This is a genomic window from Streptomyces sp. NPDC052114 (genome assembly GCF_040680155.1).
GTDB lineage: Bacteria > Actinomycetota > Actinomycetes > Streptomycetales > Streptomycetaceae > Streptomyces.
In genome coordinates this window covers 1-111457 of record NZ_JBFAWC010000023.1, presented here as the reverse complement: position 1 = coordinate 111457, position 111457 = coordinate 1, and the positions used below count along the sequence as shown (strand labels likewise).

The following is a 111457-nucleotide window of genomic DNA, read 5'->3' as shown; positions in this document are numbered from 1 at the left end:
CGTGGTCCTCCAGGGCGCGCAGGTCGCGGCGGACGGTCTCCTTGGCGACGCCGAGCTGGGCGGCGAGCGCCGTCACGTCGACGGAGCCGGAGTTCCGGGCCGCGTTGACGATCCGCCGCTGACGTTCTTCCGCGGTCATCGGCGCCACCTCTTCCCCTGGGTCCGCGGTGCCCGTTCGGGCCCTGTGGGGAAGTTCTACCGCCCGTCCGGGAGCGTGACCAGGCTCGCCACGGGCACGATGCTGCCCGGATGTGCCCGCTTGGCCGGGCGGCTGCCTGTGCGGCGGGGTGCGGGCGTGCCCGTATCGGGGGTTCCGCGTGCCCGTTCGGTGCCCGGACGGACCGGGCGGGCGGGGCGGCTCACTCCGGCCACTTCGGCCGATTCACGGTCAGTGCGGGCATGGCGCCCCGGATGCGGCCACGCCGGCTTCAGTACGGCCGCATCGGCTTCTGTGCGGCCACACCTGCTTCAGTACGGCCACACCGGCGGGTTCGTGCAGAAGTGGCCGCCCAGGTGCGCGTGGTCGGGGTTGGCCGGGTCCAGTTCGCCCTGCTCGGCGATGAGCTTCTCCGCGTACTGCTCGGAGTCGTCCTGCGGGTCGTACCCGAGCGCGCGGGCCGACGACAGGTCCCACCACAGGCGGGTGTTGGCGGACGAGCCATAGACCACCGTGTGCCGCACGTCGGGTGCGGTGAGCGCCGCGTGGAAGAGGCGCGCGCCGTCGCCGGGGCTCATCCAGACCGACAGCATCCGCACGCTCGACGGCTCCATGAAGCACGACCCGATGCGGACCGAGACGGTCTCGATGCCGTGCTTGTCCCAGTAGAGCTGGGCGAGGTCCTCGCCGAAGGACTTCGAGAGGCCGTAGAAGGTGTCGGGGCGGCGGGGGGTGTCGAGAGGGATCAGCGGGTCCTCGCCCCGCGGGCGCGGCGTGAAGCCCACGGCGTGGTTGGAGGAGGCGAACACCACGCGCCGCACGCCCTCCTCGCGGGCCGCCTCGTAGAGGTTGTACGTTCCCTCGACGTTCGCCCTGAGGATCTTGTCGAAGGTGGACTCCAGGGAGATGCCCGCCAGGTGGAGGACGGCGTCGACCCCGCGCACGGCCGCGCGCAGCGCCTCCTTGTCGGCGAGGTCGGCCGTGACGGCGTCCGGCTCGCCCGGGACGGCCCGCACGTCGAACAGGCGCAGGTCGTGGCCGTAGGCCGGCAGGAGCCCGCGCATCAGGGTGCCGAGGCCGCCTGCGGCGCCGGTGAGCAGGACGGTGCGGGGAGCGGGCATGCGGGGTCTCCTCGGGCGCGTGTCGGCGCCTCGGGCGGTTGCCGCAGCGCCTTGAAGGGCGTAGTCATTCACGTGCAGGGCGTACTCATTCACGTACAGGATTCACATCCGTGGACACGCTAGGGAGCGCGATCGCGCCGCGTCAAGGGGCTCGCCGGGCCCCTCCGGAGGTGGAAAATCCGCTCTCGCGCGGGCAGTTGATCCGCTTGACCGGGCCCAAGAGGGCAGCTTAGCGTGGGTGTGTTCAGGGATATGGACATGAATCAGAAACGTGCACGCCTTAGGGAGAGCCCGTGACGTCAGCCCCCCTTGCTTCCCGACTCCGCGTCCCCAGCGGGCCGCTGTTCTTCCCGGTCACCGCGTACGGGCCCGACGGCGGACTCGACCCGGCGGCCTTCCGCGCCCATGTGCGCGGCGGCATCGAGGCCGGCGCGGCGGCCGTGTTCGCCTGCTGCGGCACGGGCGAGTTCCACGCCCTGACCCCCGAGGAGTTCCAGGAGTGCGTCGCCGCCGCCGTCGACGAGGCGGCGGGGCGGGTGCCGGTGGTCGCGGGCGCGGGGTACGGCACGGCGCTCGCCGTGCGGTACGCGCGCCTGGCGGAGGAGGCCGGTGCCGACGGGCTGCTCGCCATGCCGCCCTACCTGGTCGTCGCGGGCCAGGAGGGTCTTGTCCGGCACTACACCGAACTGGCCGCCGCCACCTCCCTGGACGTCATCGTCTACCAGCGCGACAACGCCGTCCTCACCCCGGAGACGGTCGTCGAACTCGCCCGCGCCGACGGCATCATCGGCTTCAAGGACGGCCTCGGCGACATGGACCTGATGCAGCGCACCGTCAGCGCCGTGCGCGCGGCGGCGGTGGGCGACTTCCTCTACTTCAACGGCCTGCCGACCGCCGAACTGACCGGGCTCGCCTACCGCGGCATCGGCGTGAGCCTCTACTCCTCGGCGGTCTTCTGCTTCGCGCCCGACATCGCGCTCGCCTTCCACCGCGCGTTCAACGCCGGTACGCCGGAGGGCGACGCGGTCGTGAACCGCCTCGTCGACGGCTTCTACCGGCCCTTCGTGGAGCTGCGCGCCCTGGGCCGCGGCTATGCCGTCTCCCTCGTCAAGGCGGGCGTGCGGCTCGCCGGGCAGGACGTCGGCCCGGTGCGCCCGCCGCTGCACGAGCCCGCCGACGAGCACGTCAAGCGCCTCGCCGAACTCGTGGAGCGGGGCCGCGAGTTGCTCGGCGCCGATCTGCCGGGCGGGCCGGAGGCGGGCGCGTGAGGGCCGCGGCGTTCCTCTACCCCTGGGACGTCGTCGGCGACCCCGACGCCCCCGCCCGCCTCGCCGCGCTCGGCGTCCGGCAGGTCACCCTCGCCGCCGCCTACCACTCCACGCGCGCGCTGACCCCCCGCCACCCGCGCCACCGCGTCGTCACGGCCGCGCACGCCGCCGTGCTCTACCCGCCGGGCGAGCGGTGGCGGGGCAGACGGCTGCGGCCGTACGCCGCCGGGGAGTGGGCGCCGGGCGACGCGTACGCGCGGGCGGCGCGGGCGCTGACCGACGCCGGCCTCGACGTGCACAGCTGGGTCGTCCTCGCCCACAACTCCCGGCTGGGCGCCGACCATCCGGACACCTCGGTGGTCAACGCCTACGGAGACCGCTACGCCTGGGCGCCGTGCATCGCGCGGCCCGCCGTGCGCGCGTACCTCGTCGACCTGGCCGCGGAGGCGGCCGTGCGCCCCGGGACCGGCACGGGCGGCACCGAACTGGAGTCGTGCGGCTGGTACGGCCTCGCGCATCTGCACGCCCACGACAAGATCTCCGGCGTCGACCTCGGCGAGGCGGGCCAGTACCTGATGTCGCTCTGCTTCTGCGCCTCCTGCCGCGCGGGGTACGCCGAACAGGGCCTGTCACCCGACGAGTCGGCCCTCGCCGTCCGGCGTGCCCTGGAGCCCCTGTGGCGCGGCGAAGAGAGCGGCGGAGGGTGGGACACCGTCGAGAAGCTCCTCGGTGCCGGGGCGGCCGCGGCCACGCGCGCGTGGCGAGAGGAGACGGCCCGCACCCTCCAGGAGGCCGTCGTCCGGGCCGTACGGGAGGCCGCGCCCGCCGGCTTCCAGGTCCTGCTCCACGCCGACCCGGTGCCCTACCACTGCGGGGCGAACGCGGGCGTCGACCCCGCGCACATCCTCTCCGTGGCCGACGGCGTGGTCGTGCCCTGCACGGGCGGCGCCGGTGCGCTCGCGCCCTTCGCCGCGCACCGCACGCCGTCCACCGTGCTCGCCGCCAACCTCACCGTCGTCTCCGGCATGGGCGGACGCCCCGCCGTGCTCGCCGACGACGCCGCCCGCGCCGCCGCGCTCGGCGCGGACGAACTGCGGCTCTACCACGCGGGACTGGCCTCCGACGCCGACCTCGCGCACGTCGCGAAGGCCCTGTCGCGCCCGGAGTGATCGCCGATACGATCCGCGCGACCACGACCGTCGCTCCCGTACCGGGGACAGAGGAGGACAAGGGTGCGCAACAAGGGGATATCCGCGCTGATCTGTGCCGGACTGCTGGCGGGCACCGCGGTGCTCGGCGGCACCGCGCCCGCCGCCGCGCGGCCGCTCGCGGCCCGCGCGGGGGACGCGCCGTCCGACATCCGCGAGCGGCTGGAGCGGATCGAGGGCATGAAGGTGGTCTCCGTCGCGGACAAGGAGGGCTTCCCGCTCTACACGCTCACCTATCAGCAGCCCGTCGACCACCGCGACCCCGACGGCCCCACCTTCGCCCAGCGCCTCACGCTCTGGCACAAGGCCACGGACAAGCCGACCGTCCTCTATACCGGCGGCTACACCCTCGCCGGCGGCACCACCGCCCTCACCAGGCTGATCGACGCCAACCAGATCAGCCTGGAACACCGCTACTTCGGGCAGTCCCGGCCCACCGGCGCGGCGGGCGACGACTGGTCCAAGATGACCGTCGAGCAGGAGGCCACCGACGAGCACCGCCTGACCCGGGCGCTGCGGACCATCGAGAAGGGCAAGTGGCTGGGCACCGGCGCCAGCAAGGGCGGCATGACGGCGACGTACCACGAGCGGTTCTACCCCGACGACCTCGACGCCGTCGTCGCGTTCGTGGCGCCCAACGACGCGAACAACCGCGACGACAGCGGCTACGAACGCTTCTTCGCGACGGTCGGCACGAAGGAGTGCCGGGACGGTCTCGACGCCGTGCAGCGCGAGATGCTCGTACGCCGCGACGCGCTGCTCCCCAGGTTCGAGAAGGACGCGAAGGCGAACGGCCAGACCTTCGAGGAGACCCTCGGGACCACCGACCGCGCCTATGAGTTCGCGGTCCTCGACCAGGTGTGGAACTTCTGGCAGAGCGGCACGGAGGCCGACTGCGCCGGCGTCCCCGACGCGAAGAAGGCCACCGACGACGAGCTCTACGACTGGTCCACGGGACACGGCCTGAGCGTCTACCACGACGCGGAGCTCGGCATCCACGGACTCGGCCCCTACTACCGCCAGGCCGCCACCCAACTCGGCTGGGCCGACCTGAAGTTCAAGCACCTCAAGGGCGTGCGCCACTACCCCGGCCTCTACCAGCCGAACTCCGTCCTGCCCGCCGCGATGCGCGGGTCGTACAACAACAAGACCATCGCCGACGTCGACCGCTGGGTGAAGACCCGGGGGCAGCGGATGATGTTCGTCTACGGCGAGAACGACCCGTGGAGCGCGGAGCGGTTCACCCCCAGCCACCGTGACTCCTACCGCTACGAGGTGCCGGGAGCCAACCACGGCGCGTCGATCGCCAAGCTGCCCGCCGCCGAGCAGGCGCGGGCCGTCGCGACGATCAAGCGCTGGGCGGACGTGAAGTAGCCAGGGCCCGGGACCGCAGCAGGGGCGCGGCGATCAGCAGCCGCGCCACCGCGATCACCGGCAGCAGGACCCGGATGTCGACGCTCTCCACGAGGGCCGCGCCGGCCGCGATCCCGATCGCGGTCGGCGCGAACATCAGCGTGCTCGCGGTCGCCGCGACCCGCCCCAGGAGCGCGTCCGGCGTCTCGCGCTGCACCGCCGTCAGGCCCGCGATCAGCACGCAGGGCAGTCCGATGCCGTTGAGGAGATGCCCCACGATGACGGTGGCGTCGTCCGGGACGGCCATCAGCGCCACGGAGACACCGGTCAGCGCGATGCCCGCGCCGCCGAACCGCCACGCCCCGAACCGCCGCATCAGTGCCCCCGATGCGATGCCCACCGCCACCGACCCGGTGCCCTGCACCACGGACAGCAGGCCCACGTACGTCGGCGCGTGCCCGAGCCCCTCGACGATGGCGTAGCTCGTCGCCCCGCTGATCCCCGACGTCAGCATCGTCAGGCCGCCGCCGAGCACCAGGGGCCGCAGCCGCTCGTGCTCCCACAGGTAGCGCGTCCCCTCGACGGTCTGCTCCCGCAGGGACGCCCGCTTGCGCTCGGGCCTGCTCTCGCTCACCCGCAGCAGGCCGTACATCCCCGCGGCGAGTACGAACGTCACGGCGTCCAGGAGTGCCACGCGGGCGCCGCCGTACGCCGCGAACAGACCCGCGCCCGCGAGCGGCGCCACCAGCTTCATGCCCTCGTTCGCCGACATCCGCAGGCCGTTGAAGTCGCCGAGCAGCTCCTTGTCGACGGCCGTGGGGACCAGGGCGGCCTCCGCCGCGTCGGTGACCACGCCGCACGCCCCGTACACCACGAGCACCGCGAAGATGATCCACAGCCGTCCCGCGCCGTCGACGGTGAAGAGCGAGAGGACCAGTGCGCCGGTCGCGAGGTTGGCGGCCACGAGGAGCGGCCTGCGGCGCGTGCGGTCGGCGAGCGTGCCGAGCAGCGGGCCGATGAGGGTGGGCGCCCACAGCGCGAACTGGCAGAGGGCGGCGAGTCCGTCGGAGCCGGTCAGCTCCTTCACCCAGATTCCGGAGACCAGCCACAGCGCGGTGCTCCCGAAGCCGGAGACCACCACCGCACCCAGATACAGCCCCGCGTTGCGGTCCCGCAGGACACGCCCGATCGTCGATGTCATGCCAGGTGATGCTGGTTCCTAAGGCCCCCGCGGCGGTATCGGGCGGAATCCCTAGGCGCATACCGATGAGTTCACGCAACGGGCCCGGTCTACAGGGGAGACGTACCGAGAAAGCCGCCTTACGGACCCGCCGGGCGGCCGCCCACGACTCCGGGAGACCCCGATGACGGACACCACCCTCGACTTCGGCCCGCAGACCCGCCTCGTGGCGCGGATCGCCGAGCGCATCACGGACGAGCAGCTCGCGGCGCCCACGCCCTGCCCCGAGTTCGCGGTGCGCAACGTGCTCGGCCATGTGCTCGGCCTCGCCGAGGCCTTCCGGCAGGCGGCGGGCAAGGAGCTCGGCCCCGCGACGGACACCGACCCCGGCTCCGTCACGCCGGACGTCACGCCCGGCTGGCGCGCCGAGCTGCCCAAGGCGCTCGACGCCCTCGCCGAGGCGTGGCGGGACCCGGCGGCCTGGCAGGGCATGACCCGCGCGGGCGGCCTCGACCTGCCGGGCGAGGTGGCGGGCCTGGTCGCGATGGACGAACTGGTCGTGCACGGCTGGGACCTGGCGCGCGCCACGGGCCAGGAGTACGCGCCGGACGAGGCGGGCCTGGCGGCGGCCCGCGCGCTCCTGACGCCCTCGGGGGAGGAGGACGACCTGGCCGAGGGCGGGCTCTTCGGGCCACCGGTGGCGGTGCCGGACGGCGCCCCGCTCCTGGACCGGGTGATCGGCCTGAGCGGCCGCGACCCGGGTTGGCGGGCCGGGTCCTGAGGGCGGCCGGTCCCGGACCGGCCCCGGTCCGGCCGCCGGTGCGACCAGGACACGGGGTTCTGCCCCCGCCCCTGCCGCTCGCCGGGAACCGGCACGGGTCACGGGGCTCGGGGCGTGACCCCGCTCCTGACCGGTGACACCCGTGGCGGGCGCCGTGCCGCGGGCCTGCCGGGGCGGCGTACAGCCGACCGCACGCGGCGCGGGGCACCTGACGTCCGGGGCGCGTGTGGTGCGAGGTGCCTGACGTCCGGGGCGCGTGTGGTGCGGGTTACTCACGGTGCGGGGCGCCTACCGTGCGGGGCGCCTACCGTGCGAGTTGCCCACGGTGCGGGCCGCTTACCGTGCAGGTCGCCCACGGTGCGGGTCGCCTACCGTCCGAATTGCCTACCGTGCAGGTCGCCTACCGTGCGATTGCCCACCGCCCGAGTCGCGCACGGTCCAGGTCGCCCGCCGCCCTGGTGAGCCATTACGGCCCCGGTCGGCTGCCACCCAGGTTGCCCGCCGCCCGCGTCGCCCACCGCCTCGGTGAGCCACTACCGCCCCGGTCGGCCGCCGCCCCGGTGAGCCATTACCGCCCCGGTCGGCCGCCACCTCGGTGAGGAACTACCGCCCCGCCGACCCATTACCACCCCGGTCAGCCACCGCCCCGGCGAGCCACTACCACCCCCGGTCCGCAGCCCGCCCCGTCAGCCGCCGTTCTTGCGGTGGGCCTCCGCTGCCGCGCGGAGGTCGGCCGCCGCCCGGTGCCACCGCTCGGCGTGCCGTCGGTACTCGTCGGCCTGTCGCGGCTCCTTGAGGGCCAGCCGCTCGTATTCGTCGGCCAGTTGGTCCTGGGCCACGCCCAGGGCGGACGCCGCCGCGGTGAACCGTTCCTGGAAGCGGTACACCCTTGCCTCCAGGACCTTCTGGTGCGCGGGCCGTGCGTCGGCCTGCCGCGCCAGGGAGTCGGCCGTCTCGCCCTCGATGACGCCCTGCTCCCTCACGTCGCGCGCGTCCGCACGGCGCAGCGCCGCTTCGCTGCGGTCCAGCCGGTCCTGACTGGCTTGCACCAGCCCCCGGGCGCGCTCGACCGCCTCGTACGAACGCTGCCGCCGGCTGGGTGCTCCGCGGCCCAACGAGTGGGCCCGCCTGTCCAGGCGTTCCTCCCACCCGGTCAGTCGGCTTTCCCGCTCGTCGGCGACGCGCTCCCGCTCGTCGGCGACGCGCTCCCGCTCGTCGGCGACGCGCTCCCGCTCGTCGGCGACGCGCTCCCGCTCGTCGGCGTCGGTTGAACCACGTTTCGTGCTCGACCGATCTGTGCCCATGGCGCCAGTATGCCCAGCAGGGTGAGCGGGAGTCACGGGGTGCCGTGATCAGATGGAGGTGCCGGTGCCGGTGCCGGTGCCGGTGCCGGTGGCGTTCGGCCCGGCCCGGACGCGGGCGCTCAGGTATTGATCGGGTAAAGGGTCTCCCCGTGCCCTCCCCAGGCCGGTGTCGATGCGCGTAGACAGGCGGTGACCTGCCCGAACCCTGATGCGGAGACGCAACACATGCGGAAGTCCCTACGCGTGGCCGGCCTGGCCACCGCCTGTACCGTCGCCGGCGCCGCCCTCTACGCCACCGGCGTCGCCAGTGCCGACCAGGATCACCCCCGCTCCACCAAGGAGCCCCACAACATCGGCCTCCTCGTCGGCGAGATCGACGCGTACTACGGCGCCACCAAGGGCGCCGACGGCGTGTGGAGGTCGTCGCCCGACAGCCCGTACGCCAAGGACCTGGCCCGCATCCAGGCCAAGGCGAAGAAGGACATCAAGAAGGCCGCGCACCACGGCGGGCACGGCAAGAAGAAGCCCGCGATCGTCCTGGACGTCGACGACACCGCGCTGCTCAGCTTCGACTACGAGAAGTCCACCAACTTCACGTACAAAAACGACAGTTGGGACGCCTACGTCAAGGCGGCCAAGCGCCCCGCCGTCTTCGGCATGCCCGAGCTGGTGCGGTACGCCAAGAGCAAGGGCGTCGAGGTCTTCTTCCTCACCGGCCTCGCCGAGTCGCAGCGCGAGGGCGCGGTGACCAACCTCGCCAAGGCGGGATACGCGACGCAGCTCGACCGCACCCACGTCTTCACCAAGGACAAGGTGAACCCGCCGGCGTACCTGGGCCACTGCGCCACGCCCGCCGCCTGGAAGTGCACCACCGTCCAGTTCAAGGAGGGCACCCGCAAGTACATCGAGTCGACGGGCTACGACATCGTCGGCAGCTTCGGCGACCAGGCGTCCGACCTCGCGGGCGGCTACGCCGACAAGACGTACAAGCTCCCGAACCCCACCTACTACGTGGGCTGAACCCGCCCGCGTGGACCGGCCTCCTCAAGAGGTCAGCGTCGCGAGATAGGTTGCATTCCTGACTAGGTCGCCATACGGTCTAGGTAGCTCAGACGCTCAGGGGCTGCGCGGCATGCGTTCGCACGCGCCGCGCGGCCCCTTAGGGAAGGGGGACCCCCATGACCATCTCGCCGGACTTCTCCGTCGCATCGACGACCGTCACGGCCGCGCTCGCCGCGTTCCTGCTGATCGGCGAGCCCTGGCTCGGCCGCCGCGCCTACGGCTCGCTGGCCCGCCGCAGGGACACCGAACCCCGCGCCCTCGTCCGCTACTTCACCTTCGTGCTCGGGGCGTGGTGGGCGTACGCCGCCGTCGTCCTCGCGGCCCTGCTGCTCTCGCCGGGCATCGACGCCGCCGACCTCGGCATCACCGCGCCCGAGCGCCCCGGGTACACCGTGGCCCTGATCGTCCTGTTCGCGGCGATCGCCGTGGCGTCGGGGCGCAACTTCCGCGGCCTCGCCGAGCAGGGCAAGAACGTGCCGGGGCTCGCCTCCATCGAGGCGATGCTGCCGCGCACCGCCAAGGAGCGCGGGCTCGCCGTCGCCGTCGCCGTGACCGACGGCATCTGCGCCGAACTGGTCTACCGCGGACTGCTCATCGCGTTCGGCATCGGCGTGCTCGGCCTCAACAGCTATCTGGCGGTCGCCCTCTCGGCCGTCGTCTACGCGCTGGCCGGCTCCTACCAGGGCCGCCAGGGCATGGCCGTCTTCGCCCTGTTCGGCGCGGTCTTCGGCGGCCTCTACCTCGCCACGGGCAGCCTGCTGCTCCCCGTCGTCGCGCACATCGCCCTGTCCGTGCGCGACCTGACGCTGCCGGCGCCGGACAAGCTCCGCGCCGCGCCCGCCGCGTGAGCGCGGACCGCCGGGCCCCGACCTCCCCGACGCAGAAGGGCATCATCCCGTGACCGACCGCCGCGCCAGCTGGTTCAAGGGCGTACTCGACCTCCTCGTGCTCGCCAGCCTCACCGACGGCGAGAGCTACGGCTACGAGATCGCCAAACTGCTCGGCGCCGCGGGCTTCGGGCAGATCAAGGGCGGCACGCTCTACCCCGTGCTCAACCGCCTGGAGGAGGCGGGCCTGGTCGCCGCGGAGTTCCGCGCCACCGAGAAGGGGCCGGGGCGCCGTTACTACCGGCTCACCGACGAGGGCCGCGAGACCCTCGGCGAACAGGGCGGGCTGTGGCTGGCCTTCGACACGTCCGTACGCGAGGTCCTCGCGAAGGCGGGAGTGGGAGCACGATGAGCACGCCCGACATGACGAACGAGCGCTACGAGCAGGACGGTTACCTCCTCGACCTCGCCGACCGGCTGCGGGCCGTCGGCCTGCCCGCCGACCGCGTCGAGGCGACGGTCGCGGAGCTCGCCGCGCACCTGGAGGAGGCGGGCGGGGACCCGCTGGAGGAGTTCGGCCCGGCCGACGAGTTCGCCCGGCAGCTCGCGCCCGCCGGCGGGGAGGAGGCGCCGCGGGCCCCGGCGGGACAGGTCGAGACCTGGCGCTGGACCGCCGACATCTACGTCGACGAGGAGCTCCTGAACCGCTACGGCGACGAGGGCTGGGAGGTGGAGCGGGTCGACGCGATCGGCCGCTTCGTCAGCCGGCGCGACACCGAGCGGCCGCAGCGCTGGGAGTACCGGCGGGAGCTGGTCACGCGCGGCCGCGAGGGCCTGGACGAACGCCTCGCGCCCGACGGGTGGGAGGCGTGCGGGAACTGGGTGGTCTACGCGTGGTTCAAGCGGCCGAAGGCCGCGAGCCTCGGCCCCGGCGCGGAGCTCGCGTCGGCGCCGCCCGTCCCGGCGCGGAGCAACTTCCTGAGCCGGCGGTTCTACGTCCTGCTGGGTTTCCTGGCCGCCGTCGTGGCCGTCTCGGGGATCGCCGTCGCGCTCGACGAGGACGGGGCCTCCGGGGCCGGGTTCGCGTCCGGGCTGCTGTTCGGCGCCTGCGTGCCGTTCCTGCTGATCGTGCTCGGCCGGTCGTGGCGCGCCCGCCGGGACCGGGACCGGGACCGCTGAGCGGACCGGGACCGGTCGGCGGACGCGGGAACCGGGCGCGGTACCCGGGCGGACGGGGGTCGCCCGGGGCCCGCGCCCGGCGGTGGACCGGCGTCAGCCCTTCAGGGCCGCCGCCATCATCGCCTTGGCGATCGGCGCCGCGAGGCCGTTGCCGCTGACCTCGTCGCGGGCCGCGCTCGACGACTCGATCATGACGGCGACCGCGACCTCCTTGCCGTCCGAGCCCTTGGCGTACGACGTGAACCACGCGTACGGCGTCTTGCTGTTGTTCTCGCCGTGCTGCGCCGTGCCCGTCTTGCCGCCCACCTTCGCGCCGGCGATCTTCGCGTTCGTGCCGGTGCCCTTCTCGACGACCGTCTCCATCGCCGACTGCAGGCCCTCGGCGGTGGACTCGCTCATCACGCGCTGGGCGTCGTCGTCGCCGTACTTCTCCAGGGCGTTGCCGCTGGAGTCGGTGATCTGCGCGACCATGTGCGGCTTGGCGAGCTCGCCGCCGTCCGCGATGGCCGCCGACACCATCGCCATCTGCAGCGGGGTGGCCGTCACGTCGAACTGGCCGATGCCCGACAGGCCCGTCTGCGCCTTGTCCATGTCCGAGGGGTACACGCTCTTGCCCGCGCGCACCGGCACGTCCAGCTTGTCGGCGTTGAAGCCCAGCTTCTCCGCCATCGCCGCGACCTTGTCCTGGCCGAGGTCCACGGCCATCTTCGCGAAGACGTTGTTGCAGGAGTACTGGAGGCCGGTGCGGATCGAGGCGTTCTCGCAGGGCGCCGACTGGTTCTCGTTCCTCAGGACCGTCGAGGTGCCCGGCAGCGTGTACGGGTTGGGGCTGTCGGTCCCGGCGTCCACGGAGTCGTAGAGCCCGTCCTCCAGGGCGGCGGCCGCGACGACCAGCTTGAACGTGGAACCGGGCGGCAGCGGCTGGCGCAGCGCGCGGTTCACCATCGGCTTCTCCTCGTCGCCGGTCAGCTCCTTCCACGCCGCGGAGTCCGTGGAGCCGCTGATCTTCGACGGGTCGTACGACGGGGTCGAGACCATCCCGAGGATCTTGCCGGTCTTCGGGTCGATCGCGACCGCGGCGCCCTTCTTGCCGTCGAGCGCCCTGTACCCGGCCTTCTGCACCGCCGGGTCGATCGTCGTGATGACGTCGCCGGGGTCGGCCCGCTTGTTGGTGACCGTGTCGAGCGGGTTCTTCAGGCGGTTGTCGGTGCCGTCGAGGACGTCCTTGTAGATCCCCTCCAGCTGGGTCGCGCCGTACACCTGCGAGCTGTAGCCCGTCACCGGCGCGTACAGCTCGCCGTTCTTGTACGTGCGCTTGTACGCGAGGTCGCCGCCCTTCGTCCGCGCGGAGCCGGTGATGGCCTCACCGCCCACGATGATGTCGCCCAGCGGGTTCGCGTACTGCTCGATCGCGTTGCGCCGGTTGTGCTTGTCGTCCGCGAGCGCCTTCGAGTCGTAGAACTGCACCCACGTCGCCCGCACGAGCAGGGCGAGCACGAGCAGCAGCGCGAAGACCGAGGCGTGCCTGATCGTCTTGTTCATCCCACGGAAGGACGAGCGGAGGGAACGGTTTCGTTCCCTTCTGCTCCGGTTGTGGCCGTTTTCTCAGGAAGCTCTCATGCGGGAGCGGCGAGCGCGGGAGCGGCGCACGCGCGCGGGGTCAGGCGCGCTCCATGAAGCCCGCCTCGTACGCCGCGATCACCGCCTGGGTGCGGTCCCGCGCGGACGTCTTGGCCAGCACGGACGCCACGTGCGTCTTGACCGTCGCCGCGCCCACGCCGATGCGCCCGGCGATCTCCGCGTTGGTCAGGCCCGCCGCCATCAGCCGCAGCACCTCGCTCTCCCGGCCGGTGAGCCGGGCCACCCAGGCGGGCGGCGCGGGCCTGGCGCGGCCGTGCTCGGCGGCCAGGGCGCGCACGGCCGAGGGGAAGAGCAGCGAGTCGCTGCGCGCGACGAGCCGGACCGCCTGGACGAGCTCGTCGGCGTCCGCCCGCTTGAGCAGGAAGCCGGACGCCCCGGCGCGCAGCGCCTCGTACACGTACGCGTCGTTCTCGAAGGTCGTCACGACCACGATGCGCGGCGGCTCGGGCATCGCCGTGAGGATCCGCTCGGTGGCGCGGATGCCGTCGACCTCCGGCATGCGGACGTCCATCAGGACCACGTCGGGCCGCAGGTCCCGCACCACGGACACCGCCTCGGCGCCGGTCGCGGCCTCGCCGACGACGTCGAGGCCGGGCTCGGCGGAGAGGATCGCGCGCAGGGCGGTGCGCACCATGCGCTCGTCGTCCGCGAGGACGATCCGGATGTCGTCGGCCGTCATGCCTGTCCCTTCAGAGGAAGTCGTACGTCCAGTCGCCACGTCCCGTCCGCGGCACCCGAGACGGCCGTGCCGCCCAGGAGCCGGGCGCGGTCCGCGATGCCGCGCAGGCCGTGGCCGCCGCCGGGGCGCGCGGTGGCGGGGGAGGAGTGGCGCGGCAGGGGGTTCTCGGCCGTGACGGTCAGGTCGGGGCCGTCCCGGGTGATGCGCAGGGTGACGGAGGTGCCCTCGCCGCCGTGGCGCAGCGCGTTGCTCAGGGCCTCCTGCACGATGCGGTAGGCCTCCCGGGAGACCAGCGCGGGCAGCGTCGCCGGGTCGATGCCGACGGTGGCGCTCACGCGCAGGCCGCCCGCCCTGGTGCGGCGCAGCAGGCCGTCCAGGTCGGCGGCGAGGGTGGGCGCGGGCGCCGTCGAGCGCGCGCCGCTCTCCCCGGTCTCGCGCAGCACCCCGAGCACCGCGTCGAGCTCGCCCACCGTGCGGCGCGTGGTGTCCTCGATGGCGGCCAGCGCCTCGCGCACGAACTCCGGGTCGTGGTCCAGGACGCGGCGGGCCGCGCTCGCCTGGAGGGTGACGGCGCTCAGCGCGTGGCCCACCGAGTCGTGCAGCTCGCGCGCGAGGCGGTTGCGCACGGCGAGGTCGGCGGCGCGCTGCTCGGCGGCGGCCAGCCGGTCGGCGGGCGTCGGCCCGAGCAGGTCGGGCGCCCAGCGTGCCAGCAGCCCGCCGGCCGCCGCCGCGCACGCCGCGAGGGCGGTGAGCGAGGCGAGGCCGATGAGCGGCGAGAGCGCCAGCATCCAGGGCTCGCCGAACACCGCGGGCGCTCCGGTGCTCTCGTCGCGCAGCGGCGGGGCGAACGGCAGCGCGATCAGGAAGCCCGCGAACGGCGGCAGCGCGAGCGACATCCCGCTGATGATGCCGCCGAAGCCGAGGTGCAGCGTGAACCACGCGACGGTGCGCCCGCGTTCGGCCGCGGTGCGCGCGGGCCCCTCGGCGAGGCCGTCGTCGGGCACGTCGCACAGCGCGCGCACGGCGGCCACCGACATCGGACGGGTCAGCGGGAACAGCGCGGTGATCGCGGCGAGCGGCAACCCGACGGCGAAGGAGGCGAGTTGTGCGGTGAACGAGCCGAAGAAGCGGTCCTCGCCGAGGAGCGGCCCGACGATCACGGAGCCGACGAAGACGTACGGCATGGAGAGGGCGCCGCCGAGGATCAGATGGATCCACCGGCGGCGCGTCCGCCGCCCGAACAGGGCGGCCGCGAGAGCCCTCACGCCCCGGCCACCGCCCGCTCCCTGACGAGGCCGAGCCCCGCGGCGGCCACGCACAACCCGATGATCATCTGCACAGAGTAGGTCAGCAGCGTCGGGGCGGTGGGCGCCGCTGCGACATCGTCGGCCGGGCGCAGGAGCGAGGCGAGCAGCAGCCAGCCGCCCCAGCAGCCCACCGCGCCCGAACCCGCGAAGGCCAGCGCGAGCGGTACCTTCACCGGCAGGCCGGGCAGCCACCGGAAGGCGACCACGAGGACGCCCCCGACGGCGGCCACGAGGTAGAGCACGTCCAGGCCTTCCAGGACGTGGAAGTCGGCCGTGCGGTCCTTCGCCCGCGCCGCGTCGAGCCCGGCGGTGGAGCCGGCCGCCCACAGCAGGTGCAGCGTGCCGGGGAAGAGGGCGAGCAGCGCGGCGCCGGCCGCGACGATCCGCGGTCCCCGTCCCGCGGGGCGCGGCAGATCGCCCGTGCGCCCGCGCCACAGGTGCCCCCAGCGGTCGCGCGCGTACAGGACGAAGAGGGAGCCGAGCGCGATGCCCTGGACGATGAAGCCGGTGTAGACGACCGCGAAGACCCAGTCGGCGAGGAACGGTTCGGACGCGCTCCGCGCCGAGGGGCCCTCGCCGCCGGCGCCGAACGCGGCGAGGAGCAGCTGCAGCGGATACCCGGCCATGATCGGTGTCAGCAGACCCGTCGCGATCCACATCGGCACCGCGAGCAGAGGGGCGGGCGTCCGCAGGCCCCACGGCCGGGTCAGCAGCAGCGCGAGCACGACGACGGCGGCGTCCATCAGGACCGTCACGGCGTTGGCGACGATCATCTGCGCGCGGTGGTCGAGCAGCGAGCTGCCCTCGGGGATCCCGACGCGGCTCCCGAGGATCCAGGCGATCTTGAGCGTGAGGTACGGGACGCAGGCGAGCCCGGCGGCCAGCCGCAGGGCTCGCCGGGTGCGGCCGGGGGCGTACGGGGCGCCGGGCGCGGGGCGGGCGGGCCCCGCGGGGGCGAGCGAGGGGGACGGTGTCTGCGTCATGCCCCCACGCTCCCGCCGGGGCGCCGGTGGCGCCTCCTGCGCCGCGATGATCCGCCTCCGCCGCGCGGCGGAGGCTCAGCCGCCGTCCAGGACGAGGACCAGCTCGTCGATGTGGGTCCCGCGCGCCGCCGCGAAGGCGCTCTCCCGCGCGCTGACCCGGAATCCGCACTTGTCCAGGACCCGCAGCGAGCCCGCGTTGTCGGCGGCCGCGCGGGCGTACAGCGGGCGCTCGGGGAACTCCGCGAGGAGCTCGCGCAGCGCGGCGGTGGCCAGGCCCCGGCCCCAGTACGCGCGGTCGATCCAGTAGGTGACCTCGCGCTCGCCCGGGTCGCCGTACACCCCCGCGTTGCCCACCACGTCCCCGTCGGCGAGGATCGTCCGCACGTCGACGCCCGCGGTGGACCGGAGCTTGGCCCAGTGCGTGTCGAAGCCGTCCCGGTCGGCGGGGTCCTCGGGGGTGAACGCGGCCATCTGCTGGGACTCGGGGTCGTTCAACTGCCGGTAGAAAACGTCGAGATCGCTGTCGTGGACCGTGCGCAGGCTGACATTCATGCCTCAGAGCCTACGAGTCGCCAGTGTCAGTCGGTCCCGCGCGTCGAACAGGGCGTCCTTCACCATCTGTTCGTGCGCGGGGGTGAGCCGCGCCACCGGCACCGAGCAGCTGATCGCGTCGCGCGCCGGGGTGCGGTAGGGGATGGCGACGCCGAAGCAGCGCAGCCCCAGCGTGTTCTCCTCGCGGTCCACCGCGAAGCCCTGCTCGCGCACCGCGCGCAGCTCCTCGATGAGCTGTTCGCGGTCGGTGATGGTGTGCTCGGTGAGCGAGGGCAGCGTCTCGGGGAGCAGCTTGCGGACCTGCTCGTCGGTGTGCGTGGCGAGCAGCGCCTTGCCCAGCGAGGTGGAGTGCGCGGGCAGCCGGCGGCCCACGCGCGTGAAGGGCCGCAGATAGTGCTGCGACTGGCGGGTGGCGAGGTAGACGACGTTCGTGCCGTCGAGCCGGGCGAGGTGGATGGTCTCCGTGGTGTCGTCCGAGAGCCGGTCCAGGGTCGGCCGCGCGGCGGCCACGACCTCGTCGCCGTCGATGTAGGAGGTGCCGACGAGCAGGGCGCGCACGCCGATGCCGTACCGCGTGCCGGTCGCGTCCGTCTCGACCCAGCCGAGCTCGACCAGGGTGCGCAGCAGCATGTACAGGCTCGACTTGGGGTAGCCGACGGCCTCCTGGACGGCGGCCAGGGAGTGCATCCCGGGGCGGCCCGCGAAGTACTCGAGCAGTTCCACGGTCCGCACCGCGGACTTGACCTGCGCACCGCCTCCGGTCTCGCCAGCCGACATCGCCCTTGACCCCTTAGATCGCCGAGAAATAGTCTCCGAAGTCCCCGCTCATTCAGCACTGGAGACGGCGTTCAGTATATCGAACGGCCCTGGTGAGTGGCAGCCGTCCGGCACGTCCGGGCGGCGGCGGTGGCAGCACCCCGGCAGTACCTCGGGCAGCACCTACGGCCATACTTCCGGCAGTACCCCTGGCATGACCTCTCGAAAGGGAATCCGCGGTGGCAGCAGCACCAGTCTGGAGTGTCGACCCCCGAACCGGGAAGCAGCGCGAGCAGGTTGCGGTGGAGGCCACGGCCGAGGAGGTCGACCGGGCGGTGCGCGACGCCCGCGCCGCCGCCCCCGCGCTCGCCGACCGCGCCACCCGCGCCGCCTTCCTGCGCACCGCCGCCGAACTGCTCGAAGAGGCCAAGGGCCCACTGGTGGAGGCCGCCGACGCGGAGACCGCGCTCGGCCCCGTCCGGCTCACCGGCGAACTCGCCCGCACCTGCTACCAGTTGCGGTCCTTCGCGGACATCGTCGACGAGGGCGACTTCCTCGGCGTCGTCATCGACCACCCCGACGACACCGCGACCCCGCCGGTCCCCGACCTGCGCCGCTACAAGATCCCGCTGGGCGTCGTCGCCGTGTACGCCGCGTCCAACTTCCCGTTCGCCTTCTCGGTGCCCGGCGGCGACACCGCGAGCGCGCTCGCCGCGGGCTGCCCCGTCGTGGTCAAGTCCCACCCCGACCACCCGGCCACCTCCGAACTGGTCGCCACGGTGCTGCGCAGGGCCGCCGCCCGGCATGGCGTCCCCGACGGCGTCCTCGGTCTCGTGCACGGCTTCGACGCGGGCGTCGAACTGGTGCGGCACCCGCTGGTGTCCGGCGCCGGCTTCACCGGTTCCGTGCGCGGCGGGCGCGCCCTCTTCGACGCGGCCGCCGCGCGGCCCGTGCCGATCCCCTTCCACGGCGAGCTCGGCTCCCTCAACCCCGTCGTCGTCACCGAGGCCGCAGCCGCCGAGCGCGGCGAGCGGATCGGCGCCGGGCTCGCGGGCTCGATGACGCTCGGCGTCGGCCAGTTCTGCGTCAAGCCCGGACTGGTCCTGGTCCCCGAGGGCGCGGGCGGCGACCGGCTCGTGAAGTCCCTGACCGAGGCCGTCAGCAACACCGAGGCCGGGGTCCTCCTCGACCACCGCATGCGGGACAACTTCGTCACGGGCGTGCGCGAGCGCGCCGCGCTCCCCGACGTGGACACCCCGGTGACCCCCGGCGCGGGCGGCGAACACACCGTCGGCGCGGGCTTCCTGACCGTCCCGGCCGCGCGCCTGACCGGCGAAGGCGCCCACGACCTGCTCCTGGAGGAGTGCTTCGGCCCGGTCACCGTCGTCGCCCGCTACGCCGACGACACGGAGATCACCGCCGTCCTCGGCCGCCTGCCCGGCAACCTCACCGCCACCGTGCAGCTCTCCTCCGAGGAGGCCGCGGGCGGCAGCGGCCGGGGCGCCGAGCTGCTCGCCGAGCTCACCCCGCTCGCCGGACGCGTCCTGGTCGACGGCTGGCCCACCGGCGTCGCCGTCGCCCCCGCCCAGCACCACGGCGGCCCCTACCCCGCGACCACCTCGACCTCGACCTCGGTGGGCGGCACCGCCATCGAGCGCTGGCTGCGCCCGGTCGCGTACCAGAACACCCCCGAGGCGCTGCTCCCGCCCGAGCTGCGCGACGCCAACCCGCTGGGCCTGCCGCGGCGTTACGACGGCCGCCCCGAGCACGGGGGAGCGGCGCGGTGAGCGTGCGTGCGCCTGGAACACTGACGCCCATGGACGTCACCATCCCCGAACTGCCCTTCCCGCTGCGCACCTACGGCCCCGACGGCCACTGGTCGCACGAGGACGGTGTGCTCTCCGGCTGGGCCGGAGCCCGCCAGGACCGCTTCGTGCCGCCGACGGGCGAGGCACTGGAGCCCGCGTCCGACGCGCCGCGCCTGCTCGGCGCGCCCGAGGGCGACTTCCAGCTGATCGCGCGCGTCACGGTCGGCTTCGCCGCGGCCTTCGACGCGGGCGTGCTCTATCTGCACGTGGGCGAGCGCGAGTGGGCCAAGCTCTGCCTGGAGCGCTCCCCGGACGAGCCCACGATCTGCACGGTCGTCACGCGCGGCCGCTCCGACGACGCCAACGCCTTCGTGGTGGACGGCAGCAGCGCCTGGCTGCGGATCAGCCGTACGGGCACGGCCTTCGCGTTCCACGCCTCGACCGACGGCGAGCACTGGACCTTCGTGCGGATCTTCTCGCTCGGCGACGAGACGTCGGCGGGCGCGGCGCTCGTCGGCTTCATGGCGCAGTCGCCGGTGGGGGAGGGCTGTGTGGTGACGTACGACCACATCGAGTTCCGCCCCAACTGGCCGAAGGGGCTGCGGGACGGGTCCTAGAGCGGGGCGGCTCTCAGAGCGTGACGCGCGTTCCGGCGGCGGCCGAGCGTCCGATGGCGTCGAGCAGCCGCTGGCGCCGCGCCGCGTGCGCGAAGTCCGGCGCGTGGGCGGTGCCCTCGGTGAGGTCGGTGAGGATCCCCGCGTACTGGGCCCCCACGTTGTACGCGGGCAGCCCGCGCAGGTCGGCCAGCTCCGGTACGTCGAAGTGGCGCTCGGGCACCGGGAGTTCGGCGAGGGCGGTGTCCGCGCCGCGGGCGCCGCGCACCGTCAGGACGGCCTGCTGGAGGTGGCCGGAGTCGCCCGTGACGACGAGGTCCCCGTCCGTGCCGTTGATCTCCCAGTGGAAGTTCGTGCCCCGGGAAAGACCGGCCCGGAAGTGCAGCGAGGCGACGGCGCCCGAGTCGAGCCGCCCGCTCACGGCGATCTGGTCGGCGACGGTCATGGCGGCCGGGCGGCCGGTGCCCTCCTCGTGCACCACCGGGCGCCGGGTCGCCAGGGTCGCGGAGACCTCGGTGAACTCGCCGAGCACCATCGAGACGGCGTCGACGGTGTGGCCGAAGGGGATGGTCAGCATCGTCCCGCCGTTGTTCCGGTCCAGGAGGTACTCCCCGGACGGCTCGAAGACGGGCCCCCACCGCCGCCCCGACGCGACGAGGCTGGTCGACAGGACCTCGCCCACGTAGCCGTCGGCGACCAGCTCGCCGACATGGCGGACCGCGGGCGCCGAGCGGGCCTGCAGCCCCGCGAACGTCCGCACCCCGGCCCGCCCGGCCGCGGCCGCCAGCTCCTCGGCCTCGGCGAGGCCGTTGCCCAGCGGCCACTCGGAGAGCACCGCCCTGCCCGCGCCGAGCGCGGCGAGGATCACCTCGCGGTGCAGCGGCACGCGCACGCTCACCACGACGAGGTCGACCTCGTCGCTGCGGACGAGCTCCGCGGCCGAGCCGAAGGCGAGCGGCACGCCGTACTTCTCGCCCGCGGCCCGCGCCGAGGCGTCCCCGGACGCGGCCAGGGCGCGCAGCTCGTACCCGGGCAGGCGGGTCAGCGCGGGGAGGTGGGACCGGGGCGCCCAGCCGCCGCGGGCGGAGAGCCCGACGAGGCCGACGCGGACGGGACGGGACAGGGGAGCGGTCGCGGAGTTCATGATCGGGACGGTAGGAGCAGCCCCCCGATTACCCGCAAGGGGTACAGCTATATTTTGGAAACCATGACTGGTCAGACCCGTGAGGACGGCCTCGGCCGCCACGACATCTACGGACTGCTCTGCCCCGGGCGCGCGGTCTTCGAGCTGCTCGTCAACAAGTGGACGGGCCTCGCGATCACCGCCCTGGCGGACGGCCCGCGCCGCTTCGGCGAGCTGCGCCGCAAGCTGGAGGGCGTCAGCCCCAAGGTGCTCACCCAGACCCTGCGCCGCCTGGAGGACAACGGCCTGGTCACGCGCACGGTCTACGCCGAGGTCCCGCCCCGCGTCGAGTACGGGCTGACCGAACTGGGCCGCGGCGCCCTCGAACCCCTCGCCCACCTGCGCACCTGGATCCGGGCGAACACGGGAAAGTTCTCGGCGGACGCCGGCGCGGTGGGGGAATGAGCCGCTTTGCCCGTGCGTTGACGGGAGGAGCGGAGGCACCCTCCGCAGTGACCTGACGTACGACCCGAAGAGAGCCACACACATGCGCGTCGAGATCTGGAGCGACATCGCCTGCCCCTGGTGCTACGTGGGCAAGGCCCGCTTCGAGAAGGCGCTCGCCGCCTTCCCGCACCGCGACGGCGTCGAGGTCGTGCACCGCTCCTTCGAGCTGGACCCGACCCGCCCCAAGGGCGACACCGGCCAGGTGATCCCGATGCTCATGCAGAAGTACGGCATGAGCGAGGACCAGGCCCGCGAGGGCGAGCGCCGGCTCGGCGAGAACGCCGCCGCCGAGGGCCTCGCCTACCTCACCGAGGGCCGCGACCACGGCAACACCTTCGACATGCACCGCCTGCTGCACCTCGCCAAGGAGCGGGGCCGCCAGGACGAGCTGATCGGGCTGCTCTACCGCGCCAACTTCGCCGAGGAGCGGTCCGTCTTCGCGGACGACACCCGCGTCGTGGAGCTCGCCGTCGAGGCGGGCCTCGACGAGAGCGAGGTGCGCGCCGTCCTCGCCGACCCCGAGCGCTACGCCGACGACGTCCGCGCCGACGAGCGCGAGGCCGCCGAACTGGGCGCGAACGGCGTGCCGTTCTTCGTCCTCGACCGCGCCTACGGCGTCTCCGGCGCCCAGCCCGCCGAGGTCTTCACCCAGGCCCTCGAACAGGCGTGGGGCAACCGTTCGCCGCTGACCACCCTCGCCGACGCCGACGGCGGCGAGGCGTGCGGCCCCGACGGGTGCGCGGTTCCCCAGGCCTGAGCCGCCGCTTAGGTTGATCCCCATGACGTTCCTGGGGATCGACCACAGCACGGAGTACGCCGGCGAGTTCGCGCCGACCACGACCTACCTCAACACCGCGACCTGCGGACTGCTCCCGCGCCGTGCCGTCGAGGCCGTCCGCGACCTGACGGCGCAGCTCGGCGCGGGCGAGCGCGTCGGCTCGGGCGACTTCGAGAAGGTCGACGCGGCCCGCGACTCCTTCGCGCGGCTCGCCGGCGTGGACTCCTCGCGGGTGGCGACCGGCGGCTCGGTCGCCGTGCACGTCGGCCTGATCGCCGCGTCCCTCCCCGCGGGCGCCGAAGTGCTCCTCCCCGAAGGGGACTTCTCCTCGCTGATCAACCCCTTCGTGGTGCGCGGCGACCTGAAGCTGCGGTACGCGCCGCTGGAGGGGCTCGCCGAAGCCGTCCGGCCCGGGACCGCGCTCGTCGCCTTCTCCACCGTCCAGTCCGCCGACGGCCGCACCGCGGACTGCGCGGCGATACGCGCCGCCGCCGCGGCACACGGCGCGCGCACCCTCGCCGACGCCACGCAGTCGGTGGGCTGGCTGCCGTTCGACGCCGATGCCTACGACTACACCGTGACCGGCGCCTTCAAGTGGCTGCTCTGCCCGCGCGGCACGTCCTTCCTGACCGTGACCGAGGCCGCGCAGGACTCCCTGACGCCCCTGCACGCCGGCTGGCTCGCCGCCGCCGACGGCTGGCTGTCGACGTACGGGCCGCTCGGCGACATCGCCCCGGACGCCCGCAGGTTCGACGAGCCGCCCGCCTTCCTCGCCTACCACGCGGCCGCCGCGGCGCTCCCGCTCGTCGAGGAGCTGGGCGTCGACGCGATCCACGCCCACGACACGGCGCTCGCCGACCGCTACCGCGCGGGTCTCGCCGCCCTCGGCCACACCCCGGTGCCGGGCACCTCGCCCATCGTCTCGGTGCCCGGCCTCGGCGACCGGGAGCCGGAACTCGGCCGCGCGGGCATCAGGGCGGCGGCGCGGGCGGGACACCTGCGGGCCACGTTCCACCTGTACAACACGGAGGCGGACGTGGACCGGCTCCTCGACGTGCTGTCCGGCTGAGGCCTGGCGCGGCGGGCTCCGGGACGCCAGGCTTGGCAGGACGAGGTGGCCGCGCGAGGTGGTGGTGCCGGTGGAGCCATCCTTCGAACAGTCCGGCAGGTCCGAAGGGCCGGGCCCCCAGGGCGTGCCGGACGGCCCCGACGGGCCGCTGCCCGACGCCGACCTGCACCGCCGCCTCGTCTACGGCGACGAGGCGGCCCTCGCCGAGGCCTATGCCGCGTACGGCGGACTCGTGCACCGCGTCGCCGTGCGCGTCACCCGCAGCCACGTCGCCGCGGAGGACGTGGCGCAGGAGGTCTTCGCCCACCTGTGGACCCGCCCCTACGCCTTCGACGGGCGCCGCGGCAGCCTGCGCACCTGGCTCTCGATGCTGGCCCACCGCCGCGCCGTCGACTGGGTGCGCGGCGAGGAGCGGCACCGCAAGGCCGCCCACGCCGACGAGACGGCCCTGCGCACGGTCCCCGCGCCGGGACCCTCCCCGGACGAGGCGGTCCTGGAGCAGGAGCGCTCCTTCCTCCTGCACTCGGCTCTCGCCCGGCTCCCGCTGCACCAGCGCCAGGTGGTCCACCTCGCCTACTTCGCGGGCCGCACCTACCGCCAGGCCGCGGTCGAGCTCGGCATCCCCGAGGGCACGGCGAAGACCCGCCTGAGAACGGCGCTGCGCACCCTGGCGGAGACCTTGGCTGACCCACCCCTGAGGGGTGAACTCCCCTGACGAGAAGCCCCGGAGGGAAGGACGACTCCCGTGACGACGAACGGTGAACTCCCGTGACCACCGACCACGAAGCGGCGTGCGAGCTGCTGGGAGCCTGGGCTGTGGGGGCCCTGACGGCGGACGACGAGGCCGTCGTCGAACGGCATCTGGGGGAGTGCGCGGACTGCGCCGCCGAGGCCGCCCGGCTGCGGGCCGCCGTGCGGCACCTGGACGGGCCCGCCCTGCCGCGGGCGGCGCCGGACCACAACCCCGGGGCGCACGGGCTCGCCCTCGCCCTGCGCACCCGCGCCCCCGCCCTGCGCACCGCCCCGCACGCCGCGCCCTACGCCGCCGCGGTCGCCGGACTCCAGGCGCTGCTGGGCGAGCTCGACGAGCGCGACGCGTGGGAGACGCCCGTCGTGCACGACTGGACCGCGCACGACACCGTCGCCCATCTGATCGCCGCCGACGAGCCGCTCGCCCTGCGCCTCGGCCTGCACCCGCGCGTGCCCGCCTCCCGCATCCGGGGCAGGGCGCCGTGGCGCACGGCGTGGCAGGCGCGTACGGAGGAGGTGATCCGGCACGAGCGGGGCCGCGCACCGGAGGAGACCGTCTCCGCGTGGCGCTGCCAGGCCGCAGGGCTGCTGTCCGCACCGGCCGCCCACGACCCCGAACTCGCCGCCCGCACCGAGCTGTTGATGGGGGTGCGCCTGCCCGTCGCCGACCACTTCCTGGTCCGCGCCTTCGAGGCCTGGGTGCACGCCGACGACATCGGCAGGGCCCTCCACCGCACGGTGCCCCCGCCGCCGGCCCCGCACCTGTGGCAGCTCGTGCGGCTGGCCGTACGCATCCTGGGTCCGGCGCTCGGCCCCGAGGCGCCGCCCGTGGCGCTCACCGTGGCCGGGGAGGGCGGCGAGACCGCGTGGGTGCTGGGCAGCGCCGACGAACCGGTGCGGGCCGAACTCGTCCTGGATCCGGTCGACTTCTGTCTGCTCGTGGGCGGCCGCCGCACGCCGCGGGAGGTGCCGCGCGGCACGGCGGGCGACGAGTCGGCGGCGCAGCGGGTGCTGGCACGGGCGGCGTCGCTGGCCTGGCTGTAGACGCCCGCACCCGGGGCGCGGTCGCGGGCGCCGCCGCGCGCGGTCAGGGACGGCCCGCGCGCTCCGGGCAGTCCGCCGTCTCCGTGCAGAGGTTCGTCTCGACCTTGGCCAGCAGCCTGGCGAGCTCCGCCCGCTCGGTCTCGTCCAGACCGGCGAGCGTGTGCCCCTCCAGGTCGCCCCAGGCGCGCTCCACCTGGGTGAGCAGCCCGCAGCTGGCGTCGGTGGCCTCGACGAGCACCGCCCGCCGGTCGGCCGGGTCGGGGCGGCGCCGCACATGTCCGGCCTGCTCCAGGCGCTGGAGCATCTTCGTGACCGTCGACGGGTCGAGCTCGACGACCTTGATCAGCTCGGACTGCCGTACCGGGCCCGCCTCCCACAGGTGCATCATCACGAACTCCTGGCCGGGGTAGAGCCCGAGCCCCTTGAGGAGCTTGCCCGCGGCGATGCGGTGCAGCCGCGCCACCCGGCTGACGGCGAGACTGACCGGCCCGGCCGCGGCGACGCCGGACGCCCCGGGCCTACAGACGGGGTCGGCGGGGGCGGCCTGTGCGGTGTCGGCCTTCATCGGGAGCTCCTGTGGGTCGCGTCCTGGTCGCCGGTCCGGGCCTTCGCGCCTGGTCACCGGATGTCTTCCAAAAGATTACCTTGGTCGGCCAAGGAATGGGGTACAGTGACATCCGGCGCAGATAATTGGCCGACCACATAAATCCAGCCCGGGAGTCCCGATGACCACCGCGTTCGACACGATCGACCTGTCCGGCACCCAGCTCGGCAACCGCATCGCCATGGCTCCCATGACGCGAAGCCGTGCAGGTGAGGGCGGTGTCGCCACGGACTTGACGGCTGCGTACTACGCCCAGCGCGCCTCCGCGGGCCTGATCATCACCGAGGGGATCCAGCCTTCTGTGGTCGGCCAGGGATACCCGGACACGCCGGGGCTGCACAGCGCGGAGCAGATCGCCGGCTGGCGCAAGGTCACCGACGCCGTGCACGCGGCGGGCGGCCGGATCTTCGCCCAGATCATGCACACCGGCCGCATCGGCCACCCCAGCCTGCTGCCCGAGGGCCTGGTCAACGTCGGGGTTTCGCCCGTCGCCGCCCAGGGGCAGGTCTACACCGCCGAGGGCCCCAAGGACTTCGTCACCCCGCGCGAGCTGACCGGCGCCGAGGTCCGCGCCACCATCGGCGACTTCGTCACCGCCGCGCGCAACGCCGTCGACGCGGGCTTCGACGGGGTCGAACTCCACGGCGCCAACGGCTATCTGATCCACCAGTTCCTCGCGCCCGGCTCCAACCGGCGCACCGACGAGTGGGGCGGCTCCGTGGAGAACCGCATCCGCTTCGCCGTCGAGGTCGCCAAGGCCGTCACCGCGGAGATCGGCGCTGAGCGCACCGGCTTCCGCGTCTCGCCCGGCAACCCCTTCAACGACATCTCCGAGCCCGACCCGGAGCCGACGTACACCGCCCTGGTGAAGGAGCTGGCCGCGCTCGACCTCGCGTATCTGCACGTCATGGAGGTGGGGGAGGTGCGCGAGCTCACCACGCGGCTGCGCCAGGACTTCGGCGGCACGTTCGTCCTCAACCCGCTGAGCGAGGGCCCCACGAGCCACGACGCGCTCGCCCTGGTCGAGGACGGCACCGCGGACGTCATCGCCTTCGGCGCGCTGTTCCTCGCCAACCCGGACCTGCCGGCCCGCCTGCGGACCGAGGGCCCCTACAACACGCCGGACCAGGCGACCTTCTACGGCGGCACCGAGAAGGGCTACACCGACTACCCGACGCGCTGACCCGCGACGCGCGGCGGCCCGGCACCCACGAAGGATGCCGGGCCGCCGTGCGTACGCGCTACGTCACCTGACGGGGGTGAAGTCCCGTGCCCCGATGTACTCCGGGCGCCGCACCGGCGCCGAGAACGGCTCCACCGCCGGGTTGTCCACGCTGTTGAACACGATGAAGACGTTCGAACGCGGATACGGCGTGATGTTGTCGCCCGAGCCGTGCATCGCGTTGCAGTCGAACCACGTCGCCGAGCCGGCCTCGCCCGTGAACAGGCGTATGCCGTGGTCGGCGGCGAAGCGGGTGAGCGTCCCGTTCGAGGGGATGCCCGCGTCCTGCATCTGCAGCGACCGCTTGTAGTTGTCCTTCGGCGTGGCGCCCTCACAGCCGAGGAACGTCTTGTGCGACCCCGGCATGATCATGAGGCCGCCGTTGGTGTCGTGGTTCTTCGTCAGCGCGATGGACACCGAGACGGTCCGCATGTTCGCCAGGCCGTCCTCCGCGTGCCAGGTCTCGAAGTCCGAGTGCCAGTAGAAGCCGGAGGCACCGAAGCCCGGCTTCACATTGATCCGGGACTGGTGGACGTAGACGTCCGAGCCGAGGATCTGGCGGGCCCTGCCGACGACGCGCGGGTCCGCGGCGAGCCGCGCGAAGAGCTCGCTGATCCGGTGCACCTCGAAGATCGACCTGATCTCCTGCGAGCGCGGCTCCACGATGGAGCGCTCGTTGTCCCGCATCGCGGGGTCACCGACCAGACGCTCCAGCTCCGCGTGGTAGACGGCCACTTCGTCCGGCGTGATCAGCTGGTCGATCGCCAGGAAACCGTCCCGCTCGAACCCCGCCAGATCCCCGGCCGAGATCGGCCCTTCGGCGCCCGGCTCGGACCACACCACCGGGTCCTTGCGTTCGATGAGCACCTCCTCGGTGCCTCGGGTCGGGTACAGGTCGGTGGTGCGCTCGGGTGCGGTGGTCATGGTGTTGCCTGCCTCTCCTCTCGTACGGCCCTGTCGGGATGCTGTGGGGACGGTCAGTCCGCTTCCGGCTCCGTCAGCAGCGGGTACACGCCGTTCTCGTCGTGGTCCTCACGACCGGTGACGGGCGGGTTGAAGACGCAGATGCAGTGGAAGTCCTCCTTGATCCGCATCGTGTGCTTCTCGTGCCCGTCGAGCAGGTACATGGTGCCCGGCGTGATCGTGTACTTCTCGCCTGTCGTGTCGTCGGTCAGCTCCGCCTCACCCTTGGTGCAGACGACGGCCTCGATGTGGTTCGCATACCACATCGACGTCTCCGTACCCGCGTACAGGATGGTCTCGTGGACGGAGAAGCCCACCCGCTCCTTGGCGAGGACGATGCGCTTGCTCTCCCAGGTTCCCGAGGCGGCCTTCACATGCCGGTCGGTGCCTTCAATGTCCTTGAACGAACGGACGATCACGGTGAGTCGGTTCCTTTTCTCTTACGATTCGAGGGCTCGGTAGGGCGCTCGCTCAGGCGGTCTCGCGTACCGCGCGAGCCAGCGTGCGCAGCCCCTCGTCCAGTTCCTCGGGCGTGATCGTCAGTGCCGGAAGCAGCTTGACGACCTCGCCCTCGGGGCCGGAGGTCTCGATCAGCAGGCCCAGTTCGAAGGCTCGCTTGGCCACCGCGCCCGCGCGGTCCTTGTCGTGGAACTCCATGCCCCACACCAGGCCGCGGCCGCGGTACTCCTTGATGGCGTCACGGTTCTCGTCGACGATCGCGACCAGACCCTGCTCCACCTGCTCGCCGCGGGTGCGGGTCTGCTTCTCCATCGCCGAGCCGTCGGTCCAGTACGTCTCCAGGGCGGCGGCGGCCGTCACGAACGCCGGGTTGTTGCCGCGGAACGTGCCGTTGTGCTCACCCGGCTCCCACACGTCGAGCTCCGGCTTGAACAGGCAGAGCGACATGGGCATCCCGTAGCCGCTGATGGACTTCGACACCGTCACGATGTCCGGCGTGATGCCCGCCTCCTCGAAGGAGAAGAACGCGCCGGTGCGGCCGCAGCCCATCTGGATGTCGTCGACGATCAGGAGCATGTCCCAGCGCTCGCACACGTCGGCGAGCTTGCGCAGCCACTCGGCGCGGGCCACGTTGATGCCGCCCTCGCCCTGCACGGTCTCCACGATCACGGCGGCGGGCTGGTTGAGCCCGGAGCCCTGGTCCTCCAGGAGCCGCTCGAACCAGATGAAGTCCGGCGTCTGCCCGTCCAGGTAGTTGTCGAACGGCATCGGCGTGCCGTGCACCAGCGGGATGCCGGCGCCCGCCCGCTTGAAGGCGTTGCCGGTCACCGCGAGCGAGCCGAGCGACATCCCGTGGAAGGCGTTCGTGAACGACACGATCGACTCGCGGCCCTTGACCTTGCGGGCCAGCTTCAGCGCCGACTCCACGGCGTTGGTGCCCGTCGGGCCCGGGAACATGACCTTGTAGGGCAGGTCGCGCGGCCGCAGGATGACGTTCTGGAACGTCTCCAGGAAGGCGCGCTTCGCGGTCGTCGACATGTCGAGGCCGTGGGTGACGCCGTCCCGCTCGATGTAGTCGATCAGGGCGCGTTTCAGCACGGGGTTGTTGTGGCCGTAGTTGAGCGAACCGGCCCCGGCGAAGAAGTCGAGGTACTCGTGGCCGTCCTCGTCGAACATGCGGCTGCCCTGCGCGCGGTCGAAGACCGTAGGCCAACCGCGGCAGTAGCTGCGCACCTCCGACTCCAGGGTCTCGAAGACGCTCAGGTCGGGCTGGGTGATGGTCACAGCGAATCTCCTGGGAGATGAGGAAGTGCGAGGGAGGTGGGGGGTGTTGGCGGAAAGCCGGGGGAGCGGGGTCGGCATGCGCCGTCCGCCGTCGCTCAGCGTGGCAGCGGCTCGATGAGGTACAGCACCTCGGGCTCGTGCCCGTCGTCAGGGAACAGGCCCGCGTCGAACAGGACCGTGCGCGCGACCGATGCGCCGTGCCGCCGGGCGTACGAGGTGAACAGCGCCTCGGACGCGGTGTTGTCGGGCGAGATGGTCGTCTCCAGGGAGTCGACCGGCTGTGCCCCGGCCACCTTCGCGGTCAGCCCGTCGAGCAGGGCGGCGGCGAGTCCCTTGCCGCGGTGCGGGTGGTCGACGGCCACCTGCCAGACCATCAGGGTGCGGGGGCGGTCGGGGCGGACGTAACCGGTGATGAAACCGGCCACCTCGCCGTCGGCGTCCCGCGCCACGACAGAGGTGCGCGCGAAGTCGCGGCACCACAGCAGATAGCTGTACGAGGAGTTGAGGTCGAGGACCTTGGAGTCCCGGGCGATCCGCCAGATGGCGGCCCCGTCGGCGACGACGGGGGTGTCGAGTCGCAACCCCTCGGGCATTTTTTGGAATTTCGCTTGCAGGTCGGTCGGTAGATCGGCTTGTGCAGCGGTCATGCGGATTGAATTTACCGAGCAATTCCTGGGATTGCATCGGGGGAAGGGGTTACATGAAAGCGCTTCGTGTGTTATCACGCGTGGGTGCGCGCCCGCATGAGCCCTCGCCGTTTCATGGTGATTTGACCGTGACATAAGGCGTGAAACGGTCACGATGTGGAGTACGTCACAGAGTCGTAACCCCCGGGAGACGTGCCCGAATTACGTCGATTGGCGCTGTCGAAATCTTTGCGTTTAGGTCCCGGGAAAGCGGGCAGAAGAATACGGGAAGCTGTTCTTCTAAAGAATTCATGAGAATGCGTCGGGAAATTGTGGGGAGGTGCGCGGAGCGCGCCGGAAAACCCCTGCCGCATTCATGTTCCGGTTACCCCGTCGATACGTTCCCGCAGAAGATCGGCGTGGCCGTTGTGGCGCGCGTACTCCTCGATGAGATGGATCAGGATCCAGCGCAGGCTGACGACGTCGGCACCGCCGAGGACGGCCGCCTCCTCGGGGCCGAGCCGGCCCGTGTCGTCGAGCGAACGGCCCGCGCAGATCTCGCGGCTCACCGCGACCTCGCGCTCCCACGCCGCGAGCACCTCGGCGAACGTCCTCGTCCGGTCCAGCGTGAAGCCGCCGGGCTGCCCGGCGTAGAGCAGCGGGACGTCCCGCCGCGCGAACACCCGCTGGATCCAGTTCCGTTCGACCTCGGCGAGGTGCTGCACCAGGCCGAACAGGGAGAGCGCGGAGGGCTCCGCGGGGGTGCGCAGCGTCTGCTCGTCGTCGAGACCCGCGCACTTCACCGCCAGCGTGGCGCGGTGGATGTCGAGCCAGCTCGCCAGCATCGTGGGCTCGTCGGCGGTCAGGGGCGGGATGCGGCGACCGTCGGGGAGTGTGCTCATGACGGGCACGCTGCCACGGGGGTGGCGGGGGAGGGAAGGGGGCGTCGGACGCGCGCGCCCAGGGGCCCGCGTGGCGCCGGGCCGCTACGGGACCGGCGCAGGGCCCGGGAGGTCCGGGCCGCGCGGGCCCGGACCGGGTGGGGTTGCTCCGAGAGGAGGGGCCGCCGTCAGCGCCAGGCGTCCGTCACCGCGCGCCGGGCCGCCTCCAGGTCGACGGTCAGGCCCGACTCGCCCATCGCGGCGCCCAGGGCCGCGAGCGAGGCGTGCACGACGCCGCGCGTCGCGTCCGGGCCGTAGTGGTTGACCCGGATCATCTCCTTGGCGAGCGCCCCGCCCCCGGCGACCAGCGGAAGCACCGGGTCGGCGGCCAGCGCCCTGGCGACCAGCTCCGAGGCGTCGACGCCCGACGGCGCCCGCAGGGTGGTGGCGACCGGGGCCGCGTCCCGGGCCTCGTGCACGTACGGCTCCAGGCCCCCGCCGAGCGCGAGCGCGCCCGCGCGCGTGGCGGCTGCGGCGGTGGCGTGCCGCGCCATCAGGGCGTCCAGCCCCTCCGTCTCGATCCGCTCCACGCACGCTTCCAGGGCCAGCATCTCCAGCTGGGCGGGCGCGTGCAGCAGGGCCTTGCGGCCGCCGTCGATCCAGCGCTCCTTCCAGTCCAGGAGCGAGAGGTAGGAGCGGCGCGGCGCCTGCGGGTTGGCGGCGATGCGCTGCCAGGCCCGCTCGCTCACCGACACGGCGGAGACGCCCGCCGGGCCGCCCATCGCCTTCTGCGCGCCGATCACGCACAGGTCCACGCCCCACGCGTCGGGCAGCAGCGGCTCGGCGGCCACCGAGGCGACGGCGTCCAGCATGAACAGCGCGCCGTGCGCGCGCACCACCTCGCCGATCTCGGCGACGGGGTTGGTGTTGCCGGTCGCCGCCTCGGCGTGCACCAGCGAGACGAAGTCGATCTCCGGGTGCTCGGCGAGGGCCTGGCGCACCTGCTCGGCGGTGACGGCCGTGTGGAAGGGCACCGCGAGGTCGACGACGGTTGCGCCGCAGTCCCGCAGCCAGTTCCCGAAGGTCTGGCCGTACGGCCCGGTGATCACGTTCAGCGCGGTCGTGCCCGGCTGGGCCGCGCCCCGGATGCACCCCTCCAGCGGGAGCAGGGCCTCGCCCTGCATGATCACGACGTCCTGCTCGGTGGCCAGCAGACGGGCCACCCGCGCCTCGATGGCGGCGAAGTGCTGGGCGCTCAGCGGCGCCAGGTCCAGAAAGGGATGCGTCACGGTACTGCTCACGTCACTGCTCACTTCGCTCACGAGTTCGTTCGGGCTGCGCTACCGAGCGTACCGGCCGCCTTTTAGGCTGCGGTGCATGAGCGATCACGCGGTGCTGCACGTGAAGGGGCGGGTGCTCGTCGGGCCCGACGACGTACGGGACGAACTGTGGGTGGTCGGGGGGAGGGTGACCTACGACCGCCCGGTCGCGCCCGCGACGGAGACGGTGACCGTGGCGGGCTGGGCGCTGCCCGGCCTGGTCGACGCGCACTGCCACGTCGGGCTGGACACGCACGGACCCGTCGACGCCGACACCGCCGAGAAACAGGCCCTCACCGACCGCGAGATCGGCACCCTCCTGATCCGCGACGCGGGCTCCCCCTCGGACACCCGCTGGATCGACGACCGCGAGGACCTCCCGAAGATCATCCGCGCGGGCCGGCACATCGCCCGCACGCGCCGCTACATCCGCAACTACGCCCATGAGATCGAGCCCGCGGACCTGGTGGCGTACGTCGCCCAGGAGGCCCGGCGCGGCGACGGCTGGGTCAAGCTCGTGGGCGACTGGATCGACCGCGAGGTCGGCGACCTGACCGCGTGCTGGCCCCGCGAGGCGGTCGAGGCCGCGATCGCCGAGGCGCACCGGCTCGGGGCGCGCGTCACGGCCCACTGCTTCGCCGAGGACTCGCTGCGGGATCTCGTCGAGGCGGGCATCGACTGCATCGAGCACGCCACGGGGCTCACGGAGGAGACGATCCCGCTCTTCGCCGAGCGGGGCGTCGCCATCGTCCCGACCCTGGTCAACATCGCCACGTTCCCGGACCTCGCCGCGGGCGGCGAGAAGAAGTTCCCCCGCTGGTCGGACCACATGCGCCGGCTCCACGCGCGCCGCTACGACACGGTGCGCGCCGCGTACGACGCGGGCGTCCCGATCTACGCGGGCACCGACGCCGGCGGCTCCCTGCCGCACGGCCTGGTCGCCGCGGAGGTCGCCGAGCTGACGCGCGCGGGCATCCCGGTGGTGGACGCGCTCTCGGCGACCACGTGGGGGGCGCGGGAGTGGCTGGGGCGGCCGGGGCTCGTGGAGGGCGCGCCGGCCGACCTCGTGGTCTACGAGGAGGATCCCCGCGAGGACGTGCGGGTGCTCGCGGCGCCCCGGCGGGTCGTGCTGAACGGGAAGGTGGTCGGTTGACCGGGGCGTGACGCGGGGGCGGCGTGGTTCGTTGATGTCGCCCCGGCGGGCCCCGGTGGGCCCCGGGCGTCAACATCCGTGCGTGGGGCGGGGGTTGCGGGGGTGGCCGAAGGGGACACGCGTGCCGGGGGATTCGAAAGCAGGGGCGGAAACGTCCCTTTGGAGTGAACTCACGCCAGGTTGCTGACCGTTCACTCAGAGTGCGTAAAGATTCCGGCGTCGTCCTTCGCCGAAGGAGGGCGACGCCATCGGTGCGCACGCGATGTCCCCATGTGGCGTGCGCGGACGGTGGCCCGTTTCTCTCGTGAGGGTCCCACCACCTTGAACAGCGACATCTTCCGGAACGGCGACGCCGTCCGCCCGCGCCTGTCCGCCCGCCGCCTCGCCGTCGTCTCCGTCGCCACGGCCCTCGCCGCGGGGCCCTTCGCCCTCGCCGGCGCGGGGTCCGCGCAGGCCACGGGCGGCGAGAGCCACCGGGGCGGGCGCGCCGACGCCGTCGTCCTGCGGACGGGCCTCGACGTCTCCCTGCTCAACAAGACCGTGAACGTCCCGCTCAATGTGGCCCTGAACGAGGTGCGGGCGCCCGCCAGCGCGGAGAAGACCGCGCTGACCGCGCAACTGGACGGGGTCGACGGCGGGCGCCCGTTCAGCGTGCTGCGCGCGGACGTGGCGACGGCCAGGGCGACCGTGAAGGGCGCCACGGCGGAGGGCTACAGCAACATCGCGCGGGCCAGGATGCATGTGCCGGGGCTGCCGTTGCTCTCCCTCGTCGAGGTCGAGCAGGTCACCTCGAAGGCGGTCTGCACGGCCGGGAAGCGGCCCGTCGCCGAGTCGAACCTGCTGGGCGGGGTGACCGTCCTCGGCAAGAAGGTCACCCTGACCGCCGGGCAGGCGACCCGGGTGTCGGTGCCGGGGGTGGGCGAGGTGCGGCTCGACCTGTCGAAGACACATACGACGTCGCGTACGGCCGCGGCGGCCGCGCTGGAGCTGAAGGTGTCCGTGAACCCGCTGAAGCTGAACGTGGCGGAGGTCGAGGGGACGGTGACGCTCGCGGGGGCGGGGTGCGAGACGCCGACGAAGGTGACGGAGGGCGGGACGAAGCCGCAGGGTGAGCCGGAGAAGCCGGTGGAGTCGAAGCCGGAGCCGAAGACCGAGCCGAAGACGGAGGCGAACCTCGCGGAAACGGGCGGCAACTCACTGACGCCGTACATCGCGGGCGGCGCGGTGGTGCTGCTGGCGGCGGGGGGCGGGGCGGTGGCGCTTACGCGGAGGTCACGCGCCTGACGGAATCTGGCGCCTGCGCCTTGAACGGTGCTGCGCCTTGGGTTCGCCTGTGGGGCGGGCTGCGTTGGCGCCTGCCGGTGCACGCCCGCTTCGTCGGTGGGGCGGGGCCGCGGGCGTCTGGCGGGGCGCCTTGGGCTGGTCCGCCTTTGCCCGTCTCGGGGCGGGGCCGCGGGGGTATGTGCGTACTCGCCATCCCTGCGCCCCGCCCCAAGTCCAAAGACGCCATCGCCCGCTCAGTGCTCCGTTCGCACATACCCCCACGTCCCCTCGGGCCGTGGGGCGCCTGCGGGCCGGTGGGGGCCGCTCCTGCTGTGGGCAGGCGTTCCGCAAGGCGGAACGGGTGGGCACAGCCCCCGGTGCCGGGCAGCGGGAAGTGTGGCCCCAGCCCCGGCGCAGCCGGACCGTGCCGGGCGGCGATGAAGGAGGCTCCCGCCCCGGCGCAGCCGGACCTCCGTCAAGGAGACAGCGCCGCGGCGAACGCCGCGAGGAAGCGGGTCGAGGTCTCGCGGTCCCGGACCGCGAGACGAATCCAGTCGGGCCCCAGGCCAGGAAACGTATCGCCACGCCGCACCGCATACCCCTCCCCCCGAAGCCGCTCCCGCACCCCCGCCGCCCCCGGCACCCGTACCAACAGGAAGGGCCCCTCCGCCGGCCCCGCCACCCGCACCCCCGCGGGGGCCAACTCCGCGAGCCCCGCGACCAGATGGGCCCGGTCCGCGGCCACGCGGTGCGCCGCATGCCCCGCCTCCGCCACCGCCCGCGGCCCCACACACGCCCGCGCGGCGACCAGCGCCGGCGTCGACACCGGCCACAACGGCTGCGCCTGCGCGAGCGCCGCGATCGTGTCGGGCGACGAGAGGACGTACCCGATCCGCAGCCCCGCGAGGCCCCACGTCTTCGTCAGGCTGCGCAGCACCACGAGCCCCGGCACATCGGTGCGCCCCGCCAGCGCCTCCCGCTCACCCGGCACCGCGTCCATGAACGCCTCGTCCACCACCAGCACCCGCCCGGGGCGCGCCAGCGCGGCGATCGACGCCGCCGGGTGCAGGACGGACGTCGGATTGGTGGGGTTGCCGACGACCACCAGGTCGGCCTCCTCCGGAACCGCCGCCACGTCCAGCCGGAAGCCCTCCTCCTCGCGCAGCAGCACCCGCCCCACCTCGTGCCCCGCGTCCCGCAGCGCCGCCTCGGGCTCGGTGAACTGGGGGTGCACCACGTAGGGGTGACGGACCTTCAGGGCGCGGGCGAGCAGGACGAACGCCTCCGCGGCCCCTGAAGTGAGGAGGACCTGATCAGGCGTCAGTCCGTGGCGCGCCGCCACCGCCTCCCGGGCCTCCCGCCCGTCCGGGTACGCCGCGAGACCGTCGAGGGACGCGGCGATCAGTTCCTTGAGCCACGCCGGGGGAGTGTCGGCCCGTACGTTCACCGCCAGGTCCGTGAGGCCCGCGCCGTCGTCCCGTACCTCCGCGTCCCCGTGGTGGCGCAGGTCGTGGCCGGGCGGCGCGGGCGCGGCCGTCGGCGGCCTGCTCGCTATCGCGCACGTCGCCATCGGCGGGCGCCCCACCGGCGCCGACTTCCGCTTGGGCACGAGGAGTTCACCGCCCGCCCGCAGCGCCGCGGCCTCCGCCACGGACGGCGTGCCCACGGCCGCACGCGACCGCGCGGACGGATTCGGCACCGTCACCCGCGCGAGCTCCGCCGCCGAGTACGTCACGACCGGCACCCCCAGCCGCGCCGCCGCCCCGACGATCCCCGGCTCCCTGCCCTTCACGTCGACCGTCGCCAGCTCGGCGACCGCCCGTTCGGTCAGGCCCGTCTCGCGGACCGCGTCCCGCACGAGGCCGAGCACCTCCGCCACGGAGGCGTCCGCGCAGGCGCCGACGCCGACGACGAGAACGGCGTCCTCGGTGGACGGCACCTTTCCGGCAGCGGAGTCGGCCATGGAGCGGATCCTTTCGTACGAGTGAGACAGGGGCGTGAGGGGCGGGCCGGACGTGCGGGGCACGGGGTCAATCGGATAGCAAGGGGCCATGGCGGTGTTCGTGGCGCTCGGCGCCTTCCTGATGACCCTGGTGGGCGGCTGGACGGCCCAGCGGGTCACCGACCGGCGCCACCTCGTCCTGGGGCTCGCGGGCGGCCTGATGCTCGGCGTCGTCGGCCTCGACCTGCTGCCGGAGGCGCTGGAGGCCGCGGGCGGCCCGGTGTTCGGCGTACCGGCGGCCCTGCTGCTGTTCGTGGCGGGCTTTCTCGTCGCCCATCTGGTGGAACACCTGCTCGCGGGGCGGCAGGCCGCGCACGGCGCCGACGAGCACGAGAACGGACGCGTCCCCGAGGTGGGCCTCACGGCCGCCGCCGCGATGGTCGGGCACAGCGTCATGGACGGCATCGCGATCGGTGCCGCCTTCCAGGTCGGCGGCGGCATGGGCACGGCCGTGGCGCTCGCCGTCGTCGCGCACGACTTCGCGGACGGCTTCAACACGTACACGATCACGAGCCTGTACGGGAACGCCCGCCGCAAGGCGGTCGCGATGCTGTTCGCGGACGCGGCGGCCCCGGTGGTGGGCGCCGCGTCGACCCTGCTCTTCACCATTCCGGAGCAACTGCTCGGCGGCTATCTCGGGTTCTTCGGCGGCGCGCTGCTCTATCTCGCGGCGGCCGAGATCCTGCCCGAGGCGCACCACGACCACCCCGCGCGCTCCACCCTGCTGTGCACGGTGGCGGGCGCGGCGTTCATCTGGCTCGTGGTGGGCCTCGCGGGCTGAGCCGCCCCCCGTGGTCACGGCGCGCAGCCCTCGACGAACCGGCGCGCGACGCCCGGCTCCGACGCCCAGTGCGTGTGCAGATAGCTGGCGTGCACGTTCTGCTGGACGAAGCCCTCGACGCGCCGCTCCGGCCGGTGCAGGCCCCACGCGGGCGCGGGACCGGCCCCCGGCTCCATGACCGTGCGGTGGAACTCGTGCCCCCGCATCCGCGTCCCCGCCGGCGCGAGCACGCTGTCCGAGACGGCGACGGCCTCGCGGTAGCCCAGCGTCAGCCGCTCCGACATCCGCGCCTCGGCGTCGAGGACCCCGCACATCGGCTTCCCGTCCAGCTCACGGGAGAGGTAGAGCAGCCCCGCGCACTCGGCGGCCACGGGCGCCCCGGACAGCGCGAGCTCGGCCACGGTCTTCCGCAGCCGCTCGTTGGCGGACAGCTCGGGCGCGTACACCTCGGGGAAGCCGCCCCCGACGACCAGCCCGGCGGTCCCGTCGGGCAGGTGCTCGTCGTGCAGGGGGTCGAAGGGGACGACCTCGGCCCCGGCGGCGGTGAGCAGCTCGGCGTGCTCGGCGTACGAGAAGGTGAAGGCGGCCCCGCCGGCGACGGCGACGACGGGCTTCCCCGCCCCGTCCGGCGCGTTCTCGGCCCGTCCGGTGTCCGCGGACGAACCCGGCGCCCGGCCGAGCGCCGCGCGGGGGTCCCAGGCCTCGCCCGGCAGGGACGGCGCGCTGCGGGCCAGGGCGAGCAGCGCGTCGAGGTCGCACCCCTCCCGTACGCGCGCCGCCAGCGCGGCCACCGACTCGACCGCCTCGGTCCGCCGCTCGGCGACCGGCACGAGCCCCAGGTGCCGCGAGGGCGTCTGCACGGGGGCGGCGCGGCGCAGGGCGCCGAACACCGGCACCCCTGACTCGTCCAGCGCCTCCCGCAGCAGCGCCTCGTGCCGGTCGGAGCCGACCTTGTTGAGGACGACGCCCGCGACCCGCACCTCGGGGTCCCAGGACGCGAAGCCGTGCACGAGCGCCGCCACCGACCGCGACTGCGAGGACGCGTCGACGACCAGCACGACCGGCGCCCGCAGCAGCTTCGCGACATGCGCCGTGGAGGCCAGTTCGCCCTGCCCCGCCGCCCCGTCGTACATCCCCATCACGCCCTCGACCACGGCGAGGTCGCACCCGGCGGCGCCGTGTGCGAACAGCGGCGCGACCAGGTCGGGCCCGCACAGGTACGCGTCGAGGTTGCGTCCCGGCCGCCCGGTCGCCAGCGCGTGGTAGCCGGGGTCGATGTAGTCGGGCCCGACCTTGTGCGGGGACACCGCGAGCCCGGCCGCCGAGAAGGCGGCCATCAGGCCCGTCGCGACGGTCGTCTTGCCGCTGCCCGACGACGGCGCCGCGATGACGAGGCGAGCTACCACTCGATGCCCCTCTGACCCTTCTGTCCGGCGTCCATGGGGTGCTTGACCTTGGACATGTCCGTCACCAGGTCGGCGAAGTCGATCAGCGGCTGGGGCGCGTTGCGCCCGGTGATGACCACGTGCTGGGTGCCGGGGCGGTTCCGCAGCACCTCCACGACCTCGTCGGTGTCGATCCAGCCCCAGTGCAGCGGGTAGGCGAACTCGTCGAGGACGTACAGCTTGTACGTCTCCTCGGCGAGGTCCCGCTTGACCTGCTCCCAGCCCTCGCGGGCCTTGTCCTCGTTGGTCAACTCGCCCTCGGCGGGGGCGCGCTGGATCCACGACCAGCCCTCGCCCATCTTGTGCCAGGCGACCGTGCCGCCCTCGCCGGAGGCGCCGAGCACCTTCAGCGCGTTCTCCTCGCCGACCTTCCACTTCGCCGACTTCACGAACTGGAAGACGCCGATCGGCCAGCCCTGATTCCAGGCCCGCAGCGCGAGCCCGAACGCGGCCGTCGACTTGCCCTTGCCGATGCCCGTGTGCACGAAGACCAGCGGACGGTTGCGGCGCTGCCGCGTCGTGAGCCCGTCGTCCGGCACGACGCTCGGCTGTCCCTGCGGCATTAAGCGGCCCTCCTCGAAGGCGAGTTGATTCCCTGTACGTCCTTGACGAGGCCGGCGATCGAGTCCGCCCGCAGCTCGTCCAGCGTCACGGCCGTCCCGCCGAGCTCGCCCGCCAACCGGCCCGCCAGGCCCAGGCGTACGTAACCCGACTCGCAGTCCACGACGACGGAGGCGACGCCCTCGGACGCGAACAGCCGCGCCGCGCGCCCCGCCTGGGCCACCGGCTCGACGCCCCCGGTCGCCCGCCCGTCCGTCACCACGACCACCAGGGGCCGCCGCGCCGGATCCCGCAGCCGCTCGACGCGCAGCACGTCATGCGCCTTCAGCAGGCCCGCCGCGAGCGGCGTACGGCCGCCGGTCGGCAGCGATTCGAGGCGGGCCGCGGCCGCGTCCACCGACGACGTCGGCGGCAGCGCCACCTCGGCCTGCGTGCCCCGGAAGGTCACCAGACCCACCTTGTCGCGCCGCTGGTAGGCGTCGAGGAGCAGCGAGAGGACGGCGCCCTTGACGGCGCTCATCCGCTGCCGCGCCGCCATCGACCCCGAGGCGTCCACGACGAACAGCACGAGGTTGCCCTCGCGCCCCTCGCGCGTCGCCTGCCGCAGATCGTCACGGCGTACGACGAGCCCGGCGCCGGAGCGCCCGCGCGCCTTCTGGTGCGGGGCCGCGGCCTGCACGGTCGCCGCCAGGTGCAGCTTGGTGAGGGCCCCTTGCGGCCGCCGCGACCCCGTCGTGCGGCCGTGCTCGGTGCGGGCGCGCGAGCGCCGCCCGGCCGCTCCCTCGCCGATCCCGGGCACGCTCAGCATCTTCGTGCGGAAGGGCTCGGAGGCGCGTACGGCCTGCTGCTCGGCGGCGGCGGACGGAGCGCCCGGCGCCGGCGCGGGCTCCTGCGGGGCCGGTGCCTCCTCGGGGTCCGGGCCCTGGCTCTGGGAGGGCAGTTCGGGGGACTCGGGGCCGTCGGCCGGGGGCTGCCCGCCACCGGGACCGCCGCCGTCCGGACCGCCGCCGTCCGGACCGCCGCCGTCCGGACCGCCGCCGTCGGGGTCGTCGTCCCCCTCGGGGGCGTCGTCCTCGCGCGACTCCTCCAGCGTCTCGTCGAGCTTGTCCTCGTCCAGGCCCGGCGCGTCGAAGGGGTTGCGGCGCCTGCGGTGCGGCAGCGCGAGCAGCGCGGCCTGCCGCACGTCCTCGCTCTGCACGTCGGTACGCCCCGCCCAGGCGGCCAGCGCCGTCGCCGTGCGTGCCATCACGATGTCCGCGCGCATCCCGTCGACCTCGAACGCCGCGCAGGTCGCTGCGATCTGCCGCAGGGCCGCGTCGCCCAGGACGACCTGGGGGAGCAGCGCACGCGCCGCCACCACGCGCGCCCGCAGCGCGGCCTCGTCCCCGGCCCAGCGTCCCGCGAACCCCTCGGGGTCGTCGTCGTACGCGAGGCGCCGTCGCACCACCTCGACGCGCTGGTCGGTCTCGCGGGACGCGGCCACCTCGACGGTCAGCCCGAACCGGTCGAGCAACTGCGGCCGCAGCTCGCCCTCTTCGGGGTTCATCGTGCCGACGAGCAGGAAACGCGCGGCGTGCCGCACGGACACGCCCTCGCGCTCGACGTACGAGGCGCCCATCGCGGCCGCGTCGAGCAGGAGGTCGACCAGGTGGTCGTGGAGGAGGTTGACCTCGTCGACGTAGAGGATCCCGCGGTGCGCGTCGGCGAGCAGACCGGGCTCGAAGGCCTTCACGCCCTCCGCGAGCGCCCGCTCGATGTCGAGGGCGCCGACGAGCCGGTCCTCCGAGGCGCCGACGGGCAGCTCCACCATGCGGGCGGGCCGCGCGGTGTCCCCGCCCGACTCGTGCGGTCCGTCGGGGCAGTCGGGGTCGGCGGCGGCGGGGTCGCACGAGAAGCGGCACCCGGCGACGACCGGCACCTCCGGCAGAAGCGCCGAGAGGGCGCGTACGGCGGTGGACTTGGCGGTGCCCTTCTCGCCCCGCACGAGCACGCCGCCGACGGCGGGCGAGACGGCGTTCAGCAAGAGCGCGAGCCGCAGGTCGTCCTGCCCGACGAGGGCGGTGAACGGGTACGGGGTACTCACAGGGCCTCCTTGGCACGTTCCGGTGCTGCTGCTGTTCCTGCTGTTCCTGCTGTTTTTGCTGAGGGCGGCGTGGGCGGCGCTCCGGGCGCGATGAACGGCAGGCCCCCCGGCACGCCGTTCTCGATCAGGCCCAACAGCGCGTCCGTGTCCGCGTGTTCTTCGATCAGGTCACCCAGCAGGTCGAGCTGCTCCTCGCGCAGCGTGCCGAAACCGGTGTCGGGCGCGGGCACGAAGCGGCGGCCCGCGGCGCGGGCGACCTCGGTGAGGAAACGGCGCCGGAACGCGTCGCTCTCCAGCGACCCGTGCCAGTGCGTGCCCCACACCTCGCCGACCCGGCAGCCGTCCAGGAACGGCTCCCCGCCCGTGACGTCGGCGACGCCGTGATGGATCTCGTACCCCTCGACCCGCTCGCCGAGGGCCTCGCCCACCGGCCGGGCGAGGGTCTTCTCGCGGGCGAACCGCACCCGCACCGGCAGCAGCCCGAGCCCGGTCACCGATCCGGCCCGCGACTCGACCTCGTCCTCGATGTGCTCGCCGAGCACCTGGAAGCCGCCGCAGATCCCGAGCACGGGCCTGCCCTCGGCGGCGCGGCGCGCGAGGGCGTCCGCGAGTCCGCGCTCGCGCAGCCACTCCAGGGCGCGCACGGTCCCGCGCGTACCCGGCACCACGACCAGGTCGGCGTCGACGAGTTCCTCGGCCCGGTCCACGAACCGCACGACGACACCCGGCTCGGCGGCCAGCGCGTCGACGTCCGTGAAGTTGGACATCAGCGGGACCGCGCACACGGCGACCCGCAGCACGTCCTCGCCGACCGGCGGCGCGACGGCGGACTCCCGGACGGCGCCCCGCAGGGACACCCGCAGGCCGTCCTCCTCGTCGATGCCGAGCCCGTGCCGGAACGGCAGCACGCCGTAGGTACGCCGCCCGGTGAGGCCCTCCAGCATGTCCAGGCCCGGTTCGAGCAGTGAGACGTCGCCCCGGAACTTGTTCACCAGGTATCCGGCGACCAGCTCCTGGTCGGCCGCGCTCAGCAGCGCGGTGGTCCCGAAGAACGAGGCGAACACCCCGCCCCGGTCGATGTCCCCGACCACGAGCACGGGGAAGCGGGCGGCCCGCGCGATGCCCATGTTCACGATGTCGGTGCGCCGCAGATTGATCTCGGCGGGGCTGCCCGCGCCCTCGCAGATCACGGCGTCGTAGGTGCTCCGGAGCTCCTCCAGGCAGCCCACGACGGTGTCGAGCAGCGCCGCCTGGCGCCCCCCGTGGTAGCCGCGCGCGCTCATCTCGCCCACCGGCTTGCCCATGAGGACGACCTGGCTGGAGCGGTCGCTGCCCGGCTTGAGCAGTACGGGGTTCATCAGCGCGCTGGGCTCGACGCGGGCGGCCTGCGCCTGCATGGCCTGCGCCCGCCCGATCTCGGCGCCCTCGCGCGTGACGAAGGAGTTGAGGGACATGTTCTGTGCCTTGAACGGCGCGACGGACACGCCCTTGCGCGCCAGCCACCGGCAGATCCCGGCGGTGACGACGCTCTTCCCGGCATCGGAGGTGGTCCCGGCGACCAGCAGTCCACCGCTCATGAGGTAGGGCCCTTCTTCCGCTGAGTCGATCGGGCGGCGACGGCGACGCCGAGCGCCAGCCAGCTCACGTGCCGGGACAGCCGCACGGCTCGTTCGATGTCCCCCACCCGCACCTCGCGCCCCTCCGGGTTCAGGTCGGGACGATGCTCGACCCGACCCCCATAGGACAGCGTCCCCCCGAGCCGAACGCCCAACGCCCCCGCGAAGGAGGCCTCGACGGGTCCGGCGTTGGGGCTCGGGTGCTTGCGGGCGTCCGCCCGCCACGCCCGCACCGCCCCGGCGGGCGCGTCCCCGGCGAGCACGGCCAGCGCGGCGGTCAGCCGTGCCCCCGGCCATCCCATGGCATCGTCCAGCCGGGCGGAGGCCCAGCCGTACCGCCGGTACCGGGGCGACTTGTGGCCCACCATGGCGTCCAGCGTGTTGACGGCCCGGAACCCGACGAGCCCGGGAACCCCGCCGATCGCGCCCCACACGAGCGCCCCGACGACCGCGTCGGAGGTGTTCTCGGCGACGGACTCCACGACGGCCCGCGCGATCCCGTCGGCGTCCAGCGCCTGCGGATCCCGCCCGCACAGATGCGGCAGCCGCTCGCGCGCGACCTCGATGTCCCCGGCCTCCAGCGCGCCGGCGACGGCCCGCGCCTCCCGGCCCAGCGAGGTCCCGCCGACCACGGACCAGGTCGCGGCGGCGGTCAGCGCCACGGATCCGGCACGGGAGCGGCGTACGAGAGAAGAGGCGAGGGCGGCGGCGCCCGCCGCGCCTCCGGCGCACACCACGGCGTGCAGCGCGCCCCGTCCGCGGTGGTCGCGCCAGAGCACCCGCTCGACGGCGGCGGCCGCACGCCCGAACGCGGCGACCGGATGCCCGCGGCGGGGATCGCCGAGGAGCAGGTCGCCGAGGAGTCCGGCGGCGGCGCCGTACGCGAAGTCGCGATCGGCACTCATGGGCTCAGCCCGCAGCCGTACTGAGGAGAGAACGCGTACTCAGGAAGGGAAGCGGCACCGGGCGGCCGAGCATGGCGATATGTCCTCACTCAGGGTGTCCGCGCCCTGGTTCGACGTGATGCGGCGGCGAGAGTTCCTGGCTTCCGGGGAGCGTCTCCCCGGTGACAGTGGCGGGACCGCGCCGGATTCGCACCGGCTTCCTCTTCTGCCGCCGTAGTTGGCCCGGGCAGTCCACCACGCCCCGCGAACGCCCGTCAACTCGCCGTTGACCTGCGACGGGAGAGTGTGCGGAGCCCCACATACGACGGTGGGGCGCGCGGCGTTCGCACGCCCCGCGCCCCACCCGAGTGCTCCGGTCGTCAGGCGACGATCAGATAGATCCCGTACGCCACCGCCGCCAGGCACAGCGCGAAGCAGGCATACGCGCCGGTGCGCGCCAGCGTGGCGGAGCCGCCGCCCGAGGCGGCCGCCGTCTCCTGCTTGGAGAGGCCGACGATGCCGAGGGTGAACAGGCCCACGAGGGCCACCGTCACCGCGAGGCTGACTCCGAAGACGGAGCCGAGAGCTGCCCAGTCGATGCTCATGCTGATGCGTCCTTACACCGTCGCGGGCCGGGCGGGGTCCGCCATGGCGCCGGTCGTGGTCGTGGTCGGGGCCGTGGTGGCCTTGACCGGGTCGTCGGAGGCGGCCGTGGCGGCCGCGACCGTGCCCACCGGGGGCGGGGTGACGGCGGCGATCGCGGTGGTCACGACGCCCGCGGGCTCGGCGCCCGTGGTGTCGCCGCCCTGCCGGATCTCGTCGTCGGTGACGTTCGTGTGGTCGATGGCGTCGCGTCGCGAGAGCGCCCAGATCACGGCCGAGCCGCCGACGAGGATCGCGGCGGTGACCGCGATGCCCCAGGGGCCCTGCTTGGTGAGGAACTCGGCGCCCGCGCCGACCAGACCGGCGGCCGGCAGGGTCAGGCCCCACGCGATGAACATCCGGGTCGCGGTCGACCAGCGGACCACGCCGCCCTTGCGGCCGAGGCCCGCGCCCATCACGGCGCCGGAGCAGGACTGCGTGGTGGAGAGCGAGAAGCCCAGGTGGGAGGAGGCCAGGATGACCGTCGCGGCGCTGGTCTGGGCGGCGAAGCCCTGCTGCGGCTGGAGGTCGGTGAGGCCCTTGCCCATGGTGCGGATGATGCGCCAGCCGCCGAGGTAGGTGCCGAGCGCGATGGCGACACCGGCCGAGACGATGACCCACATCGGGGGGTTGGCGCCGGGGTTGAGGACACCGCCGGTGACCAGGGCGAGCGTGATGATGCCCATGGTCTTCTGCGCGTCGTTCGTGCCGTGGGCCAGCGAGACGAGGCCCGCGGAGGCGATCTGGCCCGCGCGGTAGCCCTTGGCGGTGGCCTTGGTGTCGGTGTTGCGGCCGATGCGGTACGTGAGGCGCGTGGCCAGCGTCGCGGCGAGGCCGGCCACGATCGGCGCCGCTATGGCGGGGATCAGGACCTTGGTCACGACGGTGCCGCCGTTGATCGACGACCAGCCCATCGACATGACCGCGGCGCCGATGAGGCCGCCGAAGAGCGCGTGGGAGGAACTGGAGGGCAGGCCCACCAGCCAGGTCAGCAGATTCCAGAGGATCGCGCCGACGAGCGCGGCGAAGATGACCTCTGTCTTGAGGCCGTCCTCGTTGACGATGCCGCCGGAGATCGTCTTGGCGACCTCTACGGAGAGGAAGGCGCCGACGAGGTTGAGCACGGCGGACATGGCCACCGCCGTCTTGGGCTTCAGAGCGCCGGTCGAGATGGTCGTCGCCATCGCGTTGGCAGTGTCGTGGAAACCGTTCGTGAAATCGAACACGAGAGCGGTAACGATCACGATCCCGAGGAGAAGCGTGATGTGTTCCATTTACCCAGGCTTCTGTTGGACGTCAGTGGCATGTGGAACGTAGGCAACCTGGGTGAACGGAAAGTGAACTGGGTCGGGCCGTGCAGTGACCCGAAGTGGAGTGCCGCCACTCCGCATTCATCAGGTGCCTGACGAAGATCGTACGGAGCGACGGCGCGAGGCCCGAAATCTGGGCGGAGTGTCGGGTTCCGCCACCTGGCGGCTACCCCCGGGCGAACCGTTTCAGCTGCTTCATCGAGCCATTGAAGAGATTCTGGTCACCCGGCAGGCGACCGCCGTTGTCGTGCTGCCAGAACGTCCAGTACGCCCAGCCCCTGGGCATGGACCCGGCCGACGCCGACCAGCGCGCCAGCCACAGGGCGTGGTTCGCCGCGAAGGCCCGGCTGCCGCCGGTGCAGTCGTTCCACCACCTGGTGGTCGTGTAGATCACCGGGCGGCGGCCCGTCTGCCGCTTGACCTCGTTGCTGAAGGACTTGATCCAGTGCACCATTCCGCGTTTGCTCATGCCGTAGCACCTGCGCGAGCTGTACGGATTGTGCTCGATGTCGAGCGCGGGCGGCAGCGTCCAGCCGTCCGCGCTCCAGCGGCCGCCGTGGCTCAGGAAGTACCGGGCCTGGGTGCGGCCGGACGACTTGCTCGGCACCGCGAAGTGGTACGCGCCGCGGATCAGGCCGGCGTTGCGGGAGCCGTTGTACTGCTGGGTGAAGTACGGGTTCCGGTACGTGTGCGACTCGGTCGCCTTCACGTAGACGAACCGTGCGCCCTTGCTCTTGGCCTTCTTCCAGTTGACGTGCTTCTGGTGCGAGGACACATCGTGCCCCCGAGGCTTGCCCGCAGCCGAAACCGGAATCTCGGCGAGGGCGGTGCCCCCGATGGCCACAGCCGCCACGGATGCCGTGATGAGGCGGGTGCGCCGACGGGACGATTGCTGATCACGAGCCATTTTTCCCCCCGGATCGCGACGTGCACGGCAAATCTCCCAGAGAGTACTGGAAGGTCATCCGATCCCGGTCGATCACAGGCCAATCATCGTCAGAGGGTGATGTATGCCCATATACGAGCTTCCGGAGTCCTGTGCTCCGCCCTACAGTGCGCAGCGTCCGGCTGGCAGGATCACCGCATGACTGAGCAACGGCAGGGCACGGCGCGCGACACGGCACGGGACGCGATCGGACAGGCCTGGCAGGAGCTGGTCGGGACGGCCCGCAGGACGGTGAAGGACGGCCTCGTCGTCGGCACCTCGGGCAATGTCTCGGTACGGGTCGGGGACACGGTCCTGGTCACCCCGAGCGGGGTCCCCTACGACGCGTTGCGGCCCGAGGACGTGGTCGGCGTCGACCTCGAAGGGCGCCGCCTCGTCGGCGACCTCTCACCGACCAGCGAGCTGCCCCTGCACCTCGCGATCTACCGCCGCACCGACGCGGGAGCCGTGGTCCACACCCACGCGGTGCACGCCACGGCCGTGTCCATGCTGGTCCCGGAGCTGCCGGGGGTCCACTACATGGCCGGCGTCCTCGGCGGCCCGGTCCGCGTCGCGCCGTACGCGCTGTACGGCACGGACGAGTTGGCCGAGAACATGCTCCACGCCCTGCGGGACCGCACCGGATGCCTGCTCCAGAACCACGGAACCGTCACCTACGGAGACAGCCTGTCCCAGGCGTACGACCGCACGGCCCAACTGGAATGGATGTCCCGCCTCTGGCTCACCGCCAGCGCCGTCCCCTCCCTCACGCCGACCCTCCTCACCCCGGAGCAGCTCGACGAAGCGGAGCGGAAGCTGCGGGGGTACGGACAGCGGAAGGCCTGAGGCACGGGGGCCGGGCGGCGCCCGCGGCGCGGCGCCCGACCACCCACCGGCCCCCGCCCACTGGCCTGCTCCGCCCACGCCCCGGACACTGGAGCCGTGCGCCCAGCCAAAGCGACGGCAGCAGCCGTAACCGTAGCCACAGGAGTCGCCGCCCTCGGCGCGGCCGCCGTCGCGGCGGGCCGCTTCGCCAGCGACGCCGCGCTGAAGGCCCCCGCGGGCCGCCCCCTGCCCACCGAGCCCCGCCTGACCGTGCACGCCACGGCCGCGGGCCAGGTCACCCTGACCCGCGCCTTCGCGAGCCTGCGCCCCGGCACCTACGGCCTCAGCGGCAACGGCACGCACGCGATCGTCGGCCCCGTCCTGGAGTCCGCCCCGCACGAGGCCGACACCGTCGTGCGCCGCCTCGAATCCGTCACCCACGGCTCCCTGGAACCGGGCGCGCGGGCCTGGCTCACCCCGCAGGTGTACATCGGCGACCCGCACGCCGCGCTCGGCATCGACCACGCGGACGTCGACATCCCCGGCGAACTCGGCGCGCTGCCCGCGTGGTTCGTGCCCGGCGCCCGGGACACCTGGGTGATCGCCGTGCACGGCCTGGGCACCACCCGGGAGCACCCCATGGTCGTCATGGACTTCCTGCGCCGCCTCCAGGTCCCCGTGCTCTCCCTCGCCTACCGCGGCGACCTCGGCGCGCCCCGCTCCCCGGACGGCCTCGGCCACCTCGGCGAGACGGAGTGGCGCGACCTGGACGCCGCGATCCGCTACGCCGTGCGCTACGGCGCCGAGCGCGTCGTCCTGCACGGCTGGTCCACCGGCGCCGCCATGTGTCTGCACGCCGCCGCGCACTCGGCGCTGCGCGAACGCGTCAGCGGGCTCGTTCTCGACTCCCCGGTGCTGAGCTGGGAGACGACCCTGCGCGCCCTCGCCGCCGCCCGACGCACCCCGGGACCGCTCCTTCCGCTTGCGGTCCGTGCGGCCCAGGGCCGCACCGGTCTGCGCGGCGACCGCATCCTGGAGGCCGCGGACCCCGCGGTGCTCAAGGTCCCGACCCTCCTGGTGCACGGTCCCGACGACGTCGTGGCGCCCTGGGACCTCTCCCGCCGGCTGGCCGAACAGCGCCCGGAGCTGGTCACGTTGCACACCGTCGAGGACGCGCCGCACGGCGCCATGTGGAACGCCGACCCGGCGGGGTACGAAGAGGCGCTGCGCCGCTTCCTCACCCCTCTTGTGTGACTGTTCGACCCGCCTTTCGTACGCCGCTTCGACCCCTCGCACACGGTGTCCCACGGGCCGCCGTCGTCATTCCGTTTGGGTTTTCCGACCGTCAACAGGAAGACTGCCCCTGTGACGTCCCGTACCCCGCGCGACTCCAGGCTCCGACTTGTCCGCGCGCCCCACCCGAGGGCCGAAAAGCGAGGAGAGACCCCGCGCGACCCCGCGCGGCCCCTGTCCGCCACCCCCGGCGCGGTGAGCGACCGCCGTGCGCGCCGTCCCGCGCCCCGTCCCCCCGAGGGCACGCCCGCGCCCGCGGAGCTGGCCCGGGGAGCGCGCGCCGGACTCGCCGACGCCGTGCGGGTCGCCCGCTGGGCCGACGCCGCCCTGCGACCGGGCCCCGGCCGCGGCGGCGCGACGCCCGACGGCAAGGGCACGCTGTCCGACACCACGGCCGAACGGGCCGCCGCCGAGCTGGGGCTGACCCCCGGTCAGGTCCGCGCCGACTGGGACACCGCACGCCTCGCGGGCCTCGTCGAGGTGCACGGCGACAGCGCCCGCCCCGGCTGGCGGCTGCACGCCTGGGACCGTGACGACAGCGCCGTCCTGCGCGGCTGGGTCGCCCTCTTCGACGCCTGGTCGCTGGCCCACCCGGCGCCCGACGCGCTCGCCCCCGCGGCGGTCGCCGAGGCCGTCGAGGCGATGCCGCAGGTCCTGTCCTTCCTGCAGCTGTCCGCCGGCCCCGTCCCCGTGCCCCAGCTGCTCGACCTCCTGGACCAGCGCGTCACCGAACTGCGCACCGAGCGCTGCGAGATCCCCTACGGCCCGCAGCCCGAGCCCGCCGCGGGCCCCGAGGACGCCCCGCTGCCCGCCCTCCTGGACTGGGCCCTGCACGGCCTCGCCGCCGTCGGCGCGCTGACCTGCGCCGACGGGCAGGCCACGCTGACCCCGCTCGGCAGCTGGGCGGTCTGGGTCAAGCTGGAGCAGATCTGCGTCGCCGCGCAGAGCCCCGCCGGGCACATCGAGCAGTCCGCCGAGGACATGCTGCGCGGCTGCGCCCGCCTGCGTCCCAACGCGGCGCGCGCCGAGTACCGCGCCTGGCTCGCCGCCCGCACCGTGGGCAGCGCCGTCACCGACCTGCTCGCCGCCGCCCGCGGCGAGGACGCCCTGCTGCGCGGCCTCGCCTTCGAGGCGCTGCGGGTGGTCGGCGCGCCGGCCGAGGCCGAGGTCAGGGCCGTCGTCGACGAGGTCTCGCTGCGTCCCTACGCCCTGCTGTGGCTCGCCGAGCAGGAGGGCACCGACCCGGAGGACGTCCACTTCGTGCTGACCCGCGAGGAGTCCACCTGGCTGTGGATCGACACCGCGGCGGCCGTCGCGGACCACGGCGAGGCCCAGATCCTCGTCCGGCACCTGGAGTCGGCGGTCCAGCCGACCGTGCCCGCCCTGCTCGACGAGGTGCGCCGCGCCGGGCACCCCCGCACCGTCCAGGTCCTGGTCGCCCTCGCCGCAGCCCACCCGGACCCGGCGCTCGCCAAGGCCGTGCGCCGCGCCGCCTTCCAGGTGCACACCGGCGGCGAGTGAGGGGACGGCCCCGGGGGCCGCGCCGCTAGCGGAAGGTGTTGCACTGGCCCATGTCGCCGGTGCGGTAGCCCTGGTAGAACCACTGCTGGCGCTGCTCGGCCGAGCCGTGCGTCCAGGACTCGGGGGTCACGCGGCCCTGGAACTTCTCCTGGATGCGGTCGTCGCCCACCGCGGCCGCCGCGTCCAGGCCGTCCCGGATGTCCGCGTCGTCGAGGCTGCTGAGCAGCGGCTTGCCCGTGCGGTCGTCCGGGGTGCGGGTCGCGTGCCGCGCCCAGACCCCGGCGTAGCAGTCGGCCTGCAGCTCGACCTTGACCGCGTTGCTGTCGCGCCCGGTGCGCCCGTCCTGGGAGCGCTGCAGGGTCCCCATCAGGTTCTGCACGTGGTGCCCGTACTCGTGCGCCACGACGTACGCCTGCGCGAAGGGCCCGCCGGTGGAGCCGAACTTCGTGCGCAGCTCGTCGAAGAACCCGAGGTCCAGATAGACCTTCCGGTCGCCGGGGCAGTAGAACGGCCCGACCGCCGACGACGCGGTGCCGCAGGCGGTGCCCACGCGGTTGCTGAACAGGACGGTCTGCGCGGGGGAGTACGAGGCGTTCCTGCGCCGGAACTCGGGGCGCCAGAAGTCCTGGACGCTGTTGACCACCGCCACGATGCGGCAGTCGTCCTTCGTGTTCGCGTCCTGTCCGGTGCGGCAGCTCTGCTGCACCTGCGCGAGCGAGGAGGAGGACGCGGCCGGCTCGTCGTTGCCGGAGGACAGCCCGAGCTGCTCGGGCCCCACGCCGAAGAAGAGGCCGAGGACCAGCGCGATGAGGCCGGCGATGCCGCCGCCCACGGTGGCCCTGCCGCCGGGGATCCGACTGCCGCGCACATCCTGGACCTCGGAGGTGTCCAGATCGGCGTCGTCGTCGAACTGCATGGGCGCACCCCTCTGCTCTGCCGCGCATCCGGGACGACACCCGTCGCCCCGCACCGAGCTATCGGCCACTTCATCCTGATATGCCGGACCCCGCTGGGCGCCGGACGGAGGTCCGAACGGGGGACGCGGGCCGCTCCCCGCGCCGTGTCGCCCCGCGATGCGGCGGCCGCCCCGACCCCCGCGGCTACGCTCTGCGCCTGATCCATGGGCAGGGGCACCGAAGGGGGGCGTCATGACCACACACCCGCTCCGGACGACCACGCGCCCGCGCCCGACGACGGGCCACGCACCCGCGACGACGACCGCCGGTCCCGCACCCGCGACGACGACCGCCGGTCACCCGCTCCCGGCACCCGAGGCCAGCCGCCCCCCGCTCCCGGCGCCCGACCGGCCGGACGGCGCGACGGCCGCGCGGGCCGCCGCGTACCTCCCCCGCGGCGCCCGGATCGTGCTCCCCGTGGCCCTCGCGCTGCTCGCGGTGCCCCTCGTCACGGCCGCCCACCACGCGCGGCCCGCCCCCTACGGAGACCGCCTCACCGTCCACGCGCGCGTGGCGGGCGAAAACGCCGCCGTGGACCCCGGGGTGCGCACGCGGGGCGGGGCCGTGCAGGCGTACGACACGAAGAGCGGCGCCACGCGCTGGACGTACGCGCGCGAGGGCCGCCGTCCCGTCACGGTCCTGGCCGCTCCGGGCCACGCCTTCGCGCTCTGGAGCGACGGCCTGGTCACCGACACCGCGCGCGCCGACGGCGGCTCCGTGCGCTGGCACCGCGCCGTCCCCGGCGGCGCCGACTGGCTGCGCACCCCGGCCGCGCGCGGCGGCGCCGGCGTCCTCCAGCCGCTCACCCCGGACGCCCGCATGCTGGCCGTCGTCACCCCGCACCGCATCGCCGCCTACCGCACCGCCGACGGCGACCTGCGCTGGGTGCTGCCCGCCCGCCCCGGCTGCGCCTTCGAACCGGCGCGCTCCGTGCGCCGCGGCGACGCCCTCCTGATCGCCCAGCCCTGCGCGGGCCCGGCCACCCCCTGGACCGCGCAGGTCGTCGCGGTGGACGACTACGGAAGAATCGTTCCGGGCCGCACCCCCCTGGGCAACGGGGAGGGCGAGCGGCCCTTCCGGGGCGATGGTCGCCCGGAAAACTAGTTGCGGTGGCCCGTTAGACTGGCTGCCATGGCAGCTCCTCTCCTCAGTTGGACGGCATAGACCCCGGTCCCGAGTACCCCAGTCGTCCCTCTCGCCGTCCACTCTGCTTCTGGAGAAACCCGTGATCACCGCTTCCGGCATCGAGCTGCGCGCCGGCGCCCGCATCCTCATCGAGAACGCCACCTTCCGCATCGCGAAGGGCGACCGCATCGGCCTCGTCGGCCGCAACGGAGCGGGCAAGACCACCCTCACCAAGTGCCTCGCAGGTGAGGGCATCCCCGCCGCCGGCACGATCGCCCGCTCCGGAGAGGTCGGCTACCTCCCGCAGGACCCCCGCACCGGCGACCTCGACGTGCTCGCCCGCGACCGCATCCTCTCCGCGCGCGGACTCGACGTACTGATCCGCAAGATGCGCGAGAACGAGGAGCGCATCGCGAACGGCTCGGGCGCCACCCGCGAGAAGGCCCTGAAGAAGTACGAGCGCCAGGAGACGGAGTTCCTCACCAAGGGCGGGTACGCCGCCGAGGCCGAGGCCGCCACGATCGCCGCCGCGCTCAACCTCCCCGACCGCGTGCTCGGCCAGCCCCTGCACACGCTCTCCGGCGGTCAGCGCCGCCGCATCGAGCTGGCCCGCATCCTCTTCTCGGACGCCGACACGCTCCTCCTTGACGAGCCGACCAACCACCTCGACGCCGACTCGATCGTCTGGCTGCGCGACTACCTCAAGACGTACCGCGGCGGCTTCATCGTGATCTCCCACGACGTCGACCTCGTCGAGACGGTCGTCAACAAGGTCTTCTACCTGGACGCCAACCGCTCCGCGATCGACGTCTACAACATGGGCTGGAAGCTCTACCAGCAGCAGCGCGAGTCCGACGAGAAGCGCCGCAAGCGCGAGCGGCAGAACGCCGAGAAGAAGGCCGCCGCCCTGCACTCGCAGGCCGACAAGATGCGCGCCAAGGCCACCAAGACCGTCGCCGCGCAGAACATGGCGCGCCGCGCGGACAAGCTCCTCGCCGGTCTGGAGGAGGTGCGCCAGAGCGACAAGGTCGCCAAGCTGCGCTTCCCCGAGCCCTCACCGTGCGGCAAGACGCCGCTCATGGCCGAGGGCCTGTCGAAGTCGTACGGCTCGCTGGAGATCTTCACCGACGTCGACCTGGCCATCGACAAGGGTTCGCGCGTCGTCATCCTCGGCCTCAACGGCGCGGGCAAGACCACCCTGCTCCGCCTCCTGGGCGGCGCCGAGAAGCCCGACACCGGCCAGGTCATCGAGGGCCACGGCCTCAAGCTCGGCTACTACGCCCAGGAGCACGAGACCCTCGACCCGGAGCGCACGGTCCTGGAGAACATGCGCTCGGCCGCCCCCGACCTGGACCTGGTCGAGGTGCGCAAGACGCTCGGCTCGTTCCTCTTCTCCGGCGACGACGTCGACAAGCCGGCCGGTGTGCTCTCCGGCGGCGAGAAGACCCGTCTCGCGCTCGCGACCCTGGTCGTCTCCTCGGCCAACGTCCTCCTGCTCGACGAGCCCACCAACAACCTCGACCCGGCCAGCCGCGAGGAGATCCTCGGCGCGCTGCGCACCTACAAGGGCGCGGTCGTCCTCGTCACGCACGACGAGGGCGCGGTCGAGGCCCTCCAGCCGGAGCGGATCATCCTGCTGCCGGACGGCGTCGAGGACCTGTGGGGCCAGGACTACGCCGACCTCGTCGCGCTCGCCTGAGCCGCCGCGGCCCGGTGCGACGGCGCCCGTCGCACCGGTGCCGGACGTCCACACCGCTTGATCGAACCACTGATCCACTGCGTATGGATCATTCGGCCGATCCGTGATCCCTCATCTGTGTGAGCTGTCCTCGTACCGAGGTGTGGCATACACGGATTTTGCCGGTGGGCCGGGGTATGGCCCGCCTCTCCGACGTGCACCGCGCTGACCTGCCGGTTCGTCGCGCAACCCGTTCGGCCGCAGGAAATCCAGCGTGCGGAATCGTTAATTCCGCTCGTGGTCGCCGCTTACGGAGCGGCAAACCTCGTCGTACGGACCTTGCCGAATGGGTGGCCAGGAAGCCCAGGAGGGGTGATCATGAGAAGTCCAGAGCGCACTTCCCATGAGGAGGCACGGGTGGCCGAGACTCTGAAGAAGGGCAGCCGGGTTACCGGCGCCGCGCGCGACAAGCTCGCGGCAGACCTGAAGAAGAAGTACGACGGCGGTGCGAGCATCCGGGCGTTGGCCGAGGAGACCGGCCGTTCGTACGGCTTTGTGCACCGGATGCTCAGCGAGTCCGGCGTCACGCTGCGGGGACGCGGCGGGGCGACGCGTGGCAAGAAGGCCGCCGCCGGCTGACAGCAGGCGGCACGCTGTCCAGTGGTCCGATGGTGACCACCCGGTCGGTCGGCTGTTCGGCCGGGTGGTTACTGTGCAGTCACTTACGGGCGCTTCCATGCGTCCGGCCCGACTGCATCCCATCGGAGGCACCTCATGGCTTCGTCCGACAGCGAGCTCGCACCGGTTCTCGACAAGGACGGCGTACGCCTCACCATCGACGAGGCCGTCGCCACGGTGACGCTGACCAATCCGGCCAAGCGCAACGCCCAATCTCCCGCGCTGTGGAGGGCGTTGAGCGAGGCAGGTCGGCTGCTGCCGGGCAGTGTCCGCGTCGTGGTGCTGCGCGGAGAGGGCAAGTCCTTCTCCGCCGGCCTCGACCGGCAGGCGTTCACGCCTGAGGGTTTCGACGGCGAGCCGTCCTTCCTCGACATGGCACGCGGCGAGGACGCCGTTCTCGACGCGACCATCGCCGAGTACCAAGAGGCGTTCACCTGGTGGCGGCGCAGCGACCTCGTGTCCATCGCCGCCGTCCAGGGCCATGCCATCGGTGCGGGTTTCCAGCTCGCGCTCGCCTGCGATCTGCGGATCGCGGCGGACGACGTGCAGTTCGCCATGCGTGAGACCAGCCTGGGCCTGGTCCCCGACCTCACCGGCACGCATCCGCTCGTGGGGCTCGTCGGCTATGCCCGCGCCCTGGAGATCTGCGCGACCGGACGGTTCGTCCACGCGGACGAGGCCGAGCGCGTGGGCCTCGCCAACCTCGTCGTGCCCGCGGACCAGCTCGACGCGGCGGCCAAGGACCTCGCCGCCGCGCTCATCGCCGCGCCGCGCGACGCGGTCATCGAGACCAAGGCGCTGCTCCAGGGCGCCGCGGACCGTACGTACGAGCAGCAGCGCGTCGCCGAACGCGCCGCCCAGGGCCGACGGCTGCGCGACCTCGCGGGCCTCGGCGACTGACGCGCGCCCGCTAACCCCGCCCGGCCGGCTCCAGGCCCACCCCGGTGACCAGCACGGCCACCGAAGGGTGGTCCGTCAGGGCGTCACCGACCGCCGCACGGACCGCGAGCGCCACGTCCAGGGCGCGGTGCCCGCGGTCCGTCGCCAGCTCCACCCGTACGTGGCCGCGCGGCAGCGTGTCCGCGGCCGGGGGCCGCTCGATGTGCACGGCCCGCCCCAGCGCCCCGGTCAGCCGGGCCACGCCCGGCACGGCCAGGGCGGCCCGCGCGGCGCGCGCCTCCTCGCCGTCGCCCTCGGGCGCCGGGGCCGGAGCGGGCACCCGGCGCTCCGCCGGAGGCTCGCCCCCGCCGCCGTCGCCCCCGTCGAGCAGTCCCGTCACCCGCAGATCCACCTCGTCGACCACGAGACCCAGCCGCTCCGCCGCATCGGACAGCGCGCCGCGCAGCCGGTCCGCCGCCTCGGGCAGCGGTGCGCCGGTGGCGGCCGCGAACTCCGCGGTGATCCGCAGCGGACCGGGCGGCAGCGCGCTCGGCGGCGCCGGCACGGCCGCGACGTCCGCGTGCTCCGGATCGGCCGGCGCGACCCGCACCGTGCCCAGGAGCACACCGGTGACCCGTTGCGCCGCATGGCGCAACGCGCCGTCCGCCGCCGCCTCCGTCACCCATGTGCCGTCTCCCGTGCCGCCCAGGGGCAGCACCCGTCCCAGGCCGAGCTGTCGGCGCACCGCCTGGGTCCAACCTTCACCCGTCATGGGTCCAGCCTGCCGCATCCCTGGCGCGCTGCCGTGCCACCGCACTTAGTGTGGGCGAAGGAGCAGATCCTCTCGAAGAGAGAGATCTCCTTTCGAAAAGGACGGGACCGACGATGGCCGACACCGAACAGCGGAAGACGTCTCGGACGCTGGAGAAGGAGTCCCCGGACGAGACCGCGGCGACGTCCGCGACCAGGCGGGGCGGCGGTGACCCGGCGACCCGGGGCCGCACCACCATCGCGGACGGGGTCGTCGAGAAGATCGCCGGGCTCGCCGCGCGCGACGTGGCCGGCGTGCACGCGATGGGCGGTGGCCTCGCCCGGACCTTCGGTGCGGTGCGCGACCGGGTCCCCGGTGGCTCGAAGTCCGTGACGCGCGGCGTGAAGGCCGAGGTCGGCGAGGTGCAGACCGCTCTCGACCTGGAGATCGTCGTCGAGTACGGCGTGTCGATCGCCGACGTCGCGCACGACGTACGGGAGAACGTGATCGCGGCCGTCGAGCGCATGACCGGGCTCGAGGTCGTCGAGGTCAACATCGCCGTGAGCGACGTGAAACTGCCCGACGAGGACGACGACGAGCCGCAGGGGCGCCTGCAGTAGCAGGACGTCTCACTAAGGAGCGCACGATGAGCATGGCCGTGATCGGCATGGTGGCCGGAATGGCACTGGGCTTCGCCGGATACTTCGGTGGATTCGGGGCGTTCCTGCTGGTGGCAGCCCTGGGCGCCATCGGCTTCGTGGCCGGCCGCTTCGTCGAGGGGGACCTCGAACCCGGCGACTTCTTCCGCGCCCGCGGCGACCGGCGGCGGTGAGCGGTGGCGGCACAGGTCGCGCCCGGTGAGCGCGGTGCGACCCGGATCGCCGACCGGGTCGTCGCCAAGATCGCCGCACGGGCGGCGCGCGAGGCCGTCGCGTCGGTGCCGGCCGACGGCGCGCCCCCGCACGCCACCGTGTCCGTGCGGCACGACACCGCCCGCGTCCGCATCAGCCTCGAACTGGACTACCCCTGCGACATCGGCGGTCAGTGCGGTGCCGTGCGTCGCCATGTCGCCCAGCGGGTAAAGGCGTTGGCGGGAATGGACGTGCCCGAGGTGGCCGTCCAGGTGGAGCGGCTGCACTCGGCGCAGGTACGCGCCGCGGCACAGGGGAGGACACGGTGAGCGAACCCCAAGGGGGCGGCGGCACCCAGCCGTTGCCGGTCATCGAACAGGCGGAGAGCGAGTTCGGCCAGTCGGCGTCGGCGGCGGCCTACCAGCCGCTGCCCACCCTCTCGGAGGACGACGAGAAGGCACCCCGCTTCTGGTCGCCCCGCCGGGTGCCCGCGACCGTCCTCGCGCTGCTGGTCCTCGGCGGCGCGGGGCTGCTCCTGTACGACGTCGTCGCCGTGCGCGCCGACCACCCCGCGATGCGCTGGCGGCGCGAACTGGCCCACCAGCTCGGCGAACGGCCCCTGGACGACACCGCGGTGCTCGCCGGGGCCGCCGTCGCGGTGCTCGCCGGGGTGTGGCTGGTCGTGCTCGCCGCGACCCCCGGTCTGCGCGCGCTCCTGCCGATGCGCCGCACCCACTCCGACGTCCGCGCCGGGCTGCACCGGGGCGCCGCCGCCATGGTGCTGCGCGACCGGGCCATGGACGTCTCCGGCGTGCAGTCCGTGCGGGTCCGCATGACCCGCACCAAGGTGGACGTGCGCGCCGTCTCGCACTTCCGCGAACTCGACGACGTACGCGGCGATCTGGACGCGACGCTCGCCGACGGCATCCGTGACCTGGGCCTCGCGCGGGCTCCCGGTCTCTCCGTGCACGTGGCCCGGCCCGGCCGGAAGGGGTGAGTGCGATGCTGCGCACCGTCAACCGCGTGGTCCTGGCGCTCGCCGGGCTCGTCCTGCTCGTCCTCGGCGGCTCCGTGCTCGCCGTCGGGCTCGGCGTGGAGCCGCCCTCGTGGTGGATCCACGACGGACGGCACGACGTGCTGGTGAGCGCGGCCGACCGGGCGCGCTGGCGGGGCGACGGATGGTTCTGGCCCACGGTCATCGCCGTCCTCGCCGTGCTCGTGCTGCTCGCGCTGTGGTGGCTCTCGGCCCAGCTGCGCAGACGCCGCCTCCGCGAGGTCCTGGTGGAGACCGGGGACGGTGAAGGCGCGCTGCTGCGCGGCCGCGCCATGGAGGGCGTCCTGACCGGCGAGGCCGAGACGCTGGACGGCGTCGAGCGCGCCCAGGTCGTCCTGACCGGGCGGCGCAGCACACCGCAGGCGCGCGTGGAGCTCGTGCTCGAACCCCACGCCACGCCGTCCGAGGCGCTGCACCGGCTCTCCACGCAGGCCCTCGCGCACGCCCGCGACTCGGCGGGCCTGGCGAGCCTGCCCGCCACGGTCCGGCTGCGCGGGGTCAAGCACCGCGCCGAACGCGTGAGCTGAGCCCCGCGGGCCGTGGCGCGGGCGCCGTCAGAAGCCGGCGCGCGCCCCGCCGTCCACCGGCACCATGATTCCCGTCAGGTACGACGCCGCGGGCGAGAGCAGGAACGCGGCGGTGCGGCCGAACTCCTCGGGCGTGCCGTAGCGGCGCAGCGGGATGCCCGACTCGTTGGCGGCGCGGGTGGCCTCCGGGTCGGGGGAGAGCCCGTCCAGCTGGCGCATGCGGTCGGTGGCGATCCGGCCGGGGAGCACCCCGAGGACGCGGATGCCGCGCGGGCCCAGCTCGTCCGCGAGGGACTTGGCGAACCCGGCGAGCCCGGGGCGCAGGCCGTTCGAGATCGTCAGGCCCGCGATCGGCTCGTACACCGAACCGGAGAGCACGAAGGCGATGACGCCGCCCTCGCCGAGCTCGGCCGCCGCGCCGCGGGCGAGCCGCACGGCGCCGAGGAAGACCGACTCGAAGGCCGCCTGCCACTGCTCGTCGGTGTTGTCCGCGACGAAGCCCGGCGCGGGCCCGCCGACGCTCACCAGGACGCCGTCGAAGCCGCCGAAGTGCTCGCGCGCGGCGGCGATCAGGCGCTCGGCGGCGGCCGGGTCGGCGTTGTCGGCGGCGACGCCCACCGCGTTCGGGCCGAGCTCGGCGGCCGCCTCGGCGGCGGTCTTCTCGTCACGGCCGGTGAGGACGACCTTCGCGCCGTCCGCGACGAGCTCACGCGCGGTGGCGTTGCCGAGGCCGCGGGTGGCTCCGGTGACTACGTAGACACGGTCCTTCAGTCCAAGATCCATGGTCCTATCCTCCCGCGTCCTCGCCGAAGAGCGCGAGGGCGGTGCTCACCAGTCCGATATGGCTGAATGCCTGCGGAAAGTTCCCCAGCTGCCGGCCGGTCACGGGGTCGTACTCCTCCGCGAGCAGCCCCACGTCGTTGGTCAGTCCGAGGAGGCGCTCGAACAGCTCGCGCGCCTCCTTGGTGCGTCCCGCCAGGTGCAGGGCGTCCGCCAGCCAGAACGAGCAGACGACGAAGACGCCCTCGTCGCCGGGCAGCCCGTCGACCTCCGCCTCCTGTGTGCCGTAGCGGCGCAGGAGCCCGTCGTGGCCGAGGTCGGCGCGGACCGCGTCGATCGTGCCGATGACGCGCGGGTCGTCCGGCGGCAGGAAGCCCAGGCGCGGGATGAGCAGCAGGGCCGCGTCCAGTTCGGCGGAGCCGTAGGACTGCGTGAACGTGTTGCGCTCCGCGTCGTAGCCGCGCTCGCACACCTCGCGGTGGACCTCGTCGCGCAGCTTCCGCCACCGCTCGGCGTCGCCGCGCAGCTCCGGGTCCGCCTCCAGGGCACGCACCGTGCGGTCGGCGGCGACCCACACCATCACCTTCGAGTGGACGAAGTGGCGGCGCGGGCCGCGCACCTCCCACAGGCCCTGGTCCGGCTCCCGCCACTTCTCGTGCAGGAACTCCAGCAGGCACAGCTGCAGGTTCCAGGCGTGCGGACGGGGGGCCAGGCCCGAACGCTGGGCGAGCGCGAAGGAGTCGACGACCTCGCCGTACACGTCGAGCTGCAGCTGTTTCTCGGCCGCGTTGCCGATGCGGACGGGGGCCGATTCCGCGTGGCCGGACAGCCACGGAAGCTCCTGCTCGGGAAGGCGCCGCTCGCCGGAGAGGCCGTACACGATCTGGAGGTCGGCCGGGTCGCCCGCGACCGCGCGCAGCAGCCAGTCGTGCCAGGCCTGTGCCTCCTCCGCATAGCCGGCCGAGATCAGGGCGCGCAGGGTGAGGGTGGAGTCGCGCAGCCAGCAGTAGCGGTAGTCCCAGTTGCGCACGCCGCCGGGCTCCTCCGGCAGGGAGGTGGTGGGGGCGGCCACGATGCCGCCGGTCGGCGCGTAGGTGAGGGCCTTGAGGGTGATGAGGGAGCGGACGACCGCGTCGCGGTGCGGCCCTTGGTAGGGGCAGTGGGCCGCCCAGGCGCGCCAGTCCGCCAGGCTGTCGCGCAGCGCGTCGTACGGGTCGACGAGCGGTGGGCGCGGCTCGTGCGAGGGGTGCCAGGTCAGGACGAACGCGACCTTCTCGCCCTCCTCGACGGTGAACTCGGAGTGGGTGCCGAAGTCCTCGCCCCAGGTGCGCACGGACGGCTCGCTGCGCAGCCACACGGAGTCGGGGCCCGCCACGGCGACGCGGTGGCCGTCCTCCTTGCGCACCCACGGCACGGCCGAGCCGTAGTCGAAGCGGATCCGGAGCGTGCTGCGGACGGTGACGGAGCCCCTGAGGCCTTCGACGATGCGTACGACGTCCGGGGCGCGGTCGCGCTGCGGCATGAAGTCGGTGACGCGCACGGAGCCGTCCTCGGTGTCCCACTCGGAGTCGAGCACGAGGGAGTCGGTGCGGTAGGCGCGGCGGGTGCAGGAGCCCGCGTCCTTGGGGGCGATGCGCCAGTGGCCGTTCTCCTCGTCGCCGAGCAGGGCCGCGAAGCAGGCGGCGGAGTCGAACCGGGGCAGACAGAGCCAGTCCAGGGAGCCGTCCCTGTCGATCAGGGCGGCGGTCTGGTGGTCTCCGATGAGGGCGTGGTCCTCGATGGGCTGATGCACGGTGTGCGCGTTCCCTGTGCGGGCCCGTGTCAATCGGCCCCTTCCGTGGCGGGAGGGGCCGCGCCTCAGACCGCCACCGGCTCCGTCTCCTTGGCGGCGGCCGCCGCGGCGGCGCGGTCGCGGACCTCCCTGCGGACCAGGACGACCCAGCCGATCGGGACGCCCGCGGCGAACAGCCACCACTGGACCGCGTACGCCATGTGCGCGCCGATGCCGCTGTGGTCGGGCTCGCCGATCAGCTGGGGGGAGTCGCTCTCGGGCGACGTCAGCTCGATGTAGCCGCCGAGGACCTGCTTGCCGAGGGCGTCGGCCTGCTGGCCGCTGCTGATGAGCATGATCTGACGGTCCGGCAGCCCGCGGACGTCCTTGATGCCGCTGGCCGCGGACGTCTCGTCGGCCATCAGACGGCCGGTGACGGTGATCTCGCCCTTCGCGGGCGCGGGGATCTTCGGGAAGGCGGTCTGCGGGCCGTCGGCGGGGATCCAGCCGCGGTTGACGAGCAGGACCTTGCCGTCGTCCAGGACGAAGGGGGTCAGGACGTGGAAGCCGACCTCGTCGTCGGAGTTGGTGCGGCGCCGCACGACGACCTCGTGCGTCGTGTCGTACGTCCCCTTGGCGCTCACCCGGCGGTACAGGTCCTCGTCGGGCACCTCGTGGCCGGGCGAGGTGAGCTTCTCGGCCGGGACCGGCGGGGCGGCCAGCGCGGCGGAGATCCGGTCGTTCTGCGCGACACGGCGCTCATGGCGGTGCAGCTGCCAGAAACCCAGCTCGACCATCGAGGGGATGAGAACGAGGCCGATGAGGGTGAGAATCACCCACTGCCGGGTCAACAGGAAGCGGTACACGCAACGAAAATACCCCGCACGGCTCGGCCCCCGACGGCGGGGTCCCGTCGAGGGCCGGTGACCCCGCCACGGGCGGGGGCCCGGCGCCGTGCGCCGGGCCGGGGGTCAGACCTTGTCGACGATGCCCACCCGCCCCTCCGCCCGTGAGCAGTGGGCGCCGCAGTACCAGTGGCCCTCCACCTCGACGCCCTGCCCGATGATGCGGCATCGGCAGTGCTCGCAGATCGGCGCCATGCGGTGGATGGCGCAGGAGAAGCAGTCGAAGACGTGCACCGCGCCCTGCGCGTGCACCTCGAAGGACATGCCGTAGTCGTTTCCGCAGACCTCGCAACGTGCCATGCGCCACAGGGTGGGCGCAGCGGCGGTGCGGGGCGAGCGGTCGGCGGGCGAGTCGTGCGGCAATCACCCGTCTGACGGCGGGGTCTCCCCGGCGGGTGCCACGTCCTGCAGCAGTTGGCCGAAGGCGGCCTCGTCGATGACCGGGGTGCCGAACGACCGCGCCTTCGTCGTCTTGGAGGTGCCGGAGTCGGGGTCGTTGGTGACGAGGAGGCTGGTGAGGCGGGACACACTCGTCGCGATGTGCAGCCCGGCCTCCATGGCTCGGTCCTCCAAGAGCTCGCGCTCCACGGAGGTGTCCCCGGAGAACGCCACCCGCATGCCCTGCTTGAGCGGTTTGCCCGCTTCGTAACGCCCCGGGTTCGGGTACGGGCACGCCGGGCGCCTGCGCGAGGGGCGCCAACTCCCGGGCCGGTACGAGGAGGCGGGCGACGGGCCCGTCGGCTGGCGGACGATGCGGGGCGCGCCGTCGGTCCACTCGGTGAGGGGGCGGCACTCCAGGAGCGGCAGGCGGACGTTGCCTCCGGCCGCCGCGTGCAGGCTGGGGCGGAAGGCTTCGGCGAGCACGCGCGCGTCGTCCAGCGCGTTGTGCGCGTGGCGCTGCTCGACGCCGAAGTGCGCGGCCAGCGACTCCAGCTTGTGGTTGGGCAGCGGGAGAGCGAGTTCCTTGGAGAGCGCGATGGTGCACAGGCGCTGGCGCACGGGCGCGGTGCGCTCCGCGCGGGCGTACTCCCTGGCGATCATCGACCAGTCGAAGACGGCGTTGTGCGCGACGAGGACGCGGCCGTCGAGGCGGCTGGAGAACTCCTCGGCGACATCCTTGAAGAGCGGCGCGTCCGCGAGCATGTCGCTGGTGAGGCCGTGGATCCAGACCGGGCCGGGGTCGCGCTGGGGGTTGACCAGCGTGTACCAGTGGTCCTCGATCTCGCCCCGGGCGTCCACGCGGTAGACGGCGGCCGACACTATGCGGTCGTCGCGGGCCAGGCCGGTGGTCTCCACGTCGACGACCGCGTACCCCGTTGGGTACGCGGCCGGCCAGGGGGCTGCGGACGCTGCGGTCGTGCGGTCTTCGAGCATGGTCCCTGAGGATACGGGCCGCCACCGACAGTCAGCGCCCCCGGGCCGGACCGGAGGCCGGATCTCCACTTCGCGGCGCGCCGCGACCCCGCCGCGCGGACCGTCAACTCCCCGGCCCGCGCCGCCTCAGCCGGCCGGCCCGAGCAGCCCCGTCACCAGGGCCCTGACGGAGTGGGCGAACAGGGCCTCCGGGTCATGGGGCCCGGCCAGCGCGCGGGCGAGGGCCGGGTCCTCCTCCGCGGTCTCCGCCGTCCACAGCTCCCCCTCGTCGGGGTGCTGCGCGGGCGCGCGCTCGCGGTAGCGCTCGACCAGGACGTGGCCGACGACGTGCACCTGGACGGCGCGCACGGCGTCGGCGGCACGGGCGCCGCGCAGTCCGGCCGCGTGCACCTCGTGGACCAGGGTCCGCTGCGCGGGCAGGAACATCCGCTCGGTCAGGCCGCGTTCGTGGACCATCGCGATGAGGTGCGGGTGGTCCCGCAGCCGGCGGCGCAGGGCGCGGGCCACGGAGACGATGCGCCGCTCGGGCGTGGTGCCGGTGGCGCGGATCTCGCCGAGGTCGGTGAGGGTGCGCTCGACGAGGGCGTCCAGGAGGGACTCGCGGTTGCCGACGTGCCAGTAGATGGAGGTGACGGCGGTGCCGAGTTCGGCGGCGAGGCCCCGCATCGTCAGGGCCTGCGGGCCGTGCCGCTTGACGAGGTTCGCGGCGGTGTCGAGGACCTGTTCCCGGTCCAGATGCGTGCGCGTCTCTTTACCCTTCACGACTGCTGTTGTAACTGTGTTACAGAACCTCCCGCAAGTCCCGGCCGCGGAAACGAGTCCGCGCTGACGAAGGGCGGTACGACATGGCACGCGTACGTTACGGGGCCCGCACCGAGGCGGAGATCGCCGCCTCGCGCACCGCGAGCGCCAAGCTCCCCGACATCTGGTCCACGGGCGTGGTGGCCGTCTGGGAGAGCGATCCCGACGCGGTCGCGGCGGTCCTGCCGCCGCCGCTGAAGCCGGCCGAGCGGCCCCTGGTGCGGGCGAACATCAGCAAGGTGGACCTGCCCGGCTACCCGCTGGGCGCGGGCTCGGTGGCCGTCGCCGCCGAGCACGGGGGTGTGGCGGGCTGGTATCCGCTGGTGATGCCGATGACCCACGAGCGGGCGCTGATCGGCGGGCGCGAGGTCTTCGGGGAGCCCAAGAAGCTCGGCGAGGTCGAGGTCGAGCGCGACGGTCTGGTGGTACGGGCCTCGCTCGCCCGGCACGGCATCGCGTTCGTGGAGGTGCGCGGCGCGGTCAGCGGGGCGCTGCCGCTGCCCGAGCCCACGCAGAAGACCGACTTCTACTTCAAGTTCCTTCCCGCGGTGGACGGTTCGGGCTTCGAGGGCGATCCGGTGCTCGTGCACTGCGTGCGCAACGAGAAGGTGCGCAAGCTGGAGGCCGTCACCGGTGACGTCGTGCTGCGCGAGTCGATGTACGACCCGGTGGCCGACCTCCCGGTGCGCGCCCTCGTCGAGATCACCATCGGCGAGAAGACCACCGACCAGCAGGGCCGCGTCGTCGAGCGCGTCAGCGCGCAGGCGCTGCTGCCCTATGTCCACCAGCGCTACGACGACCCCGCGCAGATCCTCGACGGGCCGCCCGAGGGGAGCGTCTGAGATGGAACTGCGCGAAGGGCAGGTCGCCGTCGTCACGGGCGCGGCGAGCGGCATCGGTCTGGCCATGGCGCGGCGCTTCGCGGCGGACGGCCTGAAGGTGGTCCTCGCCGACGTGGAGGAGGGCGCCCTGGAGAAGGCGGCCGCCGCGCTGCGCGAGGACGGGGCGACGGTCCACGCGCGCGTGGTCGACGTCGGCTCGCGAGAGCAGGTCTTCGCCCTCGCCGACGAGGCGTACGAGAAGTTCGGCGCCGTCCACGTGCTGTGCAACAACGCGGGCGTCGGCTCGGGCGCCGAGGGCCGCATGTGGGAGCACGAGCCGAACGACTGGAAGTGGGCCTTCGAGGTCAACGTCTGGGGCGTCTTCCACGGCATCCAGGCCTTCGTGCCCCGGATGATCGCGGGCGGCGCACCGGGCCACGTCGTCAACACCTCCTCCTCGGACGGCGGCATCGCGCCGCTGCCGACCGCCTCCGTGTACGCGATCACCAAGGCGGCCGTGGTGACGATGACCGAGTCCCTGTACGCCCATCTGAAGGCCGAGCACGCGCGCGTGGGCGCCTCCGTGCTCTTCCCAGGACCCCACATGCTGCGCACCGGACTGTGGGAGTCGCACCGCAACCGCCCCGACCGCTACGCCAAGACCCGCCCCCGCAAAACCCCTTACCGCAGCCTCGACCAGTGGGAGGCCGCGATGAAGGAGTCGGGCCAGGAGGTGGAGTTCACGCCGGTCGAGCAGGTCGCGGACTTCGTGGCCGAGGGCATCGCGGCCGGCCGGTTCTGGCTGCTGCCCGCGAGCGACCACAGCGACCGGCAGATCGAGGCGAGGTCGCGGTCGATGCTCGACCGCGCCGACCCCGCCTACTTGGAAAGCTTCATCCTGGACTGACGGGTACGTCCGGGACCGACCGAGGGACGTGTGATGACGGCTCAGCAGAACGACCCGTACCTGATCATCTCCTCCGACTGCCACGCCGGGCTCCCCACCGAGGAGTACCGGCCCTACCTCGACAGCCGCTTCCACCGGGACTTCGACCGGTTCCTCGGCGAGCGCGACGCCCGCCGGGAGGAGGCGACGCGGCTCGGCATCCGCAACGACGCGTTCGCCGCCAAGTGGTTCCAGGACAACGAGGAGGGCCTGCGCGGCGGCTGGGACACCGCGCAGCGCCTCAAGGAACTGGACGGCGACGGGGTGGCCGCCGAGGTCGTCTTCCCCGACGCGGACGCCGTCGACAGCCAGACGGCCGCCCCCTTCGGAGTGGGCCTCGGCCTCTCCGGCGACCAGGACCCCGAGCTCGGCATGGCGGGCGCGCAGGCGCACAACCGCTGGCTCGCCGAGTTCGTGTCCGAGCACCCCGAACGGCACTGCGGCGTCGCGCTGCTGCCCGTCACCGGCGAGGTGGACCGCGTCGTCGCCGAGGTGCACCGCGCCAAGGAGTCGGGGCTCGGCGCGCTGATGATCCCCTCCATGTGGGTCGACAAGGCGCCCTACCACGACCGGCGATACGACCCCGTGTGGGCCGCGGCGGCCGAGTGCGCGATGCCACTGGTCACCCACTCCGGGGCGGCGCCCCGCCACGAGTACGGCGACCACCTCGGGATCTATGTCTCCGAAGTGACCTGGTGGCCCGCCCGGCCGCTGTGGTTCCTGCTCTGGTCCGGGGTCTTCGAGCGCCACCCGGGCCTCAAGTTCGGTGTCGCGGAGTCCGGTTGCTGGTGGCTGCCGAACCTCCTGTGGTTCATGGACCGCCTCTACCTGGGCGCGCACGGCGGCAAGAAGCTCTCCCCGTTCGCGGAGCTGAAGCGCGCCCCGCACGAGTACCTCGACCGGCAGGTCTTCGTCTGCGCCACCAACACCAAGCGCCGCGAGCTCGCCCAGCGCTACGAGATCGGCGTCGACAACATCCTGTGGGGCAGCGACTTCCCGCACCCCGAGGGCACCTGGCCCGACACGCGCGCGTGGCTGAGGAAGACCTTCCACGACATTCCGGTGACGGAGACCCGCCGCATGCTGGGCCTGGCCGCCGCCGAGGTGTTCGGCTTCGACACGGACAAGCTGGCGCCGCTGGCGCGCCGCATCGGCCCCACCCCCGCCGACCTCGGCCAGGACGCGAGCGAGACCGGCCAGGCGGCGGTCGAGGCGTCCTGGGCGCGCTCGCGCGAGGTGGGCCGCCACTGGCTGACCGACCACGACTTCCCGGTACTGGGGGCGGACGCATGAGCGCACGGCACACCACCGAGGACCGCTACACCGTCATCTCGGCCGACTGCCACGCGGGGGCCGACCTGCTGGACTACCGGGACTACCTGGAGGCCCGCCACCGCGACGCGTTCGACGCGTGGGCGGCCACCTACGTCAATCCCTACGAGGACCTCCTCGCGGACACCGCCGACCGCAACTGGAACTCCGACCGCCGCATCGCCGAGCTCGAAGAGGACGGCATCGTCGCCGAGGTCGTCTTCCCGAACACCATCCCGCCGTTCTTCCCCTCGGCCTCCCTGATGGCACCGGCGCCCACCCACGAGGAGTTCGAGCAGCGCTGGGCCGGACTGCGCGCCCACAACCGCTGGCTCGCGGAGTTCTGCGCGGCGGCCCCGGGGCGCAGGGCGGGCGTCTTCCAGATCCTCCTGAACGACGTCGAGCAGGCCGTCCAGGAGATCCGCTGGGCGGCGAAGGCGGGCCTGACGGGCGGTCTCATGCTGCCCGGCACCCCGCCGGGCTCGGGCCTGCCGGAGCTCTACTCGGCGGCGTACGACCCGATCTGGTCGGCCTGCGCCGAGCTGGGCGTGCCGGTCAACCACCACGCGGGCTCGGCCTCGCCGCCGCTGGGCGAGGAGCCGGCCGCGCGCGCGGTGTTCATGGTCGAGACGACGTGGTTCTCGCACCGGGCGCTGTGGCACCTCGTCTTCGGCGGGGCCTTCCGCCGCCACCCGGAGCTGAAGCTGGTCCTCACCGAGCAGGGGTCGGGGTGGATCCCCGGGGTGCTCGGCATGCTGGACTACTACCACGGGCGGCTCGTCGCGGCGGCGTCGAAGAAGGACGCCGCGGGGACGGCCGAGTCGAAGTTCGGCGCCGGGCTCGCCGAGTCGATGGGCAAGGGCCCCTCCGAGGTGTGGCGGGACAACTGCTTCGTGGGCGCCAGTTTCATGCGCCCCCACGAGGCGGCCCTGCGCGACCGCATCGGCCTCGACAAGATCATGTGGGGCAGCGACTACCCGCACGACGAAGGCACCCATCCGTTCTCGCGCGAGGGCCTGCGCATCGCCTACGCCGGGCTGCCCAGGGACGAGATCGCGGCGATGGTCGGCGGGAACGCGGCCCGCGTCTACGGCTTCGACCTGGAGCGGCTCGGGCGGATCGCCGCGCGCGTGGGACCCACGGTCCAGGAACTGGACGAACCCCTCAAGGAGACACCGGCCGGCGCCACGAGTCCGGTGTTCGCCCCGGGAGGGTCGGTCCGGGTCTGGTGAGCCCCGTGGTGCGATGCTCCACGGGTGACGGAAGCAACGCACGACGAAGCGCACGGCGGGGCCCTCGGCTCCCGGCTCAACTGGCTGCGGGCCGCCGTGCTGGGGGCCAACGACGGCATCGTGTCCACCGCGGGACTCGTCGTCGGCGTCGCGGGCGCCACCGGCGACCGCGGCACCCTGCTGACGGCGGGCCTCGCGGGGCTCCTCGCCGGGTCCATGTCGATGGCCGCGGGCGAATACGTCTCCGTGTCCACGCAGCGCGACTCGGAGAAGGCCGCCCTGGCCCTGGAGAAGCGCGAGCTGCGCGAGCAGCCCGAGGCGGAACTGGCCGAGCTGACGGACCTCCTGGCGGAGCGTGGGCTCAGCCGGGAGGTGGCCCGTGAGGCCGCCGAGCAGCTCACCGAGCGGGACGCGCTGCGCGCCCACGCGCGCGTGGAGCTCGGCATCGACCCGGACGACCTGACCAACCCCTGGCACGCCGCCTGGGCCAGCTTCGTCGCGTTCACCGTCGGCGCTCTCCTGCCGCTGCTCGCGATCGTCCTGCCGCCCGCCGGCTGGCGCCTGTGGGTCACCGTCGTCTCCGTCCTCGGCGCCCTCGCGCTCACGGGCTGGAGCAGCGCGCGCCTGGGCGCGGCGGACGTACGCCGTGCCGTGGCGCGCAATGTGCTGGGCGGGGCGCTCGCGATGGCGGTGACGTACGGGGCGGGTGCGCTGCTGGGCGCGGTCGGCGCCTGAGGCGTTTGGGCCCGTGCCTTTGGTGGAGATCACCAACAACCGCTCCCGTACCCCCGGTAATACTTGTCGGTAACAACCCCTAGTCGTGGACGAAGAGCCGTTCTACGGTGCACGCATGTCCCCGAACCTGCCCGATGTCGTGCTGTGGTCCATCCCGGCCTTCGTGCTGCTCACCGTCGTCGAGATCGTGAGCCACCGGATCCATCCCGACGAGGACGCCGCCGGGTACGAGACCAAGGACGCCGCCACCAGCATCACCATGGGGCTCGGCAGCCTCGTCTTCGACTTCCTGTGGAAGATCCCGATCGTCGCGATCTACTCGGGCGTCTACGCGCTGACGCCGCTGCGGATGCCCGTCCTGTGGTGGACGATCCCGCTGATGCTGCTCGCGCAGGACTTCTTCTACTACTGGTCGCACCGGGGCCACCACGTCATCCGCATCCTGTGGGCCTGCCACGTCGTGCACCACTCCAGCCGCAAGTTCAACCTCACGACGGCGCTGCGCCAGCCCTGGACGAGCCTCACGGTCTGGCCGTTCTACCTGCCGCTCATCGCCTGCGGCGTGCACCCGGCGGCGCTCGCGTTCTGCTCGTCGGCCAATCTGGTCTACCAGTTCTGGATCCACACCGAGCGCATCGGGAAGCTGCCCCGCCCCTTCGAGTACGTCTTCAACACGCCCTCCCACCACCGTGTGCACCACGCGTCCCAGGGCGGCTACCTGGACCGCAACTTCGGCGGCATCCTGATCATCTGGGACCGCATGTTCGGCTCGTGGGTCGCCGAGACCGACCGTCCCGTGTACGGCCTCACGAAGAACATCGACACCTTCAACCCGCTGCGCGTCGCCACCCACGAGTACGCCGCCATCGCCAAGGACCTCAAGGCGGCCACCGGCTGGCGCGAGCGGGCCGGGCGCGTCCTCCGCGGCCCCGGGTGGCAGCCCCAGGCCCCCGAGCCCGCCACGGAGCCCGTGCGGGCCCCCGACGCCACGGTCCCGGAGCGGGCGGCGTGAGGGGGCTCTCGTCCCCGAGGGCGGGGTGGCCGTCCCCGAGCCTGCTGCTCGGCGCCTTCGGGGCCGCCGCGCTCGGCGATCTCCTCGCGCTGCTGGCCGACTTCGGCCCCGGCCACGCCCTCTTCAAGCCGCTCCTGATGCCGCTGCTCGCGGCGTACGTCGCCGTCCTGCGCGGCCCGCGCCTGCTGATCGCCGCCCTCCTGTGCGGCTGGGGCGGCGACACCCTCCTGCTCTTCGACGCCGACCTCGCCTTCCTCGCCGGGATGGGGTCGTTCGCGGCGGGGCACGTCTGCTACCTCGTGCTGTTCAAGCGGTACGGCGACACCGCGCGGTACGGCGGATCACCCCGCGCGCGGGGAGCGGGGCTCGTGGCCGTGTACGCCCTCGCGCTCGCCGGCACCGTGGTGCTGCTCTGGCCGGACCTGCCGGCCGACATGCGGGGACCCGTCGCGGGCTACAGCCTGCTGCTCACCGCGATGGCCTTCGGGGCGACCACGCTCGGCCCCACCGCGGCCGCAGGAGGCGCGCTGTTCCTGTTGTCGGACACGCTCATCGCGACCGGCGTCGCCGAGTGGCCGCAGCTGCCCAGGCCGGACTTCGCCGTCATGCTGACCTACATCGCGGCGCAGTTCCTGCTGGCCAAGGGGGTCCTGTCGGCGACCGGGGCGCGCCCGGCCGCCGAGCCCGACGCGGTCACCAGTGGATCGGCACCGGCACCGCGGTGAGCAGCGCCGAGAGCACCACGACGACGCCCAGCGCGATCACCTCCCCGCGCGCGGGGACGTAGGCCGAGACCCGGTCCCGTGTGTGCCGCAACCGGTGGCGGGCCAGCAGCGCGAGGACCGCGACGACGACCACGAGCAGCACCTTGGCGAGCAGGGTGCGGCCGTAGGCGGTCTCCGTGAGCTGGTCGAGGACCGTGTCCGGCGGCATCCGGCGCAGTGTGCTGAACGTCCCCGTCACCGTGATCGCGGCGAACAGGACGGCGGCCACGCGCGCGTAGAGCCCCAGCACGGCGGCGCCCGCCTCCGGAGACGACGTACGCCACCGCCGCAGCATCCGCAGGACGTACAGCAGACCGCCCGCCCACAGCGCCCCGCACGCCAGATGCACCAGCGTGAGACCGCTGCCGACGAGCGGGGAGTCCTCCACCGGGGGATGGGCCCGCAAGGCCTCCGCGACGACCACCGCGGCCAGCGGCAGCGCGGCGGTGGCCGGACGCCGTGAGCGGGCGCACAGGGCGGCCGCCAGAAAGGCGTTGACCTCCAGGAGGGCGAGCCTGCCGTCCCGGGTGTCGTACAGCCGCCCGATGTCCAGGTCGGCGAGCGCGCTCGGCACCAGATTGCCGTTGGCCACGATCGCGGCGAGCCCGAGCGCGGCCACGCACCCCGCCCAGGCCGCGTACGCCGACCAGCCGCGCGGCAGCCGGTCCAGCGGCGCCCCGGGGACCCGCCGGGCGAGCCGGGCGGCGAACACCTCGCCCAACTGCACGCACAGGGCGGCGAACACGACCGCGCGCAGGGCCGTGATGCCGGCCGTACCGGGCGCCTGCGCCTCGCCGGTGCCGCGCAGCGCCGCCGACGGGCCGAGCAGCGGGATCAGCGCGGCGACCGCCACGAGGACGAGGACGGCCACCGCGCGCCCCACGGCCGGGCGGCGGCGCGGGGCACGGTGCGGGACGGAGGCGGTGACCGGTGCGCGGTCCACGGCATCGCCTCCGTGTTCGACGGACGGTCGTACGGTGCTCACCACAAGATCTTCACCAGGGGCTCCCGCCACGGGCAAGTCCTGGGGGACAAGTGGCGCAATACCGTTCCGATCGGGCGGCAGGACCCGGCCGCGGCGTCCGGGCTCAGCGCCACCGCGGCCGGTCGGCTCCCCAACGCCCCGGAGGGCGGGCCCAATTGAGTGGCTCGTCGCCGAAGGCGATCGGCGTCACCGCGTGCCGGAGGCGGCCGAGCGGGCCGTCCGTCGCGGTCAGCCAGGCGGCCGGATCCGCGTACGCCTCCGCCCGTTCCACGTCGGCCCCGCCCTCGTCCCCCTCCCCGTTCATCAGCCACGCCGCCGTCCGCGCCAGCGCGAGCCGCACGTGCGCCGTCCCGCCGTGCGCCTCCCGTTCGGTCAGCGCCCGCAGGACGGCCGCGGCCAGCAGATAGCCGGTGCCGTGGTCCAGCGCCTGCGCGGGCAGCGCGCCCGGCCGCTCGGGCGTCCCCTCGACGGCCGCGATCCCCGTCGCGGCCTGCACCAGGCTGTCGAAGCCGCGCCGCTCCGCCCACGGCCCCTCGTCGCCCCACGCCGACAACTGGGCGAGGACGACGCCGGGCACGCGCTCGGCCAGCGCCTCGGGACGGAGGCCGAACCGGTCGAGGGCGCCCGGCCGGTAGCCGGTGACGACCACGTCGGCCCGCGCGAGGAGTTCGTCGAAGACGCGCCGGTCCGCCGGTCCGCCGAGGTCCAGCGCGGTGGACCGCTTGCCGAAGCCCGTGTCCGCGTGCTGGTCGGGGAGTTCGGGCAGTCCGGGCGCGTCGACGCGCAGCACGTCCGCGCCGAGCAGCGCCAGGGTGCGGGTGGCGACCGGGCCCGCGATGACCCGGGTCAGGTCCAGGACGCGCAGCCCTTCGGCGGGCCGTGCGGGGCCAGTGGTGAGCGGCGGCAGCGGCCGCCCTGCCGTCCCGTCGGCGCCGATCCGCCCGCGGCGCAGCAGCGGCAGCCCGGCGACCGCGGCACCCTGCGGATGCGCGGCCCACTCCTCGGGGGAGCGCAGGGCCACGGCGAGGCCCCCGGCCGCGTACACCGTCCGCTCCACCTCGGCGGCGGACCGCTCCGCGAGACGGGCCGCCACCGCGTCGACGGACGCCTCGTCCGGGGCGAGCCCCAGCGCGGCCGTCAACGCGGCCCTGTGGCGCGGGTAGTTGGCGTGCGTGCGCACCCAGCCGTCGACGGTGGGCCAGAAGCGGGACAGCGGCGCGAAGGCGACCGGCGCGCGCCCGTCCACCAGCAGGTGGCGCTCGCTGGTGAAGGCGGTCGCCACGGCCCCGTCGTCGACCCGCACCCGCGGCACCGCGTGCCCGGTGCGCGCCGCCGCGAGTTCGGCGGCGGCCAGCGCGCAGGCGCCCACGCAGGCGCGCGAGAGGCCGATGACGGGCAGCCGCGCGGGCAGGGCGCCGTCGCGTACGACGGAGGAGACACGGGAGAGCAGCGCGGGATCCCCACCGAGCGCGGCCCAGGCGGTCCGTGTGCCGTTCACTTGGACATCGCGTGGTCGGGGTCGGACGCCGCCGACCACCAGAGCCGGATCGATTCGCCCGGCGTGGAGGGCCGCAGTTCCCACCCCTGCGCGGCCGCGGCCTGCACGACGTAGTGCCCGCCGCAGCCGCGGTAGTCGCGCCGGAAGATCTCGCACTCGGAGGGCGGCCGCGGCTTCTTGGGCACGCGCGGCGCCGAGGCCCGCGCCGTCCACCGGGCGAGCTGCTTGTCGACCACCGCGCGGTAGTACGCGGCGTCCCCTTCGTGCCGCATCTCCGCCCAGAGCACGCACCAGCGGGGCAGCGTGGTGATCCGGCCCATCGCCCGGTCCATGAACCCGTCGAAGGCCTTCTCGTACGAGGAACTCACCGCGGCGATCACCTCGGTGAGCAGACCGATCGCGAGCGTGCCGAGGAAGACCGCGATCCCCAGCGCGATCCAGAACGGCATGAACAGCACCGTGCCGACGAATCTGAGCACCAACTGCCACCGGGGCCGGGCGGGCCAGGCCACCCACTGCTCCGTTCCGGAGACGACGAACGCGGAGTCTCTGTACTCGTACATGACACGAGATCCTCTCGTGGACGGACGGGAAAGGGCCGGGCGGCCCCCAAGCCGCCCGGCCCCACCCACCGCGCCGCGGTGTTACTTGCGCACGGCGTCCAGCGCGTCGGCCATGCCCGCGCCGTAGAAGCCGTTCCCGTTCCGGCCGCCCTCGCAGACCGCGTCGACCTTGCCGTCACCGTCGATGTCGTACGGATCCGTGCAGGCCATCGCGTCCGCCTGGCGGTACAGCAGCGCCTTGATCCGCGCCGCCGAGGCGTGCGGATGCGCCGACTTGATCAGCGCGACCACGCCCGCGACGTGCGGGGACGCCATCGACGTACCGGCCTTGTAGCCGAACTTGCCGTCCGGCAGCGTGGACAGGATTCTGCCGTCGGTGGCCGGCGGGTTCGGCGTCTGGTACTTCGTGGAGTCGCCGCCCGGCGCCGTGATGTCCACGACGCCCTTGCCGTAGTTCGAGTACGACGCCTTGAGGCCCTTCGCGCCCGTGGCGGAGACCGTCACGACGCCCGGCAGCTGCGACGGGATGTCGAGGCAGTCCTTGGTCTTGACGGTCCGCGGGACCGGAGTGCTGTCGTCGGGGCTCGTCTTGTCGAGGAGCTCGTCCTGGGCGAGGTCGGTCTTCGCGTTGCCCGCGGCCGCGACGTTCACCGCGCCCTTGCGCTCCGCGTACCGCGCGGCCCGCCCGACGGCGTCGACGAGCGCCTTCTGGTCGTCGTCCGTCGTGCAGTTGAACAGCCACGGGTCGGTGTAATAGCTGTTGTTGGTGACGTCGACGCCGTGGTCGGCCGCCCACACGAAGCCGCAGACCACGGCCTCCGTGTAGTACATGCCGGTCGCGGGCTCGGCCACCTTCAGGCTCGCCACCTTCACGCCGGGCGCCACGCCCGTGACCCCGGTGCCGTTCTTCGCGGCGGCGATCGTGCCCGCCACGTGCATGCCGTGGTCGCTCTCCTTGGCGACCGGACGCCACGCGTTGTCCTTCTGGACCGGCACGCCGCCCAGGCAGCTCGCGGACGCGGCGCGGTCGAAGTTCGGCGCGATGTCGGGGTGCGTGTCGTCGACGCCGGAGTCCAGCACGCCGACGGTGACCCCCCGGCTGCCGAGCGAGATGTCGTGCGCCTTGTCCGCCTTCATGGCGGGCAGGTCCCACTGCAGCGGCTCCAGCTCGTCCTGGCCCGCCCCCGCCCTGCCCGCCGCGGCCTTCGCCTCGGCGGCGGTCAGCGGCCGCTCGGCGTCGAGCGCGTCGTCGGACTGCGCGGACAGCGGCGCCGTGCGGGTCGCGCCCGCCGACTGGACGCCCTTGGCCTTGCGGATCGTCTTCGCGAAGTCGGGGTTCGAGGAGTGGACGACGATGACGCCGATCCTGTCGTACGCGATGACGACGTCGCCGCCCGCCTTGGCGATGGCCCGCGCGGCGAACACGGAACTCGCCTTGCCGGGGCGGACGTTCACGACGTAGCTCATGGGTGCCGCGGCCGCGGCGGACGCCGACGCCGGGGCGTCCGGCACCGTCGCGGGCCGCGCCGCCGCCGTGCCCGGCAGGAACGCGACGGCCGAGACCATCGCGGCGCCGAGCGGCAGGGCGAGCGCCCTGCGGGAGCGGCCGAGGGCCGCGGCCGTTCTGTGGGACCTGGTCACGTTCTGTCTCCCCGTCACTTCTTCTTCACGGCGTCGAGGGCGTCGACGAGCCCGCTGCCATAGAAGCCGTTCTTGCCCTTGCCGCCGTTCTGGCACACCGCGTCGACGTCGCCGTCACCGTCGGGGTCGTACGGCTCGGCCGGGCAGGCGATCGGGTCGGCCTGCTTCTTCAGGAGCCGCTGCAGCTCGGCCGGGCCCGCCTTGGGGTGCGTGGACTTCAGCAGCGCGGCGACGCCGGAGGCGTGCGGGGCGGCCATCGACGTACCGCGCAGCCAGCCGTACTCGCCGCCCGGCATCGTGGAGAGGATGTTGCCGTTCTTCGACGGGGTGTCGGTCGGCAGCTGGTACTTGTCGCCGCCCGGGGCCGTCACGTCGACGACGCCCTTGCCGTAGCTGGAGTACGACGACTTGAGGTTCTTGACGCCCGTCGCGCTGGTGGTGACGACGCCCGGCAGCTGGGTGGGCACGTCCAGGCACTCGTGCGGGTCGATGGTGCGGGACACCGGCGTGGAGTCGTCCGGGCTGGAGGCGTCGACGATCGCGTCCGAGTCCAGGTCGTGGTTGGAGTTGCCCGCCGAGGCGATGTTCAGGGTGCCGCGCTTCTGGGCGTACAGCTGGGCGCGGTTGACCGCGTCGAGGATCGCCTTCTGGTCCGGGTCGTCCTTGCAGTTGTACAGCCACGGGTCCACGTAGTAGCTGTTGTTGGTGATCTCCACGCCGTGGTCGGCGGCGAACACGAAGGCGCAGACCACGCTCTCCGGGTAGAACAGCTCGTCGACCGGGTCGGCCACCTTGATGCCCGCGATCTTCACGCCGGGCGCCACGCCCGCCACGCCGACGCCGTTGCGCGCGGCGCCGATCTCACCCGCCACGTGCGTGCCGTGGTAGTGCTCCTTCTTGGTGGGGCGCCAGGCCCCCGCCGAGGTGTCCGCCTTGCCGCCGGCGCAGTTCGCGGACTGTCCGGGCGAGAAGTTGGGGGCGAGGTCGGGGTGGGTGTCGTCGACGCCGGTGTCGATCACGGCGACGGTGACCTTCTTGCTGCCGGGGTTGATCTTCGCGGCCTTGTCGGCTCCGATCGCCCGCAGGTCCCACTGGTCGGCCTCCATCGGCTCGGCGCCCGGCGCGGCGCTCCGCTTCAGGGCCTTGGCCTCGGCGGCGGTGAGGACCTCCGCCGTGCCGTCGTCCGTGGTGGCGGCCGACTTGAGGGGGGCGGTGTGGGTGGCGCCCGCCGACTGCACGCCGCGCACGGCGCGCATCTTCGTGCCGAAGTCCGCGTCCGACGAGTGGGCGACGATGACGCCTATCTTCTCGTGCGCGACGACGACGGATCCGCCGGCCCGGGCTATCGCCTTCTTGACGTACGCGATCGTCTTGTGGTCCGTACGCGTGTTGACGACGTACGCGAAGACGGGGGCGTCCTTCGCGGCCTGCGCCGACACGGGGGCGGGGGACTCGTTCGGGGCCGCGGACGCGGCGCCGGGCACGAAGCCGACCGAGGCGGCGAGGGCGATGCCGAGCGGCACGGCGAGTGCCGTACGACGTCTGGAACGCAGATGAGCCATGGGTTCTCCACAACATCCGGAAGCGGAACCGCACGCGTAGTCGCATACGGAACTGCCCGAACACGGGTGGTGCTCGGGCAGGTACATGACGGCCGTTCGGGGTGAAGCTAACCCGGAAAGTCCCAGGCCAGCAATGACTATCCGAAGAATCCGGGGAGTTGGGCGACGCCGTGCGCGCCGCCGTGACGTTGAGCAGATCACGGAAGCAACATCAACCCCCTGTCGGATCACGTCCCGTGGCCTTAGCATCGCCACCCGTGGCCCACGTGATCCGCGTCACTCCGGATCCGAGAGCAAGTGAGCCCATGGAACAACTGTCCGTCCCCACCCCACCCGCACCACGAGGAGACTCCGTGGCCACCGACGCACCGCCCCCTTCGAAGGGTGGCGCAGGAACAGAACCCGCTCCCCACGCGCCCTCCACGGAGGAGTACACCGAGGTGCAGGAGAGCGCGGAATTCGGTGAACTGCGCCGCGCGCACCGCTCGTTCGCCTTTCCGCTCACCGTCGCCTTCATCGCCTGGTACCTCGTGTACGTCCTGCTCTCCAACTACGCGGGCGACTTCATGGGCACCAAGCTCTTCGGCAACATCAACGTCGCCCTGGTACTGGGCCTCGGGCAGTTCCTGACCACGTTCCTCATCGCCTGGTTCTACTCGCGCCACGCCGCCGCGAAGCTCGACCCGAAGGCCGAGGCGATCAAGTCCCGCATGGAGAACCGCATGGAGACCCGCACGGAGGGCGACGCATGAGCCCCGCGCACCCCGCCGTCATCGAACTGGCGGCGGCGTCCGACGCCTCCGAGCACCGGACGCTGATCATCAGCCTTTTCGCGGCCTTCGTCGTCGCGACGCTCTGCATCACCGTCTGGGCCGGCCGGCAGACCAAGAGCGCCGCCGACTTCTACGCGGGCGGCCGCCAGTTCACCGGCTTCCAGAACGGCCTCGCGATCTCCGGCGACTACATGTCCGCCGCGTCCTTCCTCGGCATCGCCGGCGCCATCGCCCTCTTCGGGTACGACGGCTTCCTCTACTCCATCGGCTTCCTGGTCGCCTGGCTGGTGGCGCTGCTCCTGGTCGCCGAGCCGCTGCGCAACTCCGGCCGGTACACGATGGGCGACGTCCTCGCGTACCGCATGCGCCAGCGCCCGGTCCGCACCGCCGCGGGCACCTCCACCATCGTCGTCTCGATCTTCTACCTGCTCGCGCAGATGGCGGGCGCCGGCGTCCTGGTCTCGCTGCTGCTCGGCATCACCTCCGACGCGGGCAAGGTCCTCATCGTCGCCCTCGTCGGCGTCCTGATGATCGTCTACGTCACCATCGGCGGCATGAAGGGCACCACCTGGGTGCAGATGGTCAAGGCCGTCCTGCTCATCGCGGGCACGGTCCTCATCACCTTCCTGATCCTGCTGAAGTTCAACTTCAACGTCTCCGACCTGCTCGGCACCGCCGCCTCCAACAGCGGCAAGGGCTCGGCGTTCCTGGAGCCCGGCCTCAAGTACGGCGCCACCGGCACCTCGAAGCTGGACTTCATCTCGCTCGGCATCGCCCTGGTCCTCGGCACCGCGGGCCTGCCGCACATCCTGATCCGCTTCTACACGGTGCCCACGGCCAAGGCCGCCCGTAAGTCCGTGAACTGGGCCATCGGCATCATCGGTGCCTTCTACCTGATGACCATCGTGCTCGGCTTCGGCGCCGCCGCCCTGCTCAAGCCCGGCGACATCATCGCCTCCAACAAGGCCGGCAACACGGCCGCGCCGCTCGCCGCCCTGGAGATCGGCGGCGGTGGCGACTCCACCGGCGGCGCGATCCTGCTCGCGGTGATCTCCGCGGTCGCCTTCGCCACGATCCTCGCGGTCGTCGCGGGCCTCACCCTGGCCTCGTCGTCCTCGTTCGCGCACGACATCTACGCGAACGTCATCCGCAAGGGCAAGGCCACCGAGAAGGAGGAGATGAAGGCGGCCCGCTGGGCGACCGTGTTCATCGGCATCGTCTCCATCGCGCTCGGCGCCCTGGCCCGCGACCTGAACGTGGCGGGCCTGGTGGCCCTCGCCTTCGCCGTCGCGGCCTCCGCCAACCTGCCGACGATCCTCTACAGCCTCTTCTGGAAGCGGTTCACCACCCAGGGAGCGCTCTGGTCGATCTACGGCGGCCTGATCGCGGCCGTCGGCCTCGTGCTGTTCTCGCCGGTCGTCTCCGGCAAGCCCACCTCGATGTTCCCCGGCGCGGACTTCGACTTCTTCCCGCTGGAGAACCCGGGCCTGATCTCCATCCCGCTGGGCTTCCTGCTCGGCTGGCTCGGCTCGATCCTCTCCAAGGAGGAGCCCGACAAGGGCAAGTACGCCGAGCTGGAGGTCAAGTCCCTCACCGGCGTCGGAGCCCACTGAGCAGCGCTCGTTCACACGCCTGTAGCGGCCGCGTCGTAGAGTCCTACGACGCGGCCGCGCCGTACCTCGTGTCAAATGGCCCATGGCGTTGTCAGAGGTGTCACGTAAGGTCGGAACCAGTGGGACCCGCCAACATCCAACCGCCGGGGAGGGGGCCGCAGTGCTCATCGACACCTATGGCCGCGTAGCCACTGACCTGCGCGTGTCACTGACAGACCGCTGCAATCTCCGCTGTACGTACTGCATGCCCGAAGAGGGCCTGCAATGGCTGGCCAAGCCCGATCTGCTCACCGACGACGAGATCGTCCGGCTCGTCCGGATCGCCGTCACCCAGCTGGGCGTCACCGAGGTCCGCTTCACCGGGGGCGAGCCGCTGTTGCGCCCCGGCCTCGTCGGAATCGTCGAGCGCTGTGCCCAGCTGGAGCCGCGCCCCAAGATGTCCCTGACGACGAACGGCATCGGCCTCAAGCGCACCGCCAAGGCCCTCAAGGCCGCGGGCCTGGACCGGGTCAACGTCTCCCTGGACACCCTGCGCCCCGACGTCTTCAAGACCCTCACCCGCCGCGACCGCCACAAGGACGTCCTCGAAGGCCTCGAAGCCGCGCGCGACGCGGGCCTGACCCCGGTCAAGGTCAACACGGTCCTGATGCCGGGGCTGAACGACGACGAGGCCCCCGACCTGCTGGCCTGGGCCGTGGAGAACGACTACGAACTGCGCTTCATCGAGCAGATGCCGCTGGACGCCCAGCACGGCTGGAAGCGCGACGGAATGATCACCGCCGGTGACATCCTGCAGTCCCTGCGGACCCGCTTCGAGCTCACCGAGGAGGGCTCCGGGGAGCGCGGCTCGGCCCCCGCCGAGCGCTGGATCGTCGACGGCGGCCCGCACCGCGTCGGCGTCATCGCCTCCGTCACCCGCCCGTTCTGCTCGGCCTGCGACCGCACCCGGCTGACGGCCGACGGCCAGGTGCGCACGTGCCTGTTCGCCACCGAGGAGACCGACCTGCGCGGGGCGCTGCGCGCGGCCCCCGAGGACACCACGGACGGCTCGGACGAGGCCATCGCCCGCATCTGGAAGCTCGCGATGTGGGGCAAGAAGGCGGGCTCGGGCCTGGACGACCCGTCCTTCCTCCAGCCGGACCGCCCGATGTCGGCGATCGGCGGTTAGCCTGCCCGCACGGCGCGGCGCGCTGTACGGTTCCCTGGTCACGGCCGGTCTCCACCGGCCATGACGAAAGGGCCCCGCTCCGGCAAGAACCCGGCACCGGAACTTCGTGATTGATCTGAGGTTTTCCTGAGCTTCGTGGTGCAGGCCCCGCCTGGCCGGAAGGCTCCGACGGGCCCTACGAGGAGGGGTTCTGGTCGTCGCCCCGGGACTCCCACTCGGTCAGCGTCACGACTTCCTTGAGCATGCCGCGTACGCCGAGGAACTGGGAGAGGTGCTCGCGGTGCTCGTCGCACGCGAGCCACGTCTTGCGGCGCTCCGGGGTGTGGATCTTCGGGTTGTTCCAGGCGAGCACCCAGACCGCGTCGACGCGGCAGCCCTTGGCGGAACAGATCGGCTTCTCGTCACTCACAGTCGCGTCCCAGCGTCCACATGTCGTCGCAGGGGCGCACCGGCGCCCTCAAAACAAGGCGACGCCGAGCAGCCACGGGGGGAGCTGCCCGGCGTCGGTCTGTCGCTCCGACGGGGGATGCGGAGCGCGTACGAAGTATGTCATGGGGGACCCGGTCGCTGGCACCGGAACTACATGATTGATCTGAGGTTTTCTTGAGCTTGGCGGAACGTCGACGGTCGCCTCCGCTACCGCGATCCGCCCCGCCGCTGGTCGTACGAGGACCCCAGGGGATCTTCCGGGACGGATTCCGCCGCACCGGCCGGAGCGGGCGGCGCGAGCATTGGCCGAGAAGGAGCGGGTACGAACGTCGACGGGAGCGACGGTGCGTTCTCCCGTCCGGCGTTGGCGATCACCACCGAGATGTACGGCAGGAGGACCCCGAGCACCAGAGCGACGAGGGCGACGTGCCGTTCGACGTTCCACAGCACGGCCGCGGCCACGACGGACACGGTCCGCACCGACATCGAGATCACGTACCGGCGCTGCCGGCCGCGCACGTCGTCGGCGAGACCCTGCCGGGCCCCCGTGATCCGGAAGACCTGGCCGCTGCTCTGCTTCCGCATCACGTTTCACCACCCTGTCCGCTGTGCCGGACTCTCCTGGTATCTGCCCCGGTCCGACCTGTTCCACGTTACGCCGGGGCTGCGCCGCCTACGAGACCGGGGCAGGTCCGACCTCGGTGCCCTTCCTGCGCCGTGCCACGTATGGGGGCGCCCGACATGCGCCGTATGGCGGACAGGTCGACACTGACCGTAACGCTCATGTGGAGCCGTATGAGGAGGCAGCTATGGGCTGGTTGTGGGCGATCATCGTGGGTTTCGTGCTGGGCCTGATTGCCAAGGCGATCCTGCCCGGGAAGCAGCACAGTCCGCTCTGGCTGACCACGGTGTTCGGCATCATCGGAGCGATCGTGGGCAACTCGCTGGCCGCGGCGTTCGGCATCGACGAGACCAAGGGCATCGACTGGGGCCGGCACGCGCTGCAGATCGTGGCGGCGGTCGTCATCGTCGCCATCGGTGACATGGCCTACAAGGCGATCAAGGGCAACAGACAGTCGGCGTGACGCACGCCCCGGCGGCGTAGCGCGCACCCGCGCGGCGCACGAAGAGGGGCCGGTCCGTGCGGACCGGCCCCTCTCGCGGTGTCGTGGCGCGGGCGGGGTCAGCCCGCCGTGACCTCGACCGCGGCGAGGTTCTTCTTGCCCCGGCGCAGCACCAGCCAGCGCCCGTGCAGCAGGTCCTCGCGGGCCGGCACGGCGTCCTCGGCGGCGACCTTGACGTTGTTCACGTACGCACCGCCCTCCTTCACCGTGCGCCGGGCGGCGGACTTGCTCGCCACCAGGCCGACCTCGGCGAGCAGGTCCACGACGGGGCCGAGCTCGGCGACCTCGACGCGCGGCAGCTCGGAGAGGGCCGCGCCCAGCGTCGCCTCGTCCAGCTCGGCGAGGTCGCCCTGCCCGAACAGCGCCTTGGACGCGGCGATCACCGCGGCGCACTGGTCCGCGCCGTGCACCAGCGTGGTCAGCTCCTCGGCGAGCGCGCGCTGCGCGGCGCGCGCCTGCGGCCGTTCCTCGGTCTGCTTCTCGATCTCCTCCAGCTCCTCACGGGACCGGAAGCTCAGGATGCGCATGTACGTCGAGATGTCGCGGTCGTCCACGTTCAGCCAGAACTGGTAGAACGCGTACGGCGTCGTCATCTCGGGGTCGAGCCAGACGGCGCCGCCCTCGGTCTTGCCGAACTTGGTGCCGTCCGCCTTGACCATCAGGGGCGTGCCCATGGCGTGCACCGTGGCGTCCGGCTCCAGGCGGTGGATCAGGTCGATGCCCGCCGTGAGGTTGCCCCACTGGTCGCTGCCGCCGGTCTGCAGCGCGCAGCCGTGGCGGCGGTACAGCTCAAGGAAGTCCATGCCCTGCAGGAGCTGGTAGCTGAACTCCGTGTAGGAGATGCCCTCCTGGGACTCCAGACGCCGGGCGACCGAGTCCTTGGTGAGCATCTTGTTGACCCGGAAGTGCTTGCCGATGTCGCGCAGGAACTCGATCGCGGACAGGCCCGCGGTCCAGTCGAGGTTGTTGACCATCCGCGCGGCGTTGTCGCCCTCGAAGGAGAGGAACGGCTCGATCTGCGAGCGCAGCCGGGCCACCCAGTTCGCGACCGTCTCCGGGTCGTTCAGGGTGCGCTCCGCGGTCGGCCGCGGGTCGCCGATCTGGCCCGTGGCCCCGCCCACCAGCGCCAGCGGACGGTGCCCCGCCTGCTGGAGCCGGCGGATGGTGAGGACCTGGACCAGGTGCCCGACGTGCAGGCTCGCCGCGGTCGGGTCGAAGCCGCAATAGAACGTGACGGGACCGTCCGCGAGCGCCTTGCGCAGTGCGTCTTCATCGGTGGACAGGGCGAACAGCCCACGCCACTTCAGCTCGTCGACGATGTCCGTCACGGGTCTCGCGTCTCCTTGGGTGTGCTGATGGGGTGCACTGACGTGCACGGTCCGAGGTTATACGCCCTGGCTGACCGAACTCATATTGAAATCCGGGACGCGCAGCGCGGGCATCGCGGCCCGCGTGAAGTAGTCGCCCCACTCGCGCGGCAGCGTCTTCTCCGTACGGCCCGCCTCGGTGGCCCTGCCGAGGAGGCCCACCGGCGACTCGTTGAACCGGAAGTTGTTCACCTCGCCGACGACCTCGCCGTTCTCGACCAGATAGACGCCGTCCCTGGTCAGCCCGGTGAGCAGCAGCGTCGCCGGGTCGACCTCGCGGATGTACCAGAGGCAGGTCAGCAGCAGCCCGCGCCCGGTGGCCGCGACCATCTCGTCCAGGGAGCGCTCGCCGCCGCCGTCCAGGACGAGGTTGTCGATGGCCGGCGTGACCGGGAGCCCGGTCAGGGCCGCGCTGTGCCGGGTGGTCGCCAGGTGAGCGAGCTCACCGTCGCGGATCCAGTCGGTGGGGCCGACCGGCAGGCCGTTGTCGAACACCGACGAGTCACCGCCGGAGGCGTGCGCGAGCACGAACGGCGCCGACTCCAGGCCCGGCTCGTGCGGGTCGCTGCGCAGCGTCAGCGGCAGCTCGGCGAGCTTCTCGCCGAGCCGGGTCGCGCCGCCCGGCTTGGAGAACACCGTGCGGCCCTCGGCGGCGTCGCGGGCCGACGACGACCACAGCTGGTAGATCAGCAGGTCCGCGACGGCGGTCGGCGGCAGCAGCGTCTCGTACCGCCCGGCGGGCAGCTCGACGCGCCGCCGGGCCCAGTCCAGGCGCTGCGCGAGCTCCGCGTCCAGGGCCGCCGGGTCGACGTCCTTGAAGTCACGGGTGGCCCGCCCCGCCCACGCCGACTTGGTGCGGTCGGGGGACTTGGCGTTGAGTTCGAGGGTGCCGTTGGGCTGGTCGTGCCGCAGGCGCAGCCCCGTCGACGTGCCGAGGTAGCTGGTCACGAACTCGTGGTTGGCGAAGCCGTACAGTTCACGGCCGCCCGCGCGGGCCCGCGCGAACGCCTCGCCGAGCGCCGGGGCGAACTCCGCGAAGACCGCGGAGGACGTCTCCACGGGGGCCTCCGTGAAGTCGGGGGAGGCCGGGGTGCCGGACACCAGCGGCTGCGCGTCCTCGGCGGGCCCCGCACCGCGCGCGGCCTCCTCGGCGGCCCGCACCAGCGGCTCCAGGTCGTCCGCGGTGACGGCCGAGCGCGAGACCACGCCGGAGGCGGTGCCCTCCTTGCCGTCGACGGTCGCGATGACGGTGAGGGTGCGGCCGCGGGTGACGCCGTTGGTGGTCAGGGCATTGCCCGCCCAGCGCAGGTTCGCCGTCGACTCCTCGTCGGCGATCACGACGCAGCCGTCGGCGGTGGACAGGTCGAGGGCGCGCTCGACGATCTCGTGCGGCTTGGTGGCGCTGCGGCTCATCGACCGGCCTCCTGCGTGGTGTTCAGAATGTTCACGCCCCGGAACAGGGCGGACGGGCAGCCGTGCGAGACCGCGGCGACCTGGCCCGGCTGGGCCTTTCCGCAGTTGAAGGCGCCGCCCAGGACGTACGTCTGCGGGCCGCCGACCGCGGCCATGGAGCCCCAGAAGTCGGTGGTCGTCGCCTGGTAGGCGACGTCGCGCAGCTGACCGGTGAGCCGGCCGTTCTCGATCCGGTAGAAGCGCTGCCCGGTGAACTGGAAGTTGTAGCGCTGCATGTCGATGGACCAGGACCGGTCCCCGACGACGTAGATGCCGCGGTCGACGCCCGCGATCAGGTCCTCGGTGGAGAGGCCGCCCGGGTCCGGTTGCAGCGACACGTTCGCCATGCGCTGCACCGGCACATGGCCGGGGGAGTCCGCGTAGGCGCAGCCGTTGGACCGCTCGAAGCCGGTGAGCTTCGCGATGCGCCGGTCCAGCTGGTAGCCGACCAGGGTGCCGTCCTTGACCAGGTCCCAGGACTGCGCGGCCACGCCCTCGTCGTCGTACCCGATGGTGGCGAGCCCGTGCTCGGCGGTGCGGTCGCCCGTGACGTTCATCAGGGAGGAGCCGTACGCGAGCTTGCCGAGCTGGTCGAAGGTGGCGAACGACGTGCCCGCGTACGCCGCCTCGTAGCCGAGCGCGCGGTCCAGCTCGGTGGCGTGGCCGATGGACTCGTGGATGGTCAGCCAGAGGTTCGACGGGTCGACCACGAGGTCGTACGAGCCCGCCCGGACGCTCGGCGCCCGCATCTTCTCGGCCAATTGCTCGGGGATCCGATCGAGCTCGGAATCCCAGTCCCAGCCGGTCCCCGTGAGGTACTCCCAGCCCCGCCCGGCCGGCGGTGCGATGGTGCGCATGGAGTCGAACTCACCGCTCGACCCGTCGACGGCGACGGCGGTCAGCTGGGGGTGCAGGCGGACCCGCTGCTGGGTGGTCGTCGTCCCCGCCGTGTCCGCGTAGAACTTGTTCTCGTGGACGGTGAGCAGTGAGGCGTCGACGTGCGCGACGCCGTCGGCGGCCAGCAGCCGCGCGCTCCAGTCGGCGAGCAGCCCCGCCTTCTCCTCGTCCGGCACGGAGAACGGATCGATCTCGTACGAGGAGATCCACGTCTTGTCCGCGTGCACCGGCTCCGGCGCGAGCTCCACGAGCTCGTCGGACCCGGCCGCCTTGATGACCTGCGCGGACAGCTTCGCCATCGCGACGGCCTGGGAGGCCACGCGCGCCGCCGCGTCCATCGTCAGATCGACGCCCGAGGCGAACCCCCAGGTGCCGCCGTGCACCACACGGACCGCGTACCCGAGGTCCGTCGTGTCCGAGCTGCCAGCCGGCTTGGCGTCGCGCAGCCGCCAGGACGCGCTGCGCACCCGTTCCAGGCGGAAGTCCGCGTGGTCGGCGCCGAGCGCCCGCGCACGGGCGAGCGCGGCGTCGGCGAGAGCCCGCAGCGGCAGCGCCGTGAAGGCTTCATCGATGGAATGAGGCACGGATGTCTCCCTGCTGTCGGCACGGTCAGGCCCGATCATGTCGCGAGCGACGGTCTCGGTGCCAGCCCTTCCGCGCGGCCTTTCTGTAGGGACCCGACAGCGAGTCCTCCGCGCCACTGTCGGTCGCCGATTCTCCGTATCGCGGAAGGTACCGATAGGTTTTCGAGGTACCAGACCGCTATCGAAAGGGTGATCCGTTGAGCCGCTCGGTTCTCGTCACCGGAGGAAACCGGGGCATCGGCCTCGCCATCGCCCGCGCCTTCGCCGACGCCGGCGACAAGGTCGCGATCACCTACCGCTCGGGTGAGCCGCCGCAGGCACTCGCCGACGCCGGGGTCCTCGCCGTCAAGTGCGACATCACCGACGCCGAGCAGGTGGAGCAGGCCTACAAGGAGATCGAGGACAAGCACGGTCCCGTCGAGGTCCTCGTCGCCAACGCGGGCATCACCAAGGACCAGCTCCTGATGCGGATGTCCGAGGAGGACTTCACGTCCGTCCTGGAGACCAACCTCACCGGCACCTTCCGTGTCGTCAAGCGCGCCAACCGCGGCATGCTGCGGGCCAGGAAGGGCCGCGTCGTGCTGATCTCCTCGGTCGTGGGGCTCATGGGGTCCCCGGGGCAGGCGAACTACGCCGCCTCCAAGGCCGGTCTGGTCGGTTTCGCGCGCTCGCTCGCCCGTGAGCTCGGTTCGCGCAACCTCACCTTCAACGTCGTCGCCCCCGGTTTTGTCGACACCGACATGACCAAGGCGCTTTCGGACGAGCAGCGCGGGAACATCGTCTCCCAGGTGCCGCTCGGCCGGTACGCGCAGCCCGAGGAGATCGCCGCCGCGGTGAAGTTCCTCGCGTCCGACGACGCCTCGTACATCACTGGAGCCGTCATCCCCGTTGACGGCGGATTGGGCATGGGTCACTGATCACCATGAGCGGAATTCTCGACGGCAAGCGCATCCTCGTCACCGGTGTGCTGACGGAGGCCTCCATCGCCTTCCACGCGGCCAAGGTGGCCCAGGAGCAGGGCGCCGAGGTCATCCTGACCGCGTTCCCGCGGCCCACGCTCACCGAGCGCATCGCCAAGAAGCTCCCCAAGCCCGCCAAGGTCATCGAGCTGGACGTGACCAACCAGGAGCACCTGGACGGCCTCGCCGGCGTCGTGAAGGAGGAGCTCGGCGGCCTCGACGGCATTGTGCACTCCATCGGCTTCGCGCCGCAGGGCGCCTTCAACTTCCTGGAGGCGACCTTCGAGGACGTCTCGACGGCGATGCACGTCTCGGCGTACTCCCTGAAGTCGCTCACCATGGCCTGCCGCCCGCTGTTCGAGGACGGCGCCTCGGTCGTCGGCCTCACCTTCGACGCGCAGTACGCCTGGCCCAAGTACGACTGGATGGGCCCGGCCAAGGCCGCCCTGGAGGCCACCAGCCGCTACCTCGCCCGTGACCTGGGCAAGGAGGCCATCCGCTGCAACCTCATCTCCGCGGGCCCGATCGGCTCCATGGCGGCCAAGTCCATCCCGGGCTTCGGTGAGCTGGCCGAGGTCTGGAACTCCCGCTCCCCGCTGGAGTGGGACATGGCCGACCCGGAGCCCGCGGGCCGCGGCATCGTCGCGCTGCTCTCGGACTTCTTCCCGAAGACCACCGGCGAGATCATCCACGTCGACGGCGGCGTGCACATGATGGGTGCCTGACCAGGCATTCCGTACGTCCCCGAGGCCCCGTTCCCCGCACCGCGCGGGAGGCGGGGCCTCGCCCGTTCGGCCCCCTGGCCGGGCGGTGGAGGGGGAGTGCCGCGCACCCTGAAGTGTGCGTCCTACCGGTGCGGTGCTCGTCGGTCTCGCTCTTGTGGTCGTCGCCCCGAGCGGCGTGCCGCAGGAGGCCCCGCACGCGCGCGTGGCGGGCGTGTCCCAGGAATCCCCCCGAGCGCGCGTGACGGAGGAGGACCGGCCGTTCGGCTCGGAGTGCCGCACCGACGTCGTCGGCTCCCGGGTGGTGGCGCGCTGCCACAACCCCTACCCCGAGACCGACCGGGTCCGCCTGCACGTCGAGTGCGACCGGTGGTGGGACATCGACGTCGACGACGCCCCCGTCGAGGCGGGGCCCGCCCAGACCGTGCGGCTGACCGGCCGGTGCTGGAAAGAGGTCCGCTCGGCCTGGGTCAGCCACGAGAAGTGAGCGTCACGCCCGGCCGCGGGCCTCGGTGAACCGCTCCGGGCGGCACATGAACGGGTAGCCCGCCGCCTCGGTTTCGGCCGCCTCCGCGTCCTGCGCCCGGATCGCCTCGACGAGCCGGGCGTGGTCCATGTGCGACTCGGGGGTCAGGTCCTTGCCGATGTCCTCGCGCAGCCAGTCCCGCAGGACCTCGCCCAGGTCCGCGTAGAGCGCCGTCATCACGTCGTTGTGCGACGCGGCGACGACAGCCATGTGGAAGGTCGCGTCGGCGCTCACGAAGGCCTCCGCGTCCCCGGAGGCCCAGGCCTCCTCGCGGCGCACCAGCAGGGCGTCGAGCTGCTTGAGGTCGCGCTCGGTGCGGCGCTCCGCGGCGAGCTTCGCCGCGCTCGACTCCAGCGTGCTGCGCAGCTCCGCGATGTGCCGGGGCTCCGCGTCGGCGAACCTGCGCTGCATCACGCCCGCCAGCTCGCTGGTCGCCACCACGTAGGTGCCCGAACCCTGCCGGATGTCGAGCAGGCCGTTGTGCGCGAGGGCGCGCACGGCCTCCCTGACCGTGTTCCTGGCCACGCCCAGCTGCTCGACCAGTTCGGGCTCGGTGGGGATGCGCGAGCCGACCGGCCACTCGCCCGAGGAGATCTGGTTGCGCAGCTCGGAGATGACCTGCTCGGAGAGCGCCGAACGGCGAGGGGTGGTCAGCGGCATGACGTTCCTTCGTGCGGAGCGGGGTGTCCCGGGGTGTGACGCATTCGGATTGGACAGCCAATCATCCCATGATTCTATGATGGCTCCATGGCTAGTGAGGAAACCGGGACGATGACGCCGGCATCGAAAGCGATACGCACGGAGACGGCAGTGACGGCCGAGAGCGGGAAACAGGCCCCCACGCGCGCGTGGGCGACGCGGCTCGTCACCGTCGGCATCGTCCTCGCGGCCCTCAACCTGCGCCCGGCGATCACCAGCCTCGGCTCCCTCCTCGAAGAGGTGCGCGACGGCCTGGGCATGAGCGGCACCCTCGCGGGCCTGCTCACCTCCGTGCCGCCGCTCTGCTTCGCGGTCTTCGGAGTGATGGCGCCCCGCTTCGCCCGGCGCTTCGGACCGAGCGCGGTGGTGTGCGTCGGCATGGCCGCCATCGCCGCGGGCCTGGTGATCCGGCCCTTCCTCGGCGGTACGGCGGGCTTCCTCGCCGCCACCGCCCTCGCCCTCATGGGCATCGCGGTCAGCAACGTCCTGATGCCGGTGATCGTCAAGCGCTGGTTCCCCGACCGGGTCGGCTCGATGACCGGCCTGTACTCCATGGCGCTCGCGCTCGGCACCTCCCTCGCCGCGGCCCTCACGGTCCCGATGACCGACGCGCTCGGCGGGCGCTGGCAGACCGGGCTCGCCGTGTGGGCGGCGCTCGCCGTCGTCGCCGTGGTGCCGTGGATCCCGCTCGTCCGCGACCGGGGCGCGGCCGGCGCCGCCGCTCCGGAGCACGTGAGCGCCGCCGTGCGCCAGGAGGACGACGGACTGCGCATCACCCACAGCCGCACCGCCTGGGCGCTCGCCGTCTTCTTCGGGCTCCAGGCCACGGCCGCGTACATCACGATGGGCTGGATGCCGCAGATCTTCCGCGACGCGGGCGTCCCCGCGAGCGAGGCCGGCGTGCTGCTCGCCGTCACGATGGCCATGGGCGTGCCGCTGGCGTTCGTCATCCCCAGGGTGGCCACGCGCCTGACCAACCAGGGCCCCGTCGTGATGGTCCTCGGCGCCTGCGGACTCGCCGGATACGCCGGTCTCTACCTCGCCCCGGCGGGCGGCGCGTGGGCCTGGGCGCTGCTGCTCGGCATCTCCAACTGCGCCTTCCCGCTGGCCCTGACGATGGTCGGCATGCGGGCCAAGAGCAGCGTCGGCGTGGCCAAGCTGTCCGCGTTCGCGCAGAGCACCGGCTACCTGATCTCCATCCCCGGGCCGCTCCTGGTGGGCGTGCTCTACCAGCACAGCGGCGGCTGGGGTCTGCCCATCGCGCTCATGGCGGGCCTGATGGTGCCGCAGATCGTCATCGGCACCCTGGCCGGCCGCAACCGCACGGTCGAGGACGAGGTGGCGGCCAAGGCGCGGGTCCGGGCGGCCTGACCCCGGCGGAGGCCGGACGGGCAAAGGGTGCGAGACTGGCCGTATGCCCGTCCTCGACCCGAACCCCCAGAACGGCCAGAAGAAGCTGCTCATCGTGCTCGGCGCGATGCTGGCCATCACCGTGATCATCGGCATCGTCGCCTCCGTCGCCTCGCCGTGACCCCGCCCCCGTCCGGGCCGGACCCGGCGGGGCGCCGACGCGTCGATGGTGGTGCTACCCCCACCATCCCCTAGGGGGTCAGTGTCAGGGTCAAGTGGGTGGATCTCCGGATGGGTTGAGGGTCGCCGATCGCCTAACTTCGAGTTGTGTCCGCGACGACGCGGCGCAGCACACTCGAAGACCACGGAGGCGGCATGTCGGCCCGATCGCACACCCGGCGCGACCCGGCGGAGTCGGGCAGCATCGAGATCCAGCTCCCGTGGTGGGCCATCGCCCTCCCCGCCGTCGCCTTCGCGGCCCTGCTCCTGCTGATCCTCAACCCGGTGGACGCACACGCGGCGACCAGCGAGCCCGTCGTCACCAACCTCCTGGAGCGCATACAGACGATGGTGCTGCACACGGCCCCGTGAGCCCCCCTTCGTCGCCGGCGTCACCCGTGGTGAGGGACCACGCCAACTCCCTGCGCCCATTGGCGGGTTTCATGCGAAGCTGGGATGCATGAGCGTCGCAGAACCCCGCAGGATTGTCCTCTTCCGGCATGCGAAGGCCGACTGGCCGCAGGTTTCCGACCACGAGCGCCCGCTCGCGGAGCGCGGCCGCAGGGACGCCCCGGTCGCCGGGCGCAAGCTGGCCGACAGCGGCATCCCCTTCGACCTGGCCCTCTGCTCGACCGCGGCCCGGACCCGCGAGACCTGGAAGCTCGCCGTCCAGGAGCTCCCGCAGCGTCCCAAGACCGTCTACGAGGAGAGGTTGTACGAGGCCTCTCCCGGCGAGCTGATCGCCGTGCTCAACGAAACCCCGGACGACGTGCGCAACCTCGTCCTGATCGGTCACAACCCCGGGGTCCAGGGCCTGACCGACGTCCTGGCGGGGGAGGCCGAGGGCGACGCCCAGGTGCGGCTGAACCGCCGGGGCTTCCCGACCGCGGCCTTCGCGGTCCTGACCTACAGCGGCTCGTGGAAGGCGCTGGAGCCCGGCGTGGCCACGCTCGTCGACTACTGGGCGCCGTCCGAGTAGTCCCGTCCCGTCCACCGTGAAGGGGCCCGGCACCATCGTGGTGCCGGGCCCCTTCGACGTACGAGAGAGAGGGCGTACGGAGAGAAGACGTACGGGAAGACGACGACGTACGGGGAGATGACCTACGAGAGACGCCGTGCGTGCGTCAGTCGGTGTGGGTGTCCGCCGCCTCGACCTCTTCGCGGGTGATGCCGAGGAGATAGAGGACGGTGTCCAGGAAGGGCACGTTCACCGCGGTGTGCGCGGCCTCGCGGACCACGGGCTTGGCGTTGAAGGCGACCCCGAGGCCCGCCGCGTTCAGCATGTCGAGGTCGTTCGCGCCGTCGCCGATCGCGACGGTCTGCTCCAGCGGAACACCGGCCTCCGTGGCGAAGCGGCGCAGGAGACGGGCCTTGCCCGCGCGGTCGACGATCTCGCCCGTCACCTTGCCGGTGAGCCTGCCGTCGACGATCTCCAGGGTGTTGGCCTGGGCGAAGTCGAGGCCGAGGCGCTCCTTCAGGTCGTCGGTGACCTGCGTGAACCCGCCGGAGACGACGCCCACTTGGTAGCCGAGGCGCTTCAGGGTGCGGATCAGGGTCCGGGCGCCCGGGGTGAGCCGGACCTCGGAGCGGACCTTGTCGACGACCGAGGCGTCGAGGCCCGCGAGGAGCGCCACGCGGGCGTGCAGCGACTGCTCGAAGTCCAGCTCGCCGCGCATCGCGGCGGCCGTCACGTCGGCGACCTCGGCCTCGCACCCGGCGTGCGCGGCGAAGAGCTCGATGACCTCGTCCTGGATGAGCGTCGAGTCGACGTCCATCACGACCAGGCGCTGGGCGCGGCGGTGCAGGCCCGCCGCGACGACCGCGACGTCCACGCCGAGCTTGGCGGCCTCCGTCGCGAGGGCCGTGCGCAGCGGCTCGGTCTCCGTGCCGGACACCGCGAACTCCACGGCGGTGACCGGGTACTTGGCCAGCCGGAAGATGCGGTCGATGTTGCCGCCGGTCGCGGTGATGCGGGCGGCGATCGCGGCCGTCGACTCCGAGGTCAGGGGGTGGCCGAGCACGGTCACCAGCGAACGCCCGAGCCCGCGGGGCCGATTGTCGCCGATGCCGGAGATGATCTCGGCCTGCATCTTCATGGAATCCGCCCAGCTGTGGACGGTGGAACGCAGGTCGCCCTCCAGGCCGGCGGGCGGCTCGGTCACGAGCGCGCACAGCACGATGCGGCCGCGGGTGACGACCTGCTCGATGTCGACGACGTCGACGGAGTAGGCGGCGAGGGTGTCGAAGAGACCGGCGGTGATGCCGGGGCGGTCCTTGCCGAAGATCTTGACGAGGAGCGTCGGGACGTCGGAGGGCTGAGGGGGCTGCGAAGCACTCATGGTGAGCCCTACGGTATCCGTCCGCCCCGCGCGGGTGCCGGGACGGTCCGCGTGCCGGACACCGTGCCTCCCGCCCCGCCGCGTGACACGTCAGCGGGGCCTGCGCGGCCCCTTCTCCGGCGGTGGCGGGGGAGGCGGCGGCGGAGGGGGCCAGTCCCCCGAGCGGGAGCGGTCTCGTTTCGACGGGGAGGGCGGCGGCACGACGGGCCCCGCGACGGTCGGCGCACCGGACACGTCCCGGGAAGTCCGTGGCTTCTCAGGGGGCTGAGGCTGTTGAGACCTCTGGGGCTGCTGTGGTGTCCGAGGCTGCGATGGTGGCTGAGACTGCTGTCGCGGCTCGGGCGTCCACGGTTCCCGGGCAGTCCGCGGCACCCGTAAATAGGGATTGGTGTCGGGGTTCGGCGGCCGGTACGGGGCGCCCGGCCGGTACGGCCCCACCTCGGCGTGCCCCGCCCCCCGGCTCCCGCTCCCGTATCCCTCCGCATCGCCGGGGACCGGGTATCCCTCCGCGTCGCCAGGGGCCGCGTACCCCTCCGCCTCGGACGGGCTCCCGTACCCCTCCGCCCCGGAAGGGGCCACCCCCGCCAGCGCGAACGGCGACGCCCTGCCGCCCGCCGCCCCGGTCGCCACCGCGAGCAGCGCTCCCACCACTCCGGCGCCCAGCCCCCACGCGGCCCCCAGCAGCACCGCCGTCCCCAGCCGCGCGTGCAGGTCGATCCCCGCGCCGAACGCGTCGAAGCCGAACACGGACAGCGAGGCGTCGGCGGACACCTCGGTCAGCCACGCCAGCAGCGGCAGCCCGAGCGCCGTCACGGCCCCCAGCCGCACCCCGCACCGCCCCGCGAACCCCACGGCGGACATCCGCTCACGTACATAAGGAGTACGCACGGCCGTCAGGACCCCCGCGAACAGCATCATCAGCACCGTCGCGACGCCCAGCAGCCAGACCCTGCCGTCGAGTTCGGCGAGCCGCCCGAGCGTGAGCGGCTTGTCGGAGGAGCCGGCCAGGAGATCGTCCACCGGATCCGGCAGGAACCGCGTGAGCGCTCCCGTGGCCTTGCCGTCCCACGGCACGAAGAGGCCGACGGGTATGCCGAGCCACACGCCGTTCGGCGTCCCGAGGAGCGCGGCTCCCGCGATCCGCTTGGGGTGGTCGTCGCCGACCATCGCGTACGCCGCCGCGGCGAGGCCCGCGACGACCGCCACCAGGACGACCGTGACCAGCGCGGAGACGGCAGGACGCACCACCCGGTGCAGCGCGTCGAGCGCGCGCGGCAGCGGGGTGCGCCGCGAGGCGAGCAGCGCGACGAGCAGGACGCCCGCCACCCAGATCGTCCCGCCGAGCAGCGTCGGCGCCGTCTCGACGGTGAAGCCGACGGAGGCCTTCGCCTTCATCAGGTCCCCGAGCCGGTCGGGCAGCAGCCCGCCGATGTCCCCGATCCCGCCGGGCAGTTTGTCGCCGATGCCGCCCGGCAACTGGTCGATGCCCTTCTCGATCCCCTTGTCGATGCCGAGCTGCTTGCCGTCGATCGTGATGACGTCGTGGCCCACCCAGGCGAGCCCCGCGAGCATCGCCGCGAAGAGGGCGATCACCGCGCCCACGCGTGCGACGAGTTCGGCGGGCGCCACGACGGCTCCCGCCCCGCGCAAGGAGCGCAGGAAGAAGTACGCGAGCAGCAACGCGCCCACCAGACCGACGCCGAGTGGCGCGATGTCGATCGCGGTGGTGGCCTCGGCCCCGTCCAGGCCGAACGCCGAGACGTCGCCGGACGGGGTGACCGACCCGCCCACCCCGAGCGCGACGGTCGCCGCCGTCATCGGCCCGAGCGCGCCGACCGCGTCCGCGCCGAGCAGATGCAGTCCGAGCGCGGCGGTCCCCGCCATGCCGATCAGCGCCCAGCTCACGGCGGCGATCGCGGAGAGCACGACGTCGCCCCACCGCACGCTCCGGCGCTCGTCCTTGTGTGAGACGTGGGAGACGTGTGAGACGGCCTCCATCAGGAACCCCCGAACCGCAGCGCGTTGCCCCATATGTGCGGGATGCGCTCAATGCGCATGATCCGTGTGCACTGATGGGGACTGATGGGCGCTTACCACTCTCCGGGCCGATTTCTTCCCCGTCAACGGGGCAACCCTTGACGCTCGTACGCAGTCTTCACAAGGCCCGACTTTCGGTCAGAGGCCTCCGCCTGAAATAGTTCCTCCCGATGTTCGACATCCCTAGACTCCCCATCGATGGGGGCTAGCTCGGGGGACAACTCAGTGGGGCATGGAGTGCCGGAACTCGTACTGGAATTGAATGGAAGGACCTGGACGCTCGACGCGTCCAGGCCATACACCCTCGGACGCGATCCGCAGGGAGACATCTCGCTCGACGACGCCAGGGTCTCCTGGCGGCACGCGACGATCAGCTGGAGCGGGCGCAGTTGGGTCATTGAGGACCACGGCAGTACCAATGGCACCTTCGTGCAGGGCCAGCGGATCCACCAGATGGAGATCGGGCCCGGTTCGGCCGTCCATCTGGGCAACGCGACCGACGGTCCGCGGCTGAATCTGTCCGGTGGTGCCTCGGGCGCGGCGGCCGCCGCCGTCTCCGCGCCGCAGCAGGCCCAGCAGCAGGCCGCGCCGCAGCACGCGCCCCAGCAGCCCCAGCAGGAGGCGCCGGGATGGGCCGCGCAGGCCCCGCACCAGCAGGCACCCCAGCAGCAGGCGCCGTACCAGGCGCAGCAGCAGGGCTGGCAGCAACAGCAGCCTCAGCAGCCCCAGCAGCATCAGCCGCACGTGCCGCAGCAGCAGGGCGGACCGGCTGAGGTGTACGCGCAGAAGACTCCTGGTTCCGGTGGCGCCGCGGGGGCACCGCCGGTCTACGGCGACCGCAGCCCGACGACGTTCCACCAGCTGGCACTCGGCCGCAAGATGCGCATCGGTCGTGCCCTGGAGAACGAGCTCGTCGTCTCCGACCTCCAGGTCTCGCGTCACCACGCCGAGTTCACGGCGACGCCCGACGGCCGCTTCGAGATCCACGACCTCGGGTCCCACAACGGCACCTACGTCAACGGCCAGCCGATCCCGAAGTCGTCCACGGTCCTGATCGGCCCGAACGACATCGTCGGCGTCGGCCACTCGACCTTCCGCCTCGTGGGCGGACAGCTCGAGGAGTTCGTCGACACCGGTGACGTCTCCTTCTCGGCCCGCCACCTCACGGTCACGGTCGACGGCGGCAAGCAGATCCTCAAGGACGTCTCCTTCGGCGTCCCGGAGAAGTCGCTCATCGCGGTCATCGGCCCCTCGGGTTCCGGCAAGTCCACCCTGCTCAAGGCGCTCACCGGCTACCGGCCCGCCAACCAGGGCGACGTCCTCTACGACAACCGGAACCTCTACAAGCAGTTCGCCGAGCTGCGCCAGCGCATCGGTCTGGTCCCGCAGGACGACATCCTGCACAAGGAACTGACCGTCAAGAAGGCCCTCAAGTACGCGGCCAAGCTGCGCTTCCCCGCGGACACCACGGAGGCCGAGCGCGAGTCCCGCATCGACGAGGTGCTGCGCGAGCTCAAGCTCGACATCCACAAGGAGAAGAAGGTCACCTCCCTCTCCGGTGGCCAGCGCAAGCGCGTCTCCGTGGCCCTGGAGCTCCTGACCAAGCCGTCCCTGATCTTCCTGGACGAGCCGACCTCCGGCCTCGACCCGGGCATGGACCGCGACGTCATGCAGCTGCTGCGCGGCCTCGCCGACGACGGCCGCACGGTCCTCGTCGTCACGCACTCGGTCGCCGAGCTGGCGATCTGCGACAAGCTCCTGGTGATGGCGCCGGGCGGTTCGGTGGCGTACTTCGGTCCGCCGGAGGAAGCCCTCAACTTCTTCGGCTACAGCACCTGGGCCGACGTCTTCTCGGCCTTCGAGAACTACCGCGACTACGACTGGGCGGGCCGCTGGAAGGGCTCGCAGCACTACCAGATGTACGCCGCGGACATCGACGCCGTCGCCGCGCAGTCCGTACCGATGCCGCCGCCGCAGGCGGTCCGGCCGCCGAAGCCGCAGGGCTGGGGCTCACAGCTGTGGACCCTGATCCGCCGCTACACCTCGGTGATCGCCTCCGACCGGGGCTTCCTGGGCCTGATGGTGATCCTGCCCGCGGTCCTCGGTGTCGTCAGCGTCGTCATTCCGGCGGACTTCGGTCTGGGACCGCCCAAGCCGCCGTCCAAGTTCAACGGCGACGCGGGAACGATCATGCTGATCCTCGCGGTCGGCATGTGCTTCTCCGGCGCCGCGAACTCGGTACGTGAGCTGATCAAGGAACGGGTCATCTACGAACGGGAACGGGCGACCGGCCTGTCCCGCTCGGCGTACCTGATGTCGAAGGTCATCGTTCTCGGCGTCATCACGGCCATCCAGGGCGTCATCATCTGCGCCATCGGCTTCGCCCCGCGCGAGCTGCCGAAGGAAGGCCTGATCATGCCGCCGGCCGTGGAGATCTGCCTGACGATCATCGCGCTCGGCTTCACCTCGATGATGTTCGGCCTGGTCATCTCCTCGCTGGTGAAGACCGCCGAGAAGACCATGCCGCTCCTGGTGATGTTCGCGATCGTCCAGGTCGTCTTCACCGGCGTGCTCTTCCAGATCTACGGTTCGCCGGGCCTGGAGCAGTTCGCCTGGCTGATGCCGTCCCGCTGGGCCATCGCCGGTGCGGGCTCCACGCTGGACCTCGCGCACCTGATGCCGCCGTGGGACCCGAAGAAGCCGAACGACCTGGACCCGTTGTGGGAGCACTCGGTCGGCCAGTGGGGCCTCAACATCACGGTCCTGCTGCTGCTCGGCATCGCCTGCGGCTTCGCGGTCGCGCGCCTGCTGCGCCGGCACGAGCCGGAGGTCATGCGCAAGTAAGTGCCCCGGGCACACGAGAAGGGCGGCACCCCGAGTGGTGTGCCGCCCTTCGGCGTCCGTGGGCCTCGCCGTCGGCTGAAGAGGTCCGTTGATCAGGCGATCAAGGCTCAGTAGGCGCCGTTCACGTTGTCGATCGAGCCGTACTTGTCGGCCGCGTAGTTGGCGGCGGCCGTGATGTTGGCGACCGGGTCGTAGATGTTCGTCGAGGTGCCGTCGACGTGGTACGCGTTGAACGTCGGCTGGATGACCTGGAGCAGGCCGATCGACGGGGTGCCGTTGATGGCGTTGATGTCCCAGCCGTTCATGGCGTTCGGGTTGCCCGTGGACTCGCGCATGATGTTGCGGTGCAGGCCGTCGTAGGAACCGGGGATGCCCTTGGACTTCATGATGTCCAGGGACTGGCGGATCCAGCCGTCGAGGTTGTTGGTGTAGACGGGCTTGCGGGCGGCGGCGCGGCTCGCGGCCTCCTTGGCCTTCCGCTCGTCCTCGGCCTTCTTCTTCGCGGCGGCCTCGTCGGCGGCCTTCTTGTCGGCGGCGGCCTTCGCCGCGGCGGCCTTGGCCTGCTTGTCGGCGTTCGACTGCTGCTTGGAGACGCTCGCGTGGACCGCCTGCTGCGCGTCGGCGGACGCGACGAAGGCCACGGGGGAGACGTCGGCGGCCTGAGCGGTGGCCTCGGAGCTGCCCGGCACGAGGGAGAAGGCGAGGGCGGCGGCGCCGAGCGTGGCGACACCGGCGATCGAGAACTTCTGGGTCTTGGTCAGCGCGCTGCGACTATGACCAGGAGTGCTGTGCTGGGACATGCGAGTGGACCTCTTCGAGTAGCGGAGGTCGCTCTGGTCCGGCGGGGACAGGTTGCTTCTCCGGCACAAACGCCGCGGTGGTGAGACCGCGGCGCCGAGCGACGGGAGCAATTCTTAGCGGCAGCAAAATTCCGTGGCAAAGGTGTGACGTACGATCCCGGGTAGTGGATCAGGGGGTGCGCCGATGCCTCCGACGGCCACGCACCCCCGGTACATAAAGGGATTCCTTATCCACTAGGGACCTTCGTACGTGATGTGCGTCCTATGCGCGGGCTCACATCGGACGTGTAACAGTCTCACCAACCGTTGCCCCAGCAACGCTCTCAGTGAGGAACGTCCTCCCGCAGGAGGAGGTGGACGTCGCCGAACTCGTGCCACAGGTAGAGACGGCGTACCGCCTCCGCGTACCCCCGCTCGACCGCCGCCCGGCCCGCCACGGCCTCCAGCATCAGCAGATGCGACGCCTCCGGCTCATGGAGCCCGGTCAGCAGACCGTCCACCACCCGCACCCCGCGCTCCGGGGTGACCACCAGCTCGGTCCGGCCCGCCGCCGCCCGCACCACCCCGTCGGCCCCCGCCGCCGACTCGACGGCCCGCACCGCTGTCGTCCCGACCGCCACCACCCGGCCCCCGCCCGCTCTGGCCGCGTTGATCAGCCGCGCCGACGCCTCGGGCACCGCGAAGAGCTCCGGGTACGGCGGCTCGTGCGCCTCCTGCGAGGCGACCCCGGTGTGCAGCGTGACCGGCGCGAACTGCACGCCCCGGCTCACCAGCTCCGCCACCATCACCGCCGTGAACGGCCGCCCCGCGCTCGGCATCTCCGCACTCCCCGCCCCATCGGCCGACGGCAGCGCGAAGACGGTCTGGTACGCGGAGAGCGGCTGGTCCCTCTCTGTATAGGAGTAACGAATGGGACGCCCGTGCCGCCGCAACAGCTCCGGCACGTCCGCAGCCACCCGCACCCACCACAGCCGCCCGCTCCCCGCCGCCATCGGCTCCTCATATACAAGGGGTACGCCCCCGGGGAGCCGCACCACCGCACCGGCGGGTCCACCGGCCCGCGCGCGCGTCGTGCCCCGCCCGTCCGGATCGCGCAGCTCCACCGCCCAGCGCCCGTCCTCGCCCCGCGTCGAGAAATGCACCACCACGCGCGCGTGCCCGAGCCGACCATCCACGGCCGCCGCCAGAGTCCGCGACGTATTGACGACGAGCAGGTCCCCTGCCCGCAGCAGCGCGGGCAGCTCCGGGAACGCGTGGTGCGCGACCTCCGTGCCGTACGACACCAGCAGCCGCACCGCGTCCCTGCCGCGCCCCGGCCCCCGCTGCTCGGCGGGCACGCGCGCGTGCAGGGAGTCCGGCACGCACGGCGGCGCGCCCGCCACGCTCACCGCGCCTCCCCGAGCAGGGCGGGCGCCGCGTAACGGCCACTGGCGGGCCGCTCCGCGAGCACCCGCAGGAACGCCGGCACCACGCTTTCCGGCAGCGGCCGCCCGGACGCGTCGTCCACCGGCACCGCCGCCTGGTACAGATCCGTCCGCATGTCCCCGGGATCGACCGCCCACACCCGGATCCCGGGCTCCTCCTCGGCGAGGACCGCCGAGAGGTGGTCCAGGGCCGCCTTGGACGCCCCGTACCCGCCCCATGTCTCGTACGCCTCGACCGCCGCGTCCGAGCTCAGGTTCAGGACCGCCCCCGCGGGCGAGCGCCGCAGCAGCGGCAGCGCCTCCTGCACCAGACCCAGCGCCGCCACCACATTCGTCTCCAGCGCCGCCCGCAGCCCGTCGAGCGCCAGCCCGTCCAGGCGTACGAGCGGCTCCGCGCCCAGCGCGCTGGCGTTGTTGACCAGGAGATCGAGCCCGCCGAGCCGCCGCGCCGCGGCCACCAGGTCCGCGCGGTGCCCCGCGTCGGTCACATCCCCGGCGAGCGCCTCCACACGCGTGCCGTGCTCGCCCAGCTCCCGGGCCGACTCCGCCAGGACGGCGGCGGTCCGCGCGTCGAGCACGAGATCCCAGCCGCTCTCCGCGAGCGCCGCGCCCAGCGCGCGCCCCAGCCCCTTCGAAGCCCCCGTGATGATCGCTACCGGCATGACATCCGTCCCCTCGGGTCGTCTCGCGTCCGGCGGCCGCGTCCTCGGCCCCGCACCGGACGACCCCACCGTAGGAACGGCCCCGCACCGCCCACCTCGTGCGCGAGCCGCAACTTCCCGGGGCCCTTCGCCCTAGTACGGACCACCGGCCTAGGCCCCGCGCCCTAGGCGGACGCCTCCACAGGTCGGATACGCACGGTCACGGCGCGCCGGTACGGTGTGGCCATGAGTCAAGGACCCCGATCCGGCCTGAACGCGGTGAGCTCCGCGCTCCTCGCCATGAGCAGGCACCTGGAGGTGCGCGACGTCCTCAAGACGATCGTCGCCTCGGCCCGCGAACTGCTCGACGCCGAGTACGCCGCGCTCGGGGTCCCCGACGACCACGGCGGCTTCGCCCAGTTCGTCGTCGACGGCGTCAGCGACGAGCAGTGGAAGGCCATCGGCCCGCTGCCCCGCCAGCACGGCATCCTCGCCGCGATGCTCCAGAAGGCCGAGCCCGAGCGCCTGGCCGACGTGCGCGAGGACCCCCGCTTCGAGGGCTGGCCCGCCGCCCACCCCGACATGTCCGACTTCCTCGGCCTGCCGATCCGCTACGGCGACGAGACGCTCGGCGCGCTCTTCCTCGCCAACAAGAAGTGCGCCAAGATCCAGGGCAGTTGCGGCTTCACCGCGGACGACGAGGAACTGCTCACCCTCCTCGCCCAGCACGCCGCCATCGCCCTCACGAACGCCCGGCTGTACGAGCGCAGCCGCGAACTGACCATCGCCGAGGAGCGCTCGCGCCTCGCGCACGAACTCCACGACGCCGTCAGCCAGAAGCTCTTCTCGCTGCGCCTGACCGCCCAGGCCGCCGCGGCCCTGGTGGACCGCGACCCGTCCCGGGCCAAGGGGGAGTTGCAGCAGGTGGCGGTGCTCGCGGCCGAGGCGGCCGACGAACTGCGCGCCGCCGTCGTGGAGTTGCGCCCCGCGGCCCTCGACGAGGACGGCCTGGTCGCCACGCTGCGCACCCACACCCAGGTCCTGCACCGCGCGCACTCCGCGAAGGTCACCTTCGAGTCCAACGGCGTGCGGGCGCTGCCGGCCTCCCAGGAGGCGGCCCTGCTGCGGGTCGCCCAGGAGGCTCTGCACAACGCCCTGCGGCACTCCGGCGCGGAGTGCGTCACGGTGGTCCTGGACAAGCGCGGCGCCGGCGCCGTCCTGCGCGTCACGGACGACGGCACGGGCTTCGACCCCACGGCCATACGGCGCGCGGGGCGGCACTTGGGTCTGGTCTCCATGCGGGACCGGGCGAGCGGGGTCGGCGGACTGCTGACCGTGGAATCGGAGCCCGGCAAGGGCACGACGATCGAGATGGAGGTCCCCGGTGGCTGACAACAGGATCCGGGTGCTGCTGGTCGACGACCACCAGGTGGTCCGCCGCGGTCTGCGCACGTTCCTTGAGGTCCAGGAGGACATCGAGGTCGTCGGCGAGGCGTCGGACGGCGCCGAAGGGGTCGCGCGGACCGAGGAGCTGAAGCCGGACGTCGTCCTGATGGACGTCAAGATGCCCGGCATGGACGGCGTCGAGGCGCTGCGCAAGCTCCGTGAACTGGCCAACCCCGCGCGCGTGCTCATCGTCACCAGCTTCACCGAGCAGCGCACGGTCGTCCCGGCCCTGCGCGCCGGCGCCGCGGGCTATGTGTACAAGGACGTCGACCCGGACGCCCTCGCCGGCGCCATCCGCTCGGTGCACGCGGGGCACGTCCTGCTCCAGCCCGAGGTCGCGGGCGCGCTGCTCAGCCAGGAGGAGGCGGGCGGCGGCCAGGGCAGGGGAGGGTCGCTCACCGAGCGCGAGCGCGAGGTGCTCGGCCTGATCGCCGACGGCCGCTCCAACCGCGAGATCGCCCGCGCCCTCGTCCTCTCCGAGAAGACCGTCAAGACCCACGTCTCGAACATCCTGATGAAGCTGGACCTCGCCGACCGCACCCAGGCCGCGCTCTGGGCGGTGCGGCACGGCGTGACCGGATGACCGGACGGCGCGGGCGCACACCCGGCGGAGTCAGCGCGGACCGTCACCTTCCGGTCTGAGATTCATACCGTCGTGTGAGCATCCCGGGCGCGGCGCATCCTGTGGTGCGCCCGGCCGTTCTCCAGTGCGTGCCGCGACGGCTGGTCGCGGCGATCGCAAGGAGGGTCAAGAAGTGAAGAACCTGAAGAAGGCCGCTGCCGTCACGCTCGTAGCGGGTGGCCTCGTCGCCGCCGGCGCCGGTATGGCCTCCGCCACCGGCGGTGCCCACGCGAACGGCGAGGCCGTCAAGTCGCCGGGCGTCGGCTCGGGCAACCTGGTTCAGGCCCCGGTGCACGTCCCCGTGAACGCGGTCGGCAACACCGTGTCCGTCATCGGCGCCCTCAACCCGGCCTTCGCGAACGACGGCGTCAACCACTGACGCACGCCACAGAGGTGACCACCGGCCCCCCGGAGTACTTCCCCGGGGGGCCGGTCCGGCGTTGCGCGCGGGCCCGCGCGCGGGGCTCGTAACGCGTCACGCGCCCTCAAGTTCCGCTGTTCGCACGGTGATTGATCCAAAAGAGGGCATCGCCGCCGCGCCCCGTGTCATCCGGACGGCCCAGGCGTTTCCCAGCGTGCGACCCCACGGCTGGGGTCGCGTACGGAAATTCCAGCAGGAGGAACGCTTCCCATGAACATCGCCAAGAAGGCCGCCCTGGCCGTCGCCGTCGCCGGTATCGCCGCGGGCGGCTCCGCGGGCGCCGCGTTCGCCGACGCGGACGCCAACGGCGCGGCCACCCAGTCCCCGGGCGTCGGCTCCGGCAACCACGCCGAGGTCCCGGTGCACGTCCCCGTCAACGTGAGCGGCGACAGCATCAACGTGATCGGTGTGCTCAACCCGGCCTTCGGCAACCACGCCGTCAACGACTGACGCACCGCCTCCACCGGCACACGAGGCCCCGCGGACCGCACGGTCCGCGGGGCCTTCGCCGTACCCGGCCCTCAGCGCCGCTCCCGCTCCTCCACATACGCGTTGTACGCGGCCACTTGGGCCCGCCGGGCCGTGCGCTCCACCGGACGCAGCGCCTGTCCCCGCGCGGCCATCTCCGAGGCACTGACGGCCCCGCCGGGCCCGTTCGCGTACGCGAGGGAGATCAGCAGCGCGACCCGCTGCGCCAGCTCCAACACCCGCACCGCGCGCGGCGGATACCCCGGCGCGAGCACCTCGCGCCCCCGCTCGGCGCGCGCCCGGTACGCGTCGAGCGCCGCCTCCGCGACCGGACCCGACCCGGCGACGTCGAGCCGCGACAGGACCTCCGTCGCCTCCCGCAGCGCCTCCGCGAGCTCGCGCTCCGCCTCGCCGAGCGAGGGCACGTCCGCCGGCGGCGCCTCGCGCACGGGCAGACAGTGCCAGACGACCTCCACGTGTACGTCGCCGTCGGGCCCGGCCTCGTACACCTCGGGCACCAGACCGTACGGCGCGCCGAACGCGACCACGGCCTCCTCCGCCTCCAGGGCGCGCGCGTTGAACTCGGGCGGTCCGCTCAGCCCGAGCGGATGCCCCGGCGCGGGCAGCGCCACCCGAAAGCCCGTCACCCCGAGACCGCGCAGGCGGCCCATGGCGAGCGTGAGCCCGACCGGCCCCGGCTCCCCGGGGAGTCCTTCGACCCGGTGCACCGCGTCCTCGCCGACCATCGCGAGCGCCGCGTCATCCGGGGATACAAGTCCGGCCAAAAGGGCATTTCCCCATGCGGCCAGGCGTCCTGAGCGTGGTTCCGAGAGCATGCACACAGCCTAAGGACCGGGCTCACGACAGGAACCGTCGGCCGGTGGCGTAGGTTTTATCCGGGGGCCGCGTCCACAGGCGCGAGCGACGACCGAGACTGCAATGGGAGACAGCGCGCTCATGAGCGATGTACTGGAGCTTGAGGACGTATCCGTGGTCCGCGAGGGCCGGGCTCTGGTGGACCAGGTCTCCTGGTCGGTCAAGGAAGGGGAGCGCTGGGTCATCCTCGGACCGAACGGCGCGGGCAAGACCACGCTCCTCAACGTCGCGTCCAGCTACCTCTTCCCGAGCAGCGGCACCGCCACCATCCTCGGCGAGACCCTCGGCACGCCCGGCACCGACGTCTTCGAGCTGCGCCCGCGCATCGGCGTCGCCGGCATCGCCATGGCGGAGAAGCTGCCCAAGCGCCAGACCGTCCTCCAGACGGTCCTCACCGCGGCCTACGGCATGACCGCCGGCTGGCACGAGGACTACGAGGACGTCGACGAGCAGCGCGCCCGCGCCTTCCTCGACCGCCTCGGCATGAGCGACTACCTCGACCGGAAGTTCGGCACCCTCTCCGAGGGCGAGCGCAAGCGCACCCTGATCGCCCGCGCCCTCATGACCGACCCCGAGCTCCTCCTCCTCGACGAGCCCGCCGCCGGCCTCGACCTCGGCGGTCGCGAGGACCTCGTCCGCCGCCTCGGCCGCCTCGCCCGCGACCCGATCGCCCCCTCGATGCTCATGGTCACGCACCACGTCGAGGAGATCGCCCCCGGCTTCACGCACGTCCTCATGATCCGCCAGGGCAAGGTCCTCGCGGCCGGCCCCCTGGAGCTGGAGCTCACCTCCCGCAACCTCTCCCTCTGCTTCGGCCTCCCGCTGGTCGTCGAGCAGAAGGGCGAGCGCTGGACCGCCACGGGCCTGCCCCTCGGCTGACGGGCGCGCGGTACCGGCCGCACCGGCGCGAACCGACTGATCGGCACCCTGTCCCGAACAGGACCGGCGGTCCTACCATGACCATGTGGACATCGACGCATGGGTGTGGTGGCTGATCGGCGCCGCCGCGCTCGGAATCCCGCTCGTACTGACCGCGATGCCGGAGCTGGGCATGCTCGCGGTGGGCGCCGTCGCGGCCGCCGTGACCGCGGGCCTCGGCGGCGGCACGGTCCTCCAAGTGGTGGTCTTCGCCGCCGTCTCGGTGGCGCTCATCGCCGTCGTACGCCCCGTCGCGGCCCGGCAACGCTCCCAGCGCCCCGAACTGGCGACCGGAGTCGACGCGTTGAAGGGCAGGACCGCCGTCGTCCTCGAACGGGTCGACGCCGGCGGCGGACGCATCAAACTCGCGGGCGAGATCTGGTCGGCCCGCGCCCTCGACACCGAGCGCGCCTTCGAGCCCGGCCAGGAGGTGGACGTCGTCGAGATCGACGGGGCCACGGCCGTCGTCATGTGAATGGCCCACAGGCCGTGCGGCGGTCTGACAGACTCGACCAGCAAGATCTTCGCCGAGGCATGAAGGGTACGGGGAACCACGATGGAACCAATCATCATCGTCCTGATCATTCTGGTGGTGCTGGTCTTCATCGCCCTGATCAAGACCATCCAGGTCATCCCACAGGCCAGCGCGGCCATCGTCGAACGCTTCGGCCGCTACACGAGAACGCTGAACGCGGGACTCAACATCGTCGTCCCGTTCATCGACTCCATCCGCAACCGCATCGACCTGCGTGAACAGGTCGTGCCGTTCCCGCCCCAGCCGGTGATCACCCAGGACAACCTGGTGGTCAACATCGACACGGTCATCTATTACCAGGTGACCGACGCCAGGGCCGCGACGTACGAGGTCGCCAGCTACATCCAGGCGATCGAGCAGCTCACCGTCACCACCCTGCGCAACATCATCGGTGGCATGGACCTGGAGCGGACCCTGACCTCCCGCGAGGAGATCAACGCCGCGCTCCGGGGCGTCCTCGACGAGGCCACCGGCAAGTGGGGCATCCGCGTCAACCGCGTCGAGCTCAAGGCGATCGAGCCGCCGACCTCCATCCAGGACTCGATGGAGAAGCAGATGCGCGCCGACCGTGACAAGCGCGCCGCGATCCTCCAGGCCGAAGGTGTCCGGCAGTCGGAGATCCTGCGCGCCGAGGGCGAGAAGCAGTCCGCGATCCTGCGCGCCGAAGGTGAGGCCAAGGCCGCCGCGCTGCGGGCCGAAGGCGAGGCCCAGGCGATCCGCACGGTCTTCGAGTCCATCCACGCCGGCGACCCGGACCAGAAGCTCCTCTCCTACCAGTACCTCCAGATGCTCCCGAAGATCGCCGAAGGCGACGCCAACAAGCTCTGGATCGTGCCCAGCGAGATCGGCGACGCCCTCAAGGGCCTGTCCGGCGCCATCGGCAACTTCGGCCCGCTGGGCGGCGGCCCGAGCGCCCCGGCGGCGACCGAACGCCGCGAACAGCCGCCGATCGACTGACGCGCGGGAGCGCGACAAGCCCGGAACGGCCCGCGGCCGGACACCAGTCGGTGTCCGGCCGCGGGCCGTGGTCGTCGAGGTCTAGGCCGCGGGCTGCGCCAGCCAGTCCGGCAGGGAGGCCAACTCGTCCCGCCCGAGCGACAGGAGCATCGCGTCCGCGGGCGTCGGCTCGAAGGGCTGCCGCAACAACGGCATCCCCGCCTCCTCCGGCGTCCGGTCCGCCTTGCGGTGATTGTCCGTCGCACACGAAGCGACCGTGTTCAGCCACGAGTCGGCGCCGCCCTGCGACCGCGGCACCACGTGGTCCACCGTCGTCGCGCGCCTGCCGCAGTACGCGCACCGGTGCCGGTCCCTGACCAGCACACCCCGCCTCGACCAGGGGGCCTGTCTTCGGAACGGCACCCGCACGAACCTGCACAGCCTGATCACCCGCGGCACCGGAATGTCGATCGCGGCCGCGCGCACACGGAGCCCGGGATGGGCCTGCTCGACCACGGCCTTGTCCTGGAGCACCAGAACGACGGCTCGGTTGAGCGTCACCGTCGAGAGCGGCTCGAAGCTCGCGTTCAGCACCAGCGTGTCCCGCATCAACCTGCCCACCTCCCGTATGCACCGGCCCACCGCCTGGCGGGCTGGGATCAACTCTGGCCGGGCACGCCGAGATGGACAACAAAATAAAAAATGCCCGCCTCTGATCACTTCCATGACCAGAGGCGGGCAAACAACCGATGAACGCTCAGTTCATTACGGCTGCTCAGCTCTCGGGGAGAGCGGCGTACTCCGCGAGCACGTGCGCCCGCGCGAGCGTGTGGAACCGGAGGTTGAAGCCCACGACCGCCGGAGAGGCGTCCGAGTCCGGGCCCAGCTTCTCCTGGTCCACCGCGTACACGGTGAAGACATAGCGGTGCGCGGGGTCCCCGGGCGGCGGGGCGGCGCCCCCGAAGTCCTTCGTGCCGTAGTCGTTGCGCACCTGCACGGCGCCCTCCGGCAGCCCCTCGAACTTGCCGCTGCCCGCCCCCGTCGGCAGCTCGGTGACCGAGACCGGGATGTCGAAGACGGTCCAGTGCCAGAACCCGCTGCCCGTGGGGGCGTCCGGGTCGAAGCACGTCACGGCGAAGCTCTTGGTCCGGGGCGGGAAGCCCTCCCACCGCAGCTGCGGCGAGGTGTTCCCGGCCGCGTAGACCTGAGCGTCCTTCAGCACCGCACCCGGCTCGAAGTCCTCACTGGCGACCGTGAACGACGGCACGGGCGGGTGGAAGTCATGGGGAAGCGGCGGCCTCTTGAGCTCGGTCACGTCGGCACCTCCTGGTTGTTGGTCCTCGTTGATCCTGTCCGAGCCTAGAACCAGTTGCGCTTGCTGCCGACCTGGGACAGCCACTCGTTGAGGTACGCGGCCCAGTCCGTGCCCTGGAAGTCGTTCAGCCCCACCTTGAACGACCGGAACGAGTCGCTGCCCTCGCTGAACAGGCCCGGCTTCTTGTCCATCTCCAGGACGACGTCCATCTCGCGGTCGTCCGCGACGAAGCTCAACTCGACCTGGTTCAGGCCGCGGTACTGCTGCGGCGGGTAGAACTCGATCTCCTGGTAGAACGGCAGCTTCTGCCGCGTGCCCCGGATGTGACCGCGCTCCATGTCCGCGCTCTTGAAGCGGAAGCCCAGCTGGATGAAGGCGTCGAGGATCGCCTGCTGTGCCGGCAGCGGGTGCACGTTGATCGGGTCGAGGTCGCCCGAGTCCACGGCGCGCGCGATCTCCAGCTCGGTGGTCACACCGATGTTCATGCCGCGCAGCTGCTGACCGTCGATGCTCGTGACCGGCGTCTCCCAGGGGATCTCCAGACCGAACGGCACCGCGTGCACCTGGCCGGCCTGCAGCGTGAAGGCGCCGCCGAGCCGCACCTTGGTGAACTCGATGTCCTGCTTGGTCTCCTGGTCGCCGCTCTCCACCTCGACACGGGCCTGGAGGCCGACGGAGAGCCCCTCGATCTGCTGGTCCACGGACCCGCCCTGGATCCGCACCTCACCCTGGACCACGCCGCCCGGCACCACGTTGACCTCGGTCAGCACGGTCTCGACCGAGGCACCACCGGCCCCAAGACTCGCGAGCAGCTTCTTGAACCCCATGACTCTCCACTCCCCAGGCCGCCGCCTGTGGCTCGACTCGACTTGAATCCTTGATCCGTACAAACGCGAGGGGACCGTGCGCGGTTCCGTGTCATCACCCTGGCAATCGGACGGCCCGAGGACCACCCGTACGCACGGACCGGGTGCACTACGCTCGTACGCCATGATCGCGGCCCCTGACCGTACGCCCCTCACCCGGGACTTCTTCGACCGCCCCGTCCTGGAGGTCGCGCCCGACCTCCTGGGCCGCATCCTCGTACGGGACTCGGAGGCCGGTCCGATCGAGCTGCGCCTGACAGAGGTGGAGGCGTACGCGGGAGAGGCCGATCCCGGCTCGCACGCGTATCGCGGCCGGACCGCCCGCAACGGCGTGATGTTCGGGCCGCCCGGACACGTGTACGTCTACTTCACCTACGGCATGTGGCACTGCATGAACCTGGTGTGCGGTCCACAGGGCACGGCGGGCGCGGTCCTGCTCCGCGCGGGAGAGGTCACGGCCGGTGCCGAGCTGGCCCGCAAACGTCGACTATCGGCCCGCAACGACAAGGAACTGGCCAAAGGCCCGGCCCGCCTGGCCACCGCCCTTGACGTGGACCGCAGCCTCGACGGCAGCGACGTCTGTGGGGAGCGGCCCGCCCCCTTCATGGTGCTGACCGGCACCCCTCCCCGCCCCGACCAGGTCAAGAGCGGTCCCCGTACAGGGGTGGCGGGGGAGGGCGGCGTCCACCCCTGGCGCTTCTGGACGGCCAACGACCCTACGGTCAGCCCTTATCGGGCCCATACGCCCCGACACCGCCGAACTTGACGCGGCCTTGGTGCCTCCGTAACGTAGTCCGAGCCGCTGAACCGGGTACGACAATCTGTCGGGAGCCGGAAGCGGCCAACCACTACCTACGACTTCCCCTCGGCGGGGGCTTATTTCGCATGCTCGCATGCAGAAATTCGAACCCGCGGAACTCGATTATGAGTTGCGGAGGGAATCCGCTAACGTAGTGAACACGCCGAAGGGCAGCCGCGAGGCAGCCAAAAGGCAAAGGCCCTCCAACGGCCACCGGAAATGAAATCCGAACCGGGAACGGAACGGAAAACAGATCTGGTAAGGTTGGAAACACGAAATGCCGAAGGGAAGCGCCCGGAGGAAAGCCCGAGAGGGTGAGTACAAAGGAAGCGTCCGTTCCTTGAGAACTCAACAGCGTGCCAAAAGTCAACGCCA

113 protein-coding genes and 1 riboswitch (1 of these 114 cut by a window edge) are annotated in these 111457 nt (G+C 72.7%); of the genes, 58 read left to right on the top strand and 55 right to left on the bottom strand.

From position 1 onward, the window contains the following. Positions 1-139, bottom strand: partial view of a DeoR/GlpR family DNA-binding transcription regulator gene (locus AB0L89_RS36070; RefSeq protein WP_365151049.1) — the 5' portion only. Its footprint begins 632 nt before the window's first position; the window shows 139 of its 771 coding nt (coding positions 1-139); its start codon is at positions 137-139; its stop codon lies off the left edge, out of view. Positions 140-468: 329 nt separating this feature from the next. Then, positions 469-1278 (bottom strand): NAD(P)-dependent oxidoreductase, encoded by an 810-nt coding sequence (locus AB0L89_RS36065; RefSeq protein WP_365151046.1) that lies wholly within the window; start codon positions 1276-1278, stop codon positions 469-471. A 293-nt stretch (positions 1279-1571) separates the two neighbouring features. Here AB0L89_RS36065 and AB0L89_RS36060 point away from each other — a divergent pair, with 293 nt between their 5' ends. The 3 genes from AB0L89_RS36060 (at position 1572) to AB0L89_RS36050 (ending at position 5128) form a co-directional block, all read left to right on the top strand. Further along, on the top strand, positions 1572-2546 hold the full coding sequence (locus tag AB0L89_RS36060) for a 5-dehydro-4-deoxyglucarate dehydratase (RefSeq protein ID WP_365151043.1): 975 nt from the start codon (positions 1572-1574) through the stop codon (positions 2544-2546). Beyond that, entirely contained in the window at positions 2543-3715 is a 1173-nt protein-coding gene (locus AB0L89_RS36055; RefSeq protein ID WP_365151040.1) for a hypothetical protein, read from the top strand. The genes AB0L89_RS36060 and AB0L89_RS36055 overlap by 4 nt, the downstream gene beginning before the upstream one ends. Before the next feature lie 63 nt (positions 3716-3778). Beyond that, positions 3779-5128 (top strand): S28 family serine protease, encoded by a 1350-nt coding sequence (locus AB0L89_RS36050; RefSeq protein ID WP_365151037.1) that lies wholly within the window; start codon positions 3779-3781, stop codon positions 5126-5128. Here the strand turns inward: AB0L89_RS36050 and AB0L89_RS36045 are convergent. Further along, the gene (locus AB0L89_RS36045) at positions 5103-6308 is read right to left on the bottom strand and encodes an MFS transporter (protein ID WP_365151034.1); all 1206 of its coding nucleotides are present in this window, start codon (positions 6306-6308) and stop codon (positions 5103-5105) included. The two genes, AB0L89_RS36050 and AB0L89_RS36045, sit on opposite strands and share 26 nt — an antisense overlap. 163 nt (positions 6309-6471) lie before the next feature. Between AB0L89_RS36045 and AB0L89_RS36040 the strand changes: the two genes are divergently transcribed. Further along, positions 6472-7068 (top strand): TIGR03086 family metal-binding protein, encoded by a 597-nt coding sequence (locus AB0L89_RS36040; RefSeq protein ID WP_365151031.1) that lies wholly within the window; start codon positions 6472-6474, stop codon positions 7066-7068. A gap of 686 nt (positions 7069-7754) precedes the next feature. Here AB0L89_RS36040 and AB0L89_RS36035 read toward each other — a convergent pair. Next, the gene (locus tag AB0L89_RS36035; protein WP_365151028.1) at positions 7755-8372 is read right to left on the bottom strand and encodes a hypothetical protein; all 618 of its coding nucleotides are present in this window, start codon (positions 8370-8372) and stop codon (positions 7755-7757) included. 225 nt (positions 8373-8597) lie between these two features. Here AB0L89_RS36035 and AB0L89_RS36030 point away from each other — a divergent pair, with 225 nt between their 5' ends. The 4 genes from AB0L89_RS36030 to AB0L89_RS36015 all read left to right on the top strand — a co-directional run bounded on the left by AB0L89_RS36030 (position 8598) and on the right by AB0L89_RS36015 (position 11440). Next, the gene (locus AB0L89_RS36030; protein ID WP_365151026.1) at positions 8598-9392 is read left to right on the top strand and encodes an HAD family acid phosphatase; all 795 of its coding nucleotides are present in this window, start codon (positions 8598-8600) and stop codon (positions 9390-9392) included. A 158-nt stretch (positions 9393-9550) separates the two neighbouring features. Further along, positions 9551-10282: a CPBP family intramembrane glutamic endopeptidase gene (locus tag AB0L89_RS36025; protein ID WP_365151023.1), complete on the top strand. Its 732-nt coding sequence runs from the start codon at positions 9551-9553 to the stop codon at positions 10280-10282. A gap of 49 nt (positions 10283-10331) precedes the next feature. Then, a complete protein-coding gene (locus AB0L89_RS36020) occupies positions 10332-10673 on the top strand; it encodes a PadR family transcriptional regulator (protein ID WP_365151021.1) in 342 nt (113 codons plus the stop codon). Further along, positions 10670-11440: a hypothetical protein gene (locus AB0L89_RS36015; protein ID WP_365151019.1), complete on the top strand. Its 771-nt coding sequence runs from the start codon at positions 10670-10672 to the stop codon at positions 11438-11440. The genes AB0L89_RS36020 and AB0L89_RS36015 overlap by 4 nt, the downstream gene beginning before the upstream one ends. A 93-nt stretch (positions 11441-11533) precedes the next feature. Here the strand turns inward: AB0L89_RS36015 and AB0L89_RS36010 are convergent, their stop codons facing one another. From AB0L89_RS36010 to AB0L89_RS35985, 6 genes are all read right to left on the bottom strand, one after another. Then, positions 11534-12982, bottom strand: coding sequence for a penicillin-binding protein 2 (locus AB0L89_RS36010; protein ID WP_365151016.1), 1449 nt, complete (start codon positions 12980-12982; stop codon positions 11534-11536). Between the two features lie 118 nt (positions 12983-13100). Beyond that, positions 13101-13760 (bottom strand): response regulator transcription factor, encoded by a 660-nt coding sequence (locus tag AB0L89_RS36005; protein WP_365151013.1) that lies wholly within the window; start codon positions 13758-13760, stop codon positions 13101-13103. Beyond that, positions 13757-15025: a histidine kinase gene (locus tag AB0L89_RS36000; RefSeq protein WP_365151010.1), complete on the bottom strand. Its 1269-nt coding sequence runs from the start codon at positions 15023-15025 to the stop codon at positions 13757-13759. The genes AB0L89_RS36005 and AB0L89_RS36000 overlap by 4 nt, the downstream gene beginning before the upstream one ends. Continuing rightward, entirely contained in the window at positions 15022-16050 is a 1029-nt protein-coding gene (locus AB0L89_RS35995; RefSeq protein WP_365151007.1) for a hypothetical protein, read from the bottom strand. The genes AB0L89_RS36000 and AB0L89_RS35995 overlap by 4 nt, the downstream gene beginning before the upstream one ends. 75 nt (positions 16051-16125) lie before the next feature. Then, positions 16126-16602: a GNAT family N-acetyltransferase gene (locus tag AB0L89_RS35990; protein ID WP_365151004.1), complete on the bottom strand. Its 477-nt coding sequence runs from the start codon at positions 16600-16602 to the stop codon at positions 16126-16128. Between the two features lie 3 nt (positions 16603-16605). After that, positions 16606-17379 carry an IclR family transcriptional regulator gene (locus AB0L89_RS35985; protein WP_365151001.1) on the bottom strand — a complete coding sequence of 258 codons (774 nt, stop codon included), beginning with the start codon at positions 17377-17379 and terminating at the stop codon, positions 16606-16608. Between the two features lie 218 nt (positions 17380-17597). On the opposite strand from AB0L89_RS35985, the gene AB0L89_RS35980 reads away from it, so the two are divergent. After that, positions 17598-19145, top strand: a complete 1548-nt coding sequence (locus tag AB0L89_RS35980; RefSeq protein WP_365150998.1) for an aldehyde dehydrogenase (NADP(+)) — start codon at positions 17598-17600, stop codon at positions 19143-19145. A 29-nt stretch (positions 19146-19174) separates the two neighbouring features. Continuing rightward, entirely contained in the window at positions 19175-19783 is a 609-nt protein-coding gene (locus AB0L89_RS35975) for a DUF1349 domain-containing protein (RefSeq protein WP_055698024.1), read from the top strand. A 13-nt stretch (positions 19784-19796) separates the two neighbouring features. Here the strand turns inward: AB0L89_RS35975 and AB0L89_RS35970 are convergent, their stop codons facing one another. After that, positions 19797-20924 (bottom strand): Gfo/Idh/MocA family oxidoreductase, encoded by a 1128-nt coding sequence (locus tag AB0L89_RS35970; protein WP_365150995.1) that lies wholly within the window; start codon positions 20922-20924, stop codon positions 19797-19799. Positions 20925-20987: 63 nt separating this feature from the next. On the opposite strand from AB0L89_RS35970, the gene AB0L89_RS35965 reads away from it, so the two are divergent. The 5 genes from AB0L89_RS35965 (at position 20988) to AB0L89_RS35945 (ending at position 25051) form a co-directional block, all read left to right on the top strand. Further along, the gene (locus tag AB0L89_RS35965; protein ID WP_365150992.1) at positions 20988-21368 is read left to right on the top strand and encodes a helix-turn-helix domain-containing protein; all 381 of its coding nucleotides are present in this window, start codon (positions 20988-20990) and stop codon (positions 21366-21368) included. 82 nt (positions 21369-21450) lie between these two features. After that, complete coding sequence (locus tag AB0L89_RS35960) at positions 21451-22167, top strand: DsbA family oxidoreductase (protein ID WP_365150989.1); 717 nt, start codon at positions 21451-21453, stop codon at positions 22165-22167. 22 nt (positions 22168-22189) lie between these two features. Next, positions 22190-23257, top strand: a complete 1068-nt coding sequence (locus tag AB0L89_RS35955; RefSeq protein WP_365150987.1) for an aminotransferase class V-fold PLP-dependent enzyme — start codon at positions 22190-22192, stop codon at positions 23255-23257. Positions 23258-23381: 124 nt separating this feature from the next. Further along, complete coding sequence (locus AB0L89_RS35950; protein ID WP_365151082.1) at positions 23382-23972, top strand: sigma-70 family RNA polymerase sigma factor; 591 nt, start codon at positions 23382-23384, stop codon at positions 23970-23972. Between the two features lie 53 nt (positions 23973-24025). Next, positions 24026-25051, top strand: coding sequence for a maleylpyruvate isomerase family mycothiol-dependent enzyme (locus tag AB0L89_RS35945; protein WP_365150984.1), 1026 nt, complete (start codon positions 24026-24028; stop codon positions 25049-25051). A 43-nt stretch (positions 25052-25094) separates the two neighbouring features. On the opposite strand, the gene AB0L89_RS35940 is transcribed toward AB0L89_RS35945, so the two are convergent. Then, positions 25095-25616, bottom strand: coding sequence for a MarR family winged helix-turn-helix transcriptional regulator (locus AB0L89_RS35940; RefSeq protein WP_365150981.1), 522 nt, complete (start codon positions 25614-25616; stop codon positions 25095-25097). Positions 25617-25776: 160 nt separating this feature from the next. On the opposite strand from AB0L89_RS35940, the gene AB0L89_RS35935 reads away from it, so the two are divergent. Beyond that, complete coding sequence (locus AB0L89_RS35935) at positions 25777-26838, top strand: alkene reductase (RefSeq protein WP_365150978.1); 1062 nt, start codon at positions 25777-25779, stop codon at positions 26836-26838. A gap of 63 nt (positions 26839-26901) precedes the next feature. Here AB0L89_RS35935 and thpD read toward each other — a convergent pair whose 3' ends face one another. The 6 genes from thpD to AB0L89_RS35905 form a co-directional block, all read right to left on the bottom strand. Next, complete coding sequence (thpD, locus tag AB0L89_RS35930; RefSeq protein WP_365150975.1) at positions 26902-27801, bottom strand: ectoine hydroxylase; 900 nt, start codon at positions 27799-27801, stop codon at positions 26902-26904. A gap of 53 nt (positions 27802-27854) precedes the next feature. Further along, complete coding sequence (locus tag AB0L89_RS35925; protein ID WP_150166377.1) at positions 27855-28259, bottom strand: ectoine synthase; 405 nt, start codon at positions 28257-28259, stop codon at positions 27855-27857. A gap of 52 nt (positions 28260-28311) precedes the next feature. Further along, positions 28312-29583 (bottom strand): diaminobutyrate--2-oxoglutarate transaminase, encoded by a 1272-nt coding sequence (ectB, locus tag AB0L89_RS35920; RefSeq protein ID WP_365150971.1) that lies wholly within the window; start codon positions 29581-29583, stop codon positions 28312-28314. Between the two features lie 95 nt (positions 29584-29678). Beyond that, complete coding sequence (ectA, locus tag AB0L89_RS35915; RefSeq protein WP_365150968.1) at positions 29679-30176, bottom strand: diaminobutyrate acetyltransferase; 498 nt, start codon at positions 30174-30176, stop codon at positions 29679-29681. 407 nt (positions 30177-30583) lie between these two features. Then, a complete protein-coding gene (locus AB0L89_RS35910; protein ID WP_365150965.1) occupies positions 30584-31111 on the bottom strand; it encodes a DinB family protein in 528 nt (175 codons plus the stop codon). A 167-nt stretch (positions 31112-31278) separates the two neighbouring features. Further along, positions 31279-32379 (bottom strand): aminotransferase class V-fold PLP-dependent enzyme, encoded by a 1101-nt coding sequence (locus AB0L89_RS35905; RefSeq protein ID WP_365151079.1) that lies wholly within the window; start codon positions 32377-32379, stop codon positions 31279-31281. An 88-nt stretch (positions 32380-32467) separates the two neighbouring features. Here AB0L89_RS35905 and AB0L89_RS35900 point away from each other — a divergent pair, with 88 nt between their 5' ends. Both AB0L89_RS35900 and AB0L89_RS35895 read left to right on the top strand, forming a co-directional pair. Continuing rightward, positions 32468-33562 carry an amidohydrolase family protein gene (locus AB0L89_RS35900; RefSeq protein ID WP_365150962.1) on the top strand — a complete coding sequence of 365 codons (1095 nt, stop codon included), beginning with the start codon at positions 32468-32470 and terminating at the stop codon, positions 33560-33562. Positions 33563-33928: 366 nt separating this feature from the next. After that, positions 33929-34846, top strand: coding sequence for an SCO1860 family LAETG-anchored protein (locus AB0L89_RS35895; protein ID WP_365151076.1), 918 nt, complete (start codon positions 33929-33931; stop codon positions 34844-34846). A 454-nt stretch (positions 34847-35300) separates the two neighbouring features. On the opposite strand, the gene cobC is transcribed toward AB0L89_RS35895, so the two are convergent. Next, positions 35301-36788: an Rv2231c family pyridoxal phosphate-dependent protein CobC gene (gene cobC, locus AB0L89_RS35890; RefSeq protein WP_365150959.1), complete on the bottom strand. Its 1488-nt coding sequence runs from the start codon at positions 36786-36788 to the stop codon at positions 35301-35303. Positions 36789-36876: 88 nt separating this feature from the next. On the opposite strand from cobC, the gene AB0L89_RS35885 reads away from it, so the two are divergent. Then, on the top strand, positions 36877-37608 hold the full coding sequence (locus tag AB0L89_RS35885) for a ZIP family metal transporter (protein ID WP_365150956.1): 732 nt from the start codon (positions 36877-36879) through the stop codon (positions 37606-37608). Between the two features lie 14 nt (positions 37609-37622). On the opposite strand, the gene AB0L89_RS35880 is transcribed toward AB0L89_RS35885, so the two are convergent. The 8 genes from AB0L89_RS35880 to AB0L89_RS35845 form a co-directional block, all read right to left on the bottom strand. Continuing rightward, a complete protein-coding gene (locus tag AB0L89_RS35880) occupies positions 37623-39014 on the bottom strand; it encodes a cobyrinate a,c-diamide synthase (RefSeq protein WP_365150953.1) in 1392 nt (463 codons plus the stop codon). Further along, positions 39008-39616, bottom strand: a complete 609-nt coding sequence (cobO, locus tag AB0L89_RS35875; RefSeq protein WP_365150950.1) for a cob(I)yrinic acid a,c-diamide adenosyltransferase — start codon at positions 39614-39616, stop codon at positions 39008-39010. Before cobO ends, AB0L89_RS35880 begins: the two co-directional genes overlap by 7 nt. Further along, positions 39616-41697 carry a putative cobaltochelatase gene (locus AB0L89_RS35870; RefSeq protein ID WP_365150947.1) on the bottom strand — a complete coding sequence of 694 codons (2082 nt, stop codon included), beginning with the start codon at positions 41695-41697 and terminating at the stop codon, positions 39616-39618. Before AB0L89_RS35870 ends, cobO begins: the two co-directional genes overlap by 1 nt. Further along, the gene (locus tag AB0L89_RS35865; RefSeq protein ID WP_365150944.1) at positions 41694-43274 is read right to left on the bottom strand and encodes a cobyric acid synthase; all 1581 of its coding nucleotides are present in this window, start codon (positions 43272-43274) and stop codon (positions 41694-41696) included. The genes AB0L89_RS35870 and AB0L89_RS35865 overlap by 4 nt, the downstream gene beginning before the upstream one ends. Further along, positions 43271-44218, bottom strand: a complete 948-nt coding sequence (locus tag AB0L89_RS35860; RefSeq protein WP_365150941.1) for a cobalamin biosynthesis protein — start codon at positions 44216-44218, stop codon at positions 43271-43273. The genes AB0L89_RS35865 and AB0L89_RS35860 overlap by 4 nt, the downstream gene beginning before the upstream one ends. Positions 44219-44348: 130 nt before the next feature. Next, positions 44349-44423, bottom strand: a riboswitch (cobalamin riboswitch). Positions 44424-44577: 154 nt separating this feature from the next. After that, positions 44578-44802: a hypothetical protein gene (locus AB0L89_RS35855; protein WP_365150938.1), complete on the bottom strand. Its 225-nt coding sequence runs from the start codon at positions 44800-44802 to the stop codon at positions 44578-44580. 12 nt (positions 44803-44814) lie between these two features. Then, complete coding sequence (locus AB0L89_RS35850; protein WP_365150935.1) at positions 44815-46113, bottom strand: inorganic phosphate transporter; 1299 nt, start codon at positions 46111-46113, stop codon at positions 44815-44817. Positions 46114-46315: 202 nt separating this feature from the next. Continuing rightward, a complete protein-coding gene (locus AB0L89_RS35845; protein ID WP_365150932.1) occupies positions 46316-47056 on the bottom strand; it encodes a lysozyme in 741 nt (246 codons plus the stop codon). Positions 47057-47233: 177 nt separating this feature from the next. On the opposite strand from AB0L89_RS35845, the gene AB0L89_RS35840 reads away from it, so the two are divergent. The 3 genes from AB0L89_RS35840 to AB0L89_RS35830 all read left to right on the top strand — a co-directional run bounded on the left by AB0L89_RS35840 (position 47234) and on the right by AB0L89_RS35830 (position 50713). Continuing rightward, positions 47234-47920, top strand: a complete 687-nt coding sequence (locus AB0L89_RS35840) for a class II aldolase/adducin family protein (protein WP_365150929.1) — start codon at positions 47234-47236, stop codon at positions 47918-47920. 96 nt (positions 47921-48016) lie between these two features. Next, positions 48017-49153 (top strand): alpha/beta fold hydrolase, encoded by a 1137-nt coding sequence (locus AB0L89_RS35835; RefSeq protein WP_365150926.1) that lies wholly within the window; start codon positions 48017-48019, stop codon positions 49151-49153. 111 nt (positions 49154-49264) lie between these two features. After that, entirely contained in the window at positions 49265-50713 is a 1449-nt protein-coding gene (locus AB0L89_RS35830; protein WP_365150923.1) for a hypothetical protein, read from the top strand. Positions 50714-50738: 25 nt separating this feature from the next. Here the strand turns inward: AB0L89_RS35830 and AB0L89_RS35825 are convergent, their stop codons facing one another. Then, positions 50739-51629 (bottom strand): neutral zinc metallopeptidase, encoded by an 891-nt coding sequence (locus AB0L89_RS35825; protein ID WP_365150920.1) that lies wholly within the window; start codon positions 51627-51629, stop codon positions 50739-50741. Positions 51630-51861: 232 nt separating this feature from the next. On the opposite strand from AB0L89_RS35825, the gene AB0L89_RS35820 reads away from it, so the two are divergent. The 4 genes from AB0L89_RS35820 to AB0L89_RS35805 all read left to right on the top strand — a co-directional run bounded on the left by AB0L89_RS35820 (position 51862) and on the right by AB0L89_RS35805 (position 56050). After that, positions 51862-52773 (top strand): hypothetical protein, encoded by a 912-nt coding sequence (locus tag AB0L89_RS35820; protein WP_365150917.1) that lies wholly within the window; start codon positions 51862-51864, stop codon positions 52771-52773. Positions 52774-52894: 121 nt separating this feature from the next. Further along, positions 52895-54493, top strand: coding sequence for a ribosomal protection-like ABC-F family protein (gene abc-f, locus AB0L89_RS35815; protein ID WP_365150914.1), 1599 nt, complete (start codon positions 52895-52897; stop codon positions 54491-54493). 396 nt (positions 54494-54889) lie between these two features. Continuing rightward, positions 54890-55111 (top strand): helix-turn-helix domain-containing protein, encoded by a 222-nt coding sequence (locus AB0L89_RS35810; RefSeq protein ID WP_055550175.1) that lies wholly within the window; start codon positions 54890-54892, stop codon positions 55109-55111. Between the two features lie 135 nt (positions 55112-55246). Then, on the top strand, positions 55247-56050 hold the full coding sequence (locus tag AB0L89_RS35805) for an enoyl-CoA hydratase/isomerase family protein (RefSeq protein ID WP_365150911.1): 804 nt from the start codon (positions 55247-55249) through the stop codon (positions 56048-56050). 10 nt (positions 56051-56060) lie between these two features. Here the strand turns inward: AB0L89_RS35805 and AB0L89_RS35800 are convergent, their stop codons facing one another. Further along, positions 56061-56801 (bottom strand): nucleopolyhedrovirus P10 family protein, encoded by a 741-nt coding sequence (locus AB0L89_RS35800; RefSeq protein WP_365150908.1) that lies wholly within the window; start codon positions 56799-56801, stop codon positions 56061-56063. Positions 56802-56914: 113 nt separating this feature from the next. On the opposite strand from AB0L89_RS35800, the gene AB0L89_RS35795 reads away from it, so the two are divergent. From AB0L89_RS35795 to amaP, 5 genes are read left to right on the top strand one after another with little or no spacing between them, the layout of a single operon-like run. Further along, positions 56915-57400 (top strand): Asp23/Gls24 family envelope stress response protein, encoded by a 486-nt coding sequence (locus tag AB0L89_RS35795; RefSeq protein ID WP_365150905.1) that lies wholly within the window; start codon positions 56915-56917, stop codon positions 57398-57400. A 26-nt stretch (positions 57401-57426) separates the two neighbouring features. Continuing rightward, entirely contained in the window at positions 57427-57612 is a 186-nt protein-coding gene (locus AB0L89_RS35790; RefSeq protein ID WP_365150902.1) for a hypothetical protein, read from the top strand. Between the two features lie 3 nt (positions 57613-57615). Continuing rightward, complete coding sequence (locus tag AB0L89_RS35785) at positions 57616-57960, top strand: hypothetical protein (protein ID WP_365150899.1); 345 nt, start codon at positions 57616-57618, stop codon at positions 57958-57960. Next, a complete protein-coding gene (locus AB0L89_RS35780; RefSeq protein WP_365150896.1) occupies positions 57957-58628 on the top strand; it encodes a DUF6286 domain-containing protein in 672 nt (223 codons plus the stop codon). The genes AB0L89_RS35785 and AB0L89_RS35780 overlap by 4 nt, the downstream gene beginning before the upstream one ends. Further along, a complete protein-coding gene (gene amaP, locus AB0L89_RS35775; RefSeq protein WP_365150893.1) occupies positions 58625-59212 on the top strand; it encodes an alkaline shock response membrane anchor protein AmaP in 588 nt (195 codons plus the stop codon). The genes AB0L89_RS35780 and amaP overlap by 4 nt, the downstream gene beginning before the upstream one ends. Before the next feature lie 27 nt (positions 59213-59239). Here the strand turns inward: amaP and AB0L89_RS35770 are convergent, their stop codons facing one another. From AB0L89_RS35770 to AB0L89_RS35745, 6 genes are all read right to left on the bottom strand, one after another. Next, complete coding sequence (locus tag AB0L89_RS35770) at positions 59240-59995, bottom strand: SDR family oxidoreductase (RefSeq protein WP_365150890.1); 756 nt, start codon at positions 59993-59995, stop codon at positions 59240-59242. 4 nt (positions 59996-59999) lie between these two features. Continuing rightward, positions 60000-61784 (bottom strand): glycoside hydrolase family 15 protein, encoded by a 1785-nt coding sequence (locus AB0L89_RS35765; protein ID WP_365150887.1) that lies wholly within the window; start codon positions 61782-61784, stop codon positions 60000-60002. A 65-nt stretch (positions 61785-61849) separates the two neighbouring features. Continuing rightward, positions 61850-62629: an SURF1 family protein gene (locus AB0L89_RS35760; protein ID WP_365150884.1), complete on the bottom strand. Its 780-nt coding sequence runs from the start codon at positions 62627-62629 to the stop codon at positions 61850-61852. Between the two features lie 105 nt (positions 62630-62734). Continuing rightward, entirely contained in the window at positions 62735-62968 is a 234-nt protein-coding gene (locus AB0L89_RS35755) for a hypothetical protein (protein WP_055702389.1), read from the bottom strand. A 63-nt stretch (positions 62969-63031) separates the two neighbouring features. Then, positions 63032-64042, bottom strand: coding sequence for a DEDDh family exonuclease (locus AB0L89_RS35750; protein WP_365150881.1), 1011 nt, complete (start codon positions 64040-64042; stop codon positions 63032-63034). Positions 64043-64168: 126 nt separating this feature from the next. Further along, positions 64169-64804, bottom strand: a complete 636-nt coding sequence (locus tag AB0L89_RS35745) for a TetR family transcriptional regulator (protein ID WP_365150878.1) — start codon at positions 64802-64804, stop codon at positions 64169-64171. Positions 64805-64887: 83 nt separating this feature from the next. On the opposite strand from AB0L89_RS35745, the gene AB0L89_RS35740 reads away from it, so the two are divergent. From AB0L89_RS35740 to AB0L89_RS35710, 7 genes are all read left to right on the top strand, one after another. Next, positions 64888-65685, top strand: coding sequence for an acetoacetate decarboxylase family protein (locus AB0L89_RS35740; protein WP_365150875.1), 798 nt, complete (start codon positions 64888-64890; stop codon positions 65683-65685). A gap of 1 nt (position 65686) precedes the next feature. Then, positions 65687-66571, top strand: a complete 885-nt coding sequence (locus tag AB0L89_RS35735) for an SDR family NAD(P)-dependent oxidoreductase (RefSeq protein WP_365150872.1) — start codon at positions 65687-65689, stop codon at positions 66569-66571. Positions 66572-66604: 33 nt separating this feature from the next. Beyond that, complete coding sequence (locus AB0L89_RS35730) at positions 66605-67903, top strand: amidohydrolase family protein (protein ID WP_365150869.1); 1299 nt, start codon at positions 66605-66607, stop codon at positions 67901-67903. Then, positions 67900-69153, top strand: a complete 1254-nt coding sequence (locus tag AB0L89_RS35725; protein WP_365150866.1) for an amidohydrolase family protein — start codon at positions 67900-67902, stop codon at positions 69151-69153. The genes AB0L89_RS35730 and AB0L89_RS35725 overlap by 4 nt, the downstream gene beginning before the upstream one ends. Positions 69154-69177: 24 nt before the next feature. After that, positions 69178-69888 (top strand): VIT family protein, encoded by a 711-nt coding sequence (locus AB0L89_RS35720; protein ID WP_365150863.1) that lies wholly within the window; start codon positions 69178-69180, stop codon positions 69886-69888. Positions 69889-70003: 115 nt separating this feature from the next. Beyond that, positions 70004-70900: a sterol desaturase family protein gene (locus AB0L89_RS35715; RefSeq protein WP_365150860.1), complete on the top strand. Its 897-nt coding sequence runs from the start codon at positions 70004-70006 to the stop codon at positions 70898-70900. Beyond that, positions 70897-71625 (top strand): lysoplasmalogenase, encoded by a 729-nt coding sequence (locus AB0L89_RS35710; RefSeq protein ID WP_365150857.1) that lies wholly within the window; start codon positions 70897-70899, stop codon positions 71623-71625. Before AB0L89_RS35715 ends, AB0L89_RS35710 begins: the two co-directional genes overlap by 4 nt. On the opposite strand, the gene AB0L89_RS35705 is transcribed toward AB0L89_RS35710, so the two are convergent. The 5 genes from AB0L89_RS35705 to AB0L89_RS35685 all read right to left on the bottom strand — a co-directional run bounded on the left by AB0L89_RS35705 (position 71594) and on the right by AB0L89_RS35685 (position 77913). Next, positions 71594-72547: a CopD family protein gene (locus tag AB0L89_RS35705; RefSeq protein ID WP_365151073.1), complete on the bottom strand. Its 954-nt coding sequence runs from the start codon at positions 72545-72547 to the stop codon at positions 71594-71596. The genes AB0L89_RS35710 and AB0L89_RS35705 overlap by 32 nt on opposite strands. A gap of 205 nt (positions 72548-72752) precedes the next feature. Then, on the bottom strand, positions 72753-74147 hold the full coding sequence (locus tag AB0L89_RS35700; protein WP_365150854.1) for a CoA transferase: 1395 nt from the start codon (positions 74145-74147) through the stop codon (positions 72753-72755). Next, the gene (locus tag AB0L89_RS35695; RefSeq protein WP_365150851.1) at positions 74144-74710 is read right to left on the bottom strand and encodes a hypothetical protein; all 567 of its coding nucleotides are present in this window, start codon (positions 74708-74710) and stop codon (positions 74144-74146) included. Before AB0L89_RS35695 ends, AB0L89_RS35700 begins: the two co-directional genes overlap by 4 nt. Before the next feature lie 81 nt (positions 74711-74791). Beyond that, complete coding sequence (locus tag AB0L89_RS35690; RefSeq protein ID WP_365151070.1) at positions 74792-76276, bottom strand: S8 family serine peptidase; 1485 nt, start codon at positions 76274-76276, stop codon at positions 74792-74794. A gap of 89 nt (positions 76277-76365) precedes the next feature. After that, on the bottom strand, positions 76366-77913 hold the full coding sequence (locus tag AB0L89_RS35685) for a S8 family serine peptidase (RefSeq protein ID WP_365150848.1): 1548 nt from the start codon (positions 77911-77913) through the stop codon (positions 76366-76368). Positions 77914-78266: 353 nt separating this feature from the next. On the opposite strand from AB0L89_RS35685, the gene AB0L89_RS35680 reads away from it, so the two are divergent. The 3 genes from AB0L89_RS35680 to moaA all read left to right on the top strand — a co-directional run bounded on the left by AB0L89_RS35680 (position 78267) and on the right by moaA (position 81467). Continuing rightward, positions 78267-78665, top strand: a complete 399-nt coding sequence (locus AB0L89_RS35680) for a DUF485 domain-containing protein (RefSeq protein ID WP_365150845.1) — start codon at positions 78267-78269, stop codon at positions 78663-78665. After that, the gene (locus AB0L89_RS35675) at positions 78662-80299 is read left to right on the top strand and encodes a cation acetate symporter (RefSeq protein WP_365150842.1); all 1638 of its coding nucleotides are present in this window, start codon (positions 78662-78664) and stop codon (positions 80297-80299) included. Before AB0L89_RS35680 ends, AB0L89_RS35675 begins: the two co-directional genes overlap by 4 nt. Positions 80300-80459: 160 nt before the next feature. Continuing rightward, positions 80460-81467: a GTP 3',8-cyclase MoaA gene (gene moaA / locus AB0L89_RS35670; protein ID WP_365150839.1), complete on the top strand. Its 1008-nt coding sequence runs from the start codon at positions 80460-80462 to the stop codon at positions 81465-81467. A gap of 175 nt (positions 81468-81642) precedes the next feature. Here moaA and AB0L89_RS35665 read toward each other — a convergent pair whose 3' ends face one another. Together AB0L89_RS35665 and AB0L89_RS35660 are read right to left on the bottom strand one after the other, a co-directional pair. After that, positions 81643-81876, bottom strand: coding sequence for a hypothetical protein (locus tag AB0L89_RS35665; protein ID WP_365150836.1), 234 nt, complete (start codon positions 81874-81876; stop codon positions 81643-81645). A gap of 227 nt (positions 81877-82103) precedes the next feature. Beyond that, positions 82104-82481, bottom strand: coding sequence for a DUF3099 domain-containing protein (locus tag AB0L89_RS35660; RefSeq protein WP_365150833.1), 378 nt, complete (start codon positions 82479-82481; stop codon positions 82104-82106). Positions 82482-82705: 224 nt separating this feature from the next. Between AB0L89_RS35660 and AB0L89_RS35655 the strand changes: the two genes are divergently transcribed. After that, entirely contained in the window at positions 82706-82981 is a 276-nt protein-coding gene (locus AB0L89_RS35655; RefSeq protein ID WP_365150830.1) for a GlsB/YeaQ/YmgE family stress response membrane protein, read from the top strand. Between the two features lie 98 nt (positions 82982-83079). On the opposite strand, the gene tyrS is transcribed toward AB0L89_RS35655, so the two are convergent. The 3 genes from tyrS to AB0L89_RS35640 are packed head-to-tail and all read right to left on the bottom strand — an operon-like array spanning position 83080 to position 87320. Continuing rightward, positions 83080-84348: a tyrosine--tRNA ligase gene (tyrS, locus tag AB0L89_RS35650; RefSeq protein WP_365150827.1), complete on the bottom strand. Its 1269-nt coding sequence runs from the start codon at positions 84346-84348 to the stop codon at positions 83080-83082. 57 nt (positions 84349-84405) lie between these two features. Continuing rightward, positions 84406-85800 carry a metallopeptidase TldD-related protein gene (locus AB0L89_RS35645; RefSeq protein ID WP_365150825.1) on the bottom strand — a complete coding sequence of 465 codons (1395 nt, stop codon included), beginning with the start codon at positions 85798-85800 and terminating at the stop codon, positions 84406-84408. Further along, positions 85797-87320: a TldD/PmbA family protein gene (locus AB0L89_RS35640; RefSeq protein WP_365150822.1), complete on the bottom strand. Its 1524-nt coding sequence runs from the start codon at positions 87318-87320 to the stop codon at positions 85797-85799. The genes AB0L89_RS35645 and AB0L89_RS35640 overlap by 4 nt, the downstream gene beginning before the upstream one ends. Positions 87321-87517: 197 nt before the next feature. Between AB0L89_RS35640 and fabG the strand changes: the two genes are divergently transcribed. The 3 genes from fabG to AB0L89_RS35625 all read left to right on the top strand — a co-directional run bounded on the left by fabG (position 87518) and on the right by AB0L89_RS35625 (position 89488). After that, positions 87518-88237 carry a 3-oxoacyl-[acyl-carrier-protein] reductase gene (gene fabG / locus AB0L89_RS35635; protein ID WP_365150819.1) on the top strand — a complete coding sequence of 240 codons (720 nt, stop codon included), beginning with the start codon at positions 87518-87520 and terminating at the stop codon, positions 88235-88237. A gap of 5 nt (positions 88238-88242) precedes the next feature. After that, on the top strand, positions 88243-89004 hold the full coding sequence (gene fabI, locus AB0L89_RS35630; RefSeq protein ID WP_365150816.1) for an enoyl-ACP reductase FabI: 762 nt from the start codon (positions 88243-88245) through the stop codon (positions 89002-89004). Between the two features lie 202 nt (positions 89005-89206). Beyond that, entirely contained in the window at positions 89207-89488 is a 282-nt protein-coding gene (locus tag AB0L89_RS35625) for a hypothetical protein (protein WP_365151067.1), read from the top strand. Between the two features lie 3 nt (positions 89489-89491). Here the strand turns inward: AB0L89_RS35625 and AB0L89_RS35620 are convergent, their stop codons facing one another. Next, positions 89492-90187 carry a FadR/GntR family transcriptional regulator gene (locus AB0L89_RS35620; protein WP_365150813.1) on the bottom strand — a complete coding sequence of 232 codons (696 nt, stop codon included), beginning with the start codon at positions 90185-90187 and terminating at the stop codon, positions 89492-89494. An 87-nt stretch (positions 90188-90274) separates the two neighbouring features. On the opposite strand from AB0L89_RS35620, the gene AB0L89_RS35615 reads away from it, so the two are divergent. From AB0L89_RS35615 to AB0L89_RS35600, 4 genes are all read left to right on the top strand, one after another. After that, positions 90275-91597, top strand: coding sequence for an MFS transporter (locus AB0L89_RS35615; protein ID WP_365150810.1), 1323 nt, complete (start codon positions 90275-90277; stop codon positions 91595-91597). A 43-nt stretch (positions 91598-91640) separates the two neighbouring features. Continuing rightward, complete coding sequence (locus tag AB0L89_RS35610; RefSeq protein ID WP_107102012.1) at positions 91641-91757, top strand: SGM_5486 family transporter-associated protein; 117 nt, start codon at positions 91641-91643, stop codon at positions 91755-91757. Between the two features lie 194 nt (positions 91758-91951). Next, positions 91952-92167, top strand: coding sequence for a hypothetical protein (locus tag AB0L89_RS35605; RefSeq protein ID WP_365150807.1), 216 nt, complete (start codon positions 91952-91954; stop codon positions 92165-92167). Between the two features lie 88 nt (positions 92168-92255). Next, complete coding sequence (locus AB0L89_RS35600) at positions 92256-92774, top strand: histidine phosphatase family protein (protein WP_365150804.1); 519 nt, start codon at positions 92256-92258, stop codon at positions 92772-92774. A 145-nt stretch (positions 92775-92919) separates the two neighbouring features. On the opposite strand, the gene serB is transcribed toward AB0L89_RS35600, so the two are convergent. Both serB and AB0L89_RS35590 read right to left on the bottom strand, forming a co-directional pair. After that, positions 92920-94134: a phosphoserine phosphatase SerB gene (gene serB, locus AB0L89_RS35595; protein WP_365150801.1), complete on the bottom strand. Its 1215-nt coding sequence runs from the start codon at positions 94132-94134 to the stop codon at positions 92920-92922. A gap of 90 nt (positions 94135-94224) precedes the next feature. After that, the gene (locus tag AB0L89_RS35590) at positions 94225-96132 is read right to left on the bottom strand and encodes a streptophobe family protein (protein WP_365150798.1); all 1908 of its coding nucleotides are present in this window, start codon (positions 96130-96132) and stop codon (positions 94225-94227) included. A gap of 276 nt (positions 96133-96408) precedes the next feature. Here AB0L89_RS35590 and AB0L89_RS35585 point away from each other — a divergent pair, with 276 nt between their 5' ends. Next, positions 96409-99015, top strand: a complete 2607-nt coding sequence (locus AB0L89_RS35585; protein WP_365150795.1) for an FHA domain-containing protein — start codon at positions 96409-96411, stop codon at positions 99013-99015. A gap of 107 nt (positions 99016-99122) precedes the next feature. Here the strand turns inward: AB0L89_RS35585 and AB0L89_RS35580 are convergent, their stop codons facing one another. The 3 genes from AB0L89_RS35580 to AB0L89_RS35570 form a co-directional block, all read right to left on the bottom strand. Beyond that, a complete protein-coding gene (locus tag AB0L89_RS35580; RefSeq protein ID WP_365150792.1) occupies positions 99123-99815 on the bottom strand; it encodes a transglycosylase SLT domain-containing protein in 693 nt (230 codons plus the stop codon). 323 nt (positions 99816-100138) lie between these two features. Beyond that, complete coding sequence (locus AB0L89_RS35575; RefSeq protein ID WP_365150789.1) at positions 100139-101203, bottom strand: S-adenosylmethionine:tRNA ribosyltransferase-isomerase; 1065 nt, start codon at positions 101201-101203, stop codon at positions 100139-100141. Continuing rightward, entirely contained in the window at positions 101200-101901 is a 702-nt protein-coding gene (locus AB0L89_RS35570; protein ID WP_365150786.1) for an SDR family NAD(P)-dependent oxidoreductase, read from the bottom strand. The genes AB0L89_RS35575 and AB0L89_RS35570 overlap by 4 nt, the downstream gene beginning before the upstream one ends. A gap of 225 nt (positions 101902-102126) precedes the next feature. Between AB0L89_RS35570 and AB0L89_RS35565 the strand changes: the two genes are divergently transcribed. The 4 genes from AB0L89_RS35565 to AB0L89_RS35550 all read left to right on the top strand — a co-directional run bounded on the left by AB0L89_RS35565 (position 102127) and on the right by AB0L89_RS35550 (position 104819). Then, complete coding sequence (locus AB0L89_RS35565) at positions 102127-103272, top strand: GAF domain-containing sensor histidine kinase (RefSeq protein ID WP_365150783.1); 1146 nt, start codon at positions 102127-102129, stop codon at positions 103270-103272. Next, positions 103265-103909 carry a response regulator transcription factor gene (locus AB0L89_RS35560; RefSeq protein ID WP_365150780.1) on the top strand — a complete coding sequence of 215 codons (645 nt, stop codon included), beginning with the start codon at positions 103265-103267 and terminating at the stop codon, positions 103907-103909. Before AB0L89_RS35565 ends, AB0L89_RS35560 begins: the two co-directional genes overlap by 8 nt. Positions 103910-104081: 172 nt before the next feature. Continuing rightward, positions 104082-104327, top strand: coding sequence for a chaplin (locus AB0L89_RS35555; protein ID WP_069887228.1), 246 nt, complete (start codon positions 104082-104084; stop codon positions 104325-104327). Between the two features lie 252 nt (positions 104328-104579). After that, on the top strand, positions 104580-104819 hold the full coding sequence (locus tag AB0L89_RS35550; protein ID WP_069887229.1) for a chaplin: 240 nt from the start codon (positions 104580-104582) through the stop codon (positions 104817-104819). A 71-nt stretch (positions 104820-104890) separates the two neighbouring features. Here the strand turns inward: AB0L89_RS35550 and AB0L89_RS35545 are convergent, their stop codons facing one another. Beyond that, positions 104891-105673 (bottom strand): hypothetical protein, encoded by a 783-nt coding sequence (locus tag AB0L89_RS35545; protein ID WP_365150776.1) that lies wholly within the window; start codon positions 105671-105673, stop codon positions 104891-104893. A 121-nt stretch (positions 105674-105794) separates the two neighbouring features. On the opposite strand from AB0L89_RS35545, the gene AB0L89_RS35540 reads away from it, so the two are divergent. The 3 genes from AB0L89_RS35540 to AB0L89_RS35530 all read left to right on the top strand — a co-directional run bounded on the left by AB0L89_RS35540 (position 105795) and on the right by AB0L89_RS35530 (position 108123). Beyond that, positions 105795-106592 (top strand): ABC transporter ATP-binding protein, encoded by a 798-nt coding sequence (locus tag AB0L89_RS35540; protein WP_069887236.1) that lies wholly within the window; start codon positions 105795-105797, stop codon positions 106590-106592. 85 nt (positions 106593-106677) lie between these two features. Beyond that, complete coding sequence (locus AB0L89_RS35535) at positions 106678-107106, top strand: NfeD family protein (protein WP_365150771.1); 429 nt, start codon at positions 106678-106680, stop codon at positions 107104-107106. Between the two features lie 81 nt (positions 107107-107187). Further along, positions 107188-108123 carry an SPFH domain-containing protein gene (locus AB0L89_RS35530; RefSeq protein WP_365150768.1) on the top strand — a complete coding sequence of 312 codons (936 nt, stop codon included), beginning with the start codon at positions 107188-107190 and terminating at the stop codon, positions 108121-108123. 81 nt (positions 108124-108204) lie between these two features. Here AB0L89_RS35530 and AB0L89_RS35525 read toward each other — a convergent pair whose 3' ends face one another. The 3 genes from AB0L89_RS35525 to AB0L89_RS35515 form a co-directional block, all read right to left on the bottom strand. Then, complete coding sequence (locus tag AB0L89_RS35525) at positions 108205-108711, bottom strand: HNH endonuclease (protein WP_365150765.1); 507 nt, start codon at positions 108709-108711, stop codon at positions 108205-108207. Between the two features lie 166 nt (positions 108712-108877). Then, positions 108878-109417, bottom strand: coding sequence for a YbhB/YbcL family Raf kinase inhibitor-like protein (locus tag AB0L89_RS35520; protein WP_365150762.1), 540 nt, complete (start codon positions 109415-109417; stop codon positions 108878-108880). Between the two features lie 44 nt (positions 109418-109461). Next, a complete protein-coding gene (locus AB0L89_RS35515; RefSeq protein WP_365150759.1) occupies positions 109462-110244 on the bottom strand; it encodes a sporulation protein in 783 nt (260 codons plus the stop codon). 163 nt (positions 110245-110407) lie between these two features. Between AB0L89_RS35515 and AB0L89_RS35510 the strand changes: the two genes are divergently transcribed. Then, on the top strand, positions 110408-111049 hold the full coding sequence (locus AB0L89_RS35510; RefSeq protein WP_365150756.1) for a DNA-3-methyladenine glycosylase: 642 nt from the start codon (positions 110408-110410) through the stop codon (positions 111047-111049). Positions 111050-111457 lie beyond the last annotated feature (408 nt).

What these genes read in the sequence shown, in the direction of transcription:
- AB0L89_RS35850 (WP_365150935.1), bottom strand. Translation starts at nt 46,113, where the DNA reads ATGGAACACATCACGCTTCTCCTCGGGATCGTGATCGTTACCGCTCTC.
- AB0L89_RS35725 (WP_365150866.1), top strand. Translation starts at nt 67,900, where the DNA reads ATGAGCGCACGGCACACCACCGAGGACCGCTACACCGTCATCTCGGCC.
- AB0L89_RS35855 (WP_365150938.1), bottom strand. Translation starts at nt 44,802, where the DNA reads ATGAGCATCGACTGGGCAGCTCTCGGCTCCGTCTTCGGAGTCAGCCTC.
- AB0L89_RS35690 (WP_365151070.1), bottom strand. Translation starts at nt 76,276, where the DNA reads ATGGTCTCGGCCGTCGCGTTCCTGCCGGGCACGGCGGCGGCGCGGCCC.
- AB0L89_RS36065 (WP_365151046.1), bottom strand. Translation starts at nt 1,278, where the DNA reads ATGCCCGCTCCCCGCACCGTCCTGCTCACCGGCGCCGCAGGCGGCCTC.
- AB0L89_RS35770 (WP_365150890.1), bottom strand. Translation starts at nt 59,995, where the DNA reads ATGGATCTTGGACTGAAGGACCGTGTCTACGTAGTCACCGGAGCCACC.
- AB0L89_RS35975 (WP_055698024.1), top strand. Translation starts at nt 19,175, where the DNA reads ATGGACGTCACCATCCCCGAACTGCCCTTCCCGCTGCGCACCTACGGC.
- AB0L89_RS35960 (WP_365150989.1), top strand. Translation starts at nt 21,451, where the DNA reads ATGCGCGTCGAGATCTGGAGCGACATCGCCTGCCCCTGGTGCTACGTG.
- AB0L89_RS35840 (WP_365150929.1), top strand. Translation starts at nt 47,234, where the DNA reads ATGACTGAGCAACGGCAGGGCACGGCGCGCGACACGGCACGGGACGCG.
- AB0L89_RS35610 (WP_107102012.1), top strand. Translation starts at nt 91,641, where the DNA reads ATGCCCGTCCTCGACCCGAACCCCCAGAACGGCCAGAAGAAGCTGCTC.
- AB0L89_RS35530 (WP_365150768.1), top strand. Translation starts at nt 107,188, where the DNA reads ATGGAACCAATCATCATCGTCCTGATCATTCTGGTGGTGCTGGTCTTC.
- AB0L89_RS35660 (WP_365150833.1), bottom strand. Translation starts at nt 82,481, where the DNA reads ATGCGGAAGCAGAGCAGCGGCCAGGTCTTCCGGATCACGGGGGCCCGG.
- AB0L89_RS35790 (WP_365150902.1), top strand. Translation starts at nt 57,427, where the DNA reads ATGAGCATGGCCGTGATCGGCATGGTGGCCGGAATGGCACTGGGCTTC.
- AB0L89_RS35695 (WP_365150851.1), bottom strand. Translation starts at nt 74,710, where the DNA reads ATGTACGAGTACAGAGACTCCGCGTTCGTCGTCTCCGGAACGGAGCAG.
- AB0L89_RS35515 (WP_365150759.1), bottom strand. Translation starts at nt 110,244, where the DNA reads ATGGGGTTCAAGAAGCTGCTCGCGAGTCTTGGGGCCGGTGGTGCCTCG.
- AB0L89_RS35570 (WP_365150786.1), bottom strand. Translation starts at nt 101,901, where the DNA reads ATGCCGGTAGCGATCATCACGGGGGCTTCGAAGGGGCTGGGGCGCGCG.
- AB0L89_RS35580 (WP_365150792.1), bottom strand. Translation starts at nt 99,815, where the DNA reads ATGTCCCAGCACAGCACTCCTGGTCATAGTCGCAGCGCGCTGACCAAG.
- AB0L89_RS35970 (WP_365150995.1), bottom strand. Translation starts at nt 20,924, where the DNA reads ATGAACTCCGCGACCGCTCCCCTGTCCCGTCCCGTCCGCGTCGGCCTC.
- AB0L89_RS35900 (WP_365150962.1), top strand. Translation starts at nt 32,468, where the DNA reads ATGAGCGATCACGCGGTGCTGCACGTGAAGGGGCGGGTGCTCGTCGGG.
- AB0L89_RS35990 (WP_365151004.1), bottom strand. Translation starts at nt 16,602, where the DNA reads ATGAATGTCAGCCTGCGCACGGTCCACGACAGCGATCTCGACGTTTTC.
- thpD (WP_365150975.1), bottom strand. Translation starts at nt 27,801, where the DNA reads ATGACCACCGCACCCGAGCGCACCACCGACCTGTACCCGACCCGAGGC.
- AB0L89_RS35740 (WP_365150875.1), top strand. Translation starts at nt 64,888, where the DNA reads ATGGCACGCGTACGTTACGGGGCCCGCACCGAGGCGGAGATCGCCGCC.
- AB0L89_RS35605 (WP_365150807.1), top strand. Translation starts at nt 91,952, where the DNA reads ATGTCGGCCCGATCGCACACCCGGCGCGACCCGGCGGAGTCGGGCAGC.
- AB0L89_RS35655 (WP_365150830.1), top strand. Translation starts at nt 82,706, where the DNA reads ATGGGCTGGTTGTGGGCGATCATCGTGGGTTTCGTGCTGGGCCTGATT.
- AB0L89_RS35590 (WP_365150798.1), bottom strand. Translation starts at nt 96,132, where the DNA reads ATGGAGGCCGTCTCACACGTCTCCCACGTCTCACACAAGGACGAGCGC.
- AB0L89_RS36025 (WP_365151023.1), top strand. Translation starts at nt 9,551, where the DNA reads ATGACCATCTCGCCGGACTTCTCCGTCGCATCGACGACCGTCACGGCC.
- AB0L89_RS35645 (WP_365150825.1), bottom strand. Translation starts at nt 85,800, where the DNA reads ATGAGCCGCAGCGCCACCAAGCCGCACGAGATCGTCGAGCGCGCCCTC.
- AB0L89_RS35685 (WP_365150848.1), bottom strand. Translation starts at nt 77,913, where the DNA reads ATGGCTCATCTGCGTTCCAGACGTCGTACGGCACTCGCCGTGCCGCTC.
- ectA (WP_365150968.1), bottom strand. Translation starts at nt 30,176, where the DNA reads ATGCCCGAGGGGTTGCGACTCGACACCCCCGTCGTCGCCGACGGGGCC.
- AB0L89_RS35735 (WP_365150872.1), top strand. Translation starts at nt 65,687, where the DNA reads ATGGAACTGCGCGAAGGGCAGGTCGCCGTCGTCACGGGCGCGGCGAGC.
- cobC (WP_365150959.1), bottom strand. Translation starts at nt 36,788, where the DNA reads ATGGCCGACTCCGCTGCCGGAAAGGTGCCGTCCACCGAGGACGCCGTT.
- AB0L89_RS35805 (WP_365150911.1), top strand. Translation starts at nt 55,247, where the DNA reads ATGGCTTCGTCCGACAGCGAGCTCGCACCGGTTCTCGACAAGGACGGC.
- serB (WP_365150801.1), bottom strand. Translation starts at nt 94,134, where the DNA reads ATGAGTGCTTCGCAGCCCCCTCAGCCCTCCGACGTCCCGACGCTCCTC.
- AB0L89_RS35675 (WP_365150842.1), top strand. Translation starts at nt 78,662, where the DNA reads ATGAGCCCCGCGCACCCCGCCGTCATCGAACTGGCGGCGGCGTCCGAC.
- AB0L89_RS36035 (WP_365151028.1), bottom strand. Translation starts at nt 8,372, where the DNA reads ATGGGCACAGATCGGTCGAGCACGAAACGTGGTTCAACCGACGCCGAC.
- AB0L89_RS35845 (WP_365150932.1), bottom strand. Translation starts at nt 47,056, where the DNA reads ATGGCTCGTGATCAGCAATCGTCCCGTCGGCGCACCCGCCTCATCACG.
- AB0L89_RS35510 (WP_365150756.1), top strand. Translation starts at nt 110,408, where the DNA reads ATGATCGCGGCCCCTGACCGTACGCCCCTCACCCGGGACTTCTTCGAC.
- AB0L89_RS36010 (WP_365151016.1), bottom strand. Translation starts at nt 12,982, where the DNA reads ATGAACAAGACGATCAGGCACGCCTCGGTCTTCGCGCTGCTGCTCGTG.
- AB0L89_RS35800 (WP_365150908.1), bottom strand. Translation starts at nt 56,801, where the DNA reads ATGACGGGTGAAGGTTGGACCCAGGCGGTGCGCCGACAGCTCGGCCTG.
- AB0L89_RS35620 (WP_365150813.1), bottom strand. Translation starts at nt 90,187, where the DNA reads ATGCCGCTGACCACCCCTCGCCGTTCGGCGCTCTCCGAGCAGGTCATC.
- AB0L89_RS35525 (WP_365150765.1), bottom strand. Translation starts at nt 108,711, where the DNA reads ATGCGGGACACGCTGGTGCTGAACGCGAGCTTCGAGCCGCTCTCGACG.
- AB0L89_RS35985 (WP_365151001.1), bottom strand. Translation starts at nt 17,379, where the DNA reads ATGTCGGCTGGCGAGACCGGAGGCGGTGCGCAGGTCAAGTCCGCGGTG.
- AB0L89_RS36040 (WP_365151031.1), top strand. Translation starts at nt 6,472, where the DNA reads ATGACGGACACCACCCTCGACTTCGGCCCGCAGACCCGCCTCGTGGCG.
- AB0L89_RS36045 (WP_365151034.1), bottom strand. Translation starts at nt 6,308, where the DNA reads ATGACATCGACGATCGGGCGTGTCCTGCGGGACCGCAACGCGGGGCTG.
- AB0L89_RS35750 (WP_365150881.1), bottom strand. Translation starts at nt 64,042, where the DNA reads ATGCTCGAAGACCGCACGACCGCAGCGTCCGCAGCCCCCTGGCCGGCC.
- AB0L89_RS35795 (WP_365150905.1), top strand. Translation starts at nt 56,915, where the DNA reads ATGGCCGACACCGAACAGCGGAAGACGTCTCGGACGCTGGAGAAGGAG.
- AB0L89_RS35935 (WP_365150978.1), top strand. Translation starts at nt 25,777, where the DNA reads ATGACCACCGCGTTCGACACGATCGACCTGTCCGGCACCCAGCTCGGC.
- AB0L89_RS35715 (WP_365150860.1), top strand. Translation starts at nt 70,004, where the DNA reads ATGTCCCCGAACCTGCCCGATGTCGTGCTGTGGTCCATCCCGGCCTTC.
- AB0L89_RS35550 (WP_069887229.1), top strand. Translation starts at nt 104,580, where the DNA reads ATGAACATCGCCAAGAAGGCCGCCCTGGCCGTCGCCGTCGCCGGTATC.
- AB0L89_RS35865 (WP_365150944.1), bottom strand. Translation starts at nt 43,274, where the DNA reads ATGAGCGGTGGACTGCTGGTCGCCGGGACCACCTCCGATGCCGGGAAG.
- AB0L89_RS35545 (WP_365150776.1), bottom strand. Translation starts at nt 105,673, where the DNA reads ATGCTCTCGGAACCACGCTCAGGACGCCTGGCCGCATGGGGAAATGCC.
- AB0L89_RS35885 (WP_365150956.1), top strand. Translation starts at nt 36,877, where the DNA reads ATGGCGGTGTTCGTGGCGCTCGGCGCCTTCCTGATGACCCTGGTGGGC.
- AB0L89_RS35820 (WP_365150917.1), top strand. Translation starts at nt 51,862, where the DNA reads ATGACCACACACCCGCTCCGGACGACCACGCGCCCGCGCCCGACGACG.
- fabI (WP_365150816.1), top strand. Translation starts at nt 88,243, where the DNA reads ATGAGCGGAATTCTCGACGGCAAGCGCATCCTCGTCACCGGTGTGCTG.
- AB0L89_RS35825 (WP_365150920.1), bottom strand. Translation starts at nt 51,629, where the DNA reads ATGCAGTTCGACGACGACGCCGATCTGGACACCTCCGAGGTCCAGGAT.
- AB0L89_RS35540 (WP_069887236.1), top strand. Translation starts at nt 105,795, where the DNA reads ATGAGCGATGTACTGGAGCTTGAGGACGTATCCGTGGTCCGCGAGGGC.
- AB0L89_RS36005 (WP_365151013.1), bottom strand. Translation starts at nt 13,760, where the DNA reads ATGACGGCCGACGACATCCGGATCGTCCTCGCGGACGACGAGCGCATG.
- cobO (WP_365150950.1), bottom strand. Translation starts at nt 39,616, where the DNA reads ATGCCGCAGGGACAGCCGAGCGTCGTGCCGGACGACGGGCTCACGACG.
- AB0L89_RS35860 (WP_365150941.1), bottom strand. Translation starts at nt 44,218, where the DNA reads ATGAGTGCCGATCGCGACTTCGCGTACGGCGCCGCCGCCGGACTCCTC.
- AB0L89_RS35615 (WP_365150810.1), top strand. Translation starts at nt 90,275, where the DNA reads ATGGCTAGTGAGGAAACCGGGACGATGACGCCGGCATCGAAAGCGATA.
- AB0L89_RS35940 (WP_365150981.1), bottom strand. Translation starts at nt 25,616, where the DNA reads ATGAAGGCCGACACCGCACAGGCCGCCCCCGCCGACCCCGTCTGTAGG.
- AB0L89_RS36015 (WP_365151019.1), top strand. Translation starts at nt 10,670, where the DNA reads ATGAGCACGCCCGACATGACGAACGAGCGCTACGAGCAGGACGGTTAC.
- AB0L89_RS35565 (WP_365150783.1), top strand. Translation starts at nt 102,127, where the DNA reads ATGAGTCAAGGACCCCGATCCGGCCTGAACGCGGTGAGCTCCGCGCTC.
- AB0L89_RS35600 (WP_365150804.1), top strand. Translation starts at nt 92,256, where the DNA reads ATGAGCGTCGCAGAACCCCGCAGGATTGTCCTCTTCCGGCATGCGAAG.
- AB0L89_RS35730 (WP_365150869.1), top strand. Translation starts at nt 66,605, where the DNA reads ATGACGGCTCAGCAGAACGACCCGTACCTGATCATCTCCTCCGACTGC.
- AB0L89_RS35965 (WP_365150992.1), top strand. Translation starts at nt 20,988, where the DNA reads ATGACTGGTCAGACCCGTGAGGACGGCCTCGGCCGCCACGACATCTAC.
- AB0L89_RS36030 (WP_365151026.1), top strand. Translation starts at nt 8,598, where the DNA reads ATGCGGAAGTCCCTACGCGTGGCCGGCCTGGCCACCGCCTGTACCGTC.
- AB0L89_RS35910 (WP_365150965.1), bottom strand. Translation starts at nt 31,111, where the DNA reads ATGAGCACACTCCCCGACGGTCGCCGCATCCCGCCCCTGACCGCCGAC.
- AB0L89_RS35755 (WP_055702389.1), bottom strand. Translation starts at nt 62,968, where the DNA reads ATGGCACGTTGCGAGGTCTGCGGAAACGACTACGGCATGTCCTTCGAG.
- AB0L89_RS35995 (WP_365151007.1), bottom strand. Translation starts at nt 16,050, where the DNA reads ATGACGCAGACACCGTCCCCCTCGCTCGCCCCCGCGGGGCCCGCCCGC.
- AB0L89_RS35955 (WP_365150987.1), top strand. Translation starts at nt 22,190, where the DNA reads ATGACGTTCCTGGGGATCGACCACAGCACGGAGTACGCCGGCGAGTTC.